Below are 115343 nucleotides of genomic sequence, written 5' to 3' on the forward strand. Positions count from 1 at the left end.
CGAGATTGGGGCGTGATCGGCTCGATTTTCTGGTGGGTCGGATTCGGCGCCGTGCTCGGCTGGGCTCATCGTGGTTACTTAGAAGGTTCGCTCATCGGCCTGCTGCTGTATCCGATTTGCTTCACGAGTTTGCTCGAGATGCCGCGGTTCATTTACTTGTCGCATCCCCGCGCGCTGGCCGCGCTGCTGGTCATCGTTTGGCTCGGTTGGCGGTTGCTGATGAAGGCCCGTCGCGAGCGCCGATTGGAACCGCAATTCTCAAATGTTCCGGCCACTTTCCCCGAAGCGCGAGGTTAAGCATGTTGCCTTGCGTCAATGGCCGCTATCAGCTGCAACGAGTCACCGGCATTCAGCGTTACGCGCAGGAGATCGTCTCGCGCTGGGAACCCGTGCCGATCCTGAAACCAGCGAAAGGCGGCAAAGGTGCCGGCGGCCATTTGTGGGAACAACTCCGCCTGCCGATGCTGACGCGCGGGCCGCTGTTCTCGCCTAGCACGACCGGACCACTCGCTGTGCGACGACAAGTCGTGACAATTCACGATACCGCTTTCGTCGATCAGGCCGAGTGTTTTTCCAAGATGTTTGCGGCCTGGTATCAATGGCTCGTGCCGCGTCTGGCTCGCCGTGTGGAGCGGATCATCACTGTTTCGGAATTTTCGAAGCAGCGAATTATTGATGTCTGCCGCGTGCCGGAAGAGAAGGTCGAAGTCATCCTCAGCGGCGTCGGCCCGCAGTTTCAACCGCAATCGGCCGAGATGCTGCAACGAGCGCGCAAAGAATTGAAACTGCCAGAGCGCTATGTCCTCTGCGTTTGTTCGCTCGAACCGCGGAAGAACTTGCGTCGCTTACTCGAAGCCTGGAACAAGATGCCGGCGCGACCGGCCAATTTGCATTTGGTGCTCGCCGGCGCGAAAGGAAACGTCTTTCACGATCTGGAATTTGACGCCGCACCAGCCAACGTGCAGCTCGCCGGCTACGTCACCGATGACTTGCTGCCGGCGCTCTATGCCGGGGCGGAGTTCTTTGCTTTTCCGTCGCTATACGAGGGCTTCGGCCTGCCGGTGCTCGAAGCGATGGCGAGTGGCACGCCGGTGGTCTGCAGCAATAGCACGTCGTTGCCTGAAGTGGCCGGCGATGCTGCGGTGCTGGTCGATCCAATGCACATCGAAAGCATCGCAGCGGGACTGCAACAACTGGCCGATGACTCGACGTTGCGGGCAAAGTTGCGCGAGCGGGGATTGGCTCGCGCCCAGAATTTTCGTTGGGAAACGGCAGCCAAGCAAACCTGGGATGTGCTGGCCGCTGTTAATTGAGTTTGTTTGAATCGAAACCGTATGACGACTATCGAACCACGCATCGCCCTCGTTCACGACTGGCTGGTCTCTCCAGGCGGCGCAGAAAAGGTGTTGCTGGAAATGCATCGCCTCTATCCCGAAGCGCCGATCTACACGGCGGCTTACACTCCCGAAAAATTTCCCGAGTTCGCCGACGCCGATGTGCGACCGAGCTGGCTCAACCGCATCGGCCTCGCCAAGACAAAGCATCAACTCTTTCCGCTCGCGCGGGCTTGGACCTTTCGGAGTTTGAACCTGTCGCAATACGACATCGTTCTCTCGTCGTGCAGTGCGGAATCGAAATACGTCCGCACCGGGCCTCGGACGATGCACATCTGCTATTGCCACACGCCGGTGCGCTACTACTGGAGCGATTACGAGTGGTACAAAAACAATCCTCCGTTCGGCCGCCTCAATTGGCTAGTGAAAGGCTTGCTGCCGCTGATGATCGGTGGGCTGCGGAAGATTGACTATCGCGGCGCGCAAGGCGTTGATCGCTTCGTTGCGAATTCAAATTACGTCGCTGCGCGGATCGAGAAGTATTACGACAAAGACTCGACAACCATTTATCCGCCGGTGAATGTCGAACAGTATCCGCTCTCGCGCGAGCGTGACGATTACTATCTGATCGTTGGCCGGCAAGTCGCTTACAAACGGCTCGACCTCGCGGTCGATGCCTTCAACGAACTCGGTTTGCCACTCAAGGTTGCCGGCACGGGCGAAGAGATTGCCAAGCACCGCCCGCGGGCGAAATCGAATATCGAGTTTCTCGGTCGTGTGCCCGATGAAGCACTGCCACAACTCTACGGCCGTGCGAAGGCGTTTGTCTTTCCCGCCGAAGAAGACTTCGGCATCGTGCCGGTCGAAGCCATGGCCAACGGCACGCCGGTGATTGCCTTCGGTGTCGGCGGTGCTAAAGAGACCGTTGTCGAAGGTGAAACCGGCACGTTCTTTCAAGAACGAACCGGCGCGTCGCTGGCCGCTGCCGTGCGGAAGTTCAACACGATGACGTTCGATCCCGAAGTCATTCGCGCGCGGGCCGAACGCTTCAGCCAGGAAGTGTTTCACCGCGAGCTGGGCCGCTTTGTGAAAGAACAATGGGCCGAATTTCACGGCCTCGGCGGCGAGTCGAACGCCGGCGCGGTTTGCGTGGCAGCGCAGACTTCGTAGGATGAAGTCGTCGATCGCTCCGCGATCGATGAATGGAGGCAACTGGCAGCACGCGCTACCGGTTCACCTCAACTCGTCACCGGCAACGAACTTCGTTTCTGCGTCGATTCATCGACCGCAGAGCGTTCGACGACTAATGATCTCCCTGCCCCTCAGCATTCGATATCGCGAACAGCCGCAGCACGCTGCCGTGGCGTGGCTCGTGCCGGGAGATGATCTTGGGCTCTGGATGGAAGAATGGCTGCGCTGGAACCTACCGCAGGCTGATTGGCGAATTGCGGTGCTGCCGGGGTGGGGCGCGCTGACGATCTTGCCCGCAGGACAAAAGCCCGTCGTCGCCCCGCGGGCGATTCCCTTCGGCCGTGCCGGCTCGCGCTGGTATCTGCCGTTACATGCAGAGTTATTGCCAGCGGCGACGAAGGAAGAACTCGAATCGCTATTGCCTAGCGATCTCGCGGCTGCGGTTTTTCATCCGGCACGCGGCCTACTGACGATCGAGCCCGGCGAGCTGCGCGGCATCGAACATTTGCTATTGCCGCCGATGTTTTCGGCGCAGGATTGGACCCGGGCGCAACCCGGCGAGGCACTCAACGATCGTCTGCTCAGCGTGCAGCCCAATTCGTTGCCGTCGCTCGCCGAAGTGCTGCAGCAGGGCCGCGACGACATCGGTTCGCAGGGAGACCAAATCAACGAACTGCCGCCGCGGCCGAATGAACCGGGCAACGGCTTGCTCGATCAAATGAAGCGGGGCATGTCGCAGGTGGGCCTTAGAGCCCTGGGCGGAATGGCCGGGATGATTGGTGCCGCGATGTCGTACTTGCCGGGACTCGGCAGCGGTGTTGCACCCGCTGGCGGTTCGCGCGGCAGTGCTGGATCTGGCGGCGGTGCGGCGGGGCCCGGTTGGCTCGATTCGCTCTCGAAGTGGGTGACCAAGCGTCTCGGCGCGATCTCGCAGCAACTCGAGGATCAGCGGAACAAAGAGATTCAACGGCTGATGCATTTGCTGCAGAACAATCCCGATGAAGGGCTGAAGTTTGCGATTCCCTTTAGCAGCAGCGAACATCGGGGCGTAGCACCACCGAGCGGCTCGCTTGGTTCGCGCGAAGTGAACTTCAATTTGAATCGCATCGGCGGTGGTGGGCCGGCCGATCATTGGAACTTGTCGCCGCAGTATCAACTGCAACTGGCCCAGCGATATCGCGAGCTCGCCAATCGCGAATTGCAACTCGGTCGACATCGGCGGGCTGCTTACATTTTCGCGGAACTGCTTGGCGATTTTCTCGCGGCAGCTTCGGCCCTTGCCGCCGGCGAGCATTGGCGCGAAGCGGCGGTGCTGTATCGCGATCGTTTGAATCAGCCAAAGAAAGCTGCGGAATGTCTCGAGCGCGGCGGTTTGTTGCACGAAGCCATTGCGCTGTACGAACCGCTGCGCGAGTTCGAAAAGATCGGCGATCTTTATCTGCGGTTGGAGCAAAAAGAAGAAGCGATCACGGCCTGGCGGCAAGCAGCGCAGGCAGCCGAGGGAAATCGCGAATACTTCAAAGCGGCACACTTGTTCGAAAACAAAATCGGCCTGCCGCAGGAAGCCGAACAGGTGTTGCAGCGGAGTTGGCACAGCGGCCATCAGCTGCGCGAGAGTCTCGAGAAACTGTTCGAATTGTATCTTCGTCAGCAATGGCACGACCGTGCGCACCAGCGGATTGCGCAGCTCCGAGATACGTACAGTATCGTTACGATCGGCGTCGTCAACTGCGAGGCCCTCGCGACCGTCGCCCGCAATTATCCCGATCAGCAAGTCGCCGATTACGCCGCTGATACTGCGCGGCTCATCATCGGCACGCACTTGCCGCAAGCTGATAAGCCCGCGCGGACACGGTTGGTCACTTCCTTGCAACAGCTGGTCCCTGGCGATCAATTGCTGACGCACGATGGCCAGCGGTATTTGCGCGAGCGCGATGTCGCTCAGTCCGCCAAAGCACAGGCTCCGGCGAAAGCACAGCCGAAGAAAACTGATATCTCGCGCAAAGACCGCCCGGTCCGACTCGTTCGCGAGTTTCAGCAGGATAAGCAAATTGCCTGGGAGGCTGCTGCCGCCGCGGGAAGTTATTTCTGGGCCATTGGTAACGACAAGGGCGTGATTGTGATTGCGGCCGTCTGTTGGCAAGGCAGAGTGCAGCGCAAGTGGATCAACCCGCGAGGCGTGATTGAAGCCGCTCACATCGCCGCCGATCCGCAGGGCCACGGGCCGCTGTTGATTGCGACCGGCTTTGGCCAGCAGGAAGCGTCGTTCGAAATGCACTCGCCGCAAGGCATCACGCAAGCAGTGCTGTTCGAAGGTGCGCAAGGAGCAGCGGATGCAACGCGCTTCACGCGCGTCAGCGTCTGTTATGCGCTCGGCCGGGCGTTCTTCATCGAGCGCGATGCAGCCACGGGTTATCTGGTGGCCAACGGGCGAATGATCGGCGCGAAGCAAACGCTCGGTGAGATCGTCACTACGTTCGACGTTTGCGAAGCCGATCCGGACAACGCGATTTTGCCTACGCACGGTAGGAACGATTTGCTGGCCATCGGTTATCAACAAGTGCTGCGACTGATTCGCGGCCCGGAAGAAATCGAAGAACTCGAGTTCAGCGGCCCGATCCGCCAGATCGCCGGTTCGGCCCCCTTCACACGCACGCGGCTGGCCGTCGTTACCGACAACGGCACATTTGTCGTTTGGCTGCAGGGGCGCGAGGCCTCGGCCCCCATCGGCTGCGGCTACGATCTGCAGCAGCCCGTTGCCTGCTTCACACTCGGCGGCCATCTGGTCCTCGCTGGCGTCAATGGCGGCGAAGTTTACGAGACGTCGAATGTAGGTTTGAAGCTTTGCCACACGTTCGCCAATTTTGGTTTCGCGCCGATTGCCGTGCTGCCTACCGATGAACCGAATGAGTTTGCCGTGGTGGGGCCGAATGGAGCTGTTCGTATCTACGCGATTGGATAACAGTCGCCTTTCACTCCGTGAAAGGACGCGTCTTCTGAAGGTGGAATTGCATCAGACTGCGGCCTATCAGCGTTCAAGTGTGAATCAGAGAAAACCTGGATTTGCGATGGCAGGTTCCGTAAGCTGCAGCGGGTGAAAGGCGACTGTAGAGCAACGGTGAGGTGCGGCATGCTCGGCGAGTGCTTTGATCCAAAAGCGAATTTGGAGATCTACAAACATTGCCGGCCCCATTGGTCGCAGAGTGGTACTGTCGTGTTTCTCACGTTTCGGACGGAAGACTCGATTCCACAAGAGGTGATCATGCGTTGGGAGCGTGAGAAACAAGCTTGGCTGCGAGCGCGCGGACATCAGCAAGGCAAACATTGGTCTGAGGTAATTGAGACTTTGCCCGACAATGACAGGAATGACTTCTATCGCGAGTTCCGACGCACGCGCGAAGACTTTCTTGACACCTGTCAAGGCGATTGCCTCCTCAAGCAACCTGCCATCACGAAGATCGTCAGCGATTGTTTGCTCCATTTCGATGGAGTTCACTACCGAATGGGTGATTTTGTGGTCATGCCCAATCACGTCCATCTCCTTGCCGTGTTCGCGACGGCAGAAGCAATGGCTGATCAGTGCGATTCCTGGCTGAAGTTTTCGGCCACCAAAATCAACCGGTTGCTGAGCCGGAAAGGCAAGCTTTGGCAACAAGAGCCCTTCGATCATCTGGTGCGAAGTCCCGAGCAGTATGAATACCTGCGGAAATACATTGCCGACAACCCGACGAAGGCCGGCTTGAAGCTTGGCGAATATTTCTACCGCCGTTGGAACGGTTGACTTGCCAAACAACCTTCCCACAGCTGTCACGGTCGAAAGACGCGTCCTTTCACGGAGTGAAAGGCGACTGTTGTGGCCGTCGCCGGGCCGTTTGCAACGGTTGTATTCTCCGCAGGGGTGGCTTCTTGCGTTGTCCGGTGCGCAATTACGTCCTATAATCGAACGTGGTTGCGTTGCGTCCGTGTTCAGGAGAGGTGCGTGGGCGACAGGCAGAAACTGCTGTTTGTAGCAGGCGAGGGAGATCAGCTCCCACCTTCTATCGCCTCGGCGTGTGATATCGTCGAGGTGCATAATCCACTTCGCGCCTTGGCCCGCGTCGGCCGCGAAGAGTTCGACGGCATTTACGTTGCCGCCAAGCACTTCACCGAAGCCCTCCGCCTCGGCCGGCTGCTCGAAAACGACCGCATCCTCGAGGGAATGCCCGACGCGATGGCGCTCCTCGATAGCGAGTGCATCATTCTGTGGGCCAACGAACGGCTCCGTCACTGGGCCAACCGCGGCAACATCGTCGGCGAGCATTTTTTCGCCGCTCTGGGAAATCCCGAGATCGTCGGCACCGAAGCTTCGCCGCTGCGGGCCGCTCTCCGGTCGAGTCACCCGGTCAGTTCGTTGCTGCGGACCGTCGACAACCGTTACTTCCACCTGCATGCATCGCCGATCGTCGATCCCGAAGAAAAAACCAAGAACCTGGTCGTCACCGTTCGCGATGTAACGATCGAAACGCAGCAACGGCACAAGCTGTCGGCCATTCAAGACGCCGGCCGCACGCTGGCCGATCTCAAGCCGGACGAAATCTTCGAGATGTCGGTCGAAGAGCGGGTCGAGCTCCTCAAATCGAATATTCTCCACTGCATCAAGGACCTGCTGAAGTTCGACGTCGTCGAAATTCGCCTGGTCGATCACAAGACGAAGCAACTCGTGCCACTGCTCGAAGTCGGCATGGACCCCGAAGCCGCTCAGCGCGAGCTCTTCGTCAGCAAAGAAAAGAACGGCGTGACCGGCTTCGTCGCCGCCACCGGCAAGAGCTATCTCTGCGAAGACACTGCCAACGATCCGCTCTACCTGCAGGGTGTGCAAGGAGCCAAGAGCTCCCTCACTGTACCGCTGAAGATGCACAGCGTGGTCATCGGCACGTTTAACGTCGAGAGTCCGCAGCCGCGAGCTTTCACCGACAGCGACCTGCAGTTCCTCGAGATTTTCTGTCGCGACGTCGCCATGTCGCTGAACACGCTCGACCTGCTCGTCGCTCAGCGGGCCAACGCGGCTCAAGAGAGCGTCGAACAGATTCACCGTGAAGTAGCCCTCCCCATCGATGCGATTCTCAACGATGCCACGATGGTCGCTCAGCTCTACAAGGGCGCCGACGTCGCCTGCGGCGATCGGTTGAACGACATCGTCAATCGCGCTCGCGAAATCAAAGCCGTCATTCAGCAAGTCGGCCGCAAAATGGCCCCCGCCGAAGCGATTCCCGCCTCGGTCGTGCCGCAGGACGATCGGCCGAAACTGCGTGGCCGTCGCGTACTGGTCGTCGATAGCGAACCCGCTGTTCGTACCAGCGCTCACTGCATGCTCGAAAAATATGGCTGCGTCGTCGAAACCGCCCAGCGCGGCGACGAAGCCGAATCGCTCTATCAGCACAGCCTGCGCGACTCGCGCTACGACGTGGTCCTCACGGGCATCAAGCTGCCCGACATGACCGGCTACGAGCTGATGATGAAGCTCAAGACCATGATTTCCCCCGTGCCGCTCATTCTGATGAGCGAATTCGGTTGGGACGCCGGCCACACCCTCGTCAAAGCCCGCCAGGCCGGTCTGCACAGTCGCGGCTATCTCATCAAGCCGTTCATTCTCAAGCAACTGCTCGACACGGTCGAAACGATCATCGACTGGTCGAACGAACCGGGCACGCAGGCTTAGCGCTATCCGATGTTTCAGCAGCGCGTCACGGACCGAACACCGCGCGCCGTCGCTGAATCTTGGCAGCGAATCGAGCGTTGGCTGAAACAACACGCACCTGAAGTGCTCCCTAATCTTCGTCCCGGCGCAACGGCCGAGCAGATTGCCACCTTCGAGCGCGCGATGGACTTGACCTTGCCCGTCGTGGTGCGTGAATCCTGGCTGATCCACGATGGCCAAGACGAGTTTTCTTATCCCGGCGCGATTGTTGGCGAACCGTTGTCTTCGCTCTCGAAAATGCGGCACATCCTGAGCATCAATCGCGAGCTGGCGCGCGAGATCGAGCAGGGGGATGCAGCCTGCGAGTTCGCTTCGTACTGCAGTTCGCAGCCGCCCGATGCAATCCGTCAGCAGTCTTTCAACGCTGGTTGGCTCCCGCTCGGTGATTGGGATGGCAATAGCTACGGCATCGATTTCGATCCGGGGCCGAACGGGGTTGTGGGGCAGGTGATTAACTTCGGCCGCAACGAAGAAGCCAAGTATGTGCTCGCACTCAGTTGGGCGCACTTTCTGGAAGACGTCGCCGATGAGTTGGAGAGCGGCGTGCTCGTGATCGAGCGTGATGCCGGAGGAGACGTGGTTAGCTTCGGCCGGCCCGGCCATGACGACCAAGCGATGTTTCGTTTCTATCGTGAGTGGTCGCAAGCCAAGTTGCCTGCTTCCTTCCAGAATGTCGAACCGGTGATCAAGCTGCCTGCTTTCCCAGGAGAACTGATCACAGGTTTGCTCGCAGACGAAGCTCGACAACTGGTCGCGGACTTTTTGCGCGAGATGCATGAGTGCGAGCAATTTTGGTTGGAAGTGCGACCGCTGGCTGAACTTGGGTATGCGAAGATTATCCAATCGCCGTCGGGCCATCAGATCGAGGGCCTGCCAACGGCCACCACTCGAGCTTCGATTCGAGAGTTGCAGTTGCAAAGACATCGCCAGGACGGCGTGAGCTCGTATCAGCAAATCGTGAAGAAGTATGCCACGGACCGCCGGCGTGCAAAGGAGGACTGCTTTATCCAGCAAGTTCCTCCTTATTACAGCCCAGCGGAGAATCAGCTTGGCGATGTGCGTGAGTTGCATGGCATGCTCTATGTGTATGCTCAATCGAACTCGGGCGTGACGAAGCGTTTTCAGCTACTGAGTATCAACGGTTCGTGGAAAATCGACCTGCTGGAGAAATCGGCCGACCAGGTGCAGTTTGAAAAAGTCTCGCTCTACTTCGGGACCTACGCGTGACCAAACCTCGCCCCATCGTCGTCGATCACTCCGTGATCGATGGCTCGAGGTGAACGCGCAACATTCCCAGGAATGAGCTCCGCGAAATTCCGGCTTTGGCGCGCGATCGTGGAAGTGGAGTCGTATCGAGGAAGCGCAGTCGCGGAACAACACAACCGCCGACTCCCCTCGCCGAACTTGCTGGAATTTCGCTGACGCTTATTCCAGCGAGCCACTGCCTGCGACCGCCACCATCGAATACGGAGTATTCGACGACAATGAACACAATCACGAGCCACGAGGCCGATTCGCCCAGCGGAATTCGCCGGTGCCGGGCGGTTCGTCGTCCGGTACATGCTGAACCGGCACGCAATAACCCCGAACCAGCGCGCTGACCGGGGCCGGTGGCCGCTGGCGACTCCCCTCTGCCGGCGGAGCTTTATATAACAGGTGATCTGTTTTTGTTTTCGATGTAACCGCTGGTTGCTGATTGTCTTGCGACGTTTTTCCTTCGTTCTTGCATAACACTTTATTGCACTCTGCGGAGGACCTCTTCAGCTTTGAGTCCTCGACGACTGTCGACTTCTGGTTCGAACTCTCCTCTTCCACCACAGCCGTCACGCACGCGAGCAGCGGCGCGTTCGTCGGCATCTCATCCGCCAGCGTCTCTTCCGCCACTGCCGCCACCGCCTTCACTTCGGCATTCCGTTTCTCGGCTTCTTGCTGCCACATGCCGGGCACGCCTTCATCGCCGGGAGTGTCGAAGTCGCCGCTCATCACCTTGCGTTTCACGCCGCGGTAAAGCTCTTCGTCGACCATCTTCGGCGGCTCTGGCACGCGGCCTTTGCTCGACACATCGACGTTGCCGCGCAGATCAAAACCCTCAAACTGCACAATCTTGTCCGCGGCGAGCAGCCCAACCTTGAACAGCCGATCATCGCCGTCGCGCACCTCCACCGTCCGCTCCTCAACTTCCTCGCCCTTCACTTTTCGCACCTTCACTTTGTGCTTCGTCTGCTTCGACGACTGCCACGCGACCACGGCTTGCTGATGCCAAAACGCGAGCCGATCGCGATGATCGCGTGCCGCCACCCGCAACTGCTCCTCGCGCGAAAACTGCTCCATGCCCGGCGGCGCGGGGAGCGCCCGCCACTTCCGCACCCGCCTGACGATCGCACTGACGCGCGGCTGCTTGATGCCATGCTCGGCCGCCACCGCCGACTGCAACCGCTGCTCGATGACCACGGCTTGATAAATCTGCCGATCGCGCTGCGACACCCGCATCTCAATCGACCGCAACGGATTCTTCGACTTGGCAGGCATGAGATGACTCCTGAAAAAAGGAAGTGAAAACGAAAGCCAACATGCAATCACACAACACCAAAACGCTGCACGCCACATCGCACGTGCGCAGCACGCTTCGCTCCCTCGCCCCGCCTCGGGGAGAGGGCCGGGGTGAGGGGTTAGCAGCGCTATCGACTTAATCTCAACAGTCCTATCAGCCGCCGGGCGCTAGCCCCCGGCTCTTACCTTCACTCGCAGAAGAAGCCGGGGGCTAGCGCCCGGCGGCTGATGGGACGACCTGAATTTTCGCGACACAGTGGACGGTTGTCAACTAAATAACTCAATAAATACGCCTCCATTGAGAACTAACTCACGATGTATCTCCTGAGAAACTTGGCAAAACTATCTGCCAAATAGAGACACGCTAAGCTTCCGGCCCCTCACCCCAACCCTCTCCCCGGAGTACCGAGGCGAGGGAGTGAGAAGAGCACTATGTAGTCGTTTTCTCCGAAAACGATGGGTTGAGGCCGACCTGAAGCGTGCCGAGGAACGAGCCCCGCGAAGTTCCGGATTTGGCGAGTGACGGTAACGCGGCGTTGCCTTTTGAAAGCGGACCACTTCGCCGCCACCCTAGCGCGCCGAACTTGCTGGAATATCGCTAACGCTTATTCCAGCAGCAGTCGGCATTCGACCGCCACCACCGAATATGGAATATTCGGCGACATAACGGAGAATTCGACGACATAGTTGACGCTGACTGTTGCCAGCGACGATGATTGGCTTTCCCGCCAAATCATTTCTCTCCTGAGGTGCCTCGATGAAAATTGCTGCTGGTCTGTTTGCGTCTCTCCTGTTGATGATCGTTGCGACTGCCGTTGCTGAAGACACCGCCAAGCCAGGCGCTTCGCTCAATGGCTTTCGGTTTGAATTCCCCTGCCGCGACCCGATGCCGGAAAACCCGAAGGAAGGGGCCGATGGCGTGTCAGGGCTGGTGAAGGGTGATCCAAACACGACCGACAACTTCACGGTCGAGAAGGATTTCGGCGGCGAGAAGGGGAAGAAGTACGCGGTGACGCTGCGCTTCCGCGGCGTGGTCGAGCCGATGATGTATAAGAACGGCAAGCAGGTTGGCGACTACTTCTACATCGGCGGCGAGAAGAACAACGGCACGTACAACATCTATCAGATCAAGGTGTCGTCGCCCGAGTCGCACTACTTTCTCAATCGGCAAGATGCGGTAGGACACAAGATCTTCACGATCGATTACACGCAAACGATCGAAATCGACGGCGGCGCGAAGATCACTTTGCACGGCGACGGCCAGAACGGCCGGATGATCACGAACTTCAAGAAGCTCGTCGTGCCGGATGTCGCCCCCGCGCCGAAACCGTACAACGGCCAGTTTATCCAGGTGGATGTGGTCGAAGTGAAAGAAGTGAAGTAGGTCTTACTTCAGCATCTGCAGATAGGCAATCAAATCGGCCAGCTGTTGCTTGCTCATCGTGCTCTCAAGGCCGGTGGGCATGATCGAGAGCGGACTCGGTTTCATCTCTTCGACATTGCCGCGCACGATGCGGTGTTCATTCTGATCTGCCGTTCGCAAGATGACCGCGTCGGCAGTTTCGCGCGTGATTAAGCCCGTAAGGCTTCTGCCGTCGGTGAGAAGCAACGCTTGCGATTCAAAGCCGCGGGCCAGCGATGAGCTAGGGAAGATCACGGCTTCGAGCAGATCGCGTTGATTTCGCCGCTGACCGATGGTGGATAAGTCGGGCCCGACACGGCCGCCCTCGTTGCCAACGCGATGACAGAGAAAGCAACCGGCGGCGCGATTGAAAAAGACTTGCTTGCCGGAGTTGGCATTGCCGGGCGGCAGTTCGCTGAGCAGAGTTTCGAGACGCGTGCGCTGGGCGCGGTTGGCCATTTCGAGTTGATCAAAGATGGGCTTTAGCGCCGCCTTCGTGCTCGGCGGATAGTGGGCCGCGAGCGCTTCGAGTTGCGGCAGCGCTATCGCCGCAGCGCCTGGCGCTGCGAGGAGCGCAGCGGCCGAAGGATTGCCGATCGCTTCGTTGCCGGGGCGTTCGAACGCGGCGAGCAGCGGGCCGATTTCAAGCGGTCCGGCCGTGGCGAGCGATTTAGTGAGCGTGATTTGCTGGTCTGAAGTCAGGTTCGCTGCCCCGAGCGAACGGGCCGCGAGAATCCGCAGGGCCGGGGCTCTATCGGCAGCGAGTTGCTTCTCCAGCCAGGCAAATTCAGCGGCTTCCAGCGAAGTGCCGGCGCTGATCGGCGCGACGGCGGCGAGGCGAACTTCGGCGGGTCGCTGTTCATCGTTTGCGATCGCTCGCAGCTCACTGAGGAATGAACGCGACGTGGCTCCGGCTGCAGAGATGGCCGCGAGGAGCACTGAAGGCTCTTTATTTTCGAGACTTCGCAACATGGCCGAGCGTAGTTCCGCTGGAACAGCTGTGAGGCGACTTTGCGCGATTGCTTCGAGTAGCAATCGCTGCACGGCTGACGGAGTCTTTTCATTCTGCAATTGCTCGGCGAGCAACTTCTGCACGGCGGGCTGATTCGCAAACGAGACGAGCGCGCTACTGATGAGCGTTTGCTGCGCTTCATCGAGCTTCGGCTGCTTCAACAGTTTGCTGACGGATTCCACCAGTTCTGCGGTCCAACCGGGATGACGGCTGAGCACGTCGAGCGCGGCAGCTTGCAAGGCCAGGTTACTTGTGGCGAGCAACGCAGCGACTTCTTCGCGCTTCAAGTCGCTCGACGGCATTTGATCGAGGGCGATGAGTCCAGCGCGCTGCACATCAGCGTTTTCCTGCTTGAGTGCCGTTCGCGTTTCTGTCGGATCATCGATTTCGATCAGTGCGTAGATGAGCGCATGCTCCAGCGAACGATCGAAGGACGGACCATTGGTTCGTCCTACGGGCTGCAAAGCGGCGAGGATCTCTGGCACGGCCGCGGGTTCGCCGATTTTCCCAAGGGCAGTCGCAGCAGCGAGTCGCACTTCGGCAGGCTGATCAGTGGCGAGCAATGACGTTAGCGCATCCGTAGCAGCTGCGGATTGCAGGGAACCTAAACCAAACGCGGCTAACTGCCGAACTTGCTCGTCCTCATTTTCGAGTGCGGCGATGAGCGCAGAGGCCGCTTTCTCGCTGCCGATCTTGATCAGCGTTTCCGTCGCTTGCAGCCGGCGGGTTTGATTGTCGTCAGCCAGCGCAACGGTCAGGTAAGGCACGGCGGCGTCTTTGTTGCGAACGAGCTGCGCGACTGCTCGCGCTCGGACAGCGAAGCGAGGATCGGCGAGGAGTTTGATCAGTTCTTCCGCCGTTGCACGATCCCAGGCGATCTTCATTCCCCACGGATCGGCGATTTTCTGCGCTGCCGTGCGGCGAACGCGATAAATCGCGCCGGGAACTTCCGGCTTGGCGATTTGCGACGTCGGACAGCCGCTGCGAAACCAGCCGCCGGTATCGATCACCAGCAAACTGCCGTCGGCGTCTTGCAGCACGTCGGTGGGATGAAAGTCGTTGCTGGTCGAGGTGACGAAGTCCTTCACCACCGCGCGAAACGTGCAACCCCGAAACCGCGACGTGGCCGAAGTCATGCACTGCATCGAGCAGTTCGCCAGTGCGGCGGAACTCGGTGAGCACGGCGGGTTGATCGGCCCGCGGATAAACGCCACCGTGCAACCAATGAACCAGACAATCGCCGCGCTTCGGATAGAGAATGTTCACCGTACCGAGCATTTCGCCGGTGGCGGTGAAGTCGATCTCGGTCGGATTATCCATACCGCCGCCGCAGTGCGTTTGCACGTCACTGCCATCGGGGCGACAGGAAAAAATCCGCGCGGCCTTACCTTTGCTGACGATCGCGCCGGCGGCATCCGTGATCTCATGGCCATGCCGTCCCTCGCACCAATAGATGCGTCCCTCAGGACCGAGAAAGCAGCCATGCACATCGGCGGCGTTGCCGGTGTAACCAAACTTGCTAACGATCTGCTCGCGAATATCGGCGACGTCGTCGCCGTTGGTATCGCGAAACCGCCAGATCGCTCCCGACGACGCAACATACAGCCAGCCATCGTGCCAGAGCGCTCCCTGCGGAAACGTGAGCTTGTCGGCAAAGACCGTTCGCTTGTCGAACACGCCATCGGCATTCGTATCGGTCAACAACACGATGCTGTTCGGCAGTTCCTGTTCGAGTTCCTCACGCTTCAGATTGCGACCGGCATTTTCGGCCACGAACAATCGGCCTCGATCGTCGAAGCCGGCCATGATGGGATGCTCGACGAGAGGCGACTCGGCGGCGAGGGTGACTTCGAAACCATCGGGGACGGTGATGGCCTCTACGCGTGGATCGATGTTTACCTCTGTCAAAAGACCTGGGGACCATCTAGTTCTCGTCGCTTCTGCGTCGAGCTTTTCGACCAATTGCTGAACCTCCTCTTCCAGCCTCACCCGCCAGCCATACCAGGCGCTGAAAATCGCACAGGCCGTTATCAACAGCAAAAGTGATCTCAGACCAAATTGGATGCGCGCCCGCCGATAGTGGTCGGGCGGGGCCGGGATTGGCTGGTTCATCTTTGAACGCTCTGATTTCTCGGCGAACATTTTCCAGCGACCGAACCGGAGTTCGGCCTTCTGCGTGCAGCCGGTTGAATTTTACAGATGCGATAAGCGTAGGCTTTTTCAGCGATTTTCGTCAATTCAATTCCGACAGCCGGCACGAACCGGCGCGACTGGCACGCTAGATGCTTTTGCTCTGTTCGGCGAAGTAAATCACAAGATCGCAGAGCGGACAGGCTGTCTGCCGCGACAGTTCAGACACGATTAGGAGTTTCGATCATGGCGATGACCACTAACACTCTCTGTCAGAAGTCGATTGACTGGCTGCAGAGCTTGACGCAAATCAATATCGACAGTCGCGATGGCTTTAAGGAAGCCGCTGAAAACCTCAAGGAAACTAACCCCACGCTGGCCAATCGCTTTCGCCAATGGGCGTCGAACCGCGATGGCCAAGCCAGCGAACTGCAAACCATGGTAGCCGCGAACGCCGAAACGCCGACGAAGTCGGGCAGTGTGGCCGCGGCAGCCCACCGCACCTGGATGGACATTCGCTCGGCCCTCGGCGGCGGCGAACAAGCCATTCTGGATGAGTCGGAACGGGGCGAAGATCAGATCAAAGCGAAATACGAAGAAGCGTTGAAGGATTTGGGCGGGGCGGAGCCCTGCTGTGACACTCTCCGGCGGCACCTCGCCGCAGTGCAGGTCTCTCACGACGAAGTGAAAGCCCTGCGGGATTCGCATCATCGGCCGGGCAAAGCACGTTAATCGCGCTTCAACCCGCGCCGACTAAATTTTGAAGTGATCAGGCGGCGGTCTTCTCGGTATGGCAGGTATCGGGGGGGCCGCTGTCCTGATTTCTTGACTTCGTTTTTCGCCGTCGCGTTTCGCTGCGGCAGTCGGGCCGCAGCGATGCAAGCCGCAGCGATTAAAAGTATTCGGCTACGGTTGGCTTGATGATCAGTTCGGGAACGTGTGTCCGCGGCGGCAACAAGGCCAGCGCGACGACAACGGGGCCGAAGTCTTCAGGCAGTACCATCTTCGCCCGGCGCTCGGCAGAGACTGGGCTCGGCCGATGTTCGAGAATCGGCGTGTCGACCTCACCCGGATAGATCGTGGTGATGCGCACATTGTGTGGCGCGACTTCATTGGCCACGGCGGTGCAGAGACCAGCAACGGCAAATTTCGAAGCGTTGTAAGCAATGCCACCTAGCGGAGCCGAACGTTTGCCGCTGATCGAAGAGATGTTGATGATCAAGCCATCCTTGCGATCGATCATCGCTGGCAGCCCGGCGTGCAGGCAGTTGTAAACGCCGGTGGCGTTGATGTTCATCACATCGTCCCATTGATCAGGCGTCATCGCCGACATCGAACGGGTTTTGATATTCACGCCGGCCGCATTGACCAGAATATCGATCTGGCCGAGCTGTTCCTTCGCCCACGCGAAGAGCTTGTTCACGCTCTCGCGATTGCCGACGTCGCAATCGTGCGCGAGCATCGCCGGCTGACCTTTCCACGAGGAGGCTGTTTCTTGCACGACATTCAACCGCCGGCCTGCAATGGCGACTTTAACGCCCTCTTCGGCGAAAGCTTTGGCGATGCCCCAACCGATGCCGGTGCCGCCGCCTGTGATGAGTGCTGTTTTGCCCGTGAGTCTTGCCATGAGATGCTCGTGATTTTGGATTTGCCTGGTAGGTAGATGGTCCGATATTTTAGGCGCAACCTCGCCCGTGCTAAAGTGGCTAGAATCAGCCGCAACCGAAGCTGCAACTTAAGAGAAGACCATGCCTCAGAAAATCGCCATTGTCACGGGAGCTGGATCGGGAATCGGCCGCGCGGTTGCGCTCGCGCTGCTGCGCGGCGGCTATGCGGTCGGGCTCGCAGGGCGCCGCGAAGCGAATTTGCAAGAGACGGCAACGCTGGCCGGCGAGTTTCAGGCGAACGCGCTGCCGATCGCCACCGACGTGACCGATGAAGCCGCCGTGCGGAAACTGTTCGACCAGGTCGTGGCAAAGTTTGGCCGGCTCGATGTGCTCTTCAACAACGCTGGCCAAGGCGCGCCAGCGATTCCGCTCGATGAACTCCGCTTCGACAAATGGCAACAAGTGGTGAACGTCAATCTCACCGGCGTGTTTCTCTGCACGCGCGAAGCCTTCCGGGTGATGAAAGCCCAATCGCCGCGTGGCGGCAGGATCATCAACAACGGCTCGATCTCGGCGACCACGCCGCGGCCAAACTCAGCGCCCTACACCGCGACGAAGCATGCGATCAGCGGTTTGACGAAATCGTGCGCGCTCGACGGCAGGGCGTTCGACATTGCCGTGGGACAGATCGACATCGGCAACGCCGGCACCGATCTGACCGCCCGCATGGCGGGCGGCGTGCCGCAGGCGAATGGCACCGTTGCCGCGGAGCCAACCATGGATGTCAATCACGTCGGCCAAGCCGTGCTGAACATGGCCAACCTGCCGCTCGATGCCAACGTGCTGTTCATGACCATCATGGCAACCCAAATGCCGTTTGTCGGGCGCGGCTAGTCGTCGATCGCTCCGCGATCGATGAATGGAAGCTAAACAACCACGGGCCGAGGAATGAGCGCCAGCGATATTCCGGCGCTTGGCGAACGAATGTGGAAACGGTTAACGCAGAACGTCGAGTGTTCGACAATCGCGCTGCGAAGAATACTCGCCGAAGTGTCGAAAGTCGCGGAGCTCTTTCGGCGGTCCGTGGTGGGTTCGAGTCCGTTCATCGACCGCGGAGCGGTCGACGACTAGCGAGACCACACGCCCCATTGGCCGTGGTTCTCATCAACGGCGATTTCGATGAATGTCGGTTGCCAATTTAAACGTTGTTGAAGGCGCGCGAGGAACTGCTCGCCGATCCAGCGCGCGAGCAATTCCGCCGTCGTATTCGATACGGGCAGGATCACGCAATCGCCGAGCGGGAAAATCCAACGCCGGCCGTCGGGCGTGAAAGTAACGGTCACTTCCTTCGCATCGGCCACGACGCGAATGAGCGGATGGCTGTCGGGCAAAATCATCCGATGATCGAGCTGATCGGTGATCGCTCGTAACTCGTCGCGGGCGGCAATGAAATCGACGACGTAGCTGTTTTCATCGAGGGGCCCGCCGAGTTCCATGGCGACGCGATAGTTATGGCCGTGCAGTCGCTCGCAAATGTCGCCCGCAAATGTGATGAAGTGCGCCGCGGCGAAAACGTGATGCTCTTTATCAAGGCGGATGCGAAACGTTTCGCTCATCGGTTTCTCACAGTCGCCTTTCACTCCGTGAAAGGAAGCGTCTTTTAAAGTAGGACGGACCATTGGTCCGCCTCAACAGCGGGTACCAAGCCAAACAGTTGCAGCTACAGTTCAGGAGCGGACCAATGGTCCGTCCTACGAGTGGGCTTCACTTCGTTCTGCTAGCTTCTTCTGCAACTTCGGAAAAATCCAGCCCTGTCGATAGAAGTAAATCAGCATGCCGATGGCGAGCACCACCATCACGCCGAGGCAGATCACATAGCCGTAGCGATGATGCAGCTCGGGCATGTTCAGCGGCATCTCGCCCTCTTTGTAATCGAAGTTCATGCCGTAAATGCCGGCGATGAACGTGAGCGGGATAAACATGGTGCTGATGATCGTGAGCACGCGCATCGTCTCGTTGATGCGGTTGCTGAGGGCCGACATGTAAAGGTCGCGCAGGTCAGCCGTCAGTTCGCGATAGGTTTCGACCAGGTCGACAATCTGCACGATGTGATCGTAGCAATCGCGCAGATAAACGCGGGTGTCGTCCTGGATCAAGTCGGAGGCTTCTCGGGTGATGGTGGCCACCGCTTCACGCATCGGCCAGATGGCGCGACGCAGCATCAGCAGATCGGCCTTCACGGTGTGGAGCGAATCCATCAGCGACGTATCGGGCCGTTCCAGAACTTGATCCTCGAGCGTATCGAGCCGTTCGGAATAGATTTCGAGCACCGGGTAATAGGCATCGATCGCGGCATCGATCAGCGCGTAAGCCAGATAGTCAGGGCCGCGCGAGCAGATCTTGCCGGCCTGATCGCGGATTCGCTGGCGGACGCGATCGAACGAATCGCCCGGAGGGCCGCCCTGAAACGTGAGGATGAAGTTCTTGCCGAGGAACAGATTCAGCTGTTCGGTGTGAGCCCGATCAGGGCAACTCGCCATCCGCATGACGATAAACATCAAATCGCCGTAGTCGTCGATCTTGGCCCGTTGATGCTGACTAACGACGTCTTCGAGAGCGAGGCGATGGAGATTAAACATCTCGCCCAGCCGCTCGATGGTTTTTACATCGCCAAAGCCATCGATGTTGATCCAGGTGACTTCGTGCTTATAGAGCAGCGCCGGCAGATCGTTGACATCCGGCACGTCGGTCTCGGTCACTCCCGCGTTGCCATAGGCGATGACGTGAATCGTTGGCTTGGGTTGCGACGGATCGGGCGTGATCTGGCCGGGCGAACTGCCGGGCTTGGTCCGGTTTTTGACCTTCAGTTCAGGACGCTGGGGTTTGTGTTTGCGACGAAACTTCACACGACAGTCCTGATATCAGCCAGCCTATGCCACGCGGCGGAGCTCGCGCGTGGCTTCGGGCGCGAGTCGTACTTCCAGCGGCCTCATCATATTCAGATGCACGTCGCGCTGGGGATAGGCTATCACGATTCCGGCCTCGTTGAATAGCTCGTCGATGCGGAAGCGGATGTCGCTTTCGACGCGCCCCTTCGAGGTCGATTGCAGGTGCAGCCAGAAGCTGACGCTGAAAATCAACGCGTCGTCGGCGAAGTCTTCGAACGAAACGCCCGGCGCGGGATCTTGCGCGATCGATTCATGTTCCGAGGCGGCTTGCTTCAGCAGGCGTTCGACCTCGCGGGTCGGCGAACCGTACGCCACACCCACTTTCACGCTCGTCGAGATCAAGTCGTCGCTGAGAGTCCAGTTCACCACCTGGCTCTCGAGGAACTTGCTGTTGGGGACGATGACTTCCAAATTCGCGCCGGTGGCGATGCGTGTGCTGCGAGCGCCGATCTCGGTCACCTTACCGGTGCGGCCATCGATTTCGATGGTGTCGCCGACGCGGATCGGCCGTTCGGCGATCAGGATCAGACCGCTAATGAAATTGTTGACGATGTTCTGGCTGCCGAAACCGACGCCGACCGCGAGAGCACCGCCGGCAAAGCTGAAGGCCGTGATCGGCACATTCAGGATGTTGAGTGTCAGCATGCCGAACGTGGCGAGCAGGACGTAGTAGCTGATCTTCTGCAGCGGCGCACTCGCCGTGGGCGAAAGACCGAGGCGCGACAGCAACCGCTTGCCGATCCAACGGCTGATCATGCCAGCCGCGATGTAACCAAAGCCCATCAGGAACAAACCGCCGACCAGCGTGCCAACCGTGACCAGCGCTTTGGTATCGGCGCCGCGGATGAGCACGAAGTTCCACACGGCAGCGACATGATTAAAGGCATCTTCCGCCTGGCCGAGGAATCGTTCGCGGATGACTTCCGTGCGCGTGTCCTCTTCGGGAGCGGGTGCAGTCATCGGTTGCTGTGGGCCGAATTGAGCGAGGACTTGCGGCGGCGCGTTGGGAGTCGGCGCCAAGCCTTGCGCCGTTTGCACGACCGTGCCGGGAAGGGCGGCTTGAATCGGCGCGACCGGGGCCGTCAGCGGCAATGGTTGCGGGGCAGCGGGCGACGCGGGTTGAGTCGCTTGCGGAAGGCCAGGCAACTGCAGTTGGACCTGCCGCACTTGGTCCCGTTCGCGCATCCGCTGAATCTCGGGACCTGGCGGGTAGTACGGCACCCCATCTTGGACGTTAACCGGCGGCGGGGTGAGATTTGGAACCTGAATCCCCACTTGTCCAAACGCGATCGCAGCCCCGCAGACCGTTGCTAACGCGATTGCCAGTAATGCTTTGCAAGTTTTCATGAGCGTCCTGCTCCCAGCCCTTCCGGTGCGAAATGGAAAGGGTGAAATAGCGGAAACAGGCTGGCGGAGCAAGAGAACTCAGCGGCACCGCGACACAACTGACGCGGCCGAGGGGGTAAAGTCCACTTTTTCTATGAATTTTTGGAGGTTAGCGTTGAGATTCGTTAGCACGCATGTAAACTTAGCGAAACATCGCGTTTATCCTATTTAACATTTTTGCCCTATTTGGGGCGATTGTTCTGAACATTCCGCCTGCAATCAATCGTCCGCAGGCACCTGCCCTACCACACCACGAGTTTGCCTCCTTGAAGGGGATTGTCATGAAGAATTGGGTCTCTTCCCTGGTTTCCGGTCTGGCCGCTTCGAAGACGGGTCGCTCGCGACTTCGCCAGGCCGAACGGCTCGATGGCAATCGCCGCCGCGCGGTCCTGCGGTTGGAGTTCCTGGAAGATCGGCGAAACCTCGCTGCGGGCGAAGCCTCGCTTGTCGGCAACAACCTGCTCGCCGAAGGGACCCCTGGCGACGATGTGATCATCATCAGCCCGGTGAACGGCGGGATGTACCAGGCCCGGATTAACGACGAGGTCTTCGGCCCATTCGTCGTCCCCGGCAACATTCAAGTCGTGGCCGATGCCGGCAGCGACATCATTGTCATTACCAACTCGACTCTGCCGACCATTCTCGATGGCGGGGCCGACAACGACTTCATCTTCGGTAGCGCGGGCGACGACACGATCATCGGCGGACTCGGCAACGACATGATCAATGCCGGCGATGGGAACAACACCGTTTGGGGCGATCAGCAGAATCAGCAAGCGGCAGTGGCTGGCGGCAATGACATCATCAGCACGCTCGGCGGCAACGACATTGTGTATGGCGGCGGCGGAAACGATCAACTCGCACTGGGCGCGGGCAACGACTACGCCTACGGCGGCGAAGGCGATGATTTGATCGGCGCCGAATCCGGCAACGATCGGATCTACGGTGGCGGGGGGAACGACGTGATCTCGGGCGACGCCGGCGATGACTTGCTGGTGGGGAACGACGGCAACGATCAACTGCAAGGCCGAACTGGCCGCGATGTGCTCATCGGCGGCAATGGCAACGACCGGATCAACGGTGACGAAGACAACGATCTGGTGATGGGCCGCGGCACGACGAACGAAGCGAGCACAACTGCCGGCGATGCCAACGATCTGGCTCTTTCCGCCGCGCTGAATACTTGGGTCACAACCACGCCGGCCGGATTGCTCACACCGGTGCTCGCAGCGACCGATGGCGGTGGCGACACCATCTCTGGCTACACCGGCTCTGATCGCTTCTACGCTGACCAACTCGATGCTCTGGGCGACTTCAATCTGCCGAGCATGGGAGTCGACACGCTGGAAGTGTTTGCCGGCAGCGCTGCTTTGCCTGCCAACTCGCCAGTCGCACCTGGCACGGCTGCACTGGTGGCCAATGACCTCGTCATCCAAGGCACGAACGATGGCGATCGCATTATCGTCAATGCGATAGGAACTGCTTTCTTCAACATCACCCTCAACAACTCGGTGTTTGGACCATTCAATGTGCCGGGCATCATCATCATCAATGGTGGTGACGGTGACGACTTCATCGAAGTTCGCGATACCCTGCTCAGCGTCACGGTCAATGGCGAAGCCGGCAACGACTACATCTCGACTAGCAGCGGCAACGACACGATCACGGGCGGCGCTGGCGACGATCAAATCAACGCTGGTCCGGGCAACAACACCGTGTGGGGCGACAACTTCAACGAACAAGCACTGCCCGCAGGTGGCAACGACAAGATCAGCACGCTCGGCGGCAACGATGTCGTTTATGGCGGCGGCGGCAACGATGAGATCGCTCTCGGCGCTGGCAACGACTATGCCTTCGGCGGCGCTGGTAACGACCTCATCGCCGGCGAAGACGGCATCGATACGATCTACGGCGGCGATGGCAACGACGTGATTTCGGGCGACGCCGGCGCGGATCTGGTGGTCGGCAATGCCGGCAATGACATTCTCTACGGTCGCACCGGCCGCGATGTGGTCATCGGCAGCGGCGGCGCCGACATCATCGACGGCAGCGAAGACAACGATGTGGTGATCGGCCGCGGCTTGACCACCGACGTCAGCACGACGTTTGGCGATGCCAATGATTTGTCGAACTTCAATCTGCTGCAAGCCTGGGTCAACACGGGCACGCTCGGCTTGTTCCTGGGAGTGCTCGGCCCCGACGATGCCGCGGTTGACACGCTGTATGGCTTCACCGGCGACGACGACTTCTACGCCGATCTGTTTGATATTCGGCCCGACTTTGCCGGGAACTACATGGGGAACGACACGCTGGAAGTGTTTGCCGGTAGCGCTGCCTTGCCGCCGAACTCGGTGGTGCCGCCAGGCGCTGCGGCCCTCGTCGGCAACAACCTAGTCGTGCAAGGGACCATCAACGGCGACAACGTCGTGGTCGCGCCAGCCGGTCCGAACTCGCTCAAGGTCTCGATCAACGGTTTGTTCTTCGGCGGCTTTGTGATTCCTGCCGGCGGCACGGTGATCATCAACGGCGATGCCGGCGATGACTCGCTGCAAATCGTCAACACCACGCAATCGGCCACCATCGACGGCGGCGCTGGTCAGGACTACATCTCGGGCAGCCTGGGCGACGACACGCTCATCGGCGGCACTGGAGCGGATCAGATCAACGGCTCGGGCGGTAACAACACGGTCTATGGCGACACCATCGCCGGAGAAACGGCCCTTGATGGCGACGACGTCCTCAGCACGCTCGGCGGCAACGACATTGTGTATGGCGGCGGAGGCAACGATCAGATTTCGCTCGGCGACGGCAACGACTACGCCAATGGCGGATCGGGCAACGATGTGCTGCAAGGCAGCGATGGCAACGATCGCCTGTACGGCGGCACGGGGAACGACAATCTCTCCGGCGGCGATGGCGATGACTTGCTCGTCGGCAACGCCGGCAACGATCAACTCGTCGGCGGCAGTGGCCGTGATGTGCTGATCGGTGGCGCGGGTGCCGATACGCTCAGCGGCGGCAATGACGACGACGCCCTGATCGCTCGCGGCACCACCAACGAAGGAAGCTTAACGGCCAACGATGCCAACGACACCGCGCTGCAAGCCTTGGTTGCACAGTGGGTCGCCACGACGCCGGCTGGTCTGTTCTCGCCAGTCCTCCTCGCCAACGATGGCGTGAAGGACTTCCTGCTCGGTGGCAGTGGCGCTGACGACTTCTACCGCGACGTCAACGACAGCGTGACTGACTTCCAAGCGAACATCGACCAGAATATCTAGTCGAGCGAGCGACGAGTGGCGCTGAGCCTTTTAGTGGCGCAGCGCCCAGCTGGAAAGCTGGTATGAAAAGTAGCTGAATTCGCCAGAATTCAGATGGCGACATCCAAGTAGCTGGTCTGAATTCTGGCGAATTCAGCTACTTAGCAACTCCCGCCTGAGCCCATCATTTTGCAGGATTAAGCCCGTCAACTATAATTACGGGTCTGTAATTAATGATCATGCTTTTGCGGGATTTTTATGCCTATCGAAGTGGCCTGTCGCTGTGGCCAGCGATTTCGTGCCGATGAACGCCACATTGGCCAGCAAGCCAAGTGCAGCGGCTGCGGCAACATTCTGACGATTCAAGCCGCACCCGCCGCATCGACGCCCCCAGCTGCTCCCGCCGCTAAGCCGCAGCAGATTGTCGTGGCCTGTCAGTGCGGCGCCCGCTTCGCCGCGCGGCCCGAGCTGGCCGGCAAGACGGTCGCTTGTCCGCAGTGCAAACAACCACTCACCATCGGCGCTGCAGGGCCGAAAACGCCGTCAGCCCAGCCGGCTCGCCCGCAACCTGCTCCGCAACCCGTCGCTCCCCAACCAGCGCCGCTCGGCGACTCGCTGTGGGATGATCTGCCTGCCGCCGGTGGTTCGCTAGGTCCCGCCGTTTCTTTACCACCAACGAATCCGCTCGGCGCCTCGGCCAGCCCGAGTTATAGCGGCGGTCGCCGTCACATCGGCATCGACCTGATGGCAGGCCGACCGATGAAAGAAGTCATCGCAGGAGTGATTCTTTCGATTCTCGCGCTGTTTGCGGGTATTGGTTTGTGGATCGCACTTTCCCAAGTCGATGCCGAGCGCGGCGATTCCAGCAAGTGGCCCAGCACAACAGGCACGATCAAATCGGCACAAGTTGTCGAAGATGGTTTGTACCGTGGCCGGCAAAAGTATCGCGCAAAGATTGAATACACCTACGAGGTCAACGGCGTGCCGCACACGAGCGATCGTTTGCAACTGGGAAATTCGCCCACCGGCCGAAGCTTCACGGCCGATATGGCCGTCAGCAAATATGCCCCTGGTTCGACGCATCCCGTTTACTACAAGCCGACCGAACCAAGCATGGCCGTACTCGAGGCCGGTAAGGACTTCGGCTACTACATCATTCCGTTGGCAGCCCTCGTGCTTGGACTGATCGGCGTGGTCGGTCTCGGCGTTACTGCTGCATCGCTGGTTTATCGGATGACTTAGCCTCAGGAATCGGCCCGGCAATCGAGTGGTGCGAAGCATCGGAATAAAAGCCGGCTTCGATCGAGTAATGCGGATCGCGCGATTCCCAGTAGCGGACGTGCGCGTCGAGCGTGAGTTCCGCGAGGATCCTCTCTTTCGCCAGCGGCAGCTTGAACACCACCGCATAGGGACAAGTGCTCCCGGCCGGCTCTTCGATGTGCGAGACCACATTCCCGCGGGCAATTTCCAGGTCGTAAATCGGCTGCAGATCGGCGCTCAGGGTCGTCATCGCATTCTCCTCGGTCGATCTGAAACCAGGCTTTTGGCGTGCAGCTTGCATTGGAGGTTGGCATCCTCGCGAATGCTTCAACCTCTTTCCAGGAATTTGATCATGACACGCAAATCACTGAATGCCAAACCTGCCACCAACGACTCGCTGAAACGTGGCGCCCCGCCCAACGAGCAGGACGAAAAACGCCGCCTCGGCAACTTCTCCAGTGCCGGCGAGCATCCCCGCCAAGGTGGCCGCTCGACGGGCATCGTGGGCCAGACCAAGCAGAAGAACAAGACCGATAAATAGTGGGCGGAATATCTCGCGGCAGAAAAAATTCTGCCCGTTTGTCGAAAAATCGGCTCCGTCGTTCGTTTGTATTCATGAAGACACAAGTTTCCTGAATGCCAACGAACGACCTTGAGGAGCCGAGTCATGCGTGCCAAATTTTCCCGCCAGATCTGGGCTTTCGACACCAACTACACCCGCGTCGAAGCCCTCGACCCCGCCGGCCAACCGCTGGGCTACGTCTACTTCGTGCCGCGCACGCATCGCCGCCATTCGGAGCCGCAAGCCTCCCTGTTCAGTTTCGTCGCCGCTTGCGTCGGCTTCGCTTGGCTCGGTGCGGCCCTGGGCAGTCGCTAAGAGAGTGAACTCGGGCGTGATCCGTACCGTAAAAAGATCGGCGTTGCGATTGCTAATCCAGCCTATGTTTATCCGGGATGGGTTGCCCTAATATTGCAGGAAATGCGTTTCGAAGTTCCGCAGAGAAACGATTCGATTGCCATTCACCATGAAACGAGAGTCCCGCGGACCGCTGATCCTCGCCGTCGCGATGTTGTGTCTGCCGCCGTTGTATTTGGGAAGTTACTTCGCGCTGGTCGATCCTGCTCCCAGTGGCGAAACCGTTCGTTTTCTGCCGCCGCAAAACAATTACCGCTGCAATCAGAACGCGGCTCTAATCTTTTGGCCGTTAGAACAAATTGATCGCAAGTTACGGCCTGATTACTGGTTTTGGGAAGAGAAGCTGTCAATCGATTTCGACGATTAACCTGCTACCGAATAAACAACGACGTCATCTCGCCGCGCAAACAATCGAACAATCCGCGGTCGCTTAGCTTCAATTCAGGAATGACCAAGAGCGCCATGAATGACAGCGTCATGAACGGAGCTCGCAGTGGCGAACCGAGTTCCTTGGCCCGGGCATCGAGATGCGAATAGGCCGCGGCGACTTGCTCGTAGGGTTCGGCCGACATTAGTCCCGCGACCGGCAGCGGCAAGATCTCGACGTTCGTTCCTTCCGCGACGGCCAGGCCGCCGCCGACCGCGATCAATTCATTGATCGCCGCGGCCAGCGAAACGTCATCCACGCCGACGGCAACCAGGTTGTGCGAATCGTGCGCGACCGACGAGGCAATCGCGCCGCGCTTCAGGCCGATCCCTTGAATGAAGGCAACGGCAGGTGGAGCGGCGGCATAGCGATTTACCACCACGATCTTCAGCAAGTCGCGCTCGGGATCGGCGACTGCGTAGCCGTGTTCGAGCTTCGGCTCGGCTTCCAAGTGGCGCGTGATCAATTCGCCATCGAGCGCGCCGATCACACGCAGGCGGTTCGATGTCGCTGCCACGCGAAAATCGTCAGGCCGCCGTGCGATCGGCAAAAAATGATTCACCGGCGCGGTCACCACGCTCGGCAGTTTCGTCTGGCCATGCTCTGCGACCAGCTTGCCATCGATCCAAGTTCGCAGCACGCGAAACTCGCTGAGATTATTCACCTCGATGAAATCGGCAGGCTCACCGACGCGCAGCAAACCCACCGGTAGGCGATAGTGCTCGACCGGCTGTACGCAAGCGGCGCGGAGCACGTTGAACAACTCATAGCCATCGGCAATCGCGCGACGAACGAGACGATTGATATGACCAGTGACGAAAATGTCCGGATGCAGATCGTCAGAGCAGAACATGCAACTCGCGCTGTGATGTCGCAGCAGCGGGGCAAGGGCTGCATAGTTGCGAGCCGCGGAGCCTTCGCGAATCAGAATCTTCACACCGTAGCCGATCTTTTCGGCGGCTTCTTCGTAGGAGACGCATTCGTGATCGGTTGTCACGCCGGCCGCAAAATAATCGCGACACGCTTCGCCGCGCAGCTGCGGCGCGTGCCCATCGACTGGCTTGCCGCGTTTTTGCGCCGCGCGGATCTTCTCCAGCATGTCGGCATCGCCGCGGATGACGGCGGGAAAGTTCATCACTTCGGCGAGATAACCGATCCGCGGATCATCGAGCAGCTGCGCCACTTCGGCAGCATTCAGCACCGCGCCCGCCGTTTCAAACGGAGTCGCCGGGACGCACGAAGGAGCGCCGAAACAGATCTTCAGCGACGTTTGGGCCGCGCTCGCGAGCATGAACTCAACACCGGCAATTCCCAGCACATTGGCAATTTCGTGCGGATCGGAAACCGTCGCCACCGTGCCATGCACGACCGCAGCTCGGCCAAACTCGCTGGGGATGAGGAGCGAACTTTCGACGTGAACGTGAGCATCGACGAAACCGGGGAGCAGGAATGTCTCGCAGTTGCCGCCATCTTGAGAACTGGCTTCGCGAATGCTGGCGATGCGACCTCGTTCCACCGTCACTTCGGCGGGAAAAACCCGCCGGTGGTGAATGTCGACCAGGTTCGCGGTGTATTTCTCGGCGGGCTTCGCGGGATCGCTCATAGAGAAGTTGCAATTGTTGCGAATGTCGGATGGAGCTAATAATAGGACTGCAGGCGGAAAACACCAAACCCACTCGCGACCTGACGCCTGAAGTTCGTCTTATGAATCCCGTCTCCGCCACCATCGAGCTCCCCCCCTGGCTGGCTGAAGTCGTCAGCAAGGCCGATTTTCACTCGGGGCAACTGGTTGGCGACAGCGATGCCGCCCGCATGCAGTGGGCCATCGATCTTTCGCGCCGCAACATCGCCGAAAAAACCGGCGGACCGTTTGCCGCGCTCATCGTCGAAGAATCGACTGGCGCGTGCGTTGCCGCTGGCGTCAACCTGGTGGTCACCTCGGGCACTTCGGTCGCGCATGCCGAAACAGTGGCCATTCTGCTGGCTCAGCGCGGCGTGGGAACCTTCGATCTCGCGGGCCGATCGCCGCGGCGTTACACGCTCTACGCCACCGGCCAGCCGTGCATCATGTGCTTCGGCGTGATCTGGTGGAGCGGCATAACGAAACTCGTCTGCGGCGCCCGCGGCGAAGACGTCGAGAGCCTCACGAGTTTCCGTGAAGGCCCTCTTCCCGCCAATTGGCCTGCACTCCTCTCGCAGCGGCCTCATGTGCCGATCGAAATCATCCGCGACGTCGAACGCGCCGCGGCCTGCGAGGTGCTGAAGGCATACACGGCAGGGGGCCATCCGGTTTACAACCCGGGTTCAACGGCGTAGCTGGATTCATTTTTTTCGGTGGATAGCATTGGTTGCGTCAGCAACCAATGTCGCGCCAGCGAAAAGAGGCATAGCGGTTGAGGTGACGCGCAATCCCCGGCGGAGATCGATACGCACCCCGCATGCGACGAAATTTTCAACGGGCGGCGGAATGCCTCTTGCCGCTACACGGACTCGATTGCTGAAGCAATCGAGCCTATCCCCATCGCTTTCGCCCGCGAGAACTGCCGCGACAATTGCCGCAGGATTTCTTCACCGGTAGCCGGCACGCGCAGATCTTCCGACGGCACGGCTTGCGAGATGGCGTGTTTCACTGCGGTCCACACGCTGATGGCAAGCATCAGGGGTGGTTCGCCGACGGCTTTGCTGCGGGCGACGTTTTCGGTGTTGTCGTCGTTGTCAAAAAACTCGCAGTTGAGAATCGGCGGCAGGTCGGTGATGGCAGGAATTTTGTAGGTCGTGGGCGAATGCGAAAGGAGCGCGCCTTTGTCGTTGTAAATCAACGCCTCGGCAGTGACCCAGCCCATCCCTTGTATGAAGCCGCCGATCACCTGGCCGCGGTCGATGGCAGGGTTGATCGATTGGCCGATGTCGATCAGCAGATCGACCCGCGGCACGCGTAGATCGCCGGTGAAGCGATCGATCTCGACCTCGGCGACGGCGGCGCCTTGCGTGTAATACAGAAACGGATTGCCGCGGCCCGTGTCGCGGTTGTAATCGACGCCGGGAGTCGCGTAAAAACCCCGCGCGCCAAGATCGATCCGGGCCAGACGGGCTTCGCGGCAAAGTTGGCCGAAGGGAATGCGCTGCTCTGGATTGCGGCGGTCGAAGACTTCGCCGTTTTCGAAATGAATGCACTCGGCAGACTCGCTTACGCCGAGATCCCACACCGCAAGTTTGGCCGCAGCAAATGGTGCGAGACGGTCTTTCAAAATCTGACAAGCCCGCACCGCGGCGGTACCGTTCAGATCGGTCGAAGCCGAAGCGGCCGTCGGCGACGTGTTCGGGTTTTTCTCCGTCGACGTCGGCATGAGGAGGACGCGATCGAACGGCAGGCCGAATTCATCGGCGACGAGTTGTCGGATCTTCGTGTTCACTCCTTGGCCCATTTCGGTCGCGCCGGTCGAGACCTGAATCGTGCCGTCGGTGTACAGATTGACGAGCGCATTTCCCTGGTTGAGAAATTTCGTCGTGAACGAAATGCCGAACTTCATCGGCGTGATGGCGATGCCGCGGAGTTTTAGTTTGTCCTTGCTGTTCGCTGTCTCGATCGCAGTCCGCCGCGCGTGATATTGCGAACTGGCGGCCAGCGTCGACATGATCTCCGGCAGATGGTTCTTCCGCACAATTTGGCCGTAAGGAGTAATATTCCTTTCATCCACGCCGTAAAGATTGCGCAGCTGCACTTGGTACGGATCAAGCTGCAAATCGCGAGCGATCTCGCTGATGATGTTCTCGATCGCGATCATTCCCTGCGGCCCACCGAAGCCGCGGAAGGCAGTATTCGACGGAATATTCGTGAAGCAAACCTGGCCGATCATTTCGACATGCGGCAGATAATACGAATTGTCGAAGTGAAGCAGCGAACGCTCGAGCACCGCGAGCGACAAGTCGGCAGAGCAACCGCCGTTGGAGAAAAACTTCACGGCGACGCCAGCGATGCGACCTTGCAGATCGAAGCCCGCTTGCCACTCGACGCGATAAGCATGCCGCTTGCCGGTCGAGCACATGTCGTCGTCTTTGCTGTAGACGATTCGCGCGGTGCGCCCCGTTTTGAATGCGACCAGCGCGACGAGCACGGCGGGAATGACGGCTTGCGTCTCTTTGCCGCCAAAGCCGCCGCCCATTCGTTTGCAAAGGCAGACGACCTGATGCTGCGACAAGCCAAGGGCATCGGCGACGACGTGCTGAACCTCGGTGGGGTTCTGCGTCGAGCTGTGAACGACCACCTGGCCTTGCTCGCCCGGATAAGCGATGGCGGCTTGCGACTCGAGATAAAACTGCTCCTGGCCGCCGATGTGAAACACGCCGCTGAGTTGCCGCGGCGCGTTTTTGATTTCGGCAGGTGCATCTCCCTTGATGATCTTTCGCCCCGGTCCAATGAATCGGCCGAGTTCCATCGAGCGCTCGATGCTCAGGATCGGCTCGATTGGTTCGATTTCAATCTTTACTTTTTCGCGCGCGACAGCCAAAGCCTGCAGCGATTCGGCTGCGATGGCGACCACCGGCTGACCGACGTACAGCACTTCTCCTTCGGCGAGAAACGGTTCGTCGCGAAAGTGCGGGCCAAAGAAGTTTTCGCCCGGCATGTCGTGGGCGGTGTAGATCGCAACCACGCCGGGAATTTTCAACGCTGCCGAAACATCAATCGACAGAACCTTGCCGCTGGCAAACTTGCTGCCGGCAAAGCCGACATGCAGCGCGTCGTGCGGCAGCGGCAAATCTTCGATGAATGGCGCACTGCCGGTGACATGGCCGACGGCAGAGTCGTGCGCGATCGATTGGCCCACAATGCTCATGCCGCCACGCTCCGTCGCTCGTGGAAGAATTTCAAGAAGACATTCCGCACCAGCTGCCAGCGAAAATCGGCACTCCCGCGAACATCGCTGATCGGCGTCACTTCCTGCGCCGCTAGTTCACCGGCGGCTTGCATCGTGCTCTCGCTGAACGGTTTGTCTTTCAAAAAGGCTTCGGTCTGTTTGACTCTGATTACCGTCGGCCCAACCGCGCCGAGCGCGATGCGAGCTTCGACGATCGTTTCGTTTTCGATGGTGAGCAAGATCGCGGCGGTGAAGGTGGAGATATCGAGATCACGCCGCCGGGAGATTTTGTAGAGAGAGAGTTGTTGATTCGCAGCAGGCGGAAAAAATGTTAAACCGGTGAGAAGTTCAGCAGGTTGCAAGGCTGTTTTGCGGTAGCCCAAATAGAAGTCGTTGATGTTCACCACGCGGGATTTGCGTTCTGGTCCGACGATCAACAGCATGGCATCCATGACCATGAAGAACGGAATGGAATCAGCGATCGGCGAAGCATTAACGAGGTTGCCGCCGATCGTACCGACATTGCGGATCTGCGGTGAGCCAAACACCGCAACGATTTCGCCAAGCTGGGAAGGGAATTCGGCTAGAAAATAGGGCGGTAATAATTCGCTCCAAGTTGCCGCAGCGCCGCAACAAATGGAGCCATCGAATTTGCCATCTTTGTAAACGATACCCACACCTTGCAAATTTCGAATTCGATTGAGCGACACGAATTTCTCAGGGGCGATCATTCGCTTGTTGAGCTGCACCCCCACATCTGTGCCACCAGACACTACTTTAGCGGCCGGATTTGCGACGAGATAACTTACGGCATCGTGCGTATCGATCGGTCCATATACTTCTCGCGAACCATCGCGAAGATGGAATGCGGTCCGGGCCAAGGGCTGAAACTCCTGGCACATTTCGAACTCAGGATACAAGGCCACAATTTTTTCCGGATTCGCCCCAGCTGCTTGCATCGCCGCCGCGAGAATCGACGAGTAACCGGTGCAGCGACAAAGATTGCCCGTCAGGCCGCAGCGCCATTCTTCTTCGGTCGGCTGCGATTTGTTTTCCAGCAACCCCGTCATGGCGACGGCAAATCCGGGCGTGCAATAGCCGCATTGCGAGCCATGCAGTTCGACCATCGAACTTTGCACAGGTGAAAGTTCATCGCCGCGTCGCAACCCTTCGACGGTAACGATGTGCGTGCCGTCGAGCTGGAACATCAGCTGAATGCACGAATCAACGACGTGATACTCAAGTCTGTCGTCATATGCACCTTCCGGCGTTCCCTCATAAAAGCGTCCCACCAGCACGCTGCACGAACCGCAATCCCCTTCGCTGCACACGATCTTCGTACCGGTCAGGCGGAGTCGCGTGCGGAGATACTCCGAGAGGGTGAGGAACGCATCGCTCCCCCTGACTTCATGGCGGCGGCCGTTGACATACAAAACGAGATGCTCACGCATCGGGTACTCCCGACATGCACCAGGCCTCGCGAACGTCCCGCCCGAGACGTTCAACTCTTATTCGACGATTGATGATCTCTTCACTATACTCGGACCATTGTGAATCACCCACCCCAAGACGACGTTCTCCTCGCGGAGCTGGCGCAGCGCACGCTCGATCGCTGCGAGGCCGCCGCGGCGTTTACCGAAGAGCCCGGCCGGATCACGCGGACGTTCTGCTCCTCCGCGATGGCCGATTTGCATGTGGCGCTGCGGGATTGGATGGAAGCGGCGGGCCTGACCTGCCGGGTCGATGCGGCGGGAAATCTCTTCGGCAGGCTGGAATCGCCGTTGCTAGATAATGCTCAGACGCTGCTGATTGGCTCGCATCTCGACAGCGTGCCGAATGCCGGTCGATATGACGGCGTGCTGGGTGTGATGCTCGGCCTGGCGCTCGTGGAAGCCGTGCAGCGCAGTGATTTGCGGTTGCCGTTTGCACTGGAGGTCGTCGGCTTTAGTGAGGAAGAAGGAGTCCGCTACGGCGTGCCGTTTATTGGTTCGCGGGCGCTCGTTGGGGACTGCGACGAAGCATTACTTCAACGTAAGGACGCAAATGGCGTTTCTGTGGCTGAAGCGCTGGGCCACTTTAGCTGCGATGCTGCGCAAATTCAGTCCTGCGAACTGCCGGCGAAAAAATACGTCGCCTATCTCGAGCCGCACATCGAACAAGGGCCTGTGCTGGAGAGTGAAGATCAGCCGCTGAGCATCGTCACCGCGATCGCCGGCCAAACGCGGGCAGCCGTGCGGTTTGTCGGCGCGGCAGGCCATGCGGGAACGGTGCCGATGGAGTTAAGAAAGGACGCACTCTGCGCCGCGGCCGAATGGATTATCGAAGTCGAGAAAGCGGCTCAGCAAACGCTCGGCCTGGTCGCCACGGTCGGCACGATTGAAGTTTCTCCCGGCGCGGGCAATGTCATCCCCGGCGAAGCTCGGCTTCGACTCGACATTCGCCACACCGACGACAAAATTCGCCAGGCCGCGGTCGAGCATCTCATTCGCCTTGGCAAAGATTTGCAGCAGACGAGAAATATCGAATTCCAATTCACAACCGCTCATGAACACTCTGCCGTGGCGATGGATGCTGCGATCACCACGATGCTGAAGCAAGGCATCGCGGCTGCCGGACATCGGACGATGGAACTGCCGAGCGGCGCGGGTCACGATGCCGCCGTGATGGCCCGCCGCTGGCCCTCGGCTATGCTATTTATTCGTTGCCGCGGCGGCGTGAGTCATCATCCGGATGAAGCGGTGACGCTCGCCGATGTTACCGCAGCCCTCACGGCGATATGGCATTTCGGACGACGGTTGAATTCTAAAATCCTGAGCGACTACTTCTAATTTACGCGACCAGCATGGACATCTTCGGCTCATCTCGTTCCCGCATTGCTCGCAACTACGCGCTCCTCACACCCGATACGCACGTGCCGTCGCCGCTGATCGGCTGGGAGAACGCGACGGCGTATTTTCACATCACGCCGGAGATGGGTGCGCGGTTTCAGCAATACACAGCCGTCCTCGCGCCGGGCGGCAAAGGGATCGAACCAAGCGCTGCGATCGAGCGGTTGTTTTTTGTGCAAGAAGGTAATCCGAGCGTTGAAGTCTCGGGCAAAACAACCTCGCTGAAGCCTGGCTCGTTTGCATTTCTGCCGGCAGGAACCGCGCACAAGATTTCCACCAAGGACGCAACCAAGCTCATCGTCTTCGAAAAGAAATACCTCCCGCTCGCCGGTGTGAATTCGCCGCCGGTCGTGATCGGTCACGAAGACGACATCGAAGCCAAGGCGTTTCTCGGCGATGAAGATGCGCGGCTGAAAACACTGCTGCCGATCGATCCCGCGTTCGACATGGCCGTCAATATTTTCACGTATCAGCCCGGCGCCACGCTGCCGTTTGTCGAGATTCATGTGATGGAGCACGGCCTGCAGATGATCCAGGGTTCGGGCGTGTATCGACTGGGCGATGATTACATGCCGGTGGCGGCCGGCGACATCATCTGGATGGCTTCGTATTGCCCGCAGTGGTTCGTGGCGATGGGGAAGCAGCCGGCGCGATACATTTATTACAAAGACATTCACCGCGATGGCTTGGAGTTGCGAGGATGAGCGCCTTGTCGCTGTCAGTTTCCGCCGAGCGCGTCTGCCGCCAATTGGACGAGCTCGCTGCCTTTTCGGATGCTCCCGCACCGGCGGTGACGCGAGTTCTCTTCACACCGACGGACATGCAAGGTCGGGCGTTTATCAAACGCCTGATGGAAGATGCCGGCTTGTCCTTTCGCGTCGATGCGGCAGGAAATCTGTTCGGTCGCTGGATTGGCAGTGAACCAAACCAACCAGCCGTGGCCACGGGTTCGCACTGCGATGCAATTCCCCACAGCGGCCGCTACGACGGCACGGTGGGTGTGATCGGCGCGATCGAAGCGGTGGTGTCACTAAAAGCAGCCGGCTTTCAGCCGCGGCGGTCGATCGATGTGATCATGTTCAACGCCGAAGAGCCGACGCGCTATGGCATTGGTTGTCTTGGTAGTCGGATTATGAGTGGACGACTTTCTCCAGAAGCGGCGGGCGAATTGCGTGATCAAGACGGCGAGACGTTTGAAACGACGCGTAAGAGCTCAGGCTGTCTCGGTAAGCTTCCGAGTGTGCGAATTTCGCCGAGCAAGTACAGTGCGTTCGTCGAACTCCACATCGAACAAGGCCCGCTGCTCGAAAAGCAAAACCTGCCGATCGGAGTAGTGACTGCCGTCGCGGCCCCGGCAGCATTTCGAGTGACGTTCCACGGCGAGGGAGGCCATGCCGGAGCGGTGCTGATGCACGAACGCAAAGATGCACTGCTACCGGCCGCAGAATTGACGGTTGCCGTGGAGCGTGCAGCGATGGAACTCGGCGGGAAGGATACGGTCGCAACCGTCGGCATTCTCGACGTCCATCCGCATGCGATCAACAGCATTCCGAGCCGGGCCGAGATGACCGTCGATGTGCGCGATATTGATTTGCAACGGCGCGACCTGGTGCTGGAAGTGATCAAGCGATACGCCGCTGAAGTTGCCCAGAATCGCGGCATGAAGATGAATCTCGAAATGATCAACGCCGACCCACCGGCGAAGTGCGACGTGCAAGTCATCGCCGCCATCCAAGCGGCTGCCGAAGAAGCCAAGCTTCCCGCCCTACCGATGATTAGTCGGGCGTATCACGATTCGCTGTTCATGGCCCTCATCGCGCCGACGTCGATGATTTTTATTCCCTGTCGCGGCGGTGTGAGTCATCGGCCCGATGAATATGCTTCGCCCGCAGCGATTCGCGGCGGCGTTGAAGTGCTTGCCCGCACGCTGGCCCGTTTATCTCATTCGTAAGGCGCCTTTTGAGGATTTACCTTGGCCCATTTGCAAAGTCAGAGTTACGGCAAGAGTCGCGTTCGGCTGTCGCACATCGAGCGGAAAGCCGAGCGTCACGAGTTCCTGGAAGTGACCACCGCGATCTCGCTCGATGGCGATTTTGCCGCTGCGTTCACGTCGGCAGATAATCATCTGATCGTCGCCACCGACACGATGAAGAACACGGTTTACCTGCTCGCGCACGAGCACGGCGTGCCGTCGATCGAAGCCTTCGGCTTGCGGCTGGCCCAGCATTTTCTCGATCAATATCCGCACGTCACGCAGGTCCGCGTCTCGCTCGAAGAGAAACCGTGGCAGCGCCTGGCCATCGCCGGCGAGCCGCATCCGCACAGCTTTGTCGCGACCAGCGAGCGTCACATCTGCGAAATCGCCGCGACCCGCACGGCAACGAAGATGACGTCGGGCATGACCGACCTGCAAGTGCTGAAAACCACGGGCTCCGGCTTTGCGAATTTTCATCGCGACGAGTACACCTCGCTGCCGGAAACCAACGACCGCATCTTCGCCACAACGATCGAAGCCAACTGGCCCTGCAGCAACCTGCCCGACGACTGGAGCACCGCGCGCCAAAACATTCGCGCAGCCATCTTAAAAATCTTCGCCGAGAACTTCAGCCCTTCGGTGCAAGCGACCCTCTTCGAAATGGCCGAAGCAGCTTTCGTCGCCTGCTCGCAGATCGACGAAATCACCATCACGATGCCGAACCAACATCACATTCCGTTCAACTTCACCCCGTTCGGTAAGACGAATGCGAACATCACGTTCATCCCCACCGATGAACCGCATGGCCTGATCAGCGGGACGGTGCGAAGGGGAGAGAAAAAGTGCTGAGCGCGAGCTATTCGGATCCGAGCATGTTTTTTCTGCAAAGTCGTCGCGTCGTAACGCCAGAAGGAGTGCGCCCGGCGAAGATTCTTGTAAACGGCACCGTGATGCTGGTTGCCAACTACGGCGAAACTGTCAATTTCGGACGGCCAATGGAGATTGAAGTCCACGACCTCGGTGATCTCGTCATTTCGCCCGGGGTAATTGACGCTCACGTCCACGTCAACGATCCGGGTAGCGACTGGGAAGGATTCGAATCGGCCACGCGGGCTGCTGCGGCCGGCGGTGTGACCACGCTCGTCGACATGCCGCTCAACAGTCTGCCGGTGACAACGACGATCGCTGCCTTGAAAGCTAAGCAAGAAGCATCGCGGCGCAAGTTGTGGGTCGATGTAGGGCTGTATGGCGGATTGGTGCAAGGCAATGCCGATCAAATGCAGGACTTGTGCGACGCCGGCGTGCTCGGTGTGAAATGCTTCTTGTGTCATTCGGGGCTCGATGAGTTTCCGAACGCGCTCGAAGCCGATCTGCGGCAAGCCATGCCGATTCTGGCGAAAGCCAGAATTCCCCTGCTCGTGCATGCGGAACTGTTAAGTTCGCCGGCGCCTGCCGTTGTTGATCCTCGCTCTTTCGCACAGTTCGTCGCATCGCGGCCTGAGAAGTGGGAATTGGATGCGATTCAGCTGATGCTTAATTTGTGCCGCGAAACGGGATGTCAGGTGCATATCGTGCATCTGGCCACCGGCGCCGCACTGCCGATGCTGGCCGCAGCGAAGCAGGAAGGCCTGCCGATCACGGTCGAGACTTGTCCGCATTATCTGTTCTTCGAAAACACGACTGTTGCCGATGGCGACACACGCTTCAAGTGCGCGCCGCCCATTCGCGCAGGTGCAGCCGCCCAGTTGTGGCAAGGTTTGCTCGATGGTGTGATCGATACGATCGGCTCCGATCATTCGCCGTGTCCGCCAGAGATGAAGCATCTCGATACCGGCGACTTCACGCAGGCGTGGGGTGGAATTGCTTCGTTACAATTGACATTGCCCGCGGTGTGGACGTTCATGAGACGTCATGGCTGCGAGGATCTGTCGCTGGTCACAAAATGGCTGACGACCGAACCAGCGAAACTTGTCGGCATCGAAGTTCGCAAGGGGCAAATCACCGCCGGTTTCGATGCCGACCTGATCGTCTGGGATCCAGACGCAAAGTGGAAGGTCGAAGCGAGCGAGTTGCTGCACCGCCAACCGATCACACCCTACGACGGCTGCGAAATGACGGGCAAAGTGGTGCGAACCTACGTGCGCGGTCAGCAAGTGTTTCGTGATGGCCATCTGCTCAGGCAGCCATTCGCAAAGGTGCTCAAGCCGTGGTGGCAAGGACAGTAAGTGATGAATGTCGCCAGCACTCTCAATTCGCTCGACGCGGCCCCTGCCCGCGATGCTCTCCAAAAATGCTGCGCCGCGCCGCAGTGGGCTGAACAGATGCTCGCGCGCCGGCCATTCGCCACCGATGAAGAAGTAACTCACGCCGCAGTCGACATCTGGTGGTCGCTCAATCGCAACGAGTGGCTCGCCGCTTTCGCCGCGCATCCCAAGATCGGTGATCCGGCCAGCTTGCGGGCCAAGTATGCGAATACTTCGCACTGGGCCAGCAACGAACAAGCAGGCGTTGCTGCCGCGGCCGAACAAACGTTGCAGGAACTCGCCGATTACAATCAGCGGTACGAACAGCGGTTTGGCTACATCTTTATCGTGTGCGCCACCGGCAAGAGTGCAGCCGAGATGCTTGCGCTGCTCAAAGGACGCATCGACAACGATGCTGAATCGGAGATCAAAGTCGCCGCTGGCGAGCAACTGAAAATCACTTTGCTGCGGCTGCAAAAAGTGTAGTCGTCACGCTCCGCGTGGCGCGCCCCACACGGAGCGTGAGAACTACACAGGAACCAATCATGACCACCAAAAGCCCCATCACCACCCACATCCTCGACGTCGCCCGCGGCAAACCAGCCGTGGGAGTTGCCGTTCGTTTGGAAGGGCTCGAAACGTCGAATCAGTGGCGGTTGATCGGCGAGGGAACGACCAACGCCGATGGCCGCGTGACCGATCTCATGCAGCCAGGTTCGCTGCTGGCCGGGCAATATCGGCTGATCTTCGCCACGGCCGATTACTTTGCCGGCCAGCAGATTGCGGCCTTTTACCCGCAAGTAACGATCGAATTCAGCGTCGCGGCCCCCGCCGAGCACTACCACGTGCCGCTGCTCCTCAGCCCGTTTGGCTATTCGACGTATCGGGGCAGTTAGTTGACGAAACCCTTGCTGCCCGTTAGCTTTAGGCAGGATGAGAGAAGATTCGCACCACCGCCGTCCCGCCGACAAGCGTTCTGAGAAACCAAACTCTGCCACGCAGGGAAATCGCGAGCGCGCAGACCGCGATCCAGGCCGGCCACGATCGGCTCGCCCCGACGCTCGCCGACCCGAGCCGCGGCCTCGTGATGCGGCTCCTCCGCAGCCTGCGGAAAGGCCCAAATCGCAATCGCGGCCGCCTCGTTCTTACGTCGATTTTGGCGACGATGCCGATGACGACGATCTGCCGCCGGCCCTGCCGCCGCAGCAAAAGCCAGAGCGCGCTGGTGGTCCGCCGCGAACGAGCGCACCACGATCGGTCCGCAGCGATCGGCCAGCTCGAACCGAACCACGAACCGAATCACGTCGCCCCGAGCCGCGTCCCGCACGCCAGCCGGAACCTCGCAGCGAGTCGCGAGCCGATGCTCGCCCCGAACCAAGAACTGCCGCGCCCCGCGCGGAACGAGTCGAGCGAAGCGACCGCAGCCAACGGCCCCAGCGCGAAGAGCGACCCAAGTCAGAACCACGCGCCGAACGTCCTCGCACCGACCGGCCTCGCAGTGATCGTCCGCGTGACGAACGTCCCCGCGAAGATCGTCCCCGCGAAGATCGTCCCCGCGAAGATCGGCCTCGTGAAGATCGGCCTCGTGAAGACAGGCCTCGTGAAGACAGGCCTCGTGAAGACAGGCCTCTTGAAGACAGGCCTCGCGACGAACGTCCCAAGTCGGAGGCGCCGCGCAGCGAGCGTCCTCGTACCGAACGACCAGAACGTGCCGAACGCTCGGAACGTCCCGAACGAAACGACAAGCCGCGGACTGAGCGGCCCGAACGTACAGAGCGTCCTCGCGCCGAGCGAACGGAACGCCCCGAACGAAATGACCGGCCTGAGCGCAGCGAACGTCCGGAGCGTGCTGAACGACCCGAACGGAGCGAGCGTCCCGACCGCGAATCGCCGCCGCCCCGTGATCGCGAGCGATCGGCCAAGCCGGCAGCTCCAAAAGCTCCTGCCACCACACAACGCACCGCCGGCCAAAAGCCTGCCGGCAAATCGACCGAAAAGTTCGCCACGCCAGCCGCCAGCAGCGACGCGCCGTCGTTCGCCAGCCTCGGCCTGAGCAAGTCGATGCTCGCCTCGCTCACCGAAGCCGGCTACGAATATCCCACGCAGATCCAAGCCGGCCTGATTCCGCTGGCCCTCGAGGGTGTCGACGTCGTCGGCCAGGCCCGCACCGGCACCGGCAAAACGGCATCGTTCGCGATTCCGATCATCGAGCAACTTTATCTCGGCCCTGACGCACAGCATCCGCAAGCGCTCGTCCTCGTTCCCACTCGCGAGCTCGCGGTGCAGGTTCGCGACGAGTTTGTGAAGCTCGCCTTCGGCCGGCCGATCAAGAGCGCTGCGGTCTACGGCGGCAAGCCGATCCGCTCGCAGATCGACAAGCTCCGCGAAGGTGTGCACGTCGTCGTCGGCACGCCCGGCCGCGTGCTCGATCACCTGGCCCGCGGCACCATCCAGATGGACGAGCTCGAGATCGTCGTCCTCGACGAAGCCGACCGCATGCTCGATATCGGCTTCCGGCCCGACATCGAAAAGATCCTCCGCCGTTGCCCCAAGGACCGGCAGACGTTGCTCCTCAGCGCCACCGTGCCGCCGCCGATCGCCAAGCTGGCCGAGCGGTACATGGTCGAGCCCGAAACGCTCAACTTCTCGCCCAAGGAACTCGCGGTCGAAACGATCGAGCAGTTCTATTACACGGTCGACGGCAACCGCAAATTCGACCTGCTGCAACGGCTGCTTGAGCGCGAAAATCCGCGGCAAGCGATCGTGTTCTGCCGCACCAAGCGAGGCACCGAAAAGATCTTCCAGCGGCTCAGCAAGAAGCTCTCAAACGTCGGCTGCATTCACGGCGACATGAATCAGAGCGCCCGCGACCGCGTGATGCGCGGCTTCCGCGATGCCTCGATCACCTACCTGATCGCCACCGACGTCGTCGGCCGCGGCATCGACGTCTCCGCCGTCTCGCACATCATCAACTTCGATATTCCCGCCTTCAGCGACGACTACGTCCACCGCGTCGGCCGCACCGGCCGCATGGGCCGCGAGGGCGTGGCTTACACGTTCGTCTGCCCCGATGAAGGCCCCGAGCTGACGCGCATCGAACAGCGGATCAACATCCAGTTGAAGCGCGGCGAGATGGAAAACTTCGAAATGGTCAGCGGCCCCATGCCGCGCGGCGTCGGCCCCGACGGCGAAGAACTCGCCGAAGGCCCACCGCCACCACCGCCGCCCACCAGCCTGATGCGCCGCCCGCCGAAGCGCTATCGCCGCGGCGTCTAACCCGTCTTGATCGGGTGGTACGGGTCTACCCACCCGTGCTCGCTGGCCATTTTGGGAAGAGCTTAAACGGCCGATAGCGGTGGACCTCATGCCCTTCTGAGGTAAGCTCGCGCCGCAGCGCACGTCGAACTCAATTCGAGCTCTGGCTGACATTACCAAGCGAACGCGGGTGGCACCCCAGCCGCCCATTCCGACTCTTCGCTCCCGTAGCAAGTCTTCAGTCCGCGCGATGGAATATATAACAGGTTATCAAAATCCGCGCGACTCCGGCAACCTCTTACCAATCAACGCCTTACGGCAAAAACAGGTGGTTATAACGGGTCAGCGGTATAACCTTTTTATAACCACCGCCGATTGTTCGCACCCGATTCGATCGCTGCCGCCCCCGACCGCCGTTCGCCACTCCGCGGTCACTCTCCGCGCGCACCGGTAGCGCCGCGACTCCCGTCGATTTCAAAAACATCCACCTAAGTGCCAAAGATCACTCGCCAATTAAATGCGCAAATGATGACAACTTAGGTCAAAGAAAAGAAGAATTTCCGAGTGGGTAGGTGGTTGGGTGGCACGGGTGTACCCACCCGTGTTCGCTGGCCATTGCGGCAAGAGCTTAAACGGCCATAAGCGGTGGACCTCATGCCCTTCTGAGGTAAGCTCGTGCCGCAGCGCGCTTCGAAATCAAGTCGAACTCGCTGACATTGCCTGTCTCGGCCCTCTACGCACGCGAACATATATCGGCTGAAAGCCTAGTCGTCATGGCCACTCATCGAGTTTGGTCTGCGACAGAACGTCAAGGAGTCCATCTGACGCGAATGAAATGTATCGCTGACTCTGCTTTCTGAATGAGTCTTGAAACATGCTCGATAATCTTCCTTCCCATTCCGAATGCTTCTGAATATCGCTAATTATAAGCTTTTCGAGGTCGGTGTTCTCGGCTAACCCTTCTGTCAACAACCGGAGCATGAACGCGTCCGTGGCGGGAAAGCTGTAACCTATGATCCACACTTGACGTGCACGCGTCAGTGCACCAATGGCTGCTCTCCAGTTCTGTTGAATTACAGGAGCGCTAGAACTCTTTCCAAGCATTGGGGGGATGATTGCCGGTGTCGGATCGGACCAATCTGCGTCGCCACCTCGCTGCTCTTTGCAAATATTCACCATCTCCGCGCGGGCAAATCCTAGCCCCGATAACTTCGAGTGCGGAATACGAGAGTCAATTCCATTAAATGCCCCCCACTTCTTTTTTCCCTGAAACCAATTCACTGAACCATGTAGTTTGATGATGGGGATGACATTTTTATCGACATCTGGATAAATATTTACTGGTTGTTTCAGCTCGCTCGTTAGCCGGTCCGTGAGCTTCTCAAATCCTGGATAGACAAAGCAACGCATTTCATTGACGAGTGATGCCTCGCAGACCAAGTCGTAGTTTGTCGTGATAATCGAGAGATTCAGTCCCGCGTTTTCCACCATCCGTGCAATGTTCGCCCAAGGTCGTGTACCGTTGAATGTCCGGTACATCTCCCAGATGCACCACGAAATATGCTTGCAAAGCTCGTCCGGACTCACGAGCCGTCTGCCGATAGGCATCAAATCGACGCCGGACAAACGCAATAAGTCAGCTTGCGTGTAGAGTTCTTCGATGTTCTCCCAGTTACGAATGAATGCCCAACTCGAATCCCTGCAGCGACGATAGAAATCGAACATCACCTCATACGATTCTTGCATGTCCTTGTAGCTGTTACTTCGCTAGCTCGACGTGCACGCTTCATGAATTGGGTCATGACTGGCAAGCCGGATGGTGCTGACGCACCTGCGCCCAGAATGAACACGATCTGATCCGTGTACTCCATTTCCATCATTCTCCAGTGCATGGTGAGTGTAGCCTTAGATGATATTGTATATTGCACACTAAGGCTGGCAAGTGTGCAGCCATGAATAAGTGGCTTGGTAACGGGAATGCAGTCGCCGCTATTCGCCAGCCATTTTCGGGTTAGGTGGAACAGTAATGCGCCGCCGACCTCAAACCCTTCTGAGGTAAGGTCACGCTGCGGCGTTCGGCGAAATTGAATTGAGGTCTGGCTGATGTTGCCAGGAGCCTTACCTCAGAAGATCGGGAGCGAACACGGGTGAGTACACCCGTGCCACCCAGCCACCTACCCATTCATTCAGCCATGCCAGAGAAAATGCTTGCAGCGATTGAGGGCGATTGGCACAATCGCTGGGCATGGGGAAGCAGAAGTATAAGACCATCAAGCATTTTCATCGGCCTGGTGATTTGCATGAGCTGACGTTCTCTTGTTACCGGCGCATCACGCTGCTGACGAATGTCGTGATCTGCCAGGAGTTCGCGCGGGCCATTGATGCGGCTGGCGAGAAATGGCGCATGCCGCTCGTGGCGTTTGTATTTATGCCCGAGCACGCGCACCTGCTGGTCAGGCCGCTCGATGGCAAGCCTGAGATTGATGAATATCTGCGCGAGATCAAGCTGCCCGTTTCGGTGCTGCAGAAGGAATTGCTCATCAAGCACAAGAGTCGTTTGCTGGATCGGCTGACCGTTCCTTCGGGCGTCGACAAAGGACTATTTCGCTTTTGGCAGGAAGGGCCGGGCTACGATCGCAATTTACAAACCTGCCCAGCCGTGCGTTCGTCGCTGAACTATATCCACGATAATCCTTGCCGGCGCCGGTTGGTGCAGACCATCACCGATTGGCGGTGGTCCAGCGCGCGGTATTATGTCTCCGATGGCAAGGTGATCGACGCGCTGCTGCCGAAGATCACTCCGCTGCCCGCCGAGTTTTGGAACTCGGAGGGGTTTTGAGTAGCGGTCGTAGCTGAGTTCACCTGGGTTAGCGTAGGGCCTTACCTCAGAACGTCTGGGAGGACACACGGGTGAGTACACCCGTGCCACCCCAAGCTACACCAGTTCTGTGAACTCGCCGGCGTTGTCGGCGAATTTTTTTACCGGAATGTCGAGGCGGTGGAGCATCGTGACGAACAAGTCGCCGAGCGGTCGTTCTTCGGCTTGCTTGATGAAGCGGCCGTGCTTGATGCCCAGGTTCTTGCCGCCGGCGAGGATCAGCGGATAGTTGCGAGCGTTGTGCGTGGTGCTCGTGCCGCTGCCGTAGAGGACGAGCGTGTCGTCGAGAATTCGGCCGTCGCGATCACGGACGGCGGAGAGGCGGTTGACGAAGTAGGCAAACTGCTCGGCCAGGTAGCGGTCGTACTCGGCCCAATATTCGACAGGGCCGTGCGACACGCCGTGGTGGCCATCCTTTTTGCCGATGCCGAGGATCGACGGAAAGCGATCGCAAATCCCCACGCCGTCTTCGGCGGCGATTTGATAGGTGGCCACGCGGGTCGTATCGGTCTCGAAGGCGAGCACGATCAGATCGAACATCGTGCGAATGAAATCGGTCGGCCCTTTGGGCGAGACGTCGAGGTTGATCTTCGTCTTGTCGACCTCGGGCATGGCTTTGTCGAGCCAATCTTCGGCGCGGACGAGGCGACTTTCGACTTCGGAGAGTGATTGCAAAAACTCATCCAGCCGCTGCTGATCGGGCCGGCCGAGGCGATTGCGGAGCGAGCGGGCGTCGTCGAGCAGAAAATCGACGCGCCGCTTATCGCTGGCGAGCGCCTTGGCCCGGGCCGCGCGATCTTGATCGCTGGGACGTTCAAAGAGACGCTCGAAAATGCTCCGCGGCGAAGACTCGGCGGGAATCGCTCGGCCTTGGCCATCGAACGAAATGGTTGTGGTGCGGCTCTTTGGCCCCACGCCGCCATGACTCGAAAGGACGAGCGACGGCACGCGGGTTTGATTGCCATACTGCCGAGCGACGAGCTGATCGAGCGAGATCGAGTTATCGAGGTTCACGCGAATATCGGCGCCCGACAGCCAGACATCGGCGGTATTGTGGCCGACAAGTTGCCGGCTGGTCGGATGCGACAGGCCGCCGAAGATGGTCAGATCGGCGCGATGGGGTTCGAGCGGATCGAGCGACTTGGTGAACTTGTAGTCGGCGCCCGCTTCGTGTGGAAACCAATGCCAGTCTTGAAACGACGCGTGCTTCTTATCGGGCAGCCCCACGCCGTTGCCAAAGAACAGGCCGCAGAACCGCTTCGGCTGTGCAGCGGCCGCCGGCGCACCGTGCGACATCGCTTCGAGCCACGGCAGGGCCAGCGCCACACCCGCGCCGCGCAACAGCGTTCGCCGACTCAGTCGCCAGGATGGTTCTGCCATGTTCGTTTCCTTTGTCTGCTACTCTACTTCGACTGAAAGGCAGCACTCGCCGTAATCAATTCCACCAACGTCGCCAAGCCATCGCCGCGGCTCTTCAGCGTGGGAGCCAAGCTATCGGCCGCTTCGAGATCGTCGAGTGTGAGCGACCTGCCCAGCGAATAAGCCAGCGTTTTTCGTAACAGCGCCTTCCGAAAATCATCTTGCCGGGTACGAAGCAACTCTTCTTTGAGCGCCTGTATGCCGTCGATCTTTACACCGCCGGGGAGTTCCGAAGCAGAGTCAAGCTCGTGACGCGTGCGCTGTTTGCGAAGCGTCGCGCCCACGCCATCGCGCTGCCAATTGCCGACGGCGTCGTACTCTTCAAAGGCGAGGCCCCAGGGATCGATCTTGCGATGGCAACCGGCACAGGCCATCGACTCGCGATGCAGGGCAATCGCTTGCGGGATGGTCAGGTCGCGGACCTTCGGATCGTTGCGATTCAGTTCCGGCACGGTCGGTGGCGGTGGCGGAGGCGTTTCATCGAGCAGGTTCTTCAGCAGCCACATGCCGCGCTTGATCGGGTGGCCATCGCTGCCATCAGAGGTGCCGGTGAGGATGCTCGCCTGAGTGAGCAGGCCGCCACGGTGATGGCCAGCCTCGAGTGACACGCGGCGGAACTGCGAGCCCGTGACGCCGGCGATGCCGTAGTGCGCGGCGAGCGTGTCGTTGACGCAGGCGAAGTCGGAATGAATCAGCTGCGCGATGTTGCCATCGGTGCGGAGCACCTCGCCGAAGAAGTGAAGCGTTTCGAGTCGCATCGCCGCGGCCAGCTCGTCGCTGAACGATGGATAGTGCTTCTTGTTCACCGTCACGCGCTGCAGCCGATCGAGCTCCAGCCATTGTTCGGTGAATTGCTCGATGAACTCCCACGCTCGCGGATCCTGAATCATCCGCCGCACTTCGGCTGCGAGGATTTTGGGCTCGTGCAATTGCGACTTCGCGGCGAGAGCGAGCAGCGCGTCGTCCGGCGTGCTGCTCCAGAGGAAATACGACAGCCGGGCCGCGAGTTCGTGATCGTCGAGTCGCTGCTGAGCACCGGCCGAGTTGTTGGCCGCGAGTCCGAGGAACTGCGGAGAGCTGAGAACCACGCCGAGCGTTTCGCGCAGGCTTTGTTCGAGCGAATCGGCTTGCGGCCGCGATGTACTCCAATATTTCAGCAGCCGATCGAGCTCGGCCGTCGTCAGCGGACGACGATAAGCTTTCGCGGCGAAACGCTCGATGACCTTGCGAGCGTAATCAGCTTCTGCGACGTTCTCGTCGTTCGCAGGAACGATATTTGTGTGCGCCGCTGGCGGCCAGGTTTCGAGGAACGGCGTTTCGAGCTCGATCCATTCGATCTTCATCCGCGGCGGATTGACTTCGCCTTTGATCACGCGGGCCGAGTTCCACGCCGAGAGAACGGCAGCGTTTTTATCCGCCGGCGGGCCGACGTTCGGCACGGGCATCGTTTCCATGCGGACGCGGATTTCGTGCGTACGAAAATCGGTGTGATCGATCACGATCGGCTCGCCGATGGTTTTCAGTTCCACGGCGTGATAGTTCGTGCAGCCGATGGCGACAGTGAGGAGCGGCAGTCGCGCTGGTGCTTCTTCTTTCTTTTCTTCTTCGCCCTCTTCGGTTTTCTTCTCCGGTTCCACGCGGGCGACGCGGATGCGAATCATGGTCTCGCCGGTGCGAAAGGCCCGATGAAAGCCGAGCGAAAAACTGGACGGCGGCAAACGGATGGCGGCTTCGGAATGGCGCTGCACGGCCGACGGAAGGAGCAGGCCGTCGAAGGCGCGGTCTTTGTCCTTGCCCTCGCGATTGGCCATCGTCCAAATACGGAAGGCTTTGTCTTTGCCTTCACGGCGGAAATATTCAAACGACTCGCCGGGCCGGTCATCGGGCCGCGGCAAGGCTTCGATCTGCAGGTCATTCGGATTGAAGCCGGTGATCGTGAAACGGTAGCGATGCACTTCCGGCGGCGGGCCGCTGACGATCGCTTCGGCGAGGGCTTCGTCGGCGATTTGCAAATAGGTTTCGTACTGCCGCGGCGACATTCGCAGCATCTCGCCATCGTTGCGAAAGCCTTCAGCCGAGCGGCCATCCTCGGGCAACTTGCTGGCGAACGGCAGCGGCAAGCCGAGGAGCTGTTGCATGCTCAGCTCGTACTCGCGGCGGGTGAGGCGGCGGAAGTGAGCGGTCGAGTTATTGGCTCGCGCGGCGCGACGGCGTTCCTGCACCAGCCATTGCACGAGCAACTCGCGATCGTCGGCTGACATCGCCGGCTCGGACTCGGGCGGCATGTCGCCGAAGTTCAAACGGTCGAGCACCTCGCGCCAATGATCGCCATCCTTCCCTTTGATCAGGTCGGGATCGAGACGGTCGATCCGCAGATCGCCCTTGGGCTTGTCGCCGCCGTGGCAGCTGTAGCAATGCTTTTGCAGCAACGGCGTGACACGGTCGAACTTCAGCAGTTCCCCCGCAACGGCTGAACAGCAGCCCAGCCAGCCGATGGCAATAGCCAAGCCGGTCGCGGTCAGCGAGTGGTGGGGAACGATGCGCATGGCGGGAGAATCAGGCGGGCGGGGTTTGCGTCATCGCAGCGGAACTGCGATGCATTAACGCCCGTTGATTCTAAAGTGAACGGCCGCGGCAAGCAACTTGAAACCGCGGCCCCTCATTCTCAGCCCGCGCTAGTGGGCAGCGTGTTCGCCGCCATGTTCGTCGCCATGATGTTCACCGGCGAGGTGCTCTTTCGGATTTTCGAATCGCTCGCTCAGCGGCGAGTCGTGCTCATCCTTAATGAGCTTCTTGCCGTCCGAAATTTTAGCGAACAGGTAATACAAACCAGGAATGACGAGCACGCCGATGAGTGTACCCATCAACATGCCACCCACCGCCGTCGTACCGATGGTGCGGTTGCCGATGGCGCCAGGGCCGGTGGCTCGCACGAGCGGAATCAGACCGGCGATGAACGCGAACGATGTCATCGCAATCGGGCGGAACCGGAGCTTGGCTCCTTCGATGCCCGCATCTCGCAGACTCAAACCTTCATGGCGTCGTTGCACGGCGAACTCGATGATCAGAATCGCGTTCTTACCGAGCAGACCCACGAGCATGACGAGACCGATCTGGCAATACACATCGTTCGATAGACCCATCCCCTTCAACATGAGGAACGAGCCGAACAAACCGACCGGCAGCGAAATGAGCACTGCCAGCGGCAGCAGGAAGCTTTCGTACTGGCCGACGAGCACCAGGTACACGAAGAGCACCACGATGCCGAAGATGTAGATCGCCGTGTTACCCTTGTTGGCTTCGTCGTACGACAGACCTTGCCAACCAATGCCGAAGCCGTGCGGCAACGTGGCAGCGACTTCGTTGATGGCTTGAATGGATTGACCGCTGCTGTAGCCCGTGGCGGGAGCGCCCTGGATGATGGCGGTCGTGTACAGGTTGTAACGATTGATTTCGTTCATACCCTGCGACTTCTTGATCTTCATGAACGCCGAGTAGGGAACCATTTCTCCCTCGTCGTTCTTCACGAACATGTTCTGCAAGTCTTCGGGATAACGTCGTTGTGACGGCGTCGATTGCACGTACACCTTGTAGAACTGACCGAAGCGGACGAAGCCTTGCTCCCACGTGCTACCAACGACGATCGAGAGATTGTCCATCGCATCGGCGATGGTCACGCCCTTCTGCATGGCGACGTCGTTGTCGATGACGATCTCGTACTGCGGATAGTTATTGGCATAGAAGGTGAAAATACCCTTCAGTTCTTTGCGCGCTTCGAGCTGCTTCAAGAAGTCTTCGGTGACCTTGGAGAAAGCGTCGTAATCGCCGCTGTTCGTTTTATCGAGCAAGCAGAGCGAGAAACCACCGGCAGCACCGAAGCCCGGCACGGCTGGCGGTTCGAAAAACTCGAGCTTCACGTTCGAGATGTGCTGGCCCCGCTTTTCGAGCTCTTCGATGAGCTGCTTCGAGGTCCGTTTGCGCTCGGCCCAGGGCTTCAAGTTGATGAGGCATGTACCGGCGTTGGAACCGCGGCCTTCGGTCAGAATTTCGTAACCGGCGAGCGAAGTGACGGACGTGATCTCTTCGAACTCTTTGCAGATCTTCTGCAGTTCATGCGACTTGGAGTTGGTGTATTCGAGCGTCGAACCGGGAGGAGTTTGAATAATCCCGTAGATAACGCCCTGATCTTCGAGCGGAATGAAGCCCGAGGGGAGAACCTGGTTGACCACCAAGATGCCCCAGGCAAACACGCCGATGACGACCATCGTCAGCAAGCGGCGGGTGATGATCAAGCTCACGAGCATCACGAAGCCGTTGGTGACGACGTCGACGCCCCAGTTGAAGTAATGCAGGAAGATGCCGAGTGGACCGCGGACTTTCACTTCGCCGGGCTCGCTGCCCGAAAACATCGAGCGGAACGTGAGTGCGAAGAGGATGGCCATGATCAGGCCGATGACCTTTTCGGTCGAGTTCCACGCTTCGGGGTGACCATGATGCGTCAGCGGCAGCTGTTCGCCCACGACTTCGTGGATGAGTTCGACGTGCAAGCACTCGTAAACGAGATAGCCGCAGAGAATACCCAGGATCACCGCCAGCGCCGCTCGCGCCGCGTTGGCACCATTGCCAAACATCGACTTGATCATGCGGTTGAGCCACGCGACCAAACCCTTCTCCGAGGCATGCTTGGTGTGCGGCTTCAAGATCATCGCGCAGAGCACGGGGGTGAGCGTCAAAGCCACCACACCCGAGAGCACGATCGACATGGCCATGGTGAGGGCGAACTGGCGATAGAACACACCCACCGCACCCGGCATGAAGCATACGGGAATGAACACCGCGGTCATCACGAGCGTGATGGCGATGATAGCGCCGCTGATTTCACTGACGACTTCTCTAGTCGCCGCGTATGGCGATAAATGTTTGGCGTGCATCTTCTCGTGCACGGCTTCGACCACCACGATGGCGTCGTCGACGACGACGCCGATGGCGAGCACGAGCGCGAAGAGCGTAATCAGGTTAATCGACATCCCGAATATGCTCATGAAGAAGAACGTTCCAATGAGCGAAACGGGAACCGCGAGCGTGGGAATGAGCGTACTGCGGAAGTCTCCCAGGAAGAGAAACACCACCAGCGACACCAGGATGAACGCTTCGAACAGAGTGTGAAGCACCTTTTCGATCGAAGCATCGAGGAAGCTCGAGACGTCATAGCTGACGTCGTAGTACATATCGGGCGGGAACTCTTCCTTTTCGAAGACTTTCAGCTTGTTCTTGACCTGCTTGATCACGTCGGCCGCGTTCGAGCCGGGACTTTGCTTGAGCACGATCGACGCTGACGGATAGCCGTCGAAGTCGGAATAGAGATCGTAGAACGAAGAACCGAGCGTGATCTTGGCGACATCGCGGAGGCGGAGGATTTCGCCCTTTTCGTTGGCCCGCAAGATGATGTTTTCGTACTGCTCGGGCTTGTTATAGCGCCCGATCCAGGTCAACACATATTCGATGGTTTGCGACGTAGTGCCCGTCGCTTGTCCCAACCGGCCTGGCGAGCCGATGGTACTTTGCTTCTTGATCATCTCCATCACGTCGGCCGACGAGACGTTGTAAGCTCGCATCCGTTCCAGGTCGAGTTCCACGCGCATCGCGTAGGCCCGGTTACCGAGAATTTGCGCGCGACCCACACCGCGGGTACGTTGGATTTCAGGCAGCAGCTTGACCGAGACGTAGTTGTAGAGAAAGTTCTGATCGATCTTGGGATCTTTGCTGTAGACGTTCACATACATGAGCATCGACGGCATGTTTTGCATCACGATGATGCCTTCGCGATCGACGATCGGCGGCAGCTGATTTTTCACCGCTTGCAGACGATTGTTGACGTTCACGACCGCGATGTCGGGATCGGTTCCCGGCTCGAACGTGACCATGATCGTTGCTTCACCGGCGCTGGTGGCAGCCGATGTCATGTAACGCATGTTGGGAACGCCGTTGATCGCACGTTCCAAAATCACCAGCGTCGAGTCGACGAGGATCTTCGCGCTCGCACCAGGGAACGAGAGCGACACCACCACGCTGGGAGGCGCGACGGAGGGAAACTGCGAAATCGGCAGCGACGTGATCGCAAGCCCACCCATGAACAGGATGAGCAACGAAATAACGATCGCTAGCGCAGGACGATGCAGAAATTTGGTGAACACGAATTAGACCTATAGACTATTCGGCGGGGTATTTCATGTTGACAAGCACTTCTTCAGGCTTGCGGAATTCGTATTCCGGAATCTTGTCGCCATCGCGGACCTGGCGGATTCCTTCGAGAATGATTTTCTCGCCTTCTTTCAGACCATCTTTGATCACATAGATGTCGTCTTGTTCGGAGAGGATCGTGAGATCGCGCTGATGAACGACGTTTTTCTCATCGACCACGAAGGCATATTGCTTGGCGAGAATTTCGAAGGTGGCACGCTGCGGAATCACAATCGCGCCGCTCAGGTCGCGGTGAATCAAGATCGTGCCCGTTTGGCCGTTGCGAAGGAGGCTGTTGGGGTTCGGAAAGTCGGCCCGGAACGCGATGTTGCCGGTCGTATTGTTGAAGTCGGCTTCGATGGCGCCGATCTTGCCTTGCTGATCGAAGACATTGCCGTTGGCGAGCTTCAGTTCGATGCGCAGGTGCTGCGTGTTGCGAGCGTGATCGTTGGGATCGCCCGGGTTCGTTTTGTCGGCTTCGATTTCGGCTTTGTATTCGAGATAGCGGGCTTCGGGCACGTTGAAGTAAACCCACATCAGGCTGTTGTCGGAGAACGTGGTGAGCACGTCCCCCTCGGCAATGAGACTGCCCAACTGGTTGCGCTGACGATCGACAATGCCGTTGAAAGGAGCCTTGATGTCGAGGAAGGCGAGCTCGGCCCGGGCGAGCGCAACTTTGGCTTCGGCCTTGGCGAGTTCGGCCTTCTTTAGCGCCAATTCCTGCGGCGAGACGATGTTTTTATCGGACAAGGCCTTGGCGTTGTCGTATTCGATCTGCATCCGCTGCACTTCGGCGATTTCCGAGGCGAGCTTGGCCTGGAAGAGGACCGGCTGAATTTTGAACATCAGCTCTCCCTTCTTCACCGCCTGGCCTTCTTTGACCCGGATGTCTTCGAGGTATCCACCCTCGATCGCTTTGACTTCGATGTGCTGACAAGAGTGGATCTGGCAGACATAGGCCTGCGTATTGACCACATTCTTTTTGAGCGCACTGGTGACGAGAATCGTGTGGCCGTGATGTTCGCCACCCTCCTCGTGAGCGTGAGCCCCTTCATGCGAATCGGCGTGCGAACCGCAGCCAGATTGGGTGATGAAGAGCAGTGCGAGAACAACGGCGGCGATGGCTGAAGACTTCATGGGGGACGCACTAACTTCCGAATCGAAATTCTGGACGGAATGAGTTGGTATGCCGAAATGGGACGATCGTCGTTCCGCCTGCGTAAGTCTCAATTATTCTCAAACATTACGACGGGGGAATGCGAGTTTGCGTGTCCAACCGCTTTTTGAATGAATTGTAACCACCGGGGCTGTGTGGAAGTTACTTAACCGCAAGGAACGCACGACGTGCCAAACTGCTACGACGGGGTGGCGGAGGCCGTGCGCTAGAGAGAGGGGAGGTAGCGCACGAACCTGGGCAGACCGCTCGATTCAGCGCCTGCCCCTGCATTTTACTAGATAATCGCCCGCGACTGCGATGGGAGTTTTGCGCAAAGCTCGTGACGCTGCGCGGTATCAGTCGAAGCGATTTGATCAGCCCGAAACATTTATCCTAGCGACTCCCCGCAATTACATCGGCACGTTACTTGCCCTGGTAGTTTGCGGGGTTGCCATCGACCATGTTGAAGTAGTAATCGATGTCATAAGTGAGTTTACGCTTACAAGCAGCCCGAAACTCCTTGGCCCGCTTGTCGACGCCACGCTGTAAATAGAGGGCATACAGATCACGTGGCTCCGAAGAGCTGTAATAGTGCGGGCCGCGCTCGCCAGCCTTGGCGGGAAACTCCAAAGCGTCCAGGATGGCGTCGAACTTCCCCAGCTTCAAATCTTCGGCAGGCCGTTGCTGCACATAGCGAAACAACAATTGCCAACTGTCGGCCCAGGGCATGAACCCGCCCCACCAGCGATCCGGCTGGGGATTCTCGCGAATGACCCTGCATAGATCGTCGAGATATGGCTTGGTGTCGCCGTGGGCCAGGGCGTTGATGAACAGGCATTGATATTCTGAATGCCTGCGATTGGCGAGGAGTGTTTTTTCGCTGTGTTCGAGCGAAAACGACAACAGGCTGAGTGCCGCCGCACAGGCAACCTCGGGATTCTTGTCGTTCACGAGGGTGCCAAGATCTGGCACCAAGTGCGTGAACTGACCAAAGCCGATGGCTTCGGCCGCCCCGCGCCGCGCGATGGGATCTCGATCGGTGGTCAGGCCCTTAATTAGGTTCGTGTTCGCTTTGTCAGGATAATCGGCCAGCAGAATCGCACCGACGCGGCGCAAACGGGCGTCGGAGTTGCGAGTCAAACCTTCGGCAAATGGCAATAGCTCCTCAACCTGCGTGCGGCCGAGCGCCTGAGCAGCCCGCACGCGCAGTTCCGGCTCGGCGTCGCTGTTGACGAAGCGCGTCAGCTCTTTCCAATACAGCTTGCCGCCGAGATTCACATGCTCCTTGTCCCAAGTGCTGTAGCCCGGGATGTGCCCTTTGCCGACGGTGGCTAACCAGCCGGGCGAATAGTCGTTCGACATATATGGATTGTGCGAGCCGAGAACCTCGATCGCTTGACGAGCGATGGCAGGATCGGGGCCTTGGATCAATGGATCCGGACTCTGGATCAACGTGATCACCTCGCCAAGGACGAGCTTCCGATCGATGTCTTGCATCTTGCGATAGTCGCCGCCGCTCAGGGCATCGAGATGGCTCAGTGCATAGGCGACATCTTGAGGGCGAGCGCTTTTGAGCAAACCACTGAGCTCTTGCCAGATGATCTCCTTCAGCGGCGTGCCGGCCCGGCTGTCGTTGTTGGCGGCGAGCAGCACGCCCTGGTCTTCCTGGTCGCGATGGTTCTTCCAGAGTTGCCGAAAGACGCCGGCTTTGTCGGTCTTTTTCGCGAACACCAAGTAGGTGCGACCCGGCGTGAACTGGTAATACTGCGGCTGATACATCCGCGCACCTTCCGCTTCGGCAGTGCTGAAGTGGCGAAAGGTTATTTCTTTAAGTCGCCAGCGCCGCGATAGACCTCGATCACCTTGAGCGTGGTCGCATGTGGTTGAAAACCGGGCGTTTTGTCGAACCACGCGTCCTCGATCGGTTTCGAGTCCACCACCTGCGCTTTACAGATGAGGTCCGACTCTTCGACGAGTTTGTCGAGCGGCAGCGCCGGCGCGACGGGATAAGCCATCGCCGTCGCGGTGACACAGAGGCTCGCCAGCAAAACAAATAGTCGCAGATGCATCGGTCGGCTCCTGGGAACAATCCCTCAGGAGTATAGACGTTTGATCGTTAATTCTGTTTCGGGTTTGGGTGCTAGCACGATCCGCAAATCGATCGAAACGCTAAACTGAGTGATCGCGGGCGAATCGCAGAACGGCATCTACGAGGCGAGTGGCATGGACGACGAAGTAAAGCGGATTGTCACGACGAGCTTCATGCTGGGCTTGCGCATTTCCCAAAGCATCAACAATCTGCCGCCCCCCGACCGAATCCGCTACACCGCCCTCATGGAAACTCTGATCAGCGTGGCCGGCGGCGAAGAACTGACGCTCGAAACCGCCCCCGATCTGCAAGAAGCCAGCCCCGCCACGGCAGAGTCGAGCGCCATCCAGCGCGACTACGCGTTGTTTCAACAGCTAATTGCCAAAACGGTTCTCGATCGGCTGCGCTAGGCCGCCCCAAGTGGGGGCCGGACGATTGGACCAGTTTCTCGCTACAAACCGACTCTTCGCGACAACCTGAACTGCCGCAGCGGCCAGATCCCCATTTGCGGATTCACCCGGGTGTTTTCGGGTACCCCGGCTCGTTCGCAGACATAGCATTCAAGTGCTTTAAGGAGAAGCCGGAAGCGACACTCGTCAGTTGTCGTGACAATAGTCCCTCGGTGGTTCCTATGCGTTGTCGCGCAGATCTCGTCAGCCTGGCAGTGGTCACCGTTCTTCTGGTGGCTGCCGGTGTGTATGTAAGCGGCATTCCACGGATGCAGATGGAGCAAGGCCGCTGGGTGGCACACACTCACGAAGTGCTGCATCAACTGGAGATTTTGTCGAGCCAACTGGCGCAAGCGCGCGTTCATCAGAACGCCCAGCTCCCTCCGAACCCCGGCACCGTGCAGGAAGAACAGGCGCGGATCGCCCAAGAGCTGCGGCAAACAATCGCAGAGCTGGCCGATCTGACGGCCGACAATTCTGCGCAACAAGAGCGCATCAAGCCGCTCTGGCAAGCCATCTCCACACGCCTGGTGAGTGCCGAAACCGACAGCGCGGCGAACTATCTGGAGATTGCCGACCGCATCAGCGAAATGAGTTCCGAAGAGGAGCAGTTGCTGAAGGCCCGCGAAGTGAAATGGCAACAAGCCGTGCGGGCCGCGCAATATCAGTTTCTGGTCACCATCGGTGTTGTCTACCTGCTGGCGCTGTATGCCTTCCGCTTGTCGCGCAGCGAAGCGAATGTGCGTGAGCAACTGTTGACGTTCGAGCGCGAGAAGGCGCAGACTCAGCGGAACCTGGCCGAGCGCATGGCGAAAATCGCCCAAGTGCAGCAGGACATTATCTACGAGCGCCTCAACTATCAGGGGGCGATGGAAGTGATCACACGTCGCGCGCAAGACATCACTCAAGCCGACGGCGTGGTCGTCGAAATGCAAGAAGGAAAAGAACTGGTCTACCAGGCCGCCAGCGGCACGATGGAACCCTTCATCGGCTTTCGCATGCAGACCGAAGGAAGCCTGGCCGGCCTCTGCATCGCGTCTCGCCATATGATTCGCTGCGACGACACAGAAGCCGACGCGCGTGTCGACAAGCACGCCTGCCGCAAAGTCGGCGTGCGGTCGATGATCGTCGTGCCGCTGCAGCACCTGGGCGAGATCGTCGGCGTGCTTAAAGTTGCCTCGTCGCGCGTGAACGCGTTCACCGCGGATGACGAGCACACACTGCAATTCATGGCCGGCGTGTTATCGGCGACGCTGCGCGACGCGACGCTTTCGGAGGAGTTGAAAACCCGCGCCTCCACCGATGCGATGACGGGACTGAACAACCATCGGCACTTTCAAGAATTCCTGGCCAAGGAATTCGGCCGGGCGCATCGCTACGACAATCAGCTCTCACTCATTCTGGGCGATGTCGATCATTTCAAAAAATACAATGACACGTTCGGTCATCAGGCCGGCGATGAAGTCTTGGCGCAGGTAGGCGCCATCTTGAAAAAGCACGGCAGAGCCTCCGACTGCGTGGCCCGCTACGGTGGCGAAGAATTTGCCCTGATCCTCACCCAAACATCGCTCGCCGGGGCGGAGGTTGTCGCCAACCGAATTTGCGAAGCCATGCGGGCTGCCGAATGGCCTCACGGCGCCGTCACGATGAGCCTCGGCGTCAGCTGCTTGGAGAATGGCTATGCAGCGCCGCCCGAGCTCATCGCCCAAGCTGACAAAGCCCTTTATCAATCGAAGGCCGCCGGCCGCGACCGAGTAACGATCGTCACGGCAGATCTCAGCGCGGGCTATCTCGCGCAATCACGCTAGCTGCATAGACACGGCTGCGTCGTCACGAAAAAAAGCCACAACTCTTGACAGCCAGCTACAACGCGAACGCGATCGGAAGAGCAAGAAGGCAAGGACGCTTAACCGCGAAGACGACCGCTTGAATCCTTGTCACGCTGGCCCAATAAACTGACTGTCAGAACGAAGTGAAGAGGTGAGAGCGAGGGTTAGAAGATGTGGCAAAAACAACCAGGCCAGAACCGTTATCGGTACGTGACCGACGGCCGCACGATCGCCGAGGTTCAAGAGGATGGCCACCTGTGGCACTGGCGTCGTTTTACGACGATCAATCAGGATGGAGTTCCCGGCGCCAGCGGATCGGAGCAAAGTCGTGCGATGGCCCAGCGGGAAGCCTTGCGAGGATTGAGCCGGCAGTTTGGAGCCGGTTGATCAACTTCCCTCGCACGCGAATGCATTAATCGAGTGACATCGAATGGTACCGGGACTACGAAACCGGCAAGACGTTAGCTCGACCGGAATTTGAGCGGCTGCAGAAGGATATCTTCAGCGGCAAGGTGAAGACAATTGTTGGCTGGAAGCTTGATCGCCTCTCGCGCCGGTTGCGTGATGGGGTGAATCTCTTGGCCGACTGGTGCGAGCGAGGTCTGAAGATCGTTGTCATCACCCAGCAAATCGAGCTGAACGGCCCGGTGGGACGCATGATTGCCGCAGTTATGCTCGGTTTGGCGGAAATCGAATTGGAGTTTCGCCGCGAGCGACAAGCCGCAGGCATCGAGGTTGCAAAGAAGAAGGGCGCGTTCAAGGGCCGCCAGAAGGGAACAACGAAAGGCAAGCTGGAGCGAGCGAAAGAGATGCTGGCGAAGGACTGGAAGCCAGCGGAGATTGCCCAGGCACTTGGTGTGTCGAGAAGAACGGTGTTCCGATACGTCAGTTGCGGCTGATTAGAGAGCCTAGCGCCACTGTACTATGAAAAATGAATCAATCTACGCGCCGAAGAAGTCAATTCGAGGGCAATGACCGACTCAGTAAAGATCCGTGCTCGCGTAGAGTCGGCCTGGCAGAATTTTTACCAGACCTCCCCGGGCGCTAAAAATCCCGGAATCATCTATTCCCGCTGTTGCGCCCGACCAACATTCCACCACGTTGATTGAAATGGCAAGACTTCGGCAAACTAATCAACCCAGCGCTGGTTTTAGAGGTCTCAAACGACTCGCGCCGTATTAATGTGCGAACTACGGCAAGTGCAGTTCCTTCTTGCCGGTGATCTGATCAACTTCGTGGGTCAGCCGAACAGCCTCACGTGCTCGCTGCTCATCCTCAAATTTTTGCACCTTCGTGTACCAGAAGTACCCGCCGATGCCTGCGATTAACAGCCCTGCGAACGTGAATACTGCACACGAGTTCATAGCGAAGTAAGCATTTCTCGACTCCGTCGCGAGATGTTTTTCCCAGAACTCTTTCTCCAATCCTTGCTGCTGCTGCGCACGCAGTAGATTTCCAACATTCTCACGAAGCGATCGATTGAAATAGGCGGAATTGCTCCAGATGCCTATCGCGCTGGCCACGGCCAGCAATGTGCCGCATGTGGTAATCCACTGGTAGAGATGTCCGTTGGGAAGGTTGGGCAACATCACGAGCCTCCATTGCTGCGAAAGTAAAATCTTTAGAAACGATTAATCGACGAGCGGCATGACGCGTCCCGAAAGGTGATGAGAGCAGGCACATGCTAGCGGCGATAAGTTCATGCGGTCTTAACACATCCGTCTCTTTAATAATAGCAAACGAACCATATAATATATTTCGATTCCGCAATTCATTTATTTGACAAGGTATGGCGTCATATAAGAAACCCAACCGGAGGATTATCGAGACTCCCAGCCGGTTTGGACGCCGGTGCTCCTACCACAGAAGGCGACTTAGGAACGAGCTGCCTTCACTCAGTGGCCTCACTTGAAGCCCACTGCGAATAAACCCCGCCTCATTTTTCTCTTGATTGCAGATGGGTTGAACCATGTTAAATCGCCGAAGTTGCATTGCGCGCACACGTCGCCTGTTCCTCGAGTCTCTGGAGACTCGACTTCCTTTGGCAACATTAAGCGACTCAGGTGGACCGACACTATTGATGACGCTGAGTGCAAACGAAGGGCTGACCTTATCGTCCGCAGGGGGCAACTATTCATTTATCAGCAATCAGACATTTGTGAATGGCGGAGTCAGTCAAGTCGCAGACTTTTCGGCGTTCTCGAGTTCGACCCTGAGTCTGAACGATCTAGCCCAGTATTCAGCGATCAATATTTTCGACGCCGATGCTAACGCCTCAGTGACATTCGCTAATAGCGGATCGAACAGCTTTGCAAGTGGCATCGCGGTCGTTCTCGATCATCCTGCAGCCGGCTCGATTGTATTCGAGGGCACGACCGCTCTTTCAGGATCGAACTATCTGAGTGTTTCTACGAGCAGGAATATCGAAGTTCATAGCGGCGCTAGCGTAAGCACATTCGACGGAAGCTTATCACTTCTCGCAAATCAGCAACTTACCCCGACTGCTGGTTCGTTCGTCGGCGTCCAAATCTCAAATTCTCAAGTCAAAAGCACGGGTGTCGGAAGCGTAACCGTTAAGGGGCGAGGTGGCACAAGCAGTGCGAATCTCAATCATGGCGTGTTTCTAGAATCGAGCGGATCTCTGATCACATCGCAAGGCGGTGCGATCGCAGTGGATGGGGCCGGGGGAGGAAACGGGACCAGCGTTTCAAACCATGGAGTTTTTGTCGAAGGAACGATTTTCAATGCGAGCGCTAGCGGGACGGTGACTGTCCGAGGTATCGGTGGGAACACAACTGGATCCGACAGCGATAGCAACATTGGAGTTTTTGTTCCGCGCGCCGACGCTCGCATTTCGTCGAATGGCGGAGCCGTCGCCATCGAAGGAACTGCCGGTGGAGCAGGAAGCGGGATCGGCAATTTCGGTGTCCAACTCGGCGGCACGATCAGCAGCAGCGGTACCAGCACCTCGTCTACCGTGACCGTGACGGGCACTGGTGGGCGCACAAGTGGGTATACGAACCATGGTGTCGTGCTATCGGCGCCTGCCGCACACATTACCTCCAGTGCGGGAGCTGTGCTTGTTGTAGGAACAGGAGGCGGGGTGGGGGCGAGCACTAGCAATCACGGTGTGTATTTCGACGCAGTGGGCGTGATTGACAGCTCCGGGCCGTTGGCCACTGTCACTGTTCGGGGATTTGGCGGCAATACCACGGGCACGGGCGGATTCAACGATGGAGTGGTAGTTGTCGGGCCGGCATCCCACATAAGCTCGAGTGGCGGCTCTGTCTCCGTTGAAGGGTACGGTGGCGGAGCTGGAGCGAGCACCGACAACATCGGAGTGTTGGTCGTCAACGGTGCAGCGATTACTAGCGAGGGCACCGCGGCACCTGTGAATGTTATGGGCGGCGGCGGCAATATTTCCGGGAGCGGCGGGCGCAATTTTGGTGTTTCGCTGATTGCTGCAGCTGCGCAGATTTCTTCCGCAGGAGGTGCAATTGCAGTTACCGGGACGAGCGGAAGTGGGGCAACCAGTTCCGCAGTTCGCACAGAGCTTGGCGGAAAGTTCATCGGTGTAGCGTCTGCAGTGATCACCGTGACTGCTGATTCGATCGAATTCCTTTCTTCAACCTCGATCGACGCTGGCAACAGTCCAGTCGTTCTCAGGCCCAAGACTGCCGCATTCGCGATCGATTTAGGAGGAGCTGATGTTCTTGCTGGGAGTGGATCTGGTGCGTTGGGATTGACCGATGGCGAGCTCGGTTCCGTGGTGGCGGGAACAGTCCAAATTGGTGACTCAGGCACTGGAGCGATTGTCGTGAGCGCGCAACTCACATCGGTGAATGACCTGACGCTGGTCACAAGCGCACAGCTAACCTCGAGTCAAGGCATCCTGATGGCACTCAACAAGAGTCTTGTCGTCAATGCCGGCGGAACGATCAGTTTGCCGAGTAGTACGAGCGATCTCATAGCTAGTGGGACCGGATCGATCTCATTGACCACGACGAGAAACATTTCGCTGGGCCTATTTGCGAGTATCACTACAGCAAGTGGTGACCTGTCGTTGAGTGCCAATCAGCAAGTTGCTCCGTCGACCGGATCCTTTGTTGGTATCGAGATCATCGGTGGAACGATCAACGTCGGTAACGGTAACTTATCCATCAAAGGTCGTGGCGGGGACAACTCGTCGAACAACTACGGCGTCTTCGTGAGAGGATCCCAAGGGCAAGTGATGTCGACTGGCGGCGCAATCCTCGTGGAGGGGAGGGCTGGGGGAAGTGGCGGCGGCAACTCGAATTTTGGCGTGTACCTCCTCTCCGGCGCAGGAATCTCTAGCGCGGGGAGCATGTCGACAGCGACGGTCACTGTGAAGGGCTACGGCGGCAATTTCAATGGCAATGGTGGCAGTAACAACGGAGTGGTAGTTGAACAGTCTGACGCGTTCATCAGATCAAATGGTGGCGCGTTGCTCGTTGAGGGAACGGGAGGGGGTGGCGGTGGTAGCGGGAACAACTACGGCGTCCACGCAATGGGCGGAGTGATCGAAAGTACGGCGGCGGCCGTCACCGTCAAGGGATACGGAGGAAATCTGAGTGGAGCGGTCGGTTCGGACAACTACGGTGTGCTTGTCCGCGGTTCCTCGGGACTAATCTCGGCGTTCAGTTCTGTAGTCGTACAAGGCACCGGGGGAGGGACCGGCAACAGCTTCAACAATTTCGGCGTCTACTTGTTGTCGGGCGGGACAATCACGAGCACTGGCACTGTGGCCAGTTCAACTGTTGCTGTCTCGGGAAATGGCGGGAACAGTACGGGGGCTGGAAATACCAATTTTGGAGTCTTCATCGAAAACTCTGCCGCGACGGTCAGTTCTAGCGGTGGGGCAATCGAAATCACTGGGATCAGCGGGAGCGGCGCTACTAGTCCCGCAATTTCACTGCAAAACACTGGCAGAATATTGGGGACGTCAGCTAACGCGATGGTGACCCTAGTCGGGGATTCGATGGATTTTCTGCCCAGCACATCCATCAATGCGGGATCCAATTTCGTCACTCTCAAGCCGCGGACTGCAGGCACTCTGATCAATTTAGGAGGCGACGACGGTTTGATTGGAAGCCCCTTAGTTCTTGGGCTAACTGATGCTGCGATTGATCGCGTTACTGCGGGAACACTCCAGATTGGGGTTCCGAGTAGTGGCACGATCAACGTCACTTCCGCAATCAGCTATGAGGGCAACCTCACGTTGGTGACGGGTGGCGGATTGTCTGGAAGCGCCGGCCTAACGACCGGATCTGCGACCGCCACAACGCTTCGAGTTCAACAAACCGGCAATTCGACTTACACCGGTGTCCTCGGTGGCAACACTACGAATGCAAACAACTTCCGCCTGATAAAGGAAGGTGCTGGCAGCTTAATTTTGACAGCCGCTCACACGTATGCGGGTAACACGTTGGTGAACGCAGGCGAATTGCGAATCAACGGTTCGCTCGCGGACACAAGCGAAACTCTAGCGCAGACCGGCGGAACTGTGGGCGGAACGGGGGTGCTCAACAATTTACTCAATGCAAGTTCCCTGAGTACTATTTCACCGGGCAACGGCATGATCGGTACGTTGACGGTAAACCATTCTGCACTCTCAGGGTTGCAAATGGGCAGCCCGAGTCAACTAAACATTGAGCTCGGCGGAATCGCGTCTTACGACAAATTGATCGTGAACGGCACCATTTCTCTTTCTGCTGGCGCTACACTCAACCTGTCTTCATTCAATGGCTATGCACCCGCGCCAAACTCTACATTCGTGTTCGTCGTTAACGACTCTAGCGACCCGATTGTCGGGACTTTTGTGGCAGGAGCTGGGAGTAGTCTTGTTCCGGGCACCGTGCTAACCGAGGGCACGCTTGTCAGTTCGAACTTCCTGGGAAGCGGCTTGCCTGCCTATATCACTTATCTAGGAGGCGATGGCAATGACGCTGCGATCACTCTCGCTGGCGGACAAATCGAAATCACGAGCGGTGCAACGGCGAGTATTCCAGAAAACAGCGTGGCGGCCGCTTACACGATTCATGCCGAGTTCCTCGGCCCGGGAGGTACGATTGCCTACGGCATTTCTGGAGTCGATGCGGCGCGATTCCAGGTGAATGGCAGTTCGGGAGCAATCACATTCGTAGCACCTCCCAACTTTGAGAATCCCGTCGACTCTGGATTCAACAATACCTACGACATCGTTGTGGTTGCATCAGCAGGACAATTGACCGCCACTAAGCCAGTGGTCATCACCGTTACCGATGTCAATGAGTCTCCGATGATCGCCGCACAAACTTTCTCGATTCCAGAGAGTGTTTCGATCGTAGTTAACGGGACCTTCGAATATCCCCATACGAATCCGGCAAATGGCCTTCCTTTCGGCTGGCAAAGAACAGGCAGCGTCGAAGTAATCGGGGAGGACTCTACTTCGGGCGCCGGTCCGGCATTCGATGGTGAACAATTCGTGGATCTGAACGGCGAGGGAACCGGCGGCGTTTCTCAAGTGCTGGCAACGGTTCCCGGCCACTCGTACTCCTTGACGTTTAGTTATGCCAACAATTACGTGTGGACAAGTCCGTCCAATCCTGCGACTGCGCTCGTTAGCATTCGAAACAATTCGACCGACCTAGTTCCGGCGTTCTCTATTTCTCATGGCTCATCTAACAGCTTAGGCCTGAATTGGACGCTTCATGCGGTCAACTTTACCGCTGCTGGCTCAAGCACCACTTTGCAATTTCTATCGACGATTCCGATCGGTGACGGCGGCATTTACATCGATGGGGTCTCTGTTGTCGACCAGACAATGGGCACCGTGAACGGCAGTGTTGTCGGCACCGTCAGCAGCAGCGACGTCGACATCAGCGATACCAAGACTTTCGCAATCACTGGCGGAAATTCATCTAACGCTTTCGCGATTCACCCCACCACGGGATTGCTCACGGTCACAAATGGCTCACTGCTGAACTTTGAGGAGAGGCCGACGTATGTCTTGATGGTTTCCGTGACTGACGCCGGTGGGTTGACTGCGACAAATAATGTGACGATCAACGTTACGAACCTCAATGAGGCTCCTATCGTTGCCTCGCAATCATTTTCAATCGCCGAAAACTCGCCCAATGGCACATTGGTCGGCACTGTCCTCGCGTTCGACATGGACCAGGCAGATTCGAGGACTTTCGCAATTACAGCCGGAAATCTGACCGGTGCTTTCACGATTACCGCGAACACTGGCGCAATTAGGGTGGCCGATAGCGTGCTCCTGGACTACGAGTCCGTTTCCAGCTTTGCGCTGACGGTGCGAGTCACCGACAGTGGTGGTCTTTCGAGCACCAGCGTAGTGACTGTGCTGCTCACGGATGTACGCTACGATCCGGCGCTGCTGAACGTCACTTCCTTCTCTTTGAATCCGGTACTGGCTGCCGCAGGGGTAGTCGCCACTCCTCATTTCAGCGCGGCGGGCTCTGTGGTTATGGACATCAGCGCAGGAACGACATTCAGCACTACTCCAGGCGGATTGTCGCTGGGCGCGTTCACGGCTGTGGTCCCGGCAACTGCCGGCTATCGCACCAAGGGCACGCTCAACCTTGGCAATGTTGCCGTCAACGGAGGCGCGCTGACTGCAGTTGGCGACGACGGGGTGCTCGTAGTTGCATATTTCGGCGATGTGACCGGGAATGGCACCTACACTGGACAAGATGCTTCGTATCTCGCACGGGTTTCTGTTGGCATCGATAACGGCTTCGAGCAATTCAAGTTGCTCGACCCAAATCTCATTGGAGACATCACTGGAAACGGCGACATAACGGCCCAAGATGTGTCATACGCAATGCGGACAGCTGTAGGCATATCCGTTGCAGAAGTTCCCGCGCCGCTGCCAACTGTTTCCTTGGTGCAGGGAGGACCAGACCCGAAACTTTCCGTGCCGCAAACGTTGGCCGCGTCACCAGGTGAATCACTGGTTATTCCCGTCGACATCGATAGCATCGTAAACCTCACAGGCAACGGTTTGATGTCGGCCGATCTGGTCATATACTTCGATCCCTCGGTGCTAGAGATCACTGAGGTTGCGCTGGGTAGCCTCATTGCGAGTCGGGGCTGGTCCATTTCTTCACAGATCAATCCTCTCGCAGGTCGGATCGACCTTTCGCTGGCAGGCACGAGCCCGATCGAGGGCGTATTCCGCGGGCAACTCGTTCAGTTGCATGCAAACGTGAAGTCAGACGCACGTTCGGGATCATTCGCTATCAATCTCGCCGCAAGTTCTCGCTATCGAACAACTCAGCTCAACGAAGGTTTCCTCACGCTGATTCCGGCGCCGACGGACGATCCGAATGACCCAATCGATGGTCGTCTCACCGTTCAAAGCCGGGAGCCAGGGGGCTCTCAGCAGGGCCAAGCCAGGCTATCCGGGGATCACCTTCTCATCACAGGGACAGACGGAGACGATAGTATTATCGTTGGACAGCTGCTCGATGGCCGCTTTCGAGTGCGTCTCGGACGCCAACACCTCGGGGACTTCGTAGCAGCTGGAGTCGCAATTGATTCCTTGAGAGGAGAGGACTTTGTCTACGCCTCTCCATTTGCATCGGCCGTCGTTGTAACAGGAGAATTGACGGAGAGTGACCACGTCTTCGGTGGAGAGAACACACAAATTGTGAACTCACAAACCCCTGAAGTGAGTCAACAAGGAGCGAGCAGCGGCACGCTAAATGATTCGGCACTTTTGCAACTCATTTCAAACTGGAGCAATGAGTTCAGTGACATTAATCCAAACGGACATTCCTCGCGTACTGGACTGTCACGCAGGCGATGAGTCTTTTTGAACTGCAAACAAATATCCCGCCCGGTCGACGAATAGCTTGCAATCAAATTGCCAAAGTAAGGTTGGTTTAGTTACATGCCTAAACTTTGGAGTATCGATCAGGGGCCGCGAGGTAAAGTCAGGCCCTAACAAGTCCGCCGCTATCCGCGATTACAAAGCCGCCAATCCGAAAGAGGTGTCTGAGGCGTTGAGCAAATCCGGATTCGACATCTTCGCTCAGTTTGTCAGCACGGTCCTATCTAATGCGAAGAAGAAGGGCGGCAAGGTTGGCAAGCGAGGCCGGAAACCGATGGCGGTTCCTGTGGATGGCCTGCAGCAATTGATCCAGGTGAAAAAGCTTGTGGATCAGATCGGCGGGTTGGAGAAGGCCAAGGCCGCGGTCGATGCACTTGCCCAGATCCTCGGGTAAGCAGTTCGCAGAAGATTTTTAGACAAATCTGCTGTGGTCGCGCATCATGTAGGGCGCATGAGTGCGACCCAAGCTTTTTCCGCGCGAGTTCGTGAGTGCACCGACCAGTTGGCGGTGACGGGCGTTGCTGCGCTGGGAATGCTGTATGACTTGACTGCGCAAAGACTTGTGCGGTTCGCGGTAACTGTATCCTATCACCAGCACGACGCCGAAGACGCGGTGCAAGCAGTTCTGGCCCGGCTGGCTACGAGCCCGCAGCAATTGAAGGACGTCGGCTGTCCCTGGGCTTATCTGCTGCGAATGGTTCGCAACGAAGTCATCGCCATCCACCGACGGCAAAAGCGCTGCACCGCAGCCGGCGATTTGTCGGATTTGATCACGCGCTGTCCCATTGATGAGGCTGAACGCGAAGAATCCCATCGCGCAGTCTGGGCTGCTCTTCGATCGCTGCCGGTTGATCAGGCCGAAGTGGTGGTTCTCAAAATCTGGGAGGAGATGACATTCGCCCAAATCGGCGAGATTCTCGAACTCTCGCTGAATACGGTTGCCAGCCGGTATCAGTATGGCATCGCCAAGTTGACCAGCCGACTGACCAAGCAACCCACGAGGGTGCGGCATGGATAACTTTGAATTCGAAGCGAACGAAATTGAGGAACTGCTGCGCTCCGCCGGCGAATATGTCCAGCCGTCTGACGATCTGCTGCCTGCGGTACTCGAGCAGGCCCGCTTGGCGCGCGCTGAATGGCGTGTGCAAAACTGGGTCTGGTTTGTGATGTTCAACATCGCGCTTTGCATCTTGCTTGTTGGTCACCTGCGTCTGGAGCCCTCGCGTGATTTTGAAATCATGGGCGCTCCCTCGTCGATCGCTCAGCAGGAGAATCCTGGCTGGCACGCGGTTGACCGCTTCACTGCACTTCGCCGTCGCCAGGCAGCTGTGCTGCCGTCGCCGAAGTAATCAGCAAAATTCTTAGACAAATTGGCGCCCGTCGCGCATCCGCTAATCAGTCCATGGCGGTTGAGTACCAGCGAGACGCGGCGTCCGATGAAGACGGCAACACTTCCAGACATCATTGCGTTGAACGATCGCCTCGCAGCGATGGCGGCTGCAGAGGTTCCGCTAAGTCGCGATTTAGTTCGTTCCAATGCGGAACTGCCGACAACGCTGCACGAGGTGAGCGCTGCCGTTTCGCGCCGCGTCGAAGCTGGGCAAACGCTAGAGCAATCGCTGGCTGCCGAAGAACGCCTCACGCCTGCCTACCATTTGTTGTTGCAGATCAGCGCGAACAGCAACGATCGTGGCGGCGCCCTCAGCAGGCCGCAGCGACTAGCCAACTCCAGTGAGAACTCTGCACAAATACTGTCGCGAGCGCTGACCTATCCTCTGATTGTTTGCAGCCTGGCTTATTGCGGATTGGCGCTCTTCTGCTTGTATCTTGTGCCTACGCTCGAGCAACTGTACGGGAATCTACGCATCCCCACGGGTTGGGCCCTGCGCCTGCTGACTGGCCTGCGAATAACGCTGCCATATTGGATCGCATTGCCGCCTGTGCTGCTGAGTTTGATCGTCTGGTTGCTCCGGCGCCAATCGAACTCAGGCGGCTGGCAGCAAGCAGGCGCATGGTTGCCGGGAATGCGACGCGTCATTCGCGAACAACAATGCAGCGCCTTCGCCGACTCGATCGCTAATTTGCTGGCAGCAGGAATGCCGTTTGAGAGTGCGCTGCGGCTCAACATCGAGACCAGCAACGATCCGATTTTTTCTCGCAGCCTCGGCGCGAGTGCGGCCTCGATGACGCGCAACGCACACACTGCCGTCGAAGACGCGTTCGTGCACTTGCCTCCATTCCTGCGCTGGGCCCTCTTTCGGAGTGAGCCCCTGCTGGATCGCGTAAGTGCGTTGCGTTTGGCAGCCGATCTGTATTACGAAGCGGCGCAAAGGCGAATCTCGCGAATGCGAATTGCCGTTCCTATCGTGTTCAGCGCGGTGCTCGGCGGTGGTGTGACACTCCTCTATGCCCTGGCTTTGTTTGTACCCCTGGCCCATTTGCTGCGCTCGATCGCAGCGAGCTAAAAGCTCCTCGGCACGAAAGTCCAATGCCTCAATATCGATACCAGGCCCTGAACGCCAACCAGCAGCCAGTGAGCGGTGAGATTACCGCGGACGGCTTTGCGGACGCACTGAGCCAGCTGGCAGCGCAGGGCCTGGCCGTTCAAGCGCTGGTCGATATGGCGGTCTCGGAGCAAGCCGGATTGGCAGTATCGAGTGTCGAGGACCAAGTCGCCTGGCAACAGCAACTCTTAAAATTGCTCGAGCGCGGCCGTGAACTTCTGCCGCCACTCAAAGCTTTTGTGGAAGAGTTGCCAGTTGGACAGCGTCGCCGGCAATTGGAACTGCTGACGAGTACGCTCGAGCGCGGCAACATTCCCGCCGATGCCATGGCCACCCTGCAATCGCTTCCTGGCTATTGGATACCGCTGTTGAGCGCCGCAACTGCCTCGCGCGATCCTGGCCGGATCCTGCGCGAGTTTCTCCGCGAGACCGAACAAGCCGAGCAACTACGCCGGCAGTGGCGGCAGACCCTGGCGTATCCATTGCTGCTGATAAGCTTGGCAGTAGCGGTGCTGATCGGACTTAGCATCATCGTCATCCCCATTTTTCGCAACATCTTCGATGGGTTCGGCATTCGCGTTCCGCTACCCACGCGTTTGGTACTGGTGATCTCGGAGTGGATCACCAGCGGCCGGGTTCTGGTGGTGATCGTTGTTGGCGGATTGCTCAGCTTCGGTCTTTATCGCGCCTGCCGTTGGTTGTCGCCGGCGTTGCGCGAATCGTGGGCCGATCGCTTCGCGCTGTGGATTGGTCACTCGACGGCAATTGCTCGCTTCGCGCAATTCACTGCCGACTTGCTCGAAGCAGAGGTCAGCCCTGAACATGCGTTGCGTCTTGCAGGCCTGGCGACCGGCAGCGGCCCGATTCAGCGCGCGGCCGTACGAGTTGCCGCGGGATTGACCAGCTCAACCGAAGAAGCCTGTGAAAAGAATCGACGTGTGCTGACGCGCACCGTGCATTACGCCCTGGTCACTCCCAACTCGAAAACCGGCCGCATGCGCTTGCTGCGTGAAATCGGCGCGAGCTATGCCGAACGAATGAGTTGGCGACTGTCATGGGCCCGAGGTTTTGTCGAGCCGCTAGCGATCTGCCTTGTCGGCTTGATTGTTGGCGGCGTCGCGTTCGCTTTGTTTCTCCCGCTATTCAGTCTGTTACACGCACTTGCTTGATCATGGATACCTGGTTCCCCACTTTTTTTCGACTGGCGACGAGTGCGTCGTCGTTCACGCTCTTCTGGCCGTGGACGACTACGTTCGCGCAGCAGCGAGCATTACTGCGGCTCATTGCGGTTGCTCAAGAGGAGAACTTGCCGCTCGCGCCGTTGCTCGAGCAGTGGGCCGATGACGAATCAGGGCTGCAACAATTTCGCGTGCGGCGTTTGGCCAGGCTAATCGCTGGTGGGCGTTCTGTGGCGGATGCGGCCGAAGCTGTGCCGGGTGTGCTCCGAGATGAAGACATTCTGACGCTCCGATTCGACGCTCAATCAGGCACGCGCACGGCAGCCGTTCGCGCCAGCCTCGTTCATCCCGCTGCCGTCGGGTTCCAGGCTTGGCAATATTTCCGCAGCATGTTCATTTATTTCGGCACTGTGCTGCCCATTAGCCTGGCGTTGATTCTGTTTGGCCAGTTACGGATCCTGCCGCGCCTGGATCGCATTTTCAGCGATTTTGGCAGACGCAGGCCAGCCATATTTGCCTGGTCTGTGAATTCGCTCGAGCCGTACTCGAACCTGCTGCTGATTTCGGCGCTACTCTTGTTGATTGTGATCATTTGGCTGTTTTCGACTCGCATGGGACGTCTGCTCCGCTGGTCGCTCGCCGGCAGCCTCTTTCGCTTCTTGCGCGAATGGCGTGCTGCCGATGTGCTGCAGAAATTGCAAGTTGCCGCCTCAGCCGGTCGGCCAATCCCAGGGGCACTATCGACACTCGCCCAGTTTCACCCAGATCCAAAGTTGCGCCATGAGTTGCTCGTGGTCCGCAACGACGTCGAGCAGGGATTGCCGGTTTGGCAAAGCATGTCGCAGGTTGGCTTGCTTTCGCCCGCCGAGGCAAACTTGATCGTTGTGGCCGAGCAACAAGGATCGCCGACTTGGGCGCTCGAACAACTCGTCGAAGTCAAACAGCGCCGCGTCGCCGCGCGCCTGGAAAAGGTAGGGGAGTTCTTACTGCCCGCATTCGTGCTGCTGATGGCTGGCCTGGTCATCTTTCAAGCCAGCCTGCTATTCGTGCCCCTGGTCACTCTTCTGGAAGGGTTGCTGTGAGTCGTTTGTTCCGATTCAAAAATCGACGCCAGGGAACCAGTTCGCTGGAAGTAGTGGTGGCCTTCACGCTGCTCAGTGCAGCGCTGGTCGCGGCCGCTCCTTTGATTGTCGCGCACAACCGGCTGATGGTTGCTCAGCGGCACCACCGGATAGCAATGGCGGAAATTTCCAACCAGATGGAAAGCTTGAGTCTGTTGGCAACGGGGGAATTGCCCACGGCCGTCGAACGATTAACGCCGTCGGAATTTGCCGTGCAGCGATTGCCGGGGGTTGTTATCCGCGGCGAACTGAGCACGTCGTCGTTCGGTCAGCATGTCGCGCTCGAACTGTCGTGGGACGAAGTTAACCGGCAAGCAGCGCCAGTGCGTTTGACGACTTGGCTCTTCCCTGAGGAGTCATCGCCATGAAACATCGACGCGGTATTAGTTTGGTGGAACTAATCGTGGTTATGTCGGGATGCGCTGTGCTGCTCAGCTTGAGCGCTGCCTTGTTGCAGCGCGTGATGCAGGCACAAATTCGCTCACGAGCCGATGCTGATTTGCAGCGTACGCTGCTCCGTCTCGATCAAATCGTTCGCAACGATGTGCACACTGCTGCGGATGCCGAAGTCGATCCTACAAAACTCCCGGCCGGCGTTGTACTGCGGCTCGTGTTGCCAGATTCAGTAATCGAGTATCGCCATCAGAAAACCGAATTCCAGCGAGTGCAACTCAGCGGCAACGACGTCAAATCGCGCGAGACATTTTCATTACCACGCGAGATTGAGCTGGAAATCAAGCGTCCTCGTCCACGACTGATTGTGCTTTCGATCCGAACCGATGATGAGCCCTTCATCGACGTGCCGCCGGTCTACGCACAGATCGAAGCTGCTTTGCCAGACAATCGGCTGCGCGCAGCTAAGCATGCGGAGACCAATGATGAGTAAAACGTTGCGCCACAATCGTCGCGGAGCAATTCTCATCGTGGCCCTGCTGTGCCTGCTGGTGATCATGTCGCTGCTGGGCACGATGCTGTTGGCAGCGCTGCAGAGCACTCGGCAACTGCATGCCGAGCGTGACTTGCGGCAGTGTGAATTGCTGCTCCAAGCCGGGATCGATCGAGCCTTGACTCAGATTGCCAAACAGCCCGATTACCGCGGCGAAACGCACGAGTTTTCTGCAGCCGACATTATCGATCAGGGGCCAGGACGCCTCGTCATCGAAGTCACGCCGGCCACCGCCGATTCGCGCGTGCAAATCCACATCGACGCTGAGTATCCGGCTGACAGCGAATTTTCTGTCCGCCGTTCGCGCACTCTTTCCATCCCAACTAATACCAATTAATTCATTCGATCGCCGAGGAGAAGACCATGGTCACCCGTTCCAACCGCCGAGCATTCACGCTGATCGAGCTACTCGTGGTAATCGCCATCATTGGTGTGCTGATCGCTCTGCTGCTGCCCGCAGTGCAGGCTGCGAGAGAAGCGGCGAGGCGCACTTCGTGCCTCAATAACGTCACGCAACTGGGACTCGCCGTGCACAACTTCGAATTCCATTTTGAAAAGCTTCCGCCGGGCACTGTCAACGACGAGGGGCCGGTGCGGAATGAAGCCAAGGGAACTCATGTGAGCTGGATTGTGAAGATCCTCCCTTACCTGGAACAAAGAGCGCTGGCCAAACGCTTCCATGAAGCCGACGGCGCTTATGCCGATGTGAACGCACCCGTACGAGGAGCACAGATCCGCGTCTTGCAATGCGCCTCGGACGGCGTGCCGATGACGAACCAGGCCGGAACGATTGCCCGCAGCAACTATGCCGGCTGTCATCACGATGCCGAAGCTCCGATCGACAAAGACAATCGCGGCTTGCTCTTTCTCAACAGCCAGGTACGGCACTCGCAGATTTTCGACGGCAGCTCGTCGACCTTGTTGATTGGTGAGATGCTCGATTCGCCGGACGGCTTGGGATGGGTCTCGGGAACTCGCGCCACGCTGCGGAACACGGGCGCACTGGAAACCGGAGAGGCATACCTGGCCGCGGGGAACTCACTTGGCGGCGACAAGCAAAAACTCGGACCACTCTATGTGGGCGGTTTTGGGAGTTATCACCCGGGTGGAGTGAACATCGGACTTGCTGATGGCTGCACGAGGTTTCTGTCGCTGCAGATTGATCCACAAACGTTACGCCAGCTTGGAAATCGTGCGGACGGGGAGATCATGAAGCTCTATTGATCAAATGGAGTTTCATACTGCCCAGCTAGTCGTTTTGAGATAGGCTCTAAGATATGCGACACGTTGACGCACTGAGGTGACATTGCTTGTCAGACTCCACGGAGTACTTAAGGTTACTCGCAAGCTTTTGTGAAATAATCTCTCTCAAATAGTTGACATTCACGCTTGAGAGTCAGTAGAACCTACGCCGCATCAAAGATGCACTGGGGCGATCTGAGGGATCAAGCTGCATGATATGCAGCTAACGGAATGAACGCCGTGAATGTGTTACAGGCTGGCGTTGTCATTATTTCACTCGACCGGCGTGAAGCTGGTTTGTTTGATATTTTCTTTTCAGATTTTCTGCGAGTTGATTGACCCAAGTTGTCAATCAGTGCGTGTCTTATCTGTAACTCGGGTTTGAAGTCCGAGTGTCGTCATTTCTTTTGTTAACTGGGTTGTCGCGCGCTTAAGCATAAGGATATTGCACCATGAATCGATCTTCTTCGCGTCGTGATGTTGGTTCCCGCCTGGAAAACTCTCGTCGTCGTGAGGCCGCCACTGCACAGAGACTGGTGCGGCGGCGGATGTTGCTGGAGCAACTCGAAGACCGTTCGCTGATGGCGACGTTCAATGTGACGGCGGGTGTAGCGGATGGCGCCGCGGGTAGTCTGAGAGCTGCGATCACGGCAGCCAATTCCAACGGTCAGAATGACACTATCAATCTGGCGGCTGGCACATACGTGTTGTCGTCGGCGCTGCCACAGCTTTCCGAGATGGGAAAGAGCATCACGTTTCAAGGCGATACGGCAGCCAATACGATCGTCGATGCCAACAACACAGGACGGGTGTTCGATGCGTATTGGACAGTGACCGCGACGTTTAATGATTTGACAATCAAAAACGGTGGTTCCACAGGGAGTCGTCCTTCGGGTGCGGGCATCCAGGGCTACAACTCAACGATCACCATCGACGACTGCGTTATCGAGGATAATATCGGCTATCAAGGAGGTGGTATCGCGGCAACGTCGGGCGGGTCGCTTACGATCACCGACACGATCATCCGCGATAACAACACGTCGCGATTTGGTGCTGGCCTGTATTTGAACGGCGTGACGGTTTCGATCTCGAATTCCGAGATCTCGGGTAATTCAACTGCGAGCGGCTACGATGGCGGCGGCCTCTACATGTCGGGCGGTTCACTCACACTTGATTCAGTTGCGGTCGACGATAACTACGCGGGCCAAGATGGTGGTGGCGTGGCAGTGAGTAGCGTGAGTCTTGCCATCACTGGCGGCTCCATAACCAACAATGAAGCCGTCCGCCAAGGCGGCGGTTTGTATGTCAATGCTCCTTCATCAGCTGTTGGCATTACAGGACTGACGATTAGCAACAACACGGCCGGTACGGGCGGCGGTTTGTATCGGACTGGTGGCAGCGCGGCGATCACGCTAACCGAGTCTACCGTCTCTGGAAACACAGCCCCTTCCACAAACGTCAATCTCGGTGAAGGCGGCGGCATCTTTACGTACCAACCGCTCAGTCTTGTCCGCTCGACACTTTCGGGTAATAGCGCCTATCGCAATGGTGGCGGCCTGTGGAACACGACTTCTGCGATCTCCTTCTCGAACTCGACGGTCTCTGGAAACTCTGCCGCCACGGGAGGCGGCGTTTATCTCAGCAGCGGCAACACGACGTCTTCGTCTGTGAACAGCACGTTCGCCAACAATAGCGCGTCGGGCGCGGGTGGCGCCTTCTATGTGGGCGGCTTCTCATCGGTGGCGATGAAGAACACGATCATGGCGGGGAGTACCGCAGGCAGCGGCACGTCCGCAGACCTGGGAGGCTCGGGCGGCCACACCATCAACAGCGGTGGCTACAACCTCTTCAGCCTCTCTTCGATCAGTTCGTTCATCACCGGGACCACGACAGGCAACCAGCTGGGGGTTAACCCTCAGATCGGTTCACTCGCGAACAATGGCGGTCCGACGTATACCCACGCGCTGGCCAGCAATAGCCCAGCCATCGATGCGGGCACCTCATCGGGTGCGCCTGGCGTGGATCAGCGCAACGAGTTGCGTCCGCAGGATGGTGATTCGAGCGGCACGGCGCAGTACGACATCGGCGCGTACGAGTACATCGTACCGCCGCCGCCAGAAGTCGAGGTGACTGGCTTCTACGCAGATGGCTCCAACTGGAAGGTTGATTACGTTGTGACCGTGAGCCAAACACCGGTCGCGATTCCCCTCAAGATCTATACGACTTCAGATGGCACGACTCCGGGTACACTGCTTGCTTCAACGACCACGCCGGGCAACGTGACGCTGGGAGCCACCCAGACCGCAACGGTAACTCCGACCGGAGTGAATAGCCTGTCAGACTACCGTTTGCTCGTCGTGCTCGACGATACAGCCGTGACGGGAGACACCACCACTGCCAACAATAAGCTGCTCTTCGAAGGTGGCATCTTCCAGACAAGTGCGTCGGGGACCACCTACATTCACGTTCATGGCAGCGATACCGCTGCCGACACCGTGACGATCACGAAGAGCGGGAGTAATACGCACGTCGAAACCAACCTCGACACGACGGGTATCACGGGGTTGACGTCGAGTGTGGAGTTCCGCATCGAGACGCACGGCGGTAATGACACAATCGCGACCGATAGTGACGTGGCCGCGGTCATTCGCGCCTACGGTGGAACCGGGAACGACACGATCACGGGTGGTGCTGCCAACGACTTACTCTACGGCGGCGACGGCGATGACACGCTGACGGGTGGCGGGGGCAATGACACGTTAGAAGGCGGAGCTGGCAACGACAGCCTGTCGGGCGGCGACGGCGAAGACTCGCTGACTGGTGGCACGGGCAACGATACACTGCGAGGCGGTGCTGCGGTCGATGCGTTTCCTGGTTACGACAGCGGTACCGATACCGTGCTCGTCGATCCGCCGGAGGCAGTCAACGACAGCTATTCAACGAATGAAGACGCCGATCCTTTCAGCTCTTCGACCGGCTTTGAGTTGAATGCCAACGACATCACTGACCTCGGCCAAAGCAGAACCCCAGTTCCGGCCGTGTTGACCAGTGCGTTGGGAGCGAAGGTTGTCGTTCGATCGAATGGAACCTTCGATTACTATCCGCAGACTTCGCAGACGCTGCAGGCGCTGAACGGCTCACAGTCGGCGAACGACTCCTTTACTTACACGCTGCGCAATTCGCTGCTGGAGACTGATACGGCAACCGTGACGATCACGGTGTCGGGCATTGACGACGATCTGGATGCGCAGGATCTGCTGTATGTGGTGCAGGAACCTTTGGAACTGGGCCAAGTGTTGGGGACAGTCCCGGTCTTAGACGATGATGGCGATACCCATTCTTTCCAGTTCGTTTCGGAAGCTGTGGCGGGTGGGCTGGCGATCAGCTCCACGGGCGTCATTACGGTGATCGATCCCAATGTGTTCACGTTCCTGGCAACAACCAATTACGTGTTCGAGATTGAGACCAGCAATGGCTTAGACGTCGATACGTCGTACTTCGCGCTGGCGATCCCGGCCGCGTTCCAAGTGTCAGGAGCGGCGACAGCCACTCAAGGTCACTCGTACGAACTCACCTTGAGTTCGGACATCCCGTTTATCGATTACGTGATCGACTGGGATGATTCGGTCGATCCCCTGGATCCGGACGAACCGACCTTGGTGCCCGGTGAGGGTGGTGATCCCATTGGAATCGGCCATGGGTTTCAGGTGCCGGGCGATGTTACTCCCACGATCGGAATCTCGGTTGGTGGTACCAGCAGCTACACCTTTACGTTTACTACAGTCCATGTGACGCAGGTGAACGGCGTGAATCTGGTCGTCAACGGGAGCTTTGAAGAAGTTGGCAGCGAAGGATTCCGTGGTTATTCCTGGAACATCTTTTATGGATTGCCTGGGTGGAATCTGGTGTCGGGCCCTCGGATTGAAGTCCAGCATGAAACGGTGACTTCTACTCCTTACGGTGACAACTACATCGAACTGGACGCCGATGAAGATGGCCCAGCAGGAGGTGGTCAAAATGCCGATGGCGAAAATGGCGCTTCGGCGATCGAACAATCGATCTCCACGATTGTGGACCAGACTTATGTTCTGTCGTTCGCTCTGGCAGCGCGGACAGGCACAGACTCGGAAGATAACACAATGCGTGTAACTGTCAGTAGCGGCGGCACGTTCTACAGCGACAAGTTTGAAGCCGACTCGACTGACTGGGGTACTTATACGATTTCATTCGTGGCTAAAAGCACCACTACGAAAATCAAGTTCGCGGACGTCAGTGAAAATCCATACGCAGAGCCAACGCCACCATTTCCCGAATACCGAGACACGCTAGGAACCTTCCTGGACAACGTGACGATGTACGCGGCGGGCGGTCAAACCGGCACGAAGACAACGGTCACTGTCGAGATATCGAACCCGGTCTGTGCCTGCCTGGCAACGCCGGACGGCTCACAGAGCAGTGAAAATCTGCAAACTGGCAACAACGTGGTGACGCCACCAAGTCCATCGGCGATGGCCGCGATGTACATGCCGCGTTATTCGACGAATGAGTTCCGCCCGGCGGTCATGTCTTTGGACATGTCTTTCTTGGAAGGTGCGTTAGTTCCAGACACGGTGGAAGTGAATGGGCAGGTGTATTCCACTGCCGGTATCTCACCAGGCCAGGGATTTCGCGTCAGCGATTTGCTCGACATCACAGCGCTCGATACTGGGCTGGCCGAGTGGAGCATCCCGATCACCGAAAATTACGCCGGCGGCCACACGGTGTCCTACGACGTGACTGGAAATTCCTTGGTCTCGGGTCCTTCGAATGCGTTGCTCAGTGCTGGTTGGTCGATTGCCGCCATCGACCGACTGACCATCACCCCTGAAGGTGCGCTGTGGCAGCATATGGGCGATCGCCTCCTGTGGTTTAAGAAAGACGGAGCTAACTTCAAGCGTCCCCAGGGTGATCAGGATTTCTCGGAGCTGGTCGACAATTCCGATGGCACCTTCACGATCTCAGATCGCTGGGGAAATGAGCTACTGTTTAACTCGTTGGGTCTGGTAACGGAAAAGACTGATACGCAGGGAAGAAAAACGACCTTCGTTTACACGAATGCGGATGGCGACTCGAAAGCAGATGACCTGTTGGAGGTCGAAGAATACGATGGGCGCACGCTCACCTACGACTATGTCGATCAACGACTAGCTGGCCTCACGGACTTCGACGGCCGCAGTGTCGCATTCGGCTACGAAGATGATCAGCTGAAAACGATTACCTATCCTGATCCAGACGGTGGCGGCCCACTCAGTGCCTTAGTGACTAGCTTCACATACGAAGATGGCTACTTGAAAACGGTCGCCGATGGCAGCGACACGATGACGTTTACCTATGATTCCGCCGGCGCCTTGACCGCACGCGAAAATCAAGATGGTTCCACAGAAACATTTGTAAATTCACTGACGTCCACGCTGCCACGCGCCGGGTACGGAACATCCCTAAATCCCGAGAGCCTCAAGCCGGCCAGTGACGTCGTGGCTACTTCCGAGGATGAAAATGGCGAACTCACGACTTACGTGTTGGGCGCGCTGGGTCTGCCAGTGCAGATGACGGATGCTGAAGGAAACGTGACGCTCTACGAGCGGGATGCTAACGGGCGGATCACGAAGCAAACAGATCCGGATCCAGATGGCGCTGGTCCCGAAACGATGATCACCCGCTATCAGTACGATACGCAGGGGAATCTTCTGAAGATGACGTTGCCCAACTCGGGCGTGCGGACTTGGGAATACGATGCGACCTGGAATGTACCCACCTCCTATGTCAATGAACGCGGACTGACGACGCTTTACACGATTGATCCGCTCACAGGTTTCAACACCGAAGTGCGCCAAGTGATCGGCGAAGTTGACGATCTCGTCAATCTCGAAACGGACGACATCATCACAGGTTACACGTACACTGCAGCGCCCAGCGATCCAGCCGATCCACCGGCGGGGCTGGTCGAGACCATGACCGACCCATTGGGGCGTGTGACGGTCTATACCTACAACGCTCGGGGCGATGTCACCTCGGTTACCTATGCCGAGGGTACGGCCGACGAAGCGACGGCCTACACGTACTACAACGCGGATGGGACCGTCGATTATGAACTCGACGAATTATCGCGGCGGACGGATTACGACTATGACTTGCTGGGGCGGCTGACCAAAACCACTCTGCCCGATCCGGATGGTGGTGACCCACTGGCTCGCCCCGAATGGAAGTATGAATACGACGCGCGCAATCGCCGCACCAAAGAAATCGATCCGCTTGATCGGGAGACGATCTACACGTACGACAAGCGGAGCCGCGTCACCAAAGTGGAACGTCCCGATCACGACGGTGATAGCGAACTGACCACCACGACCACGACGTATGATGACCGCGGGCTCGTGATCTCGGCCACCGATCCGCTGCACCGGGAAACGATCTTCACGTATGACAAGCTGGGACGCCAGACCAAGGTCACGTTGCCCGAGGTCGCCGATCCAACCACCGCAGTCAACGAAGTGCAGATCATCGATTTCGACAGTGGCACCGTGGGAACCTTCAAGCTCAACGGCAACAGCAATTCCGCGGTCGTGGACCTGACGGATCTGAGTGGGCTGCAGGCAGCGCTCGACAGCCTGTGGGGCGTTGGCAATACCAAAGTGACCCATACCAGCACGGCAGCGACCGTCACGTTCCGCGGCAATCTAGCGGGTACGAATGTGGCGCAGATGACCGTTTCGGACATCACGGGAACTCTTGGCGCTACTCCTTCGGTGAGCACCGACACGGCCGGCGTGGCCGCGGATCTGGTGAATCCCACCACGCAGACCGCCTATGACGTTCTGGGGCGAGTGAGCTCCACGACCGATGCCCTAGGGAACGTCACGACCTATGAGTACACGAACTTCGGGCAGAATCTCAAGATCACGCTGCCCGATCCCGATGGTGTGGGGCTGCAGACCTCACCGATCATGTCTCAGGTGTTCGACGTATCGGGGAATCTGATCAGCGAGACCGACGCCAATGGCGGTGTGACGACACGTGAATACGATCTGCTTGGCCGGTTGGTGAGAGTCACGCAGCCCGATCCCGATGGTGGTGGTTCGCTCACGGCGCCGGTGACCGAGTATGCGTATGACCTGGCCGGGCACCTGCTGGCGGTCACCGATCCGCTGGGCAACGTCACCAGCTACGAATACGACAACCGCGATCGTCAGGTGAAGATCACTACGGCTGATCCGGATGGCGCTGGCGGCTTGACTGCGCTCGTGACGGCATACGAGTTCGATGCTGCGGGTCAGTTGACGAAGATGACAGCGCCGGGAAGCCGGGTAACTGAGTACGTCTACGATGACCTGGGGCGGTTGACGGTCACGAAACTTCCTGATCCGGATGGCGCTGGTGGCTTGGCTCGGCCGCAGCTGGAAGCGACCTACGATGTGGCCAGCCGGAAAGAGACGGACAAGGACGCGCTGGGCAACATCACGACGTATGACTACGACGATCTCGACAACTTGATCAAGGTCACGCAACCCGATCCGGATGGCGTGGGTGGTTTACCGGCGCCGGTCAGCGAATGGGAATATGATGCAGCAGGCCAGTTGCTCAACGCTACCTATGCTCTCGGCAATACCACAACCTATGAATACGACAATCTCGGTCGGACGCTCGCCGTTACGCAACCTGATCCGGATGCTGGTGGTGGTCAAACTGCTCCGGTGACCCAGTATCAATACTCGCTGACGGGGAACTTGGTGCAAGTCCTCGATCCGCTCTTGCATGCCACGAACTACGAGTACGACGCGCTGAATCGGCGCACTTCCAGCCAGGATGCGTTGCAGGGAGCGACGACCTACCAGTACGACAGCGCCGGGAACCTGAAGTTCCTGACCGATCCTGTGAATAATACTACCGAGTGGGTTTACGACAAACTGAACCGGATGGTCGAAGAGAAGAACCAACTCGGCGACAGCCGCTCCTTCGTGTACGACGCGGCGGGAAATCTTCTGCAGCGTACCGACCGCAATGAGCGGGTGATGATCTATGAATACGACCATCTCAACCGGCAGACAGCGGAAGAATGGTGGGGCGGAGCACGTCCCAGTGTCGGTGTCTCGACTTCCGACGGCTCGATGACTAACGAGGTGCAGCGCGTCGGCTTCTCGGATTCGACGGCCTTCCAATCGGGGACGTTCACGCTGACTTATGGCGGCCAGACGACTGCGGCGATTCCTTACAGCGCGAGTGCAGTTGCGGTGCAGGCGGCGTTGGTGGCTCTCAGCAACATCGACAGCGGTGACGTGTCGGTGGTGAAGGTCGCCAACAGCATCACGCACCAGGAGTGGCAGATTACCTTTACCGGCGCCCTGGCCGGAACCAACGTCTCGCAAATTAGCATTGACGCGGCGTCGGTCTATAATGGAATCGGCGCTCCGGGGACGGAGGTGGAAGCCACTGATACGACCGGCGCGAAGGTAGACGAGGTTCAGGTGGTCACGCTCAGCAATACAACCGGCGGTACGTTCACGCTCGGCTTCGGCGGAGCGAGCACGGCGGCGCTCGATTGGGATGCGACCACCGGCGAAGTCGATGCGGCGCTCGAGGCGTTATCCGGCGTCGGGACCGTTTCGGTCTCCGGCTCGACCGGCGGGCCTTGGACGATCACCTTCACCGGCGCTTACTCGGGCGCCAACCTCGCGCCGCTGCAGTCACAGGCAGGCAATCTCACCAACAGCAACCTGGTGCGGACGATTGCTTCGACCTTCAACGCCGACGGTGATCTGGAGCAGACCAGCGATCCCGATGCGACCTATGAGTACACGTACGACGACTTGGGACGCGTGACTGGCTACGTGCAGAACCTGGCCGGGCTGACGCCGGAGATTGAGTTCGTCAGCCAGTACAACTCGGCCAGTCGGCGTGAACTCTTGCAAGCGATTCTCGATGGGGATGAAGACTTCCAGAACACGTATGCCTACGACGACCTGCAACGGCTCTCGACGCTAATTCAGCAGAGTGGTGCTGACAACGTGGTGGCTGCCAAGCGGATCGACTTCAATTACAACTCGCTGGGGCAATACACGCGTCTTGATCGTTACGCGTCGGCCGACCAGTCGGAGTTCGTGGCCAGCTCGCATTACAGCTACGACAACCTAAACCGTCTGCTCAAGTTGGTGCATGCGGAAACGACCACCACGCCGACCGGTTGGGGAACCGATCCTCTGGCCGGTTATCAGTACGCCTACGATGCAGCCAGCCGGATTCTGTCGATCGATTCGTATCTCGATGGTTTGAGCAACTACACACACGACGACACGAACCAGCTCACGGGTGCCGACCACAGCACGGCGACGGATGAGTCGTACGAGTACGACGAGAACGGCAACCGGATCATGTCGGGTTACCACGTCAATCCAAACAATCAGGTCGATACCGACGGAATCTATAACTACACGTACGACGACGAAGGGAACCGGCTCACCCGGACGGCGATCAGCAACGGCTACGTCACCGAGTATGAATGGGACTTCCGCAACCGCCTGACGAAGGTGATCGAGAAAGACAGCTCGAACAACATCCTGCAAGTCACCACCAACAGCTACGACGCCTTCAACCAATGGATCCGCCGTCGCTTCGACGCGGATGGCCCCGGAGGCGCGGCCGCGGTCGACACTTTCTTTGTTTACGAGAACGGGCAGATTGTCCTGCAATTCGATGGAGACGACGACAGCGACCTCTCGCATCGGTATCTTTGGGGCGAACAGGTCGACCAGCTCTTCGCGGATGAGAAAGTGACTAGCCTCGGCAGTGCGGGTACAGTCATCTGGCCACTCGGCGATCAGATCGGCACCTTGCGCGACTTGGTCAGTTACAACAGCGGCACTAACGATGCCACTGTCGCCAACCACCGCGAGTACGACTCCTACGGCAATCTCACCAACGAGTCCAACCCCGCCGTCGATCTCCTCTTCGGCTTCACGGGCCGGCCGTTAGACGAAACCTCTGGCTTGCAGAACAATCTCGCCCGATGGTATGACCCTATAACGGGAAGTTGGCTAAGCAATGATCCTATTGGCTTTGAAGCGGGTGATGCTAACACTCGACGCTACGTAAACAATTCGCCAGTTGAGTTTAGGGATCCGTTTGGTACTCAGGCACAAGGGGGTCAACTAGCTCTACTTCCAAACACTCTGCCGGGAAGTTGGGGGCAAGTTCGCTTCCCGTCAGTATTTCATTTCAACACCGCCGGCATTCCTCGAGACATTCAAAGAAGATTCGATGCGGATTACGCGTCCATCTTAGCAGCATATCCGAACCTTAGTTTTTATCAGCAATCTTGGACTCTAACGAGTGTCCTGGTTTCAATTCGGCCCAGTGACGAGGGTTTTTTGGGACCTGCTTTTAGTACGTTCCGAGGCCGTGTCACTGGTTTTGCAGCCAGTACTCTAATGTCTGACTTTAGCGCGGTGCCGCGCACACACAGGCGGGGGGCGATTAACGATTGCCTAGAAGTTTTTGTGAAAAACACCAGAGCTACATTAGAATACCAACTAAGTGGAGGAGATACCGAGCGCATCATAAGAGCCCACGACCACGATTGGGGGTCTATATGGGGTGAACGTCCAAACAGGCTCGGCGATTTCTATACCACATCTATCACAATGACCTTTCTTGTCCAGACAACTGCTCAGCGTCGCGATAGACTAAGGCTACCAGACACAGACAATGGAAACATAGCATGAAACTCATAGCGACACTGCAATTTGAATTGCGCCGACGAGTCCCATCTATATTTTTGATGATCGCGTTCTGTACCAGCGCTTTCGGAGTTGAATTGAACGGCGCACCGCCGGCCGATCCGTTTGGTGATGTACCGCCTGCTCCTGCCGATGCTGTTCCGTCCGCAGCTTGGCGAGAAAAGATCCCCAAGAAAAAACACCCGCTGGAAGTGAAGTCTCTAGATCTATCTTCTACAGATTTTGATGATCTATGGGATCTTTCCGGCTATTCAAATCTTACCGCACTGCACTTGCGCAAGACAAAACTGACTAGCCTCGATGGAATCGGACAATTTAAACACTTGCAGGATCTCGTAGTCGACGAAACTGCAATTCGTGAAATTGGGCCTCTCCGCGCTTGCAGGGAACTGCGAACACTCAGCCTGCAAAACTGTCCGGTTAAAGACCTTTCGGCGATTTCCTCGCTTCGCTTGAACTTCCTCTGCATTGACAATACCAAAGTTGAAGTGCTGGCGACGATGGATTCTCTGACGGGAATCTCGTTGAAAAACACGGGCGTTGCTGATCTTACGCCGGTATCAAAGTCCATGAGCTTGAGACTTTTCGTGGCGAGCGGATCGAGCGTGGCTGATCTTTCACCTCTGTCAAATTGCGCCAGCATAGATTATATGGATCTACGATCTACATTAGTTTCCGACCTCTCCCCAACGGCAAACTTTCGTGAACTCCGCAATTTGATTGTTGCCCATACGCCTGTTGGCAGCTTGGATCCGTTAAAAAAACTCACCAAGCTATACCATGTCGATATTTCTGAAACGAAAGTAGTCGACCTGAAGCCACTCGAAGGATTACATTTACTTCAAATGCTCGTGTTGGACGACACGGGCGTAAGTGACCTAACGCCGCTCAGAAACTGCAAACGCTTGTCTAGCTTGTACTGCAGCCAAACGGCGGTTTCAGATATTTCTGTTTTGGCCAACTTTCCTGGCATGTCTTTCTTCCGTTTTCGACGCGCACGCCTCAAGCCGCCCCCGACGATCAGTTTAAAATCACTTTCTTTCTGCAAATCCCTAACTGTCCTTGATCTCAGTAACGTCGTGGTCGACAACCTGGAGCCTCTCGCAAGGTGTGAGCGATTGCAAGGTCTGCACTTGCAAGACGTGCCCGTCAACAACTTGTCTCCCCTTTCCAAACTGCAACACCTTGAAACATTGCACATACAGAATGCAGCAGTTACTGATTTGACTCCTCTCGAATCATGTCATAAATTGTCCCACTTGCATATTGACAAGATTCCGGTCTCTGATCTGACTACATTACTTCGGATGAAGAAATTGAGGTATGTGGTAATCGCGGATATTCCCATTGAGGAACCTCTCTTTAACGAACTAAGATCTCAGATTGGAGAAGTGTTTTTAGAGGGAGCGTTTCAGAAATGGCGCCGATAGTTCATCTCATCGTGCCATCCGTCCGTTTGGTCGATGGCTTGGCGTACCGCGGTGACGAGAAAAGTTTTCAAATCGATCCGCGGCGAGAAAATCTTCTTCGCCCGCGCTGATTCGTCGCTACTCACCAGACTCGAACAAGTATTTATCAAAAACCACAATCGCCGCGGCAACGTTCGTGCCTTCGGACTTGAACGATCCTGGCGGCAGTTCGATCCAGCACGTGGCCATCAGTTGCAGTTTCTCGCGCTACTTGGGGCCGTTGGCGCAGATTGAGACGAGGCGGCCGCCGGGCTTGGGCCATTCGAGAGCGTGCATAATGTGCTTGATGTCCATGCCCATCTTGAACGGCGGGTTCATCACCACGCGGTCGACCTGGCCAACGGTTAGCGTCAGGAAGTCGCAGCACTCCACCGCAAAGCCCTGATCAATCGGGTAGTTCGCCATCGGCAAATCAATCTCGACGCACTCGACAGCCCCACCGGCCTCTCTGGCGGCAGTTGCCAGCGCGCCCATCCCGGCCGATGGTTCGAGCACCGTCAACCCGCCGTGGATGTTCGCGATCTCGATGACCTGCTCGGCCAGCATCGGCGGTGTCGGGAACAGGTTGAACGACGAGAACACCTGTGGCCTGGCGGCATCGCCTTTAAGGCGGTCAAAGCGCTGGCGCTCCGCCCATCTCCTTGCCTGCCTGTTGTCTTCGCGCAAACCGCGCAGTTGAGAATTCTCTGCCTGCGTACAGGCAACAACGGGTATTCCCAACGCAAGTTGCTAGAAGTGATTTCGCGATTTGACGGCAAGGTCACTCAGCGGCAAATCCACCAGTTCCGCCGCTGGCTGCGCGAACCTTACAACAGCTACACGCGGATCGAACAGGCGTTGGAAGAGTTGGCGAACCTCGGCTTTGGAACGTGGGAGTTGACACCGGCAGGTTCACGAGGATCGCCAACTTTGTACTTCCGCTTATACGACGCTCGCGCGATTGGAACTGCGGCGGGGCAACCCGTTGACGTAGATGCTTCAAATTTTGACACACCGACGCGGGAGTCCGATCCCGTAGACGTAGACAGACCTGCGGTCACCGAGCAGGGGATTCAACTGGCTGAAGATCGCGACCACACGCGAAATTGGGTTAAAGCGAAGGTAGCTTAGCCAGCAAAAAGCGACCGTGGTTGTGGAATATTTCGATAGCCCGCGTTACCCGCGCGAGAATTTGGGTCCAGGCCAGAGCCCCCACACGCCGGTTTTCTCCGACGAATTCTCCGAAATAAACTCTCCGAAACGAAAAAAGCCACAACTTGCGTTGTGGCTTAGGGTTACCAATGGGCCGTGCTGGACTCGAACCAGTGACCTCAACGATGTCAACGTTGCGCTCTAACCAACTGAGCTAACGGCCCGGTCAGCATTTAAGATTAGTCCTGGGCCGCGATTCCTGCAAGACCCGGTTTTTGGCCCGCCCGCCACGAAACCGCCGCTGCTGCTCGCGAAACGAGGTGGGGATCACTAAACTTCTCCTTTCCACTTCTTCTCTCCTGCCGCTGCTCGCCCATGAATCGTCAGCCTTATCAAACCCCGCCGCGCTGGTGGGAGCCGATGATGACTCCCTGGATCGTCAAGCTTTGGCGGCCGTTCATCAACCGCGAGCTCCGCCGCGGTCAGAAGATCACCAACATCGAAGTTCAAGGAATCGAGCATCCGCAGCAAGCCTTGCGCGATGGTTGCGGCGTGATGGTGACGCCCAATCATTCGTTTCATTACGACTCGTATGTGATGATCGAAACGGCCCATCGGGTGGGCCAGCCGTTTCATTTTCTCAGCGCGTGGCAAGTCTTCGCGATGAGCAAGCCCTACGAACAACGCGTGCTGCAATGGCATGGTTGCTTCAGCATCAATCGCGAAGCAGCCGACCTGAAGGCCTTCAAGCAATCGGTCGATATCGTCGCCAACTCGCCACAGCCGCTGGTCGTCTTTCCTGAAGGGGACATCTATCACAGCAACGATCACGTCACGCCCTTTCGCGACGGCGCGGCTGCCATCGCCATGTCGGCGGCGAAGAAAGCCGATCGCAAGGTCGTGTGCATTCCGGCAGCGTTGAAGTGCTTTTATGTGAAAGACCCCAGCGACGATCTCACGAAAGTGATGACTCGGCTCGAAGAGCGGATGAACTGGAAGCCACGCACCGGCAAGCCGCTGGCCGAACGCATTCTCGCGTACGCCGATGGCTTGCTCGCGCTGAAGGAAATCGAATACATCGGCAAGCAGCAGAACGGCAGCATCCCGGAGCGGATTCAAAATCTCGCGAATCATGTGCTGAGCAAGCACGAGCAGACCTACGAAGTGAAGAGCAACGGCGCGATCGTGCCGGAACGAGTAAAAGAAGTTCGCCGGGCCGTGATCAAACTGCTCGAGCAAGAGAAGATCACCGAGGAAGCCCGCCGACCGCTCGTCGATGCGATGGAAGACATGTTCTTCGTCGTGCAACTCTACAGCTATCCGGGCAACTATCTTCACGAAAATCCGCCGCTCGAACGGATCGCCGAAACCCTCGATAAGTTCGAAGAAGACGTCCTCGGCCAGGCGTTCCCCGGCATCCGCGGCGAACGCCGCGCCATCGTCCGCTTCGGCCCGCCGATCGAGATTCCGAAAGAACGCGGCGCTCGCGACGCAGTGCAGCAGTTGACCGATCAGCTGGAAAAGTCGGTGCAGGGGCTGCTTGATGGAATTAATCGGGAGAGGGGAGGAAAGTTTTGAGTTTTGAGTTTTGAGACAGGATTGAGAATCGATCTCCTGTCTCAGAACTCAGAACCTCTCAACTCAAAACTACGTCACACATGATTGAACTCAAAAACGTCTCCAAATCCTTCGGTGCTCTCCAAGTCCTACAACCGACATCGCTCGTGGTCACGCCGGGGCGCTGCACCGTGTTGATCGGGCCGAGCGGTTGCGGCAAGAGCACGTTGCTGCGCCTGATGATCGGTCTGCTGGAGCCCGACACCGGCGAAGTGCTGTTCGATGGCGAGCGAATCACGGCGGCAAACATTCTGGAATGTCGGCGGCGGATGGGTTACGTCATTCAAGATGGCGGGCTCTTTCCACATCTCACGGCCCGCGACAATACCAGCCTGCTCGCCCGGCACTTGGGCTGGAGCCGCAAAGAAGCCGATAAAAAGGTCGACGAACTAGCCGACCTGACGCGTTTGCCGAAGATCGCGCTCGACAAGTTTCCGGCGCAACTTTCCGGCGGCCAGCGACAGCGCGTGGGGATAATGCGAGGACTGATGCTCGACCCGAATGTGGTCCTGCTCGATGAGCCGATGGGTGCGCTCGACCCGCTCGTGCGTTACGATTTGCAGGAAGACCTCCGCGGCATTTTCAAATCACTCAACAAGACCGTCGTCCTCGTCACGCACGACATGGGCGAAGCCGGTTTCTTTGGCGACGATGTGATCCTGCTCGGCGGCGGTCGCATTGTGCAACGCGGCACGCTCGACGATCTCATTCGCCGACCTGCCGATGAGTTCGTCGCCAAGTTTGTTCGCTCGCAGCGCCTTCCCGAGACCACAGCTAACTAATCCACCATGAAAATTGCTTACTTCGATTGTCCCAGCGGTATCAGCGGCGACATGATGCTCGGCGCCCTCGTCGATTGCGGCGTCGATCTCGCCGCCATCCAAGCCGGCGTCGACTCCCTCGGCTTTACACAAATCAACTTCTCCGCGACCGAGGTCAAGCGGAAGGGATTTCGCGGCCAGAAGGTCAGCATCGACCATCCCAAGGAACAAGCCCACCGCCATCTGCATCACATTGTCGACAAGATCGAAGCGAGCACGGTCCTCACACCGGCGCAAAAAGATCTCGCGACGCGCATTTTCACCTGCGTGGGTGTCGCCGAAGCCCGCGTGCATGGCAGCACGTTGCGCAAGGTTCACTTTCACGAAGTGGGCGCGGTCGATTCGATCGCCGACATCGTCGGCAGCGCGATCGGCTTGTCGCTGCTCGGCGTCGATCGCATCGTTTGCTCGCCCATTCCCGTTGGCACCGGCTTTATCGAAATCGAGCATGGCCGAGTGAGCGTTCCGGCGCCTGCTGTTGCCGAAATTCTCAAGGGTATTCCGATTTCGCCGTCGGCAGTGCCGTTTGAATTGACCACGCCGACGGGGGCTGCAATTGTCGCGACCGTTGCCGATGAATTCGGGCCGCTGCCGGCCATGAAGATCCGTTCGATCGGCCTCGGCGCCGGCGATCGCGATCTGAAGGAACAGCCGAACCTGCTGCGACTCATCGTCGGCGAAGTCGATGAGCATCTTCTCAGCGATCAGGTGTGGGTGCTGGAGACCAACCTCGACGACATCAGCGGCGAAGTGATTGGCCATACCACGACGAAGCTGCTGGAAGCGGGTGCGCTCGATGTCTACACCACCGCGATTCAAATGAAAAAGAACCGCCCGGGCACGCTCGTGACGGTTCTCTGCTCGCCAGAGTTAATCGCCAAGAGCGAAAAGATTCTCTTCAAAGAAACCGGCACCCTCGGCATCCGCCGCTGGCCCGCGAGCCGCCATAAGCTCGAGCGGCGAGCCCACAACATCATCACGCCCTGGGGCGAAATCCAAGGCAAACTCGCGGTCCTTAGCGACGGCAGTTTGAGCTTCTCGCCGGAGTTTGAGAGCTGCAAAAAGATCGCCGCCGAGAAGAACGTGCCGTTGAAGGACGTTTACGATCTCGCCCTGCGAACTTGGGGTGAGGCCAGTCCTTCGTAACGTCCGAAAAACTTACTTCAGCGGCTTCCCTTCAATGGGCTTGCCGTTGGTAGTGAGGACTTGCAGTTCGTGCGCGCGGAATGGGCCTTCGTATTGCCAGACGATTTTCTTCTCGGGCGAGACTTCGAAGACTTTGATCCCCTTCGTCGCGGCGTAGCTGGCGATCATCGTGTTGCCGTTCGGCAGGCGATGCGCGCCGCATGGATCGGCAAACGGTTTCAGCTCGGGGAAGTCTTCGTTGCTGATCTTCCACACCACTTTGCCCGCCGAGTCGAACTCGACGACGCGGTTGCTGTGCGTGAGCGTGACCAGCGTGTTGCCGCTAGCGAGGCGGATGGCGGTGAAGGGCCAGGTCTCGGCTTTGCGACCGCCCAGTTCATCGAAATCGGTGGCGATCTGCGACACGACTTTGCCGTCGGGTGAATATTCTTTCACTTTGAAGGCGAGCAGATGCGGCACCAGGTAGTTGCCGCCGGCGAGTTTGCGGGCCATGCGAGTTTGCATGTGAGCGTTGTCGGTTTCGGGCTGCAGCGGAAACTCGACCGCGATCTTTCCCTCCGCCGTCACTTCCAACAGTCGCGGCTTGGGGCCGAGCTCGGTCAGCAACGTGTTGCCGTTCTCGAGTCGCTCGAGTGTGCCGATCTCGCGGTTCTCGGGCGAGAGCTTGTATTCCCACACGACCTTCTTATCGCGCGTGAATTCCTTGGCTTCGCTGCTCCAGGCAATCAGCACATTGCCGCTCGGCAACACAAAGCCATCACGGGCGCCGTTCTTCCCCGAGTTCCAGATCTCCTTTCCCTCTTCATCGATGATGCCGGTGAAATTCGGCCCGGCAATAAAGAGCGAATGGCGAATCGGCTCTTGAGCGATCAGAGGAGCACAGCACGCGAGACAAACAATCAGCCAGGCAATCCGCGACATAAACGCATCTCCAGGGGTGAAATCCGCAGCACATGATAGTTGCCGCCGCGCGAGGAATCGAGATGACGCAAAACGAGATGACGCAGCGATGCAGCGACGTACAATGGAAGCCATGAGCAGCAGCGCGTCTTCTTCGAATCCACCGGCTTCATTTGCCACGACGCACTGGAGCATCGTGCTCGAAGCGGGCCAAGGCAAAGATGCCGACGGTGCGATCGCGCTCGCCGAGCTCTGCCGCAAATACTGGTTGCCGCTCTATGCCTATGTTCGTCGTCGTGTGCCCGATGCCAACGAAGCCCAGGATCTGACACAGGAATTCTTCGCGCGGCTGCTCGAGAAAGAATTGCTCGCCCAAGCCGCTCCCGAGCGAGGCCGCTTTCGCAGCTTTCTGCTGACGGCGATGCAGAACTTTCTGACGAACGAATGGCGGAAAGCGCACGCCAGTAAACGGGGTGGCGGCCAACGAACTCTCTCACTCGATTTCACGGCCGGCGATTCGAAACTGAACTTCGAGCCAGGTCACGACTGGACGGCCGAGCGAATCTTCGAGCGCAATTGGTGCATCACGCTCCTCGACCATGTTCTCACGCAACTGCGCGATGAATTTACTGCGTCGGGAAAAGCTGAGCTCTTCACCGCCCTCCGGCCATTCATCAGCAGCAATCGGCAGGAAGGTTCATTCGCCGCGCTGGCAGAACAGCTCAACATGACCGAAGGGGCCGTGAAAGTCGCGGCCCATCGCTTGCGCAAGCGCTATCGCGAATTGCTTCGTGCCGAACTGGCCCAAACCGTCGCCGACCCAGCCGATGTCGACGACGAGATTGCCTGGTTATTCAGCGCGCTTGCGTAAGAGCAACTATTTATCCTTCAGCTTGGCGATCAAAAACTTCGTCACGTTGCCGTACTTCGTATCCTTTTTCGACGGATACGACACCACGCATTCCACGCCCGTCGGTTCCATTCGCTCGGCGAGCTTTACACCGTAGAGGGCCGAGTGCGTCGGGTCATCCTGCTTTTCGCCAATCACCGGCGGCTTGGCTCCGCCAAATTCCATGTAGATCGGCGGATCGTTTTTGTCGACGAGTTCGATCGGCGAGTATTCCTTGATCCACGGCAGCACCTTTTCGCGATTTTCTATCAGCAGGTCAAACTCTTCAGGCCGCTTCCGATCTTTCGCTGCAAAACCAAACGCATGCCCGCCGTAGATGGCGTTGGGCATCCACTCGCGGAGCTCCTTGGGATCGAGCGAAGTCTGCGCGCCGGTCACGGCGGCGACTTGCAACTTGGTCGATTGCTGCGCGATCGGATCGCTGCTCTTGGGATCGGCCAGATCGTCGTGCAGCGCGAGCCACAGCGAGGTACACGCGCCCGCTGAACCGCCAGTCGCGCCGACCTTCTTCACGTCGATATTCCACTCCTTGGCCTTCGAGCGGATCGTTTGCAGCGCGCGGGCCGCATCGTGCAGCGGCGCCTTCACCGGCGGCACGACCTTTTGTTCCATGGCTTGATTGATGAAGCGATAGTTGAGCGCGGCGACGGAAATCCCTTCGTCGAGAAACGGCTTGATCGTGGTCGTGCCGTAGCCCGTCTTGTCGCCGTTCTGCCAACCGCCGCCGTGAATCAGCAGCACGAGAGGCGTGGGGCGATCGGACTTGGCTTGCCAGAAATCAAAGACCTGCCGTTCGCTCTCGGTGCCATATTTGAAGTTAGCCACGGTTGGATCGAGGCGCGGCGGCGGGGCTTTCTTCTCGGCCGGTTTGGCTTCGGTTTTCTTCGGTTCGGGCTTGGCCTCCTGGGCGGAAGCGAGCGAGCAAAATGCCAACAAGCAAACCAGGGTGGGCCAGATACGCATGAGCATCGCGAGAACTCCAAAGCGAGGGTGAGGCGGGAGCCCGTTAGTCTCGGCACGCGCGGCAGAGAAGTCAATCGACGGGATTGCGGCGAGTTTTTTTCAGTAGCTGAATTCGCCAGAATTCAGAGTTCTGCGTTGGCCGTCACCATCTGAATTCTGGCGAATTCAGCTACATTGTTTTCGATCTGAGATTTTTCTATCGAGGGAACAACGATGGCTCTTCGACATACCGGCTCGCTCGCGCTGCTCCTTTTTGTTGCTCTCGTCAACTTCACCAGCGCGCAATCGCCTATGTCATTGCCGGTGGTTGCGCCGGCGGAACTGGGTTTCGACACCGACAAGCTGATCGCCATTGACGGCATTGTGGCGAAGGGAATCGAAGACAAAAAAATGCCGGGCTGCGTGGTCGCCTTCGGCAGAAAAAACAAATTGGCCTGGCTCAAAGCATATGGCAACAAGCGAGTTGAATGGGAAGGTGAACCCGCGGCTGCGATGACCGTCGATACGGTGTTCGACCTGGCTTCGCTCACCAAGCCGATTGCGACGGCGACGAGCGTAATGCATTTCTTTCAGAAGAATCCGCGCGACATTCAAAAGACGGTCGGCTCGTTTCTGCCGGAGTTCAACGAGACCGGCGATGAAAAAATGAATGAGCAAAAGCGAAAGCTCACCGTCGAGAACTTACTGACGCACTGCACGGGCCTGATCGCCGATAATCCGATCGGCGACTATCAGCAGGGCGTCGACGAATCGCGCCGGCGGTTGCTCGCGCTCAAGCTGACGAATGAAAAGAAGTTCTTGTATAGCGACGTCAACTTCCTGGTGCTTGGCTTGTTGTTGGAGAAGGTGAGCGGGCAAAACGTACATGAGTATTCGCAGCAGCACATTTTTAAGCCGCTGGGCATGCAGGAGACGACGTACATCCCTGGCGACGAGCTGAAGAAGCGCTGCGCACCGACAGAGCGTCGTGATGGCAATTGGATGCAAGGAGAAGTGCACGACCCGCGGGCTTACAAGCTGAACGGCATTGCGGGGCACGCCGGGCTCTTTTCTACGGCCAGCGATTTGTCGCGCTATGCTGCGGCGATGCTGAACGAGGGTGAGTACGAAGGCCAACGCTTTCTCAACGACAGTGCCTGGAAAATGATGACCACGCCGATCGCGTTGCCCGGCGTGCGGAACGATGGCTCGGCGTACGAAGCCTGGCGGGCACAGGGCTGGGACTCGAACACGGGCTTTTCGACCAACGGTGGCAAGGGCCGGTCGAAAAAAGCCTTTGGTCACGGCGGGTTTACGGGCACGGTGATCTGGATCGATCCCGAGCAGGATTGGTTCTTCATTTTCCTCAGTAACCGCGTGCATCCCAATGGTAAGGGGCTGGTGAATCCGCTCGCGGGCGAGATCGCCACGGTGATCAGCGCCGCGGCCACTAGGAAGTGAGCGACCGGCCATGCCCAAGTGGCGCTGGGTGGGTAGAATAGGTGGATTGCTCCGCCCCGTCCTTTCTCCATTCCGCCGATGACCAACTACGATACTCTGATCATCGGCGCGGGCATGTCGGGGTTGGCCGCGGGCATTCGGCTGGCGTATTACGACCAGAAGGTTTGCATCTGCGAGCGGCACAACACCATCGGCGGACTGAATTCGTTCTATCGCCTGCGCGGGCGCGACTTCGACGTCGGCTTGCATGCGGTGACCAACTTCACGCCGAAGGGGGCGAAGAAAGGGCCGCTGGCGATTTTGCTGCGGCAGCTGCGAATGGCTTGGGAAGACATGGCCCTCGCGCCGCAGATCGGTTCCGCCGTGGCGTTTCCCGGCATCGAGCTGCGGTTCAATAACGACCCGAAGTATTTTCAAAGCGAAGTCGAACGGCTGTTCCCGCAGCAGAAAGATAATTTTCAGCGGCTGCTCGACAAGATCGCCGGCTACGACGATCTGAATGCCGAGATGTTCACGATCTCGACGCGGCAAGTCTTGAACGAAACGATCAGCGATCCGCTGCTGATCGAAATGCTCCTCTGCCCGCTGATGTGGTACGGCAACGCCCGCGAAGAGGACATGGACTGGGGCCAGTTCAGCATCATGTTTCGGGCAATTTTTCTGGAAGGGATGGCCCGGCCGTTTCGCGGCGTGCGGCTGATCCTGAAAAACCTGGTGCGGAAATTTCGCGAGCTCGGCGGCGAACTGAAACTTCGCAGCGGCATTTCGAAAATTCACGTCGATGGCCAGCGCGCTGCGGGCGTAGTGCTCGACAACGGTCAGGAGCTAACGGCGAATGTGATTTTATCGTCGGCTGGCGTCGTGGAAACTTTGCGACTGTGCGATGACCTGTCGCAAGCCGAGCCGGCGCGGGCGGGTGAATTGTCGTTTGTCGAAACGGTCTCGGTCCTCGATCGGCCGCCGCAAGCGATGGGCTATGACCGGACGATTGTGTTCTACAACGACTCGCCAAAGTTCGATTGGCAACGCCCACGCGATCGGTTGATCGATGCGCGAACGGGCGTGATCTGTTCGCCGAACAATTTCCGCTACGCGCCCGATGAAGGGGAGCTGCCAGACAACATGATCCGGATTACCGCGCTCGCCGATTTCGATCTGTGGGCCAACTTGTCGCCGGAAAAATACACGCTCGAGAAGCTCCGCGGCTACGACCAGGTCGTGGCTTCGGCAGTGCGGTTCATTCCCGATTTTCGGCATTACGTCGTCGACACCGACATGTTCACGCCGACGACCATCCGCCGCTTCACTTGGCACGACAACGGCGCGGTGTATGGCGCGCCCGAGAAGCGACTCGATGGCGAGACGCACCTGAAGAATCTATTTCTTTGCGGCACCGATCAGGGCTACGTCGGCATCATCGGCTCGATCATCAGCGGCATTTCCATGGCGAATCGGCATTGCTTGCAAGCTGGTCCGAGCTAATCGTATTCAAGACCGCGGTGCTCGCTTGCGATTGCGCGTCGCAGTTTTCTCTTCCAGATTGCCGGCGTCGGAATCAAACGACTCCGTTGTCGCCTGGCCGTCCTCGTCGACATTTGTCAGCAGTTCGATTTTCTGCTCGGCAGCGTCGAGCAGCTGGTAGCAGCGCTGCAAATGTTGAATGCCCTGTTCGTAAAGTTGCAACGAAGCGCCGAGCCCCTGCTGGCCGTCTTCCAGACCACGGACGACTTTTTCGAGCGAGGTGAGCGATTGCTCGAAGGTGATCTCTTCGGCGTTGTCCTGTGTAGCTTGCGCTTGTGTCATTTTTTCTTCTCCGGTTTGACTTGTTCGACGCGGCTCGTGACTTCGCCACTGCTGAGTCGGGTGCGGATGGTATCGCCAACGGCCAAGTCAGACGCAGAGCGCACGAGCGAATCATCACTCTTTTGCGTCACGCTGTAACCGCGCGAAAGAACTTGCAACGGGCTGAGCGCTTCGAGCTGCGCGGCGATGGCGACCAGTGCATCGCGGCTCCGCTGCGCGCGGCGGCGAATTGCGTGGTCCATGGTTTGCGAAAGTTCGTCGAGCCGACGCGCTCGGTCGTGAATGCGATCGAGCGGATGGGTCAGTACTCGACGGCTGGCGAGGAGTTCCAATTGTCGCCGGGCGGAATTGAGTTGCCCTTGCAGCGACATCTTCATCCGCCGGCCGATGGTCGCGAGTTGCATTCGCAGATCTTCCGCCGAAGGAACGATTCGTTCGGCTGCCTCGGTCGGCGTAAGTGCCCGCACATCAGCCACCAGATCGGCGAGCGTCACGTCAACTTCATGCCCGACCGCAGAAACAACCGGCACGAGCGAGGCGAAGATCGCGCGCACGACGGGCTCTTCGTTGAAGCACCACAGATCCTCAATGCTGCCACCGCCGCGACCGACCACGAGCACATCGAGCGCCGGCTGCAACTGATTCGCGAGCTGAATGCCGCGAACGACATCTGCGGCTGCACCGGGGCCTTGCACTTTGGCTGGAATGACCAGCACATGCACGTTCGGCCAACGACGGCGGATGACTTGTAGAAAGTCGTGAATCGCGGCGCCACTCGGACTCGTGACAAATCCGATCCGCTGCGGAAACCGCGGCAACGAGCGCTTGCGCCCTGGATGAAACAGTCCTTCTTTCGCGAGCCGTTCTTGCAATTGCTTGAACGCGAGTTGCAGTGCGCCGATCCCTTGCGGTTCGATGCGCTGCACGATGAGTTGATACGTGCCGCGGGGCGGATAGACATCGAGATCGCCGTGAACGATCACTTTCTGCCCTTCCTCCAGTTCAAACTTCAGCCGCTGGGCCGAAGTCTTCCAGAGGATGCATTTGATCTGCGACGTTTCGTCCTTCAGCGTGAAATAGATGTGACCCGAATGAGGCCGCGAGACTTCCGAGATTTCACCACTCACGCCGATGCCGGCGAAGGTGTTTTGCAGCGTGCTCTGTATCGAGTTCGTGAGCTGCGAGACGGTGAGAACTTTGGGCTTCGGCTCAACCGGTTTGGGCAGCGGTGGCGGCGGAGCTGCGATTGGTTCCGGTGTGGGCGTTTTCTCTGCCGGTTTGCGTGCAGCAGTTTTGGGCGCAGCCGATTTCTCCCTCGCTAACGCTACGGGCTTCCTCGGCGGCTGTGCCGCTGGTTCCGCCGATTCGTCATCGCCAAATAGCCAGCCCTTTGCCATCGCAATCCTTTACTCAACTTCGCTCCGTCGCTCCCTCGCTCTCTATCTCCCTCTCGGCATTTACTCCGGCCAATCGCCCGAGAAGACTTCCACCGCAGCGCCGGTCTTGTAGACACAGCCGTCGGCTTCACTCCATTCGAGTTCGAGATCGCCGCCAAGTAGATGGTTGACGATCTTCCGCTCCGTGCGACCGGTCAGCACGCCCGCGACACAAACGGCGCTCGCGCCGGTGCCGCAAGCCAATGTTTCGCCGCTGCCGCGCTCCCAGGTGCGCTGGCGAACTTCGGTTCGGCTGAGGACTTCGACGAACTCGACATTCACCCGCTTGGGAAACATCGGCGAGTTTTCGAAATACTTGCCCAAGCCGAGAACGAGAGCATCGGTGGCTTCGGGGACGAAGACGATGCAGTGCGGGTTGCCCATCGAGACCGCAGTGACCTCGAATGTCTTGCCTTCGACTTCGAGTTTCACATTGGTCGGCGGCGTGCCGACGAGCTTGGTCGGAATTTTTTCCGCTTCCAAAATCGGCTTGCCCATATTCACGCGCACGCGCTCAGCCTTCCCATTCTTCACTTCCAGATCGACGGTGAGAATGCCGTTGCCGGTTTGCAAGCGCAGCCGCGGATCGCGCTTGATGCCGTGGTCGTAAACGTACTTCGCCACGCAACGCAGGCCGTTGCCGCACATCTCCGATTCGCTGCCGTCGGCATTGAACATCCGCATGCGGGCATCGGCGCCTTGATCGCTCGGGCAGATCAAAATCAGCCCGTCGCCGCCGACGCCAAAGTGCCGGTCGGCAATCCGCACCGCCAGCGAAGCCGGATCCTTGGGCACCGGCACGTCGAAACAATTGACGTAAACATAGTCGTTGCCGATGCCGTGCATTTTGGTGAATTTCATTGGGTCTCGCCTGTGGTGGTGGGATTTTGCATTTTACTAGCTGCGGGCGATTTGCAGAATGGCGGGCGTGTGCACGATGAGGAGGCGGGGAGATTGGGCGATGGGGAGACCAATTCGAAATCAGTTGCCCCACCTCCCGATCGCCCCATCTCCCTACCTGGCAACAACGTTAAACTGAAGTCATCCAAAACTAAGCCAACTCGCAGCGTACACATCCATGATCAACCCCGAACGCCTCCTCGCCCGTTTTCTCAGCTACGTGCAACTCGACACTACCGCCGGCGAACCTGGCGGCGTGTATCCGAGCTCGCCAGGCCAACTGCTGCTCGGCAAAATCCTCGCCGATGAACTTCGCGCCATGGGCGCTGCCGATGTCGAGTTCACTGACAAAGGCTTGGTTTATGCCACCGTGCCGAGCACGCTCGATGCTGCCGCGACGAAGAGTGCGCCGGTGGTGACTTTCAATGCCCACGTCGATACTTCGCCCGAGACAACCGGCAAGGACGTGAAGCCGCAGGTCATTCGTAACTACGTCGGCGGCGACATCGTGCTGCCGAAAGATACGAGCCGCGTGATTCGCGTGGCACAGAATCCCGAGCTCGCTGGTCTCAAGGGAAAAACGCTCGTCACGACCGACGGCACGACGTTGCTCGGTGCTGATGACAAGTCCGGCATCGCCGTGATCATGGAAATGGCGCAGCATCTGATCGAACAACCGGAGCTAAAGCATGGCCCGGTCCGGATTCTCTTCACTTGCGATGAAGAAATCGGCCATGGCATCGATCATGTCGATTTGAAAAAACTCGGCGCCACGGTTTGTTACACGCTCGACGGCGCCGGGGCTGGCGAAGTCGACGTCGAAACGTTTTCCGCCGATCTCGCCACGGTGAAGATCACCGGCATCAACATTCATCCGTCGATTGCCAAGGACCGCATGGTGAACTCACTGCGGGCCCTCGGCACTTTTCTCGATCGCTTGCCGCGGGCCGGGCATTCGCCGGAAACGACCGACGGCCGCAGCGGCTTTTTGCATCCCTACGATCTGCACGGCGGAGTCGCTGAATCTACAGTGCGCGTGCTGCTGCGCGACTTCGATACGGCGGGCCTCGGCGTGAAGGCCGAGTTGCTGAAGAAGCTCGGCAAAGAGGTCGAGGCAGAACATCCGGGCTGCAAAGTGGATGTTCAAATCAAGAAGCAATATCGCAATCTCGGCGATGGCCTGGCGAAAGAACCGCGGGCCGCTGCGTACGCAGTGGAAGCTCATCGCCGCCTGGGCCGCGAAGCCAAACTGACGATCATCCGCGGCGGCACCGACGGCTCGCAGTTGACCGAGCGCGGCCTGCCGACGCCGAATCTTTCGACCGGCGAACACAATCCGCACTCGCCGCTCGAATGGACCTGCCTGGAAGAGATGGTCGCTGCCACGGAAGTTTGCACCGAACTCGTGCAAGTTTGGGCGAAGGGCTAATTTCGGCGACGCAGGATACAATGTGATTATGCGCGCCGGACAGTTTTCACTGAAGTATTTGTTCCAAATGATCCTGTGCGCAGCGATCACCGTTTGGTTTGGCTTGCAGGCTGGTTCGGTGTTGACGCTGCCGATCGGCTTTCACACGATCGTCCTTATCGGCGGATTCACGATCTGTCTGGGCGCGTTCGCCGGCGGTTTGATTGGCCACTTTGTGCCCGGCGCTATTGTCGGGCTGCTGACCTTCTTGCCACTCGGGGCACTATTTCTGAACGAATTTTTCCGGCATTAGCTCAGTGGTGCGCTTCGCACGTGTTAGGGGTTGCCGCATCCATCGTTTGTGGCGTTTTGCTTTGGCTGAAAAACCTCGCGTTTGCGCGCTGCATTTCGGCGCGCATTTGGTCCGCGATGGTCGAAAAAAGTTGGCGGCGTTCCTGTTCCCATTCTGCCTGAACCTGAAGACGCTCGGCTTTCATTCTGCGATCGTGCGCATGCCAACCCAATGTGAGGGCCACGATCACAGTCAGCAGAAACAGCTCTCGCAAAGTAATCTTCATCGGGGCCCTTTGGGCAGCTGGTGAGCTGTTCACAAAATACGCAGTTGCTGGCTGCGATCCCTCGGGAATCCAAGTTCATTTCCAACCGGAGCGATGCGCTAACATCCTGCGGGATGCTTAAGAGTTCTGCATGGATACTTGGGTTTAGGGGCGTTTGTATGCTATCTGAATTGGCGAGTGTTATGTTTGTTCTTTGAATGGCATGGCGGCTAATTGCGAGCCAATCTTTCCCGCCTCAGATGCTCGGGTACTCGCACCGGCCGGCAAACGAGGCTTCGCTGCCTAGCCTCAATCTTTTTCCCTGCAAATTGCCGCGATTTCTCTTGCATGGCAGATCGTGCATTCTTGCGAACGACGATGCGCTTTCGCCTCGCTCTGCTGCAGCGACGAAACTAAAATGTCGGCTTCAGAGCCGCTCCATCGATCTACTGCTCAACCTTGTTTTTGCATCTCATGAGCCAGCGCAAATCTTCCTCCATTCGTCGCCGCAATTTCCCGACGCCGCTTCGCAATGGACGCAGCAAGCTCCATTTCGAAAACCTAGAGCCTAGGCTCTGCCTGGCCGCGGAACTTGATTGGGTGATGACGACTGGCGCCGCGGGTTATGAGACCTACGACGGGATCGAGGTTGATCAGCAAGGAAATATGTATGTCACCACCGAAACCGAACTGATCAAGTTCTCGGCGGACCGCGCGAAACTGTGGAGCGTGAAGCTCGACGACGCCTGGCAGATTGATCTCGATGCGGCTGGCAATGTTTATGTAACGGGCGAGTTTTTCGGCGGCACGATCACCGTGCCGGGTGTCAACGGTAACGTGGTGGTGACCGAACACGGCCGAACGGACCTGTACCTGTTCAAGTTCAACCCGGAGGGAAAGGCGCTGTGGGGCCGCGTGATGGGCGGTGCGGGTGACGAACGGGCTGGACATTTTGCCGTCGATGGCCCCGGCAACGTCTACATCGGTGGCATGTTCTTCGAAACATCTACGTTCGGCGACACCCAACTCACCAGCGCAGGCGTGGGCGATGGTTTTATTTCGAAGCTCACTACCGATGGCGACTTTATCTGGACTCGCGCGATCGTAGGGAGGCATTACGAATCGGTGGTGGGCGTCGATGCTGACAACGATGGCAATGTCTATATCACGGGCTCGTACTATGGGCAGGTTTCACTGCCGGGTGTGGCAGGTAGCACGCTGACGCTGGATGATCCGGGCACTTACTCTTCGACGTTCGTGGCCAAGTTGAATACGTCCGGCGAGTTTGTGTGGGCGCATGGGGAGTATGGCGGAACAAACACGTATGCGGGGCTCTTGAAATTTGATCCTGCGGGCAGCATCGTGCTCAGCGGACGTTATTTGGGGCCTGTTGATTTCGATCCGGGGCCCGATGTTTCGTGGCTGCACTACATGGACTACGGTTCTGGCGGTTACGACCTGTACGTCGTCAAGTTGAATCTCGATGGCCAACTGGTCTGGGCCAAGAGTCTGGGGGGCGATGCTTCGGAGTTTATTGGCGAAACGGCGATCGGGCCCCAGGGGCAAATCTTTATTGCCGGCACGATAAGCGGCGAAGGTGATTTTGACCCTTCTTCGTTCGACTACTTTTTGAACACACCTGGCAACGATGCGTTTTTAGCCGCACTCGACTCCAACGGCGAATTCATCAGCGTGCGAACGTGGGGCGGCCCGAGTTTGGATTCCGGAATCGGCGTCGCTAACGATGCGGCGGGCAACGTCTACGTGACGGGTAAATTCTACGGCCAAACAGCCGCCGATTTTGATCCCGGTCCCGGCACGCTGCTGCGCAACAGTGTGGGGACACAAGATGGCTACCTGATGAAATTCAAGGCAGCGACCGGCGTGATTGCGAGTCGCCTGTGGAATGATTTGGATGGCGATGGTTTGCAAGAAGCGGGCGAACCAGGCTTAGCCGGCGCCGTGGTGGAATTGTTCGCCACCACCGACGCGACGATCGACAATTTGTACGATGGCCGCCGAGCCAGTGTGATCACCGATGAAACGGGTGAGGTGCGCTTCGAGGGGCTGGCCAGCGGCAACTATTTTATTAAGGTCCACGCGCCAATCGGCTTCGCTGTTTCCCCACTGAATGTGGGCAACGATGACGATGACGCTGTCGACAGCGACTTGCTCTCGACTGGAACGACTGCGCTCATCACCTTGCAGACTGGTGAACAGCAGACGCAGGTCGGCTTCGGATTGACGGGCGCCAAGCCGGAATTTGGCATTGCGGCTGCTTTGCGTAGCGCTGGCAGCGATACGGTGAACAAAGTGGTCGCTGATCGCGATGGCAACCTCTACGTCGCCGGCAGTTTTCAAAATGCGTTGGATTTCGATCCCGGTCCCGCCACCGTCAAATTGACGCCTAGGTTTGACGTGGACGCCTTCGTCGCCAAGTACACCGCGACCGGCGCGCTCGTGTGGGTGCGAAACTTTGGTCACAGCGGAACTTCGACAGGCGTTGATCTGGCAGTCGATGACGATGGCAATGTGGTGGTAGCTGTCGACTTCAGCACTTCGATCGATGCCGACCCGAGCTACTACGTCGATCGCTATCTGAACAGTCGCGGCAGCAGCGATTCGCTGCTGGTCAAGCTCGATCAGGCGGGAACCATGCAGTGGTACACTGTCCTGGGTGGCAATGGCAGCGACAACGTCAGCGCGCTCACAACCGATGCAGCAGGAAACCTGCTGATTGCCGGCTCATTTTCAGGGACGCGCACTTTTGATCCCTTGTTCATTGCGCCAGACAAAGTGACCTCGGCAGGCAGTACCGATGCTTACGTGCTGAAGTTGACTGCGGACGGCCGCTTTATGTGGGTGAAAACTTGGGGTGGCACCGGCGCTGATGCGATTCGTGATCTGGCCGTCGATGCGGACGGAAACATCGTTTCGATTGGCAATTTTGCTGGAACGGTCGACTTTGATCCTGCTGCTACGACACTCAATCTGGTTTCCGCCGGCAACTCCGATGCCTTCATCTCGAAGCTGACTGCCAGTGGCGGCTTGGCCTGGGCGAAGCGTTTTGGTAACAGCGGCAACGATGTGGAGAACAACGAGATCGCTGTCGACGCCGACGGCAATGTGTTCGCCGGCGGCGCATTTCAGGGCACGTTCAACTTCGGCGGCTCGCAGATCAGTACCAACGGCAACAACTTGGATGGCTACGTGGCCAAATGGAACGCGGCCGGACAGTTGGCTTGGGTCCGTCAGTTTGGTGGCAGTGGCGCCGACGGCGTGTATGGGCTCACGGTCGACGCCGAGGGGGCAGCTTACGCCACTGGTTCTTACACCGGAACGGCTTATTTTTCCGATCCCACGAAAACGGTTGTCCGAACCAGTCAGGCCGATACCGATGCGTTCGTGCAGAAGTGGGCCAGCGATGGAAAGATGGTGGCCTTCTACAACTTGCCCGGCAGTGGCAGCAACCGCGGCAACGATGTCAATCTGGATCCGGAAGGTCTGCTGCTCGTGGGGGGCAACTTCACGAACACCGCCGATCTCGATCCCACCTCGAACAGCTTCTCGGTCACTGCCCAAGGTACAGATGGATTCATTACGAAGTTTCGTCCCGATCTGATGTCGCAACCTTGGATCTCGCTGGCCGCGCAACCGGTCACCGAGAACCAAGGGATGCAAATCGTAGGGCAAATCACTTTGCACGACCTGCCGCTGGATGATCCGTTCACGCTGCAACTGTTCCAGACGCCGGCCGGTGTGTTCACGATTGAAGACGGCAATCTGCTGCTGGCCGATACCGATCTGCTCGATTATGAAATGCCGCCGTCGCTCACCATCGGCATTCGCGCCACTAGCCAAGCTGGGCGACTGGTCGAGCAGCTCTTTACGATCACGCTGCAAAATGCCAACGAACGGCCGACGATCGCGCCGCTCAGCGATGCGCTGGTGACATACGGTTCTCCCTTCACTCGCGTGGGATCGTTCACCGATCCCGATGCGGGCGATACTTGGACGGCCACGGTCGATTACGGCGCCGGCGGCGGCGTGGTGCCGCTGACACTCGCGGCGAATCGTACGTTTACGCTGTCATACGCGTATGCCAATGCTGGAAAATATCCCGTGACGGTAACCGTCACCGATGCCGGTGGGCTGAGCCATACGCGCACGATGAACGTGGAAATGGCCTACCTGCCGCTCCCCACTCTCGTGATCAACGGCAATCAAGCCGGCGTGCGTGGCGAGACGCTCAAGTTCGAGGGTGGAATTATCGGTGCCTTACCCGCTGGCGTGAATACGATCACGTGGAATTTCGGCGATGGCTCGACACCGATCGAAGTGCCCATCACGGGAGCCTGGCAAAACCAATCGCACATCTTCACCGACGTCGGCGACTATAAGGTGACCATGCGGTTGCAACTAGCCGACGGCCGCAGTGTTACTCAACAAATGCCGGTCGAAGTTACCAGCACCAGCGTGCGAGTCGATCAGGCCGATCATTCGTTCACCACACTCGTTATCGGTGGCACGACTCAAGGCGACGTCATCCGTCTCCGCACGAGCGAAACTGGACTGCAAGCCTTTTGGCAGCGAGCACTACTGGGAACCTACAAGGATATTGACCGCGTGATTGTGTATGGTCAGGCGGGCAACGATTTCATCATGGGCGCAGCCGCAGCCGGCATCGAGCTGTGGTCGTTTGGCGGCAGTGGCAACGACTTCCTCATCGGCAGCGACGGCCACGATGTGCTGATGGGCGACAGCGGCAACGACTTGATGATTGGCCGCGGCGGCCGCGATCTCTCGGTTGGCGGCAGCGGCAGCGATGTGCTGCTTGATGACGGCGGAGATGACATTCAGATTGCCGGCACGCTCACGCTGCCAGACCTGCCGATCGGCTTGGGCAACATCATGAGAGAATGGACGTCAACGCGTTCGTTCGTCGATCGGGTGAATAACCTGAAGGGTGATCTGTCGGGCACCTATGCGAACGACAAAACGCTGCTGCTGGTGAATCAGACCGTCTTCAACGACAACAGTGCTGATTTTCTCTGGGGAGGCTCGACCAGCGATTGGTTCTTTGCCGACGAAAACGACGACCTGATCGCCGATCACTGGTTCAATGACTTCGTCGACCTGCTGGAGTAAGGCCGGCGCCAAAGTGTAGTCGCCACACTCCGTGTGGCGTTATCCCACGGAGCGTGAGAACGACGCGAAGAGCACGCTACGACTTTTGCCACTGCAGCTGATGCGAGCGCGTCTTTGCTTCTTCGGCTTTGAGGATAAACATTCGATCCTGCGTCGCTTCGAAAGCCTTTTGATAGGTCTCGCTGAGCGCGGTCCAGTTGAAGACTTCGTTCGGCTCGAGTTGGCAGGCCTGTTCGCTGTGCGGCACGCCGTCTAGGGGCCGATTGGCTTTGCACAGCAGGCGGGCCAGTGTCATGTGGGCCAGCACGTGGCTGTTGTCGAGCTTCAGCACTTCTTCGAGCGCAGTGATGGCTTCGGCCGATTTGCCTTCGCGGCGGAATTGTTCGGACTGCTTGTAAATTTCGTCGACGGTAGGCATGGCTGGACTCGAGCTAAGAGGAAGAACCGCCATTCATTTTAGCGACGGATTCGCCGTGAGGTAGTCCGTCGCCGGGCGGTGGGCATGAGTCGAGCTGAGCACACAGCCAGCACTAGTCCAGGAAGTCGCCATCCTTGAGGCGATCCGGAACGTAGACTTCCGTCACGTAGCTGATGTCCTTGCTGATGAGTGATTCGACTTCCAGCTTGAAGCCATTCTTCAACATCAGGTCGATTTCCTTTTGCCAGTCCTTCTTCTTTTCGAACCAAGGATAGCCAGCGATTTGCTTGGCGCGCTTCACGTCCTGCTCGCTGAGCGAAAGCTTGACTGACTTCGACAGTTGGCAGCGCTCGAAATCCTTGCTCCGTAGGCCGATGTACTTGGCGTCTGGAATGCCCATCCGCTGGCTCTCAAAGGCCAGGTTGATCGAGCCCTGCTTGAGCACGCTGTAGATGTAGTATCCCCACGGATCGTTATCGAGGAGGCAATACACCGGCAGCTTCAGTTCGTTGTGCATGCGATGCAACAAACGGCGGACACCGCGCGGCGGCTGACCGCTGCCGTGGGTCACGAGGCAGTTGTGCTTTTGCCAGAACTTGTCTTCGTGAAAGCGGCGGAAGATCGTGTCCTTTTCGACATGCAGGATGAACTTCGCACTGCACTTCTTGAATTGAATGACGTCGGGCTCAACGATCGAGGGAATGCTGTAGCCCGCCGAGCCCATGCGCGTGCAGTCAAGCTCATCGCCGTTGTCGTTGAGCGTGATGGGACCCACGAGGTTGCCGCGGTTGCTCGCGTAGAGATGCATCTCTTCGCGGAGCGAATCAAGCGTCACTTCGACGTCTTCGATGATCGTGTCCGACTCCGACTGATCTTCGAATTTCTTCTCGGTCGTTCCTTCGACTTCGCCCAGCATCTTATAGAACAAACCCCGGAGGCTGAGGGTTTTGCCGGCGTGGATCAGGTCCTTGCAACCCTGGCCGACGAGCAGCATCTGCATGTAGCTCTTGGCTTGCGACAGATTGAAGAGCTCGCGGCGGTTCGTGGCGTTGCCCATTTCGAGCACGCCCTTGCTGCGGTTGTACTTCACGTTCGACAACGACCGCGAAGGAATATCCATATGCGGCGGCCGCTTCTTCTCTGCCGACTCGATCACATCGGTCGCCATGTCGAGCAGCGACGCGATCGTCTTTTTGTCCTTGGCAGTGAGGACCACGTTTTCAGATTTTTCGGTGCGGGAGGTTTTCTTGGCCATGATGCGTCCGTGACGGGCGTGAAAAGTTCGTTGAGTTCGAGCGAGTTACAAGAAAAATCTAGTAGTCGTCAATTCGGAAGTGTTCATCCTCTAGGTGCATGTCATATTTCTCGGCAAGGTCGTAATCGATCGTAGTGAGCATTGCCTTCCCACTGGCCCGACGCTCCAAAACTAGTCCAGCATGAATCATTTCAGTACTCTGCTCCGCCGAAAATCCACACTTCTGCAAGAGTGCTTCGGGGGCATCTAAACTCTCGAGACAGCCGGGTGAACGCAACGGCCGAATATATTTAGGCGGTGGAACATTCAATTCTGTCCAGTAGCTGATGTACTTCGGTTGAACGAGCTGATGCATCCGATCCGCAAAGTCTCGCGGTAGTCGCAACACGCGGATCAACTCGACGACATCGATGCATTCACGTTCGTAATTATTTTCAGCCAGCCCCATCGCCAATCGCAGTTCGATCATTGGAATGAGCGAAATGACCGGTAAACCTTCGACGAGCGTGCTGCAATCGCTTGGTTCAGGAATTATCAAATGCGGATGTGAATTTCCAGGTCTCGGGGTGCCGGCGAAGTGTAGACGAATTTTCACATGCGTCAGCGAGTCGCGAACCGAGGTGGCTGCCGGAAAGTCCTTGCAAACGCCAAGCTCTTCTAAGTGCTGGTGAATGTACGCCAAGCCTTCCCGATTAACGATCAGCTCGACGATACTCGTGACACGGCGATAGCCATGCAAAAACATCGAGAGGTCGCCGACTAGAACGGAGTCAATCTCGCGTTCTCGCAATGCCTCAATAAAACGCCGCGCTGTACCCCAAACTTTTCCTTTGCCGCCAAAGTGCAAGTCACATTCGCGCGCGCCAAAGTCGAAGTCTTTGACGGCAGCGATTTCAAACCTCTGCTCTTTGGAGATCGGCTCGCTCATCGAAATGCTCGCTACTCCGCCTCATCCCCCTGCGGCACGATCAGCACCTTGCTGTCGTCGGCCAGCGATTGCTGGTCATCTTGTTGCTGGATCTTCTTGCCGCGCTCGTCGAGTTTGACGTCGGCTTCGGCGGTTTTCTTTTTCGCAACGACCAGCAGCTTTTCGTAAAGGTCCTTTTTCTTCTTGTCGTCGTATTCCTTGATCGAACTCACCGCGCCGGCGACTTCGTTCAAGTACCGCAGAAAGACGCTGCGGCGTTCGCCTTCTTGCTTCACGCGGTTGCGGGCGTTGAGATACATCTGCAGGCGACGACCAACGGCTTGCAAGCCGAGGCGGAGTTCCTTTTGAATCTCGGGATAGCCGGCGATGGCTTCTTTCGATTCGCTGGTGAACGGCACCCAGACGCTGGCCATGTGCACCATCACGCTCACCGGTCCGGTGGGCAAACCGCCGCGACTTTGGTTCAGACCATAAGCCCGCCAGTTCGTCGCCATCACGGCTTGGGTGATCGCGCAGGCACTCATCGAGAACTGCAGCGGCACGCGGTTGGCGTACCGCATGACTTGCATCGTCTGGCCTTCGGTGAGGTTGACGTTCTTCATCGCGGCATGCAGCGCGGCGATCTCTTTCTTGTCCAGCTTGCCCGGGCTTTGCCGCGTGCCGATACCCGATTCGGCGATGATCTTATCTGCGCCGTCGCCGCCGACACCGTCGAACGTGTTCATCAGGAACTGACGAATCGTGCGAGCGTCGCTCTCGGCGAGGAAGTCGACGAGGGCTTCGTGCGAAACTTTCTGCACGCTCGCGCCGCCACCGAAGGCCAACCCCACTTCAATTTGAAAGGGATTGCCGCGATAAACGGCCGGTGGCCGAGTATCAGCCGTATAGAACATGCCGGGCACGACGTGTGCCAAGCCTTTGAGAATCAACGGTTCGCCGATTGGACACAAGCAATCGGTCGCTGGCGCGCTGATCTTCGTGCTTTGAATGGCCTGGTAGAGCGCATCCGCTTCTTGTCGGCCGATCCGTTTGGGATGGGCCCGCGAACTGATCTTGGCCGCTTCGCAAATGCTACTGGCCACGGCGTTGCTGACGCGCGAGAACGACTCGGTGAGGAACTGCGTGATCGTGCTGAAGCTATTGTCCTGCAGCATCGTCATCAGCCGGCCGAGTTCCACGCCGTACGGATGCGGTTTGATTTCCTTCGGTTCGGCCGGCAGATCGGTGGTCGAGCGGTTGTAGTGCGATTCCTGCCCTTCGGGATCCTTGTAATGGATCGTGACGTGCGGATTGGCGATGGCCGTTTGTTCGAGATATTCGTCGACGCTGCCGCGGCCGCGAATGTACTTGGCTTCGAGCTCGATGGTCACACGCGTGCCGCTCTTCACTTCTTGCGGCGTCTTCCCTTCTGCGGCGGGATAGAACGCGGCCCAGTCGATGCCCTGGTCGAGCATCTGCTGGTGGCCTTTTTCACCGGCTTCGATATCAACCCCTTCACCCTTGCCGTTGGTGATTTCGGGGTGATTGCGTTTGGTGTCGATCTGCAGCTCGAAGTAGTGAGCCTTTTGCTTGGCGCCGGTTTTCGAAATGATCTTCACCGGCTTGCCGGTCGTGAGCACGCCATACATGCCGGCCGCGCTAATGCCGATGCCCTGTTGGCCGCGGCTCATCCGCAGACGGTGAAACTTCGAGCCGTACAGCAGCTTGCCGAAGATCAGCGGGATCTGCTTTTTGACAATGCCCGGGCCGTTGTCCTGAATGCTGACCTTGTAGCGGTTGTTGGTCGTCGGCTCGAGCGTGACCCAAATTTCGGGGACGATGCCGGCTTCTTCGCAGGCGTCGAGCGAGTTGTCGACGGCTTCCTTCACCGTGGTAAGGAGAGCTTTGCGCGGATTGTCGAAGCCCAGAAGGTGGCGGTTCTTGGCAAAGAACTCGCTGACGGAGATTTCCTTCTGCTTCGTCGCCATGGCTTCTGCCGTGGAGCGACGTTTGCCCCCCGCTTCGGCAGGATGGGCTTCGGACTGGCCGTTAGCCTCGGCAGCGCCATCTGCTGCGGCGCTACTTTCCGCTGCCTTATCGGCGCCTTTTTTCACAGCCCGTTTGTTGACGAAGTCTTCCGATTCCGTTGCATCGAAATCGAGCGATTTCTGAGCGCTCGCAGCCTTGGCGGTCAATTCGTACTCCTTTACACCTGCATCAAACGGGAGAGGGTTGGGGTGAGGGGCTGAAGTGGTTTCGACACGACCACGCGCCTCGCTGCACTCCCGCGCTCACGTCACGGCTACCTGCGGGGAGCCGCGCTTCAAACTGCGTGGATTGTAGCGACTTTGCGGGCGCGCTTGAAGTCGGGATTTGACGGTGTTGCGGGCGGTGCCTGCGCCCACCATTGCAGTTGTTTTCTACAGCACATTATGACTCACCGTTGCGTTGAGTCGTCGCCGAGAAAACCCCTACGGAATGGATTCAAACGTCGATGTGCCCTTGACTCCGCCAGTGCTGAACAGCGATCCAACTTGCCTGACAAGCTCGACTGGACACCGAATGGCACTGGCAAAGCCAATGGCACGCGACGCATCCCTCCGCCCCGCCTGATTGCCCACCAAAAACTGTCCCACCCCCGCTGCCGAGCGCCGCAACAGGATGTTGCTGCCGTGCTCGCAGATCCGCATTTGCTGTCGGAAGGAGTCGACCATGTTGCGCTCGATCACCGGTCTAGCCTTTGTCGTGGCTGCCTTGTGCGCCGCGCCGGCGTTTGCCCTCGATACCGGATTCGCCTTCGGCGACAGCAGCTGTGGCCCCAACGGCTGCGGCCCGCACGGCGTGCGGTTGCACAGCGCCCACCACGATCACATCGACTCGCGCTACTACGCCGGCGCTGGCGGCTGCCGCACCTGCAGCAACGGCGATTGCCAATATCGCTTCTACGGCCAACCCGATCTGTTTTACAACTACTACGTGCCGCCAACCTGCGGCGGCGTCGGCGCCGAGCTCTATCTCTCGCCCCGCCCGGTGCCGGCCCACGTCGGCCACACATACATCACCTATCAACCCCTCATGCCGCATGAGTTCATGTACAAGCACGACCGGACGTACCACCGCTACTACAACGGCGGCCAAGGTTTGACCCGGACCCACGTGCACTACGGCACGAGCATCCTGCCGAACTGGCGCTGGTAAACGAAACAATTGCAGATCGAAGATTGCAGATTGCAGATTGAAAGAAAATGCAATTTGAAAATCCTCCCTCAATCTGCAATCTGAAATCATCAATCTGCAATCTAAAATCCCACCTGACCTTCGTCCCCCCGGAGGATATTCCTGTGAAAGCCCTCGTGATGTTTGCCGCCGGTGCGGCGCTGCTGCTCATCGGCAGCCAATGCTCGGCCGGCGGCCCCCGGACCCGCGCCGATCGCATTGCCCGCTACTACTCGGCCCAGCGCCCCTGGCATGGCCCGTACGCCTATACGCAAACCGGCGAACCCACGCCCCTCGTCGTGCCGCCCACCTCGGTGATGCACAACAGCTGGAGCTGGGGCGTCGCGCAGTCAGAAATGGTGCCCATCTATCACCAGTTCCACCGCGACTACCAACCCGGCGCTGGCTACGGCGGCTCGCCGATCCTGCCCACACCCCTCTGGCCGAGCCACACCGATCAGCTCGGTGTGTATCCGATCCGCGGACCGTGGTAGTGGTGATGTAGGTAGTTGTCGCGTGAGTAAGTTGCGCAGCAACGCGCACTACTCCCTCTCCTCGGTACTCCGGGGAGAGGGTCGGGGTGAGGGGCCGATGCAGAACTGACCTCAGACTCGCGATCTCCACCCCCGCTTCTCGACGCGCCGAAAATCCGCGCACTCCGCCAGCGACAACAAATAAGTCGCTAGTCGCGGCAACTCTTCATCGGTGGCATCTCCTTCGAACGGCCGAACGTAGACCGCGTTGCCGAAGTTGCGCTCCAGCTTGCTCGGCGTATCGTCCACCATCAGTACTCGGCTCAGGTCAAAGCCCAGGCGTTTGACCTTCTTCAGATCCTTCACCCAATATCGCTCCATCAACTCAAGATGGTAGCGAGGAGTGCAACGACTGCGCGACCAGACAAAGTCGAGTTCCACTGGCGGTGCCATGCGCTCGACGATCACGGTCACATAATCGGCAGAGGCCGACGACCAGATCGCCAGGCGATATTGCTGCGCGACGGCAGCCAGAAACTCGCGCAACATTGGCCGTTGATAAACGGCAAACGGCCCCGCTTCAAAATCGGGCGGACGTTGCAGAGGCGATTCCCGCGCATGGATCAGGGTTTCGTCCAGATCGAGGATCAACAAGGGTGACGAGATCGCTGGCATGCAGGAAGAGACTACTCTTTCCCGAATTGGTTCGCCATTCGCGCCAAATTCGCCGTGAGCGAACTAAATCAAATCACCCGCCATCACGCGATAGGCGTAATCGCTCGCCTGCAACAGCAACCAATCATCTCCCTCGCCGCCGAGCAGGCAGTCGATCTGCTGGTCGTCGGTCACCGTATCGCCGACGGCGACCCGCACTCCGCCAGCCAAGCCAGTTTGCAGATTCGCACGCCGCGTGGCCAGCGCCGCCCCAGAGTTCCACTCAGCGAGAATGGCGGCGAGCGCCACAGAATTGGCATCGTAAGAGGTCCGGCCGCCGATCAGCAAATCTTCGCCCATGCCGCCATCGATGATGTCGCGACCCAGGCCGCCGATCAGCACATCGTTGCCGGTGAAACCAATCATTCGATCATCGCCATCGCCGCCGATGATCAAATCGTTCCCTTCGCGCCCTTCCAGAATGTCGGTGTCGGCGCCGCCGAAGAGAATGTCGGCGCCGAGGCCACCAATGAGACGATCGATCCCCGCGCCGCCGTCGAAAATGTCGTCGTTCGAACCGCCGATGAGCACATCGTTGCCGTCTTCTCCGTAGACGGTCACCGGCGCAGTGCTGTTCGTCGCTGTCACGCGATCGCCACCGTCGCCGGCGTTCACAATCACGCGGCCGCCAGCGCCGAGCGTGAACGGCCCGTGAGCGACGCCGTTGAAACCAACGGTGACCAGCCCCAGTGGATTGGTCGCGATCGTAATCAGATCGCTGCCACTCGTCCCTTGCACCAGAACGTTCGGCCCCGCGGCAGTCACCGCTTCGGCAATATCGCGCAGTGTGATCGTCGCGATGGCTTCGCCGCTGAGCGACGGCGTGGCGCTGTCGGTTGCACGAATCGTGAGCGCGAACGAAGGTGTCGTTTCAAAATTGATTGCGGCCACACTCGCGACCGTGATTCGTCCAGTCGCGGAGTTGATCGCAAACGCGCCGTTGGTATTGCCACCGACGATCGAATAACTGAGCGTTTGCCCCGCATTGGCATCGGTCGCAATCACTTGACCGACAGCAGATCCCAGCTCGCTGTTTTCATCGATCGCAAAGCTCGCCGCGGTTACTACCGGCGCGACATTGGGCGGCGTATCTTCGGCCCACAGTCGCTGGGCGATCACTCGGCCAAACTGCCGGGCCGAAAAGTTGTTCTCGGCGGTGATGATCCGGCCATCGACGGTCACATCATCGGTATCCGTCGTCCGATCACCGACCGAGCCGTGCGGCAGCGGCGTCGCGCCATTGGCGGTCATTTGCACGCTCTGCAGCAGTTGCGTCGGGCTATAGCTCGTGCCGTTCCAATACACGCCCGGCGAACCATTCCAAGGAACCGAGACATTCTTGCCAGCGAGCGGACTCACTCCGTTCACGCGAGCCCAAGCCAACACCGTCGTCGCGTGGCACACGGCAGCGAGGTATTTGTTCTGTGTGGTGAATTGATTGATCAGATTGTTGAGGCATTGCCATCGTAGTGATCGTCGTAGTAGTTGCCGGTGAAGGCATACTGATACATCGACGAGCCCCAGCCGCCGACAAAGACGATGGCCGAGTAATCGGCCGAGTTGACGGCAGACAACGGCAGATCAGGCGTGACCACTCCACTGCTCGAACCCTGACCACTATTCGGATGCGGCGTGCTCGGATTGGTCGTCCGCGCCGCCA

89 protein-coding genes, 1 tRNA gene and 1 pseudogene (2 of these 91 running past the window's edge) are annotated in these 115343 nt (G+C 58.3%); 55 read left to right on the forward strand and 36 right to left on the reverse strand.

Translation table 11 applies throughout. The annotated features are described in order from the left end of the window. The 4 genes from M9Q49_RS27670 to M9Q49_RS27685 all read left to right on the forward strand — a co-directional run. Positions 1 to 297 carry the final stretch of an O-antigen polymerase gene (locus M9Q49_RS27670; RefSeq protein ID WP_254512548.1) on the forward strand. The gene continues 1050 nt to the left of window position 1, outside the view, so 297 of the gene's 1347 nt are visible here — the last part of the coding sequence; its start codon lies beyond the left edge, outside the window; the stop codon is at positions 295 to 297. A 2-nt stretch (positions 298 to 299) separates the two neighbouring features. Then, positions 300 to 1313, forward strand: coding sequence for a glycosyltransferase family 4 protein (locus tag M9Q49_RS27675; RefSeq protein WP_254512549.1), 1014 nt, complete (start codon positions 300 to 302; stop codon positions 1311 to 1313). 21 nt (positions 1314 to 1334) lie between these two features. Beyond that, a complete protein-coding gene (locus M9Q49_RS27680) occupies positions 1335 to 2504 on the forward strand; it encodes a glycosyltransferase (protein WP_261365326.1) in 1170 nt (389 codons plus the stop codon). A 136-nt stretch (positions 2505 to 2640) separates the two neighbouring features. Continuing rightward, on the forward strand, positions 2641 to 5487 hold the full coding sequence (locus tag M9Q49_RS27685) for a tetratricopeptide repeat protein (protein WP_254512550.1): 2847 nt from the start codon (positions 2641 to 2643) through the stop codon (positions 5485 to 5487). Between the two features lie 84 nt (positions 5488 to 5571). Here M9Q49_RS27685 and M9Q49_RS36225 read toward each other — a convergent pair whose 3' ends face one another. Further along, the gene (locus tag M9Q49_RS36225; RefSeq protein WP_254512551.1) at positions 5572 to 6336 is read right to left on the reverse strand and encodes a hypothetical protein; all 765 of its coding nucleotides are present in this window, start codon (positions 6334 to 6336) and stop codon (positions 5572 to 5574) included. A gap of 168 nt (positions 6337 to 6504) precedes the next feature. Here M9Q49_RS36225 and M9Q49_RS27695 point away from each other — a divergent pair, with 168 nt between their 5' ends. Both M9Q49_RS27695 and M9Q49_RS27700 read left to right on the forward strand, forming a co-directional pair. Further along, positions 6505 to 8223 carry a response regulator gene (locus M9Q49_RS27695; protein WP_254512552.1) on the forward strand — a complete coding sequence of 573 codons (1719 nt, stop codon included), beginning with the start codon at positions 6505 to 6507 and terminating at the stop codon, positions 8221 to 8223. Positions 8224 to 8325: 102 nt separating this feature from the next. Beyond that, positions 8326 to 9489: an SMI1/KNR4 family protein gene (locus tag M9Q49_RS27700; RefSeq protein ID WP_254512553.1), complete on the forward strand. Its 1164-nt coding sequence runs from the start codon at positions 8326 to 8328 to the stop codon at positions 9487 to 9489. Positions 9490 to 9756: 267 nt separating this feature from the next. Here M9Q49_RS27700 and M9Q49_RS27705 read toward each other — a convergent pair whose 3' ends face one another. Continuing rightward, positions 9757 to 10791 carry a hypothetical protein gene (locus M9Q49_RS27705; protein WP_254512554.1) on the reverse strand — a complete coding sequence of 345 codons (1035 nt, stop codon included), beginning with the start codon at positions 10789 to 10791 and terminating at the stop codon, positions 9757 to 9759. Positions 10792 to 11569: 778 nt separating this feature from the next. Here M9Q49_RS27705 and M9Q49_RS27710 point away from each other — a divergent pair. Next, positions 11570 to 12196 carry a hypothetical protein gene (locus M9Q49_RS27710; protein WP_254512555.1) on the forward strand — a complete coding sequence of 209 codons (627 nt, stop codon included), beginning with the start codon at positions 11570 to 11572 and terminating at the stop codon, positions 12194 to 12196. Positions 12197 to 12199: 3 nt separating this feature from the next. Here M9Q49_RS27710 and M9Q49_RS27715 read toward each other — a convergent pair whose 3' ends face one another. Continuing rightward, positions 12200 to 14362, reverse strand: a complete 2163-nt coding sequence (locus M9Q49_RS27715) for a HEAT repeat domain-containing protein (protein WP_254512556.1) — start codon at positions 14360 to 14362, stop codon at positions 12200 to 12202. 181 nt (positions 14363 to 14543) lie between these two features. After that, a pseudogene (locus tag M9Q49_RS36230) lies at positions 14544 to 15368 on the reverse strand (DUF7133 domain-containing protein); the annotation flags it as partial. Positions 15369 to 15602: 234 nt separating this feature from the next. Between M9Q49_RS36230 and M9Q49_RS27725 the strand changes: the two are divergent. After that, a complete protein-coding gene (locus M9Q49_RS27725) occupies positions 15603 to 16088 on the forward strand; it encodes a PA2169 family four-helix-bundle protein (protein WP_254512558.1) in 486 nt (161 codons plus the stop codon). Positions 16089 to 16248: 160 nt separating this feature from the next. On the opposite strand, the gene M9Q49_RS27730 is transcribed toward M9Q49_RS27725, so the two are convergent. Beyond that, positions 16249 to 16983, reverse strand: a complete 735-nt coding sequence (locus M9Q49_RS27730) for an SDR family oxidoreductase (RefSeq protein WP_254512559.1) — start codon at positions 16981 to 16983, stop codon at positions 16249 to 16251. A gap of 121 nt (positions 16984 to 17104) precedes the next feature. On the opposite strand from M9Q49_RS27730, the gene M9Q49_RS27735 reads away from it, so the two are divergent. Together M9Q49_RS27735 and M9Q49_RS27740 are read left to right on the forward strand one after the other, a co-directional pair. Next, positions 17105 to 17857 (forward strand): SDR family oxidoreductase, encoded by a 753-nt coding sequence (locus M9Q49_RS27735; protein ID WP_254512560.1) that lies wholly within the window; start codon positions 17105 to 17107, stop codon positions 17855 to 17857. A 54-nt stretch (positions 17858 to 17911) separates the two neighbouring features. Continuing rightward, positions 17912 to 18094 (forward strand): hypothetical protein, encoded by a 183-nt coding sequence (locus M9Q49_RS27740; RefSeq protein ID WP_254512561.1) that lies wholly within the window; start codon positions 17912 to 17914, stop codon positions 18092 to 18094. Here M9Q49_RS27740 and M9Q49_RS27745 read toward each other — a convergent pair. From M9Q49_RS27745 to M9Q49_RS27755, 3 genes are all read right to left on the reverse strand, one after another. Further along, positions 18091 to 18579, reverse strand: a complete 489-nt coding sequence (locus M9Q49_RS27745; RefSeq protein WP_254512562.1) for a 6-pyruvoyl trahydropterin synthase family protein — start codon at positions 18577 to 18579, stop codon at positions 18091 to 18093. The genes M9Q49_RS27740 and M9Q49_RS27745 overlap by 4 nt on opposite strands. A gap of 135 nt (positions 18580 to 18714) precedes the next feature. Beyond that, on the reverse strand, positions 18715 to 19869 hold the full coding sequence (corA, locus tag M9Q49_RS27750; RefSeq protein WP_254512563.1) for a magnesium/cobalt transporter CorA: 1155 nt from the start codon (positions 19867 to 19869) through the stop codon (positions 18715 to 18717). A gap of 24 nt (positions 19870 to 19893) precedes the next feature. Beyond that, entirely contained in the window at positions 19894 to 21258 is a 1365-nt protein-coding gene (locus M9Q49_RS27755) for a mechanosensitive ion channel family protein (RefSeq protein ID WP_254512564.1), read from the reverse strand. Positions 21259 to 21578: 320 nt separating this feature from the next. Between M9Q49_RS27755 and M9Q49_RS27760 the strand changes: the two genes are divergently transcribed. Both M9Q49_RS27760 and M9Q49_RS27765 read left to right on the forward strand, forming a co-directional pair. Next, complete coding sequence (locus M9Q49_RS27760) at positions 21579 to 24575, forward strand: calcium-binding protein (RefSeq protein ID WP_254512565.1); 2997 nt, start codon at positions 21579 to 21581, stop codon at positions 24573 to 24575. Positions 24576 to 24812: 237 nt separating this feature from the next. Further along, complete coding sequence (locus M9Q49_RS27765; RefSeq protein ID WP_254512566.1) at positions 24813 to 25796, forward strand: DUF3592 domain-containing protein; 984 nt, start codon at positions 24813 to 24815, stop codon at positions 25794 to 25796. Here the strand turns inward: M9Q49_RS27765 and M9Q49_RS27770 are convergent. Then, positions 25762 to 26064, reverse strand: a complete 303-nt coding sequence (locus tag M9Q49_RS27770) for a hypothetical protein (protein ID WP_254512567.1) — start codon at positions 26062 to 26064, stop codon at positions 25762 to 25764. The two genes, M9Q49_RS27765 and M9Q49_RS27770, sit on opposite strands and share 35 nt — an antisense overlap. A 102-nt stretch (positions 26065 to 26166) precedes the next feature. Between M9Q49_RS27770 and M9Q49_RS27775 the strand changes: the two genes are divergently transcribed. From M9Q49_RS27775 to M9Q49_RS27785, 3 genes are all read left to right on the forward strand, one after another. Continuing rightward, positions 26167 to 26355, forward strand: a complete 189-nt coding sequence (locus M9Q49_RS27775) for a hypothetical protein (protein WP_254512568.1) — start codon at positions 26167 to 26169, stop codon at positions 26353 to 26355. A 126-nt stretch (positions 26356 to 26481) separates the two neighbouring features. Then, positions 26482 to 26691: a hypothetical protein gene (locus M9Q49_RS27780; protein WP_254512569.1), complete on the forward strand. Its 210-nt coding sequence runs from the start codon at positions 26482 to 26484 to the stop codon at positions 26689 to 26691. Positions 26692 to 26839: 148 nt separating this feature from the next. Then, positions 26840 to 27097, forward strand: coding sequence for a hypothetical protein (locus M9Q49_RS27785; RefSeq protein ID WP_254512570.1), 258 nt, complete (start codon positions 26840 to 26842; stop codon positions 27095 to 27097). A 4-nt stretch (positions 27098 to 27101) separates the two neighbouring features. Here M9Q49_RS27785 and ade read toward each other — a convergent pair whose 3' ends face one another. Next, positions 27102 to 28760, reverse strand: coding sequence for an adenine deaminase (gene ade / locus M9Q49_RS27790; RefSeq protein ID WP_254512571.1), 1659 nt, complete (start codon positions 28758 to 28760; stop codon positions 27102 to 27104). Positions 28761 to 28861: 101 nt separating this feature from the next. On the opposite strand from ade, the gene M9Q49_RS27795 reads away from it, so the two are divergent. After that, a complete protein-coding gene (locus M9Q49_RS27795) occupies positions 28862 to 29473 on the forward strand; it encodes a nucleoside deaminase (RefSeq protein ID WP_254512572.1) in 612 nt (203 codons plus the stop codon). Between the two features lie 164 nt (positions 29474 to 29637). Here M9Q49_RS27795 and xdhB read toward each other — a convergent pair whose 3' ends face one another. Then, positions 29638 to 31992 (reverse strand): xanthine dehydrogenase molybdopterin binding subunit, encoded by a 2355-nt coding sequence (xdhB, locus tag M9Q49_RS27800; protein ID WP_254512573.1) that lies wholly within the window; start codon positions 31990 to 31992, stop codon positions 29638 to 29640. Continuing rightward, the gene (locus M9Q49_RS27805; protein WP_254512574.1) at positions 31989 to 33464 is read right to left on the reverse strand and encodes a xanthine dehydrogenase small subunit; all 1476 of its coding nucleotides are present in this window, start codon (positions 33462 to 33464) and stop codon (positions 31989 to 31991) included. The genes xdhB and M9Q49_RS27805 overlap by 4 nt, the downstream gene beginning before the upstream one ends. Positions 33465 to 33563: 99 nt before the next feature. Between M9Q49_RS27805 and M9Q49_RS27810 the strand changes: the two genes are divergently transcribed. The 9 genes from M9Q49_RS27810 to M9Q49_RS27850 all read left to right on the forward strand — a co-directional run bounded on the left by M9Q49_RS27810 (position 33564) and on the right by M9Q49_RS27850 (position 42395). Beyond that, positions 33564 to 34841: an allantoate amidohydrolase gene (locus tag M9Q49_RS27810; RefSeq protein ID WP_254512575.1), complete on the forward strand. Its 1278-nt coding sequence runs from the start codon at positions 33564 to 33566 to the stop codon at positions 34839 to 34841. A 14-nt stretch (positions 34842 to 34855) separates the two neighbouring features. Continuing rightward, a complete protein-coding gene (gene allE, locus M9Q49_RS27815) occupies positions 34856 to 35605 on the forward strand; it encodes a (S)-ureidoglycine aminohydrolase (protein ID WP_254512576.1) in 750 nt (249 codons plus the stop codon). Beyond that, complete coding sequence (locus M9Q49_RS27820) at positions 35602 to 36852, forward strand: M20 family metallo-hydrolase (protein ID WP_254512577.1); 1251 nt, start codon at positions 35602 to 35604, stop codon at positions 36850 to 36852. The genes allE and M9Q49_RS27820 overlap by 4 nt, the downstream gene beginning before the upstream one ends. Before the next feature lie 21 nt (positions 36853 to 36873). Next, positions 36874 to 37725: a factor-independent urate hydroxylase gene (gene pucL, locus M9Q49_RS27825; protein WP_254512578.1), complete on the forward strand. Its 852-nt coding sequence runs from the start codon at positions 36874 to 36876 to the stop codon at positions 37723 to 37725. Positions 37726 to 37748: 23 nt separating this feature from the next. Beyond that, entirely contained in the window at positions 37749 to 39101 is a 1353-nt protein-coding gene (allB, locus tag M9Q49_RS27830; RefSeq protein ID WP_254512579.1) for an allantoinase AllB, read from the forward strand. A 3-nt stretch (positions 39102 to 39104) separates the two neighbouring features. Next, positions 39105 to 39605: a 2-oxo-4-hydroxy-4-carboxy-5-ureidoimidazoline decarboxylase gene (gene uraD, locus M9Q49_RS27835; RefSeq protein ID WP_254512580.1), complete on the forward strand. Its 501-nt coding sequence runs from the start codon at positions 39105 to 39107 to the stop codon at positions 39603 to 39605. A 59-nt stretch (positions 39606 to 39664) separates the two neighbouring features. Further along, a complete protein-coding gene (uraH, locus tag M9Q49_RS27840) occupies positions 39665 to 40015 on the forward strand; it encodes a hydroxyisourate hydrolase (RefSeq protein ID WP_254512581.1) in 351 nt (116 codons plus the stop codon). A 191-nt stretch (positions 40016 to 40206) separates the two neighbouring features. Beyond that, entirely contained in the window at positions 40207 to 41172 is a 966-nt protein-coding gene (locus tag M9Q49_RS27845; RefSeq protein WP_254512582.1) for a hypothetical protein, read from the forward strand. 8 nt (positions 41173 to 41180) lie between these two features. Further along, positions 41181 to 42395, forward strand: coding sequence for a DEAD/DEAH box helicase (locus M9Q49_RS27850; protein WP_254512583.1), 1215 nt, complete (start codon positions 41181 to 41183; stop codon positions 42393 to 42395). Between the two features lie 750 nt (positions 42396 to 43145). On the opposite strand, the gene M9Q49_RS27855 is transcribed toward M9Q49_RS27850, so the two are convergent. Then, positions 43146 to 44099, reverse strand: coding sequence for an SIR2 family protein (locus M9Q49_RS27855; protein ID WP_254512584.1), 954 nt, complete (start codon positions 44097 to 44099; stop codon positions 43146 to 43148). 520 nt (positions 44100 to 44619) lie between these two features. Between M9Q49_RS27855 and M9Q49_RS27860 the strand changes: the two genes are divergently transcribed. Next, entirely contained in the window at positions 44620 to 45213 is a 594-nt protein-coding gene (locus tag M9Q49_RS27860) for a hypothetical protein (RefSeq protein WP_254512585.1), read from the forward strand. Positions 45214 to 45309: 96 nt separating this feature from the next. Here the strand turns inward: M9Q49_RS27860 and M9Q49_RS27865 are convergent, their stop codons facing one another. From M9Q49_RS27865 to M9Q49_RS27890, 6 genes are all read right to left on the reverse strand, one after another. Next, positions 45310 to 46632: a DUF1552 domain-containing protein gene (locus tag M9Q49_RS27865; RefSeq protein WP_254512586.1), complete on the reverse strand. Its 1323-nt coding sequence runs from the start codon at positions 46630 to 46632 to the stop codon at positions 45310 to 45312. A gap of 23 nt (positions 46633 to 46655) precedes the next feature. Beyond that, a complete protein-coding gene (locus M9Q49_RS27870; protein WP_254512587.1) occupies positions 46656 to 49217 on the reverse strand; it encodes a DUF1592 domain-containing protein in 2562 nt (853 codons plus the stop codon). A 129-nt stretch (positions 49218 to 49346) separates the two neighbouring features. Then, positions 49347 to 52865 carry an efflux RND transporter permease subunit gene (locus tag M9Q49_RS27875; protein WP_254512588.1) on the reverse strand — a complete coding sequence of 1173 codons (3519 nt, stop codon included), beginning with the start codon at positions 52863 to 52865 and terminating at the stop codon, positions 49347 to 49349. 16 nt (positions 52866 to 52881) lie between these two features. Further along, complete coding sequence (locus tag M9Q49_RS27880) at positions 52882 to 54048, reverse strand: efflux RND transporter periplasmic adaptor subunit (RefSeq protein ID WP_254512589.1); 1167 nt, start codon at positions 54046 to 54048, stop codon at positions 52882 to 52884. A gap of 442 nt (positions 54049 to 54490) precedes the next feature. Continuing rightward, positions 54491 to 55846: a HEAT repeat domain-containing protein gene (locus M9Q49_RS27885; RefSeq protein ID WP_254512590.1), complete on the reverse strand. Its 1356-nt coding sequence runs from the start codon at positions 55844 to 55846 to the stop codon at positions 54491 to 54493. 41 nt (positions 55847 to 55887) lie between these two features. Then, positions 55888 to 56136, reverse strand: coding sequence for a hypothetical protein (locus M9Q49_RS27890; RefSeq protein WP_254512591.1), 249 nt, complete (start codon positions 56134 to 56136; stop codon positions 55888 to 55890). 154 nt (positions 56137 to 56290) lie between these two features. Here M9Q49_RS27890 and M9Q49_RS27895 point away from each other — a divergent pair, with 154 nt between their 5' ends. The 4 genes from M9Q49_RS27895 to M9Q49_RS35845 all read left to right on the forward strand — a co-directional run bounded on the left by M9Q49_RS27895 (position 56291) and on the right by M9Q49_RS35845 (position 59333). Then, positions 56291 to 56566, forward strand: coding sequence for a hypothetical protein (locus M9Q49_RS27895; RefSeq protein ID WP_254512592.1), 276 nt, complete (start codon positions 56291 to 56293; stop codon positions 56564 to 56566). 221 nt (positions 56567 to 56787) lie between these two features. Further along, complete coding sequence (locus M9Q49_RS27900; protein WP_254512593.1) at positions 56788 to 58413, forward strand: sensor domain-containing diguanylate cyclase; 1626 nt, start codon at positions 56788 to 56790, stop codon at positions 58411 to 58413. 192 nt (positions 58414 to 58605) lie between these two features. After that, positions 58606 to 58821, forward strand: a complete 216-nt coding sequence (locus M9Q49_RS27905) for a hypothetical protein (RefSeq protein ID WP_254512594.1) — start codon at positions 58606 to 58608, stop codon at positions 58819 to 58821. A 38-nt stretch (positions 58822 to 58859) separates the two neighbouring features. Continuing rightward, on the forward strand, positions 58860 to 59333 hold the full coding sequence (locus tag M9Q49_RS35845; RefSeq protein ID WP_315861223.1) for a recombinase family protein: 474 nt from the start codon (positions 58860 to 58862) through the stop codon (positions 59331 to 59333). A 291-nt stretch (positions 59334 to 59624) separates the two neighbouring features. Here M9Q49_RS35845 and M9Q49_RS27915 read toward each other — a convergent pair whose 3' ends face one another. Beyond that, the gene (locus tag M9Q49_RS27915) at positions 59625 to 60023 is read right to left on the reverse strand and encodes a hypothetical protein (protein ID WP_254512595.1); all 399 of its coding nucleotides are present in this window, start codon (positions 60021 to 60023) and stop codon (positions 59625 to 59627) included. Positions 60024 to 60403: 380 nt separating this feature from the next. Here M9Q49_RS27915 and M9Q49_RS27920 point away from each other — a divergent pair, with 380 nt between their 5' ends. The 13 genes from M9Q49_RS27920 to M9Q49_RS27980 all read left to right on the forward strand — a co-directional run bounded on the left by M9Q49_RS27920 (position 60404) and on the right by M9Q49_RS27980 (position 86481). Then, a complete protein-coding gene (locus M9Q49_RS27920) occupies positions 60404 to 67267 on the forward strand; it encodes a cadherin domain-containing protein (protein WP_254512596.1) in 6864 nt (2287 codons plus the stop codon). A gap of 196 nt (positions 67268 to 67463) precedes the next feature. Continuing rightward, the gene (locus tag M9Q49_RS27925) at positions 67464 to 67685 is read left to right on the forward strand and encodes a hypothetical protein (RefSeq protein WP_254512302.1); all 222 of its coding nucleotides are present in this window, start codon (positions 67464 to 67466) and stop codon (positions 67683 to 67685) included. A 57-nt stretch (positions 67686 to 67742) separates the two neighbouring features. Further along, positions 67743 to 68309, forward strand: coding sequence for an RNA polymerase sigma factor (locus M9Q49_RS27930; protein WP_254512301.1), 567 nt, complete (start codon positions 67743 to 67745; stop codon positions 68307 to 68309). Continuing rightward, positions 68302 to 68640, forward strand: a complete 339-nt coding sequence (locus M9Q49_RS27935; protein ID WP_254512300.1) for a hypothetical protein — start codon at positions 68302 to 68304, stop codon at positions 68638 to 68640. Before M9Q49_RS27930 ends, M9Q49_RS27935 begins: the two co-directional genes overlap by 8 nt. An 87-nt stretch (positions 68641 to 68727) precedes the next feature. Continuing rightward, a complete protein-coding gene (locus M9Q49_RS27940) occupies positions 68728 to 69756 on the forward strand; it encodes a type II secretion system F family protein (protein ID WP_254512597.1) in 1029 nt (342 codons plus the stop codon). 23 nt (positions 69757 to 69779) lie between these two features. Next, positions 69780 to 70964, forward strand: coding sequence for a type II secretion system F family protein (locus M9Q49_RS27945; RefSeq protein WP_254512598.1), 1185 nt, complete (start codon positions 69780 to 69782; stop codon positions 70962 to 70964). Between the two features lie 2 nt (positions 70965 to 70966). Further along, positions 70967 to 72055 (forward strand): type II secretion system F family protein, encoded by a 1089-nt coding sequence (locus M9Q49_RS27950; protein WP_254512297.1) that lies wholly within the window; start codon positions 70967 to 70969, stop codon positions 72053 to 72055. Next, positions 72052 to 72462 carry a hypothetical protein gene (locus M9Q49_RS27955; protein ID WP_254512296.1) on the forward strand — a complete coding sequence of 137 codons (411 nt, stop codon included), beginning with the start codon at positions 72052 to 72054 and terminating at the stop codon, positions 72460 to 72462. Before M9Q49_RS27950 ends, M9Q49_RS27955 begins: the two co-directional genes overlap by 4 nt. Further along, positions 72459 to 72980: a hypothetical protein gene (locus M9Q49_RS27960; RefSeq protein WP_254512599.1), complete on the forward strand. Its 522-nt coding sequence runs from the start codon at positions 72459 to 72461 to the stop codon at positions 72978 to 72980. The genes M9Q49_RS27955 and M9Q49_RS27960 overlap by 4 nt, the downstream gene beginning before the upstream one ends. Then, positions 72973 to 73377 carry a hypothetical protein gene (locus tag M9Q49_RS27965; RefSeq protein ID WP_254512600.1) on the forward strand — a complete coding sequence of 135 codons (405 nt, stop codon included), beginning with the start codon at positions 72973 to 72975 and terminating at the stop codon, positions 73375 to 73377. The genes M9Q49_RS27960 and M9Q49_RS27965 overlap by 8 nt, the downstream gene beginning before the upstream one ends. 26 nt (positions 73378 to 73403) lie before the next feature. Next, positions 73404 to 74264: a DUF1559 domain-containing protein gene (locus M9Q49_RS27970; RefSeq protein ID WP_254512601.1), complete on the forward strand. Its 861-nt coding sequence runs from the start codon at positions 73404 to 73406 to the stop codon at positions 74262 to 74264. Between the two features lie 470 nt (positions 74265 to 74734). Beyond that, positions 74735 to 85036, forward strand: a complete 10302-nt coding sequence (locus tag M9Q49_RS27975) for a choice-of-anchor Q domain-containing protein (RefSeq protein WP_254512602.1) — start codon at positions 74735 to 74737, stop codon at positions 85034 to 85036. Continuing rightward, positions 85033 to 86481, forward strand: a complete 1449-nt coding sequence (locus tag M9Q49_RS27980; RefSeq protein WP_254512603.1) for a leucine-rich repeat domain-containing protein — start codon at positions 85033 to 85035, stop codon at positions 86479 to 86481. Before M9Q49_RS27975 ends, M9Q49_RS27980 begins: the two co-directional genes overlap by 4 nt. 246 nt (positions 86482 to 86727) lie before the next feature. On the opposite strand, the gene M9Q49_RS27985 is transcribed toward M9Q49_RS27980, so the two are convergent. Further along, complete coding sequence (locus M9Q49_RS27985; protein ID WP_254512604.1) at positions 86728 to 87240, reverse strand: hypothetical protein; 513 nt, start codon at positions 87238 to 87240, stop codon at positions 86728 to 86730. Positions 87241 to 87255: 15 nt separating this feature from the next. On the opposite strand from M9Q49_RS27985, the gene M9Q49_RS27990 reads away from it, so the two are divergent. Beyond that, on the forward strand, positions 87256 to 87630 hold the full coding sequence (locus M9Q49_RS27990; RefSeq protein ID WP_254512605.1) for a hypothetical protein: 375 nt from the start codon (positions 87256 to 87258) through the stop codon (positions 87628 to 87630). 171 nt (positions 87631 to 87801) lie between these two features. Here the strand turns inward: M9Q49_RS27990 and M9Q49_RS27995 are convergent. Then, positions 87802 to 87875 (reverse strand) — tRNA-Val (locus tag M9Q49_RS27995). A 151-nt stretch (positions 87876 to 88026) separates the two neighbouring features. Here M9Q49_RS27995 and M9Q49_RS28000 point away from each other — a divergent pair. The 3 genes from M9Q49_RS28000 to larC all read left to right on the forward strand — a co-directional run bounded on the left by M9Q49_RS28000 (position 88027) and on the right by larC (position 91235). Next, the gene (locus M9Q49_RS28000) at positions 88027 to 89229 is read left to right on the forward strand and encodes a lysophospholipid acyltransferase family protein (RefSeq protein ID WP_254512606.1); all 1203 of its coding nucleotides are present in this window, start codon (positions 88027 to 88029) and stop codon (positions 89227 to 89229) included. A gap of 80 nt (positions 89230 to 89309) precedes the next feature. Then, the gene (locus tag M9Q49_RS28005) at positions 89310 to 90050 is read left to right on the forward strand and encodes an ATP-binding cassette domain-containing protein (protein ID WP_254512607.1); all 741 of its coding nucleotides are present in this window, start codon (positions 89310 to 89312) and stop codon (positions 90048 to 90050) included. Positions 90051 to 90056: 6 nt separating this feature from the next. Further along, the gene (larC, locus tag M9Q49_RS28010; RefSeq protein ID WP_254512608.1) at positions 90057 to 91235 is read left to right on the forward strand and encodes a nickel pincer cofactor biosynthesis protein LarC; all 1179 of its coding nucleotides are present in this window, start codon (positions 90057 to 90059) and stop codon (positions 91233 to 91235) included. A gap of 12 nt (positions 91236 to 91247) precedes the next feature. On the opposite strand, the gene M9Q49_RS28015 is transcribed toward larC, so the two are convergent. Continuing rightward, complete coding sequence (locus M9Q49_RS28015; protein ID WP_254512609.1) at positions 91248 to 92156, reverse strand: beta-propeller domain-containing protein; 909 nt, start codon at positions 92154 to 92156, stop codon at positions 91248 to 91250. An 88-nt stretch (positions 92157 to 92244) separates the two neighbouring features. Between M9Q49_RS28015 and M9Q49_RS28020 the strand changes: the two genes are divergently transcribed. Beyond that, positions 92245 to 93006 carry an RNA polymerase sigma factor gene (locus M9Q49_RS28020; RefSeq protein WP_254512610.1) on the forward strand — a complete coding sequence of 254 codons (762 nt, stop codon included), beginning with the start codon at positions 92245 to 92247 and terminating at the stop codon, positions 93004 to 93006. A gap of 6 nt (positions 93007 to 93012) precedes the next feature. Here M9Q49_RS28020 and M9Q49_RS28025 read toward each other — a convergent pair whose 3' ends face one another. After that, positions 93013 to 94014, reverse strand: a complete 1002-nt coding sequence (locus M9Q49_RS28025) for an alpha/beta hydrolase (RefSeq protein WP_254512611.1) — start codon at positions 94012 to 94014, stop codon at positions 93013 to 93015. 207 nt (positions 94015 to 94221) lie between these two features. Here M9Q49_RS28025 and M9Q49_RS28030 point away from each other — a divergent pair, with 207 nt between their 5' ends. Together M9Q49_RS28030 and M9Q49_RS28035 are read left to right on the forward strand one after the other, a co-directional pair. Next, a complete protein-coding gene (locus tag M9Q49_RS28030; RefSeq protein ID WP_254512612.1) occupies positions 94222 to 95448 on the forward strand; it encodes a serine hydrolase domain-containing protein in 1227 nt (408 codons plus the stop codon). A gap of 78 nt (positions 95449 to 95526) precedes the next feature. Further along, on the forward strand, positions 95527 to 96930 hold the full coding sequence (locus tag M9Q49_RS28035) for a phytoene desaturase family protein (protein WP_254512613.1): 1404 nt from the start codon (positions 95527 to 95529) through the stop codon (positions 96928 to 96930). A 6-nt stretch (positions 96931 to 96936) separates the two neighbouring features. Here the strand turns inward: M9Q49_RS28035 and xseB are convergent, their stop codons facing one another. The 3 genes from xseB to dapF are packed head-to-tail and all read right to left on the reverse strand — an operon-like array spanning position 96937 to position 99548. Next, positions 96937 to 97251, reverse strand: a complete 315-nt coding sequence (gene xseB / locus M9Q49_RS28040) for an exodeoxyribonuclease VII small subunit (RefSeq protein ID WP_254512614.1) — start codon at positions 97249 to 97251, stop codon at positions 96937 to 96939. Continuing rightward, positions 97248 to 98648: an exodeoxyribonuclease VII large subunit gene (xseA, locus tag M9Q49_RS28045; RefSeq protein WP_254512615.1), complete on the reverse strand. Its 1401-nt coding sequence runs from the start codon at positions 98646 to 98648 to the stop codon at positions 97248 to 97250. Before xseA ends, xseB begins: the two co-directional genes overlap by 4 nt. A 60-nt stretch (positions 98649 to 98708) precedes the next feature. Then, positions 98709 to 99548, reverse strand: a complete 840-nt coding sequence (gene dapF / locus M9Q49_RS28050; protein WP_254512616.1) for a diaminopimelate epimerase — start codon at positions 99546 to 99548, stop codon at positions 98709 to 98711. Between the two features lie 217 nt (positions 99549 to 99765). On the opposite strand from dapF, the gene pepT reads away from it, so the two are divergent. Both pepT and M9Q49_RS28060 read left to right on the forward strand, forming a co-directional pair. Beyond that, the gene (pepT, locus tag M9Q49_RS28055) at positions 99766 to 101016 is read left to right on the forward strand and encodes a peptidase T (RefSeq protein ID WP_254512617.1); all 1251 of its coding nucleotides are present in this window, start codon (positions 99766 to 99768) and stop codon (positions 101014 to 101016) included. Between the two features lie 67 nt (positions 101017 to 101083). Beyond that, entirely contained in the window at positions 101084 to 101308 is a 225-nt protein-coding gene (locus M9Q49_RS28060) for a hypothetical protein (RefSeq protein ID WP_254512618.1), read from the forward strand. Between the two features lies 1 nt (position 101309). On the opposite strand, the gene M9Q49_RS28065 is transcribed toward M9Q49_RS28060, so the two are convergent. After that, positions 101310 to 101573: a hypothetical protein gene (locus tag M9Q49_RS28065; RefSeq protein ID WP_254512619.1), complete on the reverse strand. Its 264-nt coding sequence runs from the start codon at positions 101571 to 101573 to the stop codon at positions 101310 to 101312. Positions 101574 to 102155: 582 nt separating this feature from the next. On the opposite strand from M9Q49_RS28065, the gene M9Q49_RS28070 reads away from it, so the two are divergent. Next, entirely contained in the window at positions 102156 to 106700 is a 4545-nt protein-coding gene (locus M9Q49_RS28070) for a PKD domain-containing protein (protein WP_254512620.1), read from the forward strand. A 76-nt stretch (positions 106701 to 106776) separates the two neighbouring features. On the opposite strand, the gene M9Q49_RS28075 is transcribed toward M9Q49_RS28070, so the two are convergent. The 5 genes from M9Q49_RS28075 to M9Q49_RS28095 form a co-directional block, all read right to left on the reverse strand. Then, positions 106777 to 107118 (reverse strand): tetratricopeptide repeat protein, encoded by a 342-nt coding sequence (locus tag M9Q49_RS28075; RefSeq protein WP_254512621.1) that lies wholly within the window; start codon positions 107116 to 107118, stop codon positions 106777 to 106779. Between the two features lie 112 nt (positions 107119 to 107230). Next, complete coding sequence (locus M9Q49_RS28080; RefSeq protein ID WP_254512622.1) at positions 107231 to 108373, reverse strand: DNA topoisomerase IV subunit A; 1143 nt, start codon at positions 108371 to 108373, stop codon at positions 107231 to 107233. A gap of 58 nt (positions 108374 to 108431) precedes the next feature. Then, on the reverse strand, positions 108432 to 109301 hold the full coding sequence (locus tag M9Q49_RS28085) for a hypothetical protein (protein WP_254512623.1): 870 nt from the start codon (positions 109299 to 109301) through the stop codon (positions 108432 to 108434). 11 nt (positions 109302 to 109312) lie between these two features. Further along, positions 109313 to 111475: a DNA topoisomerase VI subunit B gene (locus tag M9Q49_RS28090; RefSeq protein ID WP_254512624.1), complete on the reverse strand. Its 2163-nt coding sequence runs from the start codon at positions 111473 to 111475 to the stop codon at positions 109313 to 109315. 276 nt (positions 111476 to 111751) lie between these two features. Then, complete coding sequence (locus M9Q49_RS28095) at positions 111752 to 111994, reverse strand: MUN domain-containing protein (RefSeq protein ID WP_254512625.1); 243 nt, start codon at positions 111992 to 111994, stop codon at positions 111752 to 111754. Here M9Q49_RS28095 and M9Q49_RS28100 point away from each other — a divergent pair. Both M9Q49_RS28100 and M9Q49_RS28105 read left to right on the forward strand, forming a co-directional pair. Then, positions 111993 to 112478: a hypothetical protein gene (locus M9Q49_RS28100; protein WP_254512626.1), complete on the forward strand. Its 486-nt coding sequence runs from the start codon at positions 111993 to 111995 to the stop codon at positions 112476 to 112478. The genes M9Q49_RS28095 and M9Q49_RS28100 overlap by 2 nt on opposite strands. Positions 112479 to 112525: 47 nt before the next feature. Next, positions 112526 to 112990 (forward strand): hypothetical protein, encoded by a 465-nt coding sequence (locus tag M9Q49_RS28105; RefSeq protein ID WP_254512627.1) that lies wholly within the window; start codon positions 112526 to 112528, stop codon positions 112988 to 112990. A 111-nt stretch (positions 112991 to 113101) separates the two neighbouring features. On the opposite strand, the gene M9Q49_RS28110 is transcribed toward M9Q49_RS28105, so the two are convergent. The 3 genes from M9Q49_RS28110 to M9Q49_RS28120 form a co-directional block, all read right to left on the reverse strand. Continuing rightward, positions 113102 to 113644 carry an HAD family hydrolase gene (locus M9Q49_RS28110; RefSeq protein ID WP_254512628.1) on the reverse strand — a complete coding sequence of 181 codons (543 nt, stop codon included), beginning with the start codon at positions 113642 to 113644 and terminating at the stop codon, positions 113102 to 113104. A gap of 63 nt (positions 113645 to 113707) precedes the next feature. After that, a complete protein-coding gene (locus tag M9Q49_RS28115) occupies positions 113708 to 115087 on the reverse strand; it encodes a cadherin domain-containing protein (protein WP_254512629.1) in 1380 nt (459 codons plus the stop codon). 38 nt (positions 115088 to 115125) lie between these two features. Continuing rightward, positions 115126 to 115343 carry the 3' portion of a DJ-1/PfpI family protein gene (locus tag M9Q49_RS28120; protein WP_254512630.1) on the reverse strand. The gene runs 160 nt beyond the window's last position, so the window shows 218 of its 378 coding nt (coding positions 161-378); its start codon lies beyond the right edge, outside the window; the stop codon is at positions 115126 to 115128.

Origin of the sequence: Anatilimnocola floriformis, from assembly GCF_024256385.1 — a bacterium.
In the GTDB taxonomy this organism is placed as follows: Bacteria; Planctomycetota; Planctomycetia; order Pirellulales; family Pirellulaceae; genus Anatilimnocola; species Anatilimnocola floriformis.

Excerpts from the sequence above, each read along its gene's own strand:
- M9Q49_RS27675 (WP_254512549.1), top strand. The coding sequence starts at position 300 with ATGTTGCCTTGCGTCAATGGCCGCTATCAGCTGCAACGAGTCACCGGC.
- M9Q49_RS27680 (WP_261365326.1), top strand. The coding sequence starts at position 1,335 with ATGACGACTATCGAACCACGCATCGCCCTCGTTCACGACTGGCTGGTC.
- M9Q49_RS27685 (WP_254512550.1), top strand. The coding sequence starts at position 2,641 with ATGATCTCCCTGCCCCTCAGCATTCGATATCGCGAACAGCCGCAGCAC.
- M9Q49_RS27705 (WP_254512554.1), bottom strand. The coding sequence starts at position 10,791 with ATGCCTGCCAAGTCGAAGAATCCGTTGCGGTCGATTGAGATGCGGGTG.
- M9Q49_RS27710 (WP_254512555.1), top strand. The coding sequence starts at position 11,570 with ATGAAAATTGCTGCTGGTCTGTTTGCGTCTCTCCTGTTGATGATCGTT.
- M9Q49_RS27715 (WP_254512556.1), bottom strand. The coding sequence starts at position 14,362 with ATGACTTCGGCCACGTCGCGGTTTCGGGGTTGCACGTTTCGCGCGGTG.
- M9Q49_RS27725 (WP_254512558.1), top strand. The coding sequence starts at position 15,603 with ATGGCGATGACCACTAACACTCTCTGTCAGAAGTCGATTGACTGGCTG.
- M9Q49_RS27730 (WP_254512559.1), bottom strand. The coding sequence starts at position 16,983 with ATGGCAAGACTCACGGGCAAAACAGCACTCATCACAGGCGGCGGCACC.
- M9Q49_RS27735 (WP_254512560.1), top strand. The coding sequence starts at position 17,105 with ATGCCTCAGAAAATCGCCATTGTCACGGGAGCTGGATCGGGAATCGGC.
- M9Q49_RS27740 (WP_254512561.1), top strand. The coding sequence starts at position 17,912 with ATGAGCGCCAGCGATATTCCGGCGCTTGGCGAACGAATGTGGAAACGG.
- M9Q49_RS27745 (WP_254512562.1), bottom strand. The coding sequence starts at position 18,579 with ATGAGCGAAACGTTTCGCATCCGCCTTGATAAAGAGCATCACGTTTTC.
- M9Q49_RS27755 (WP_254512564.1), bottom strand. The coding sequence starts at position 21,258 with ATGAAAACTTGCAAAGCATTACTGGCAATCGCGTTAGCAACGGTCTGC.
- M9Q49_RS27760 (WP_254512565.1), top strand. The coding sequence starts at position 21,579 with ATGAAGAATTGGGTCTCTTCCCTGGTTTCCGGTCTGGCCGCTTCGAAG.
- M9Q49_RS27765 (WP_254512566.1), top strand. The coding sequence starts at position 24,813 with ATGCCTATCGAAGTGGCCTGTCGCTGTGGCCAGCGATTTCGTGCCGAT.
- M9Q49_RS27770 (WP_254512567.1), bottom strand. The coding sequence starts at position 26,064 with ATGACGACCCTGAGCGCCGATCTGCAGCCGATTTACGACCTGGAAATT.
- M9Q49_RS27775 (WP_254512568.1), top strand. The coding sequence starts at position 26,167 with ATGACACGCAAATCACTGAATGCCAAACCTGCCACCAACGACTCGCTG.
- M9Q49_RS27780 (WP_254512569.1), top strand. The coding sequence starts at position 26,482 with ATGCGTGCCAAATTTTCCCGCCAGATCTGGGCTTTCGACACCAACTAC.
- M9Q49_RS27785 (WP_254512570.1), top strand. The coding sequence starts at position 26,840 with ATGAAACGAGAGTCCCGCGGACCGCTGATCCTCGCCGTCGCGATGTTG.
- ade (WP_254512571.1), bottom strand. The coding sequence starts at position 28,760 with ATGAGCGATCCCGCGAAGCCCGCCGAGAAATACACCGCGAACCTGGTC.
- M9Q49_RS27795 (WP_254512572.1), top strand. The coding sequence starts at position 28,862 with ATGAATCCCGTCTCCGCCACCATCGAGCTCCCCCCCTGGCTGGCTGAA.
- xdhB (WP_254512573.1), bottom strand. The coding sequence starts at position 31,992 with ATGAGCATTGTGGGCCAATCGATCGCGCACGACTCTGCCGTCGGCCAT.
- M9Q49_RS27805 (WP_254512574.1), bottom strand. The coding sequence starts at position 33,464 with ATGCGTGAGCATCTCGTTTTGTATGTCAACGGCCGCCGCCATGAAGTC.
- allE (WP_254512576.1), top strand. The coding sequence starts at position 34,856 with ATGGACATCTTCGGCTCATCTCGTTCCCGCATTGCTCGCAACTACGCG.
- M9Q49_RS27820 (WP_254512577.1), top strand. The coding sequence starts at position 35,602 with ATGAGCGCCTTGTCGCTGTCAGTTTCCGCCGAGCGCGTCTGCCGCCAA.
- allB (WP_254512579.1), top strand. The coding sequence starts at position 37,749 with ATGTTTTTTCTGCAAAGTCGTCGCGTCGTAACGCCAGAAGGAGTGCGC.
- uraD (WP_254512580.1), top strand. The coding sequence starts at position 39,105 with ATGAATGTCGCCAGCACTCTCAATTCGCTCGACGCGGCCCCTGCCCGC.
- uraH (WP_254512581.1), top strand. The coding sequence starts at position 39,665 with ATGACCACCAAAAGCCCCATCACCACCCACATCCTCGACGTCGCCCGC.
- M9Q49_RS27845 (WP_254512582.1), top strand. The coding sequence starts at position 40,207 with ATGCGGCTCCTCCGCAGCCTGCGGAAAGGCCCAAATCGCAATCGCGGC.
- M9Q49_RS27850 (WP_254512583.1), top strand. The coding sequence starts at position 41,181 with ATGCTCGCCTCGCTCACCGAAGCCGGCTACGAATATCCCACGCAGATC.
- M9Q49_RS27855 (WP_254512584.1), bottom strand. The coding sequence starts at position 44,099 with ATGTTCGATTTCTATCGTCGCTGCAGGGATTCGAGTTGGGCATTCATT.
- M9Q49_RS27860 (WP_254512585.1), top strand. The coding sequence starts at position 44,620 with ATGGGGAAGCAGAAGTATAAGACCATCAAGCATTTTCATCGGCCTGGT.
- M9Q49_RS27865 (WP_254512586.1), bottom strand. The coding sequence starts at position 46,632 with ATGGCAGAACCATCCTGGCGACTGAGTCGGCGAACGCTGTTGCGCGGC.
- M9Q49_RS27870 (WP_254512587.1), bottom strand. The coding sequence starts at position 49,217 with ATGCGCATCGTTCCCCACCACTCGCTGACCGCGACCGGCTTGGCTATT.
- M9Q49_RS27880 (WP_254512589.1), bottom strand. The coding sequence starts at position 54,048 with ATGAAGTCTTCAGCCATCGCCGCCGTTGTTCTCGCACTGCTCTTCATC.
- M9Q49_RS27885 (WP_254512590.1), bottom strand. The coding sequence starts at position 55,846 with ATGTATCAGCCGCAGTATTACCAGTTCACGCCGGGTCGCACCTACTTG.
- M9Q49_RS27890 (WP_254512591.1), bottom strand. The coding sequence starts at position 56,136 with ATGCATCTGCGACTATTTGTTTTGCTGGCGAGCCTCTGTGTCACCGCG.
- M9Q49_RS27895 (WP_254512592.1), top strand. The coding sequence starts at position 56,291 with ATGGACGACGAAGTAAAGCGGATTGTCACGACGAGCTTCATGCTGGGC.
- M9Q49_RS27900 (WP_254512593.1), top strand. The coding sequence starts at position 56,788 with ATGCGTTGTCGCGCAGATCTCGTCAGCCTGGCAGTGGTCACCGTTCTT.
- M9Q49_RS27905 (WP_254512594.1), top strand. The coding sequence starts at position 58,606 with ATGTGGCAAAAACAACCAGGCCAGAACCGTTATCGGTACGTGACCGAC.
- M9Q49_RS27915 (WP_254512595.1), bottom strand. The coding sequence starts at position 60,023 with ATGTTGCCCAACCTTCCCAACGGACATCTCTACCAGTGGATTACCACA.
- M9Q49_RS27920 (WP_254512596.1), top strand. The coding sequence starts at position 60,404 with ATGTTAAATCGCCGAAGTTGCATTGCGCGCACACGTCGCCTGTTCCTC.
- M9Q49_RS27930 (WP_254512301.1), top strand. The coding sequence starts at position 67,743 with ATGAGTGCGACCCAAGCTTTTTCCGCGCGAGTTCGTGAGTGCACCGAC.
- M9Q49_RS27935 (WP_254512300.1), top strand. The coding sequence starts at position 68,302 with ATGGATAACTTTGAATTCGAAGCGAACGAAATTGAGGAACTGCTGCGC.
- M9Q49_RS27940 (WP_254512597.1), top strand. The coding sequence starts at position 68,728 with ATGAAGACGGCAACACTTCCAGACATCATTGCGTTGAACGATCGCCTC.
- M9Q49_RS27945 (WP_254512598.1), top strand. The coding sequence starts at position 69,780 with ATGCCTCAATATCGATACCAGGCCCTGAACGCCAACCAGCAGCCAGTG.
- M9Q49_RS27950 (WP_254512297.1), top strand. The coding sequence starts at position 70,967 with ATGGATACCTGGTTCCCCACTTTTTTTCGACTGGCGACGAGTGCGTCG.
- M9Q49_RS27960 (WP_254512599.1), top strand. The coding sequence starts at position 72,459 with ATGAAACATCGACGCGGTATTAGTTTGGTGGAACTAATCGTGGTTATG.
- M9Q49_RS27965 (WP_254512600.1), top strand. The coding sequence starts at position 72,973 with ATGAGTAAAACGTTGCGCCACAATCGTCGCGGAGCAATTCTCATCGTG.
- M9Q49_RS27970 (WP_254512601.1), top strand. The coding sequence starts at position 73,404 with ATGGTCACCCGTTCCAACCGCCGAGCATTCACGCTGATCGAGCTACTC.
- M9Q49_RS27975 (WP_254512602.1), top strand. The coding sequence starts at position 74,735 with ATGAATCGATCTTCTTCGCGTCGTGATGTTGGTTCCCGCCTGGAAAAC.
- M9Q49_RS27980 (WP_254512603.1), top strand. The coding sequence starts at position 85,033 with ATGAAACTCATAGCGACACTGCAATTTGAATTGCGCCGACGAGTCCCA.
- M9Q49_RS28000 (WP_254512606.1), top strand. The coding sequence starts at position 88,027 with ATGAATCGTCAGCCTTATCAAACCCCGCCGCGCTGGTGGGAGCCGATG.
- M9Q49_RS28005 (WP_254512607.1), top strand. The coding sequence starts at position 89,310 with ATGATTGAACTCAAAAACGTCTCCAAATCCTTCGGTGCTCTCCAAGTC.
- larC (WP_254512608.1), top strand. The coding sequence starts at position 90,057 with ATGAAAATTGCTTACTTCGATTGTCCCAGCGGTATCAGCGGCGACATG.
- M9Q49_RS28015 (WP_254512609.1), bottom strand. The coding sequence starts at position 92,156 with ATGTCGCGGATTGCCTGGCTGATTGTTTGTCTCGCGTGCTGTGCTCCT.
- M9Q49_RS28020 (WP_254512610.1), top strand. The coding sequence starts at position 92,245 with ATGCAGCGACGTACAATGGAAGCCATGAGCAGCAGCGCGTCTTCTTCG.
- M9Q49_RS28025 (WP_254512611.1), bottom strand. The coding sequence starts at position 94,014 with ATGCTCATGCGTATCTGGCCCACCCTGGTTTGCTTGTTGGCATTTTGC.
- M9Q49_RS28030 (WP_254512612.1), top strand. The coding sequence starts at position 94,222 with ATGGCTCTTCGACATACCGGCTCGCTCGCGCTGCTCCTTTTTGTTGCT.
- M9Q49_RS28035 (WP_254512613.1), top strand. The coding sequence starts at position 95,527 with ATGACCAACTACGATACTCTGATCATCGGCGCGGGCATGTCGGGGTTG.
- xseB (WP_254512614.1), bottom strand. The coding sequence starts at position 97,251 with ATGACACAAGCGCAAGCTACACAGGACAACGCCGAAGAGATCACCTTC.
- xseA (WP_254512615.1), bottom strand. The coding sequence starts at position 98,648 with ATGGCAAAGGGCTGGCTATTTGGCGATGACGAATCGGCGGAACCAGCG.
- dapF (WP_254512616.1), bottom strand. The coding sequence starts at position 99,548 with ATGAAATTCACCAAAATGCACGGCATCGGCAACGACTATGTTTACGTC.
- pepT (WP_254512617.1), top strand. The coding sequence starts at position 99,766 with ATGATCAACCCCGAACGCCTCCTCGCCCGTTTTCTCAGCTACGTGCAA.
- M9Q49_RS28060 (WP_254512618.1), top strand. The coding sequence starts at position 101,084 with ATGATCCTGTGCGCAGCGATCACCGTTTGGTTTGGCTTGCAGGCTGGT.
- M9Q49_RS28065 (WP_254512619.1), bottom strand. The coding sequence starts at position 101,573 with ATGAAGATTACTTTGCGAGAGCTGTTTCTGCTGACTGTGATCGTGGCC.
- M9Q49_RS28070 (WP_254512620.1), top strand. The coding sequence starts at position 102,156 with ATGACGACTGGCGCCGCGGGTTATGAGACCTACGACGGGATCGAGGTT.
- M9Q49_RS28075 (WP_254512621.1), bottom strand. The coding sequence starts at position 107,118 with ATGCCTACCGTCGACGAAATTTACAAGCAGTCCGAACAATTCCGCCGC.
- M9Q49_RS28080 (WP_254512622.1), bottom strand. The coding sequence starts at position 108,373 with ATGGCCAAGAAAACCTCCCGCACCGAAAAATCTGAAAACGTGGTCCTC.
- M9Q49_RS28085 (WP_254512623.1), bottom strand. The coding sequence starts at position 109,301 with ATGAGCGAGCCGATCTCCAAAGAGCAGAGGTTTGAAATCGCTGCCGTC.
- M9Q49_RS28100 (WP_254512626.1), top strand. The coding sequence starts at position 111,993 with ATGTTGCGCTCGATCACCGGTCTAGCCTTTGTCGTGGCTGCCTTGTGC.
- M9Q49_RS28095 (WP_254512625.1), bottom strand. The coding sequence starts at position 111,994 with ATGGTCGACTCCTTCCGACAGCAAATGCGGATCTGCGAGCACGGCAGC.
- M9Q49_RS28105 (WP_254512627.1), top strand. The coding sequence starts at position 112,526 with ATGCAATTTGAAAATCCTCCCTCAATCTGCAATCTGAAATCATCAATC.
- M9Q49_RS28110 (WP_254512628.1), bottom strand. The coding sequence starts at position 113,644 with ATGCCAGCGATCTCGTCACCCTTGTTGATCCTCGATCTGGACGAAACC.